We start from the raw sequence: 115,343 nt of genomic DNA, 5'->3' as shown, positions 1-115,343 counted from the left end.
GGCGGTGATCGGCAAGGAAGCCCGGAACGTTCCCGCGGCGGACGCCTGGGACCATGTGGCAGGCCTGTCGATTGGTCAGGACATTTCCGAGCGGGTCTCCCAGCTCCGTGGCCCGGCACCGCAGTTCGGGCTGGGCAAGTCCTTCCCGGGCTTCGGCCCTGTCGGACCCTGGCTGGTCACCCCGGACGAGTTCTCGAACCCCGACGACCTGGAACTCAGCTGCAGCCTGGATGGTGAAGAACTCCAGAAAGGCCGCACCTCGGAGCTGATCTTTTCCGTCCCGGCCCTGATCGAGGGGTTGTCCGCAACGGTGACCCTGCTGCCGGGGGACATCATCTTCACCGGCACCCCTGCCGGGGTCGGCGTGGGCCGGAGTCCGAAGCGTTTCATCCAGCCCGGAGAAACCTTGGTCTCCCGGATCGAGGGCATCGGCGAAATGACACAGACATTCGTCTCGGCCGGCAACTGAACCATCCCCTGGCTGCCCGGGCCGGTAACAACCCGGGCAGCCAGCCCACCCCCCTCTGGCGGGGCGGGCACCAACATCAAACTTTTCACGGATACAAAGGAGTAACCCCTTGTCACTGCATCGCCTGACCCGCGTCGTGATGGGCGTACCGAATGTCCCCGAAACGGCCGCTTACTACGAAGAGTTCGGCCTTGACCCGCTCGGGAATAACTCGTTCGGGACCCGTGACGGCGGCGAACAACTCAAAATCGTCCACGCCCCCACCCGGCGCCTGGTCGAACTGGGCGTCGGCGCCGACAACGACGATGACGTCGCCAAAGTCACCTCTCAGATGACCCGCCTGGGCGTGCCGATCAACCACAACGGAACCGAACTCCTCGCCCAGGAACCAGTGTCAGGGTTCACCGCCCGGATCCACGTCGCCCCCCGGATCGCGCAGGACCCCACCCCGGCGACCCCCTACAACGGCCCCGGCCGGATCGACCGCTTCGGCCGCGCCCCCGGCGTCGTCAGGGACTACGCGATCAAGCCCCGCAAACTCGGGCACACCGTGATCGGCACCGTGAACCTGGAAGCGACCATGCGGTTCTTCACCGAAGGCATCGGCTTCAAAGTCAGCGACTACATCTCCGATAAGGGCGCGTTCATGCGCTGCTCGGTGGACCACCACAACGTCCTTGCCCTCGCCGCCCCGGTGAACTTCCTGCACCACACCTCCTGGCAGGTCGACGACATCGACGATGTCGGACGCGGCGCCAAAGCGATGCTCGAAAACAACCCCGAACGCCACATCTGGGGCCTGGGCCGCCACCACGCCGGATCCAACTTCTTCTGGTACCTCAAAGACCCCGCCGGGAACTTCTCCGAGTACTACTCCGACATGGACTGCATCCCCGAAGACGAAATCTGGACCCCCGAAACCTTCGAAGGCGCCCAAGGACTCTTCAACTGGGGACCCCCACCTCCCCCCTCCTTCCTCGAACCCGACGACCTCGCCGCCCTCATGACCGGCACCCACGCAGCAGCCAGCCACTAGAAAGAGACATGTCCGACGATCAACAAAGCTTCCGCCTGACACTTGCCGCTGGCCCCGCCGGCTGCCCCATGAAACGCTGAGGAAGGCATCGGTGCAATGCCAACGAGCAGATACATCAACCTCACGGCACAGGACGGCCACCAGTTCCGTGCCTTCCTTGCCGCTCCGGATACGGGCGGGCCCTTTCCCTGCCTCATCCTTCTGCATGAAATTTTCGGCATCAATACCTACATGCGCACGATGGCCCGCGAGTTTGCCGACGCCGGATTCCTCGCCATCGTCCCTGACCTTTTCGCCAGGCAAGAATTGGACGTGGACCTCCACCACGAGGGCGAAGACTTCGACAAGGCCCTGAAACTCAGGGACGGACTCGATGTCACCATGGCGCTGACGGACATATCGGCTGCCATCGTCTGGGCACGGGCCGCTGCTGCAGGAAACAGTGCCGTCGGGACCCTGGGTTACTGTCTGGGCGGCGGCCTCGCCTTCCTTGCCGCCGTCACCCAGCCCGTCGATTGCGCTGTGAGCTACTACGCCGTAGGTCTCCAGGAACGAGTCGGCCTCGGCAGGCACCTGGACGTGCCGCTGTTGCTGCATTTCGCCGAGAACGACCATTACTGTCCACCGGAGGCCAGGCAAGCAATCAGTACCGTCCTCACCGGTGTCCCGGACGTGGAGATGTATCTGTACCAAGGCGCTGGACACGCGTTCGCCACCTACGGACGCGACACTTTCCGTCTCCAACCAACGCAGGTCGCGTGGGCGAGAACCATTGACTTCCTGCACAAATGGCTGCCGACACATGAGGGGCCGGGCGACGGTTCCTCGACCATACCGGCGGATACCGCCTCCTGCTAACGCCAGACGGCTCTTCCGATCTGAACACAAGCAACCGAAGGCAGTGAGCTGCCACCAGGGACGTTTTGCCCGCCGTCCCCGCCTTACGCCCAACCATTACTTGCGAGGCGGGCGGTCAACATCCGACCGCATTCAACCGGGCTGCCTGAATCAGCCCTGGAAAGGACCCACAATGGCTATCACAGTCACAGACCCCCGGCCGATCGAGCGTGCGGAGGAGATTCTCACCCCGAAGGCCCTCGCGTTCGTGGAGGAGCTCCACAAGCGCTTCGCCGGCCGGCGCGGCGAGCTGCTCGCGGCGCGGAAAGCCAAGCGCGAGGAGGTGGCCCGGAGCGGCAGCCTGGATTTCCTGCCGGAGACCAAGAACGTGCGCGACGGCGACTGGAAGGTTGCGCCGGCACCGGCGGCGCTGCAGGACCGCCGGGTTGAGATGACCGGGCCGGCTTCGCCGGCCAAGATGGCCATCAACGCCCTGAACTCCGGCGCCAAGGTGTGGCTCGCAGACCTTGAGGACGCCAGCACGCCCACATGGGGCAACGTCATCGACGCCATCCTCAACCTCCGCGATGCCGCCACGGGAACGCTGAGCTACACCTCCCCCGAGGGCAAGGAATACCGGCTCCGCACCGACGCCCCGCTGGCCGTTGTGGTGGCCCGCCCGCGCGGCTGGCACATGGAGGAGCGGCACCTCCTGCTCGACGGCGAACCCGCCGTCGGCGCGCTGGTGGACTTCGGCCTGCACTTCTTCCACATCGCCAAGCAGCTGGTGCTCAACGGCCACGGCCCCTACTACTACCTGCCGAAGATGGAGAGCCACCTCGAGGCCCGGCTGTGGAACGACGTGTTCGCCTTCGCCCAGGACTTCCTCGGCCTCGGCCAGGGCACCATCCGCGCCACCGTCCTGATCGAGACCATCCCCGCCGCGTTCGAGATGGACGAGATCCTCTACGAGCTGCGGGACCACGCCTCGGGCCTGAACGCCGGCCGCTGGGACTACCTGTTCAGCATCATCAAGTACTTCCGCGACGCCGGTGCCAGCTTCGTGCTGCCGGACCGCGCCACCGTGGCCATGACGGCGCCGTTCATGCGTGCCTACACGGAACTGCTGGTGAAGACCTGCCACCACCGGGGTGCCTTCGCGATGGGCGGCATGGCTGCGGTCATCCCCAACCGGCGCGAACCCGAGGTCACCGCGCAGGCCTTCGAGAAGGTCCGCGCGGACAAGACCCGCGAGGCGAACGACGGTTTCGACGGCTCGTGGGTGGCCCACCCGGACCTCGTGCCCGTGTGCCAGGAGGTCTTCGATTCCGTGCTCGGCGACCGGCCCAACCAGCTGGACAAGCAGCGCCCGGAGGTCTCGGTCACGGCCGGGCAGCTTTTGGACATCGCCTCCGCGGAAGGCCAGGTCACGGAAGCCGGCCTGCGCCTGAACCTCTACGTTGCGGTGGCCTACACCGCCGTCTGGATCTCCGGCAACGGCGCGGTGGCCATGCACAACCTGATGGAGGATGCCGCCACGGCGGAAATCTCCCGTTCGCAGGTCTGGCAGCAGATCCGCAACGAGGTGGTCCTCGCGGACACCGGCAACAAGGTCACCCGCGAACTGGTCACCCGGATCCTGGCCGAGGAAACCGAAAAGCTGCGCGGCGAGGTGGGCGAGGAAGCGTTCGCCCGCTACTACCAGCCTGCCAGCAGCCTGATCGGCGACATCTGCCTGTCGGAGGGCTACACGGACTTCCTCACCACCCCCGCCTACGAACTGGTGGGCTGAGGGCTCGAAGGCGTAGTGACTTGAGCCAAGGCAGTCGGAGGCAGCCCTCCCTGCTGCCCCGAGACGGCGGCGACGAATCCCCTATCCGATTAGGCGGCATACAGCCCCACCGGCAATGATCATGATCATTATCCCGAATCACTTGACATGCGATCTCGATCACATCTAGACTCATCGTAATGATCATGATGAATAGGAAGTAGGCGTCCTCTCATCACCCTCCATTCACATCCACGAGGAGTTTTTGTGCGTATTGCCAACGTTGATAACCGAGCTGTTTTGCTGGTTTCTGATGAGGCTGGTCTTGATGTTGAGGCTGCCAGCGGGGGCCGGTTCGGTCCGGGGCTGGCGGGTGTTTATGAGCGGTGGGAGGAGTTCCGGGCCTGGGCCGGAACTCTGGCTGACACCCCTGCCGACGTGTCGTTTGACCGGTCGTGGCTGGGCTCGCCGTCTCCGGCGCCGCGTCAGGTGTTCGCGATTGGTTTGAACTACTCGGAGCACGCGAAGGAGTCGGGGTTCGCGCAGCCGGACACCCTCCCGCCGGTGTTTACGAAGTTCCCCACCTGCATCACCGGCCCGGACACGACCGTGGTCATCCCTGAGGGTGGGAACGTGGACTGGGAAGTGGAGCTCGTGGCGGTGATCGGCAAGGAAGCCCGGAACGTTCCCGCGGCGGACGCCTGGGACCATGTGGCAGGCCTGTCGATTGGTCAGGACATTTCCGAGCGGGTCTCCCAGCTCCGTGGCCCGGCACCGCAGTTCGGGCTGGGCAAGTCCTTCCCGGGCTTCGGCCCTGTCGGACCCTGGCTGGTCACCCCGGACGAGTTCTCGAACCCCGACGACCTGGAACTCAGCTGCAGCCTGGATGGTGAAGAACTCCAGAAAGGCCGCACCTCGGAGCTGATCTTTTCCGTCCCGGCCCTGATCGAGGGGTTGTCCGCAACGGTGACCCTGCTGCCGGGGGACATCATCTTCACCGGCACCCCTGCCGGGGTCGGCGTGGGCCGGAGTCCGAAGCGTTTCATCCAGCCCGGAGAAACCTTGGTCTCCCGGATCGAGGGCATCGGCGAAATGACACAGACATTCGTCTCGGCCGGCAACTGAACCATCCCCTGGCTGCCCGGGCCGGTAACAACCCGGGCAGCCAGCCCACCCCCCTCTGGCGGGGCGGGCACCAACATCAAACTTTTCACGGATACAAAGGAGTAACCCCTTGTCACTGCATCGCCTGACCCGCGTCGTGATGGGCGTACCGAATGTCCCCGAAACGGCCGCTTACTACGAAGAGTTCGGCCTTGACCCGCTCGGGAATAACTCGTTCGGGACCCGTGACGGCGGCGAACAACTCAAAATCGTCCACGCCCCCACCCGGCGCCTGGTCGAACTGGGCGTCGGCGCCGACAACGACGATGACGTCGCCAAAGTCACCTCTCAGATGACCCGCCTGGGCGTGCCGATCAACCACAACGGAACCGAACTCCTCGCCCAGGAACCAGTGTCAGGGTTCACCGCCCGGATCCACGTCGCCCCCCGGATCGCGCAGGACCCCACCCCGGCGACCCCCTACAACGGCCCCGGCCGGATCGACCGCTTCGGCCGCGCCCCCGGCGTCGTCAGGGACTACGCGATCAAGCCCCGCAAACTCGGGCACACCGTGATCGGCACCGTGAACCTGGAAGCGACCATGCGGTTCTTCACCGAAGGCATCGGCTTCAAAGTCAGCGACTACATCTCCGATAAGGGCGCGTTCATGCGCTGCTCGGTGGACCACCACAACGTCCTTGCCCTCGCCGCCCCGGTGAACTTCCTGCACCACACCTCCTGGCAGGTCGACGACATCGACGATGTCGGACGCGGCGCCAAAGCGATGCTCGAAAACAACCCCGAACGCCACATCTGGGGCCTGGGCCGCCACCACGCCGGATCCAACTTCTTCTGGTACCTCAAAGACCCCGCCGGGAACTTCTCCGAGTACTACTCCGACATGGACTGCATCCCCGAAGACGAAATCTGGACCCCCGAAACCTTCGAAGGCGCCCAAGGACTCTTCAACTGGGGACCCCCACCTCCCCCATCCTTCCTCGAACCCGACGACCTCGCCGCCCTCATGACCGGCACCCACGCACCCACCGCCCTGGGACTCCACACCCAACCGGTCTAAAACGCGGCCCAAGACAAAGGTGCCTGAAAGGCTTTCCCATGTTTGTTATCAACATCAGCTACACCGCGCCGGCGGATGTCGTCGCTGAACACCGCGGAGCGCACATTGAATGGCTCCAGACCGCGGTCGATGCCGGAGTGATCGCTGCCGCGGGCAGCAAGATGACCCGTGACGGCGGCGTGCTGCTCTCCCTCGTCCAGGAGAGGGAGTACCTCGAGGCGGAAATGGCCAAAGATCCCTACGCCGCTGCCCGCGTTGCCTCCTACCAGTTGACGGAAGTCAACGTGCCCATGGTTGCCGGAGGACTGGAACAACTGAAAAGCCCCGCAGAAGAGAACTTCGACGTGGTCATCGCAGGTTATGGACCAGTCGGCCGCGTGCTCGCCCTGCAACTTGGACGCCGCGGCCACCGCGTCGCGGTGGTCGAGCGGCAGCTTGTAAGTTACCCGCTGCCGCGGGCTGTCCACTTCGATGATGAAATCGCCCGGCTCTTGCAGTCGCTCGATGCTTCCCCCGAGCAGATGCCCCACGCGGTCGAGGCCTATGACGATCAGTATGAATGGCGCAACGCCGCGGGTGAGGCTCTGCTGCAACTGGAATGGCGCGGCGGCGGGCGGTCAGGCTGGAACACCAGCTACTTCTTCCACCAGCCCAGCGTTGAGGCGTTCCTCCACGACAAGGTGTCCGCCCTGGGATCCGTCACGTTGCTGCGCGGCTGGGAAGCTGAGTCCCGGCATGAAACCGAGGAGCAGATCACCCTTCATGTGCGCAACGCTGACGGGGAGCGGCGGTCGCTGACCGGCAAGTACCTGGTCGGGGCTGACGGCGCCAACAGCAAAGTCCGCCAGTGGATGGGGACCACCATGACGGACCTTGGTTACTTTCACGACTGGCTGGTCGTGGACCTGCTGCCCAAGGAACCGATGCACGTTGAACCGCCGGCTCTGCAAATCTGTGATCCCCTCCGGCCCACCACCCTTGTACCGGGAGGCCCGGGACGGCGTCGGTTCGAATTCCTGCGGCTGGAGGGCGAAACCAAGGAAGAATTCAGCAGCGAGGCAAACGTCTGGGAGCTTCTCAAGCCCTGGGGTGTAAGCCCCGATACAGCAGATATTGAACGCCGCGCGCTCTACACCTTCCAGGCACGCTGGTGCGATTCCTGGCGCAAGGGACGGATGCTTCTTGCCGGAGATTCAGCCCACCTGATGCCACCCTTCGCCGGCCAGGGAATGAGTTCAGGGCTCCGCGATGCAGCAAACCTGGAATGGAAACTCGATCTGGTCCTCACGGACCGCGCCGACGAGTCCATTCTGGACTCCTATGGAACCGAACGCGCGGAGCACGTCAGGCACTTCATCGAACGCTCGATGCAACTCGGAGAGATCATCTGCCTGACCGATCCGGCAGATGCGGCCAGACGCGACGAGAAAATGACCGGAGACATCGCAGCCGGCGTCAGCATGCCGGCCCACCCCGCACCCCGCCTGGGTGACGGACTGCACCGGTACGATCACTCCGGCGGAACCCTATCCATCCAGGCTGCCGTCCGGGGAGCTGACAATGAGGGACTCTTCGACGACGTCTACGGCCCGGGTGGAATCCTCCTGCTGCGAAAGGAAGGGCTAAGGAACGAACTGCCCGACGACCTCCACGCCGCGCTGCAAGCGACAGGCATCCGGATCATAGCCCTGGGAACGGTGCCGGCGGCGGACACAGCCGTCGACGTCAGCGGCGCCTACTCAGCCTGGCTCGACGAAATAGTGGCCGACGCCGTCCTCATCCGCCCCGATTTCTATGTCTACGGCACTGCCGTAGCAGGGGAAATCCCGGAGCTGGTCCAGGAGTTCCTGGGCGATCTGCAACCAACGAAAGCCGCCGACGCACGGCCCGCGCTTTCCGGCTCAAGCCGGTGACACAGGTCCCCCTCTCGGCCGCGGGCACCCTGCCCGCAGCCGAGCACCGGCACCTCATCGAAAATGCGCTGGCACTCTACTGCCTGGCCATGGATGAACACGATGCCACGGCAGCCGGGCACCTGCTCACCGACGCGCAGCTGCACTTCAAAGACCAGCCCCTGCAAACCGGCGCAGACGCCATAGCGGGCTTCTATGCCGGAGCCTTCACAAACCCAGCCCCAACCCGGCACCTCATCACCAACCTGCTCACTCAGACCGACGGCCCGGACATTACGTATCGGGCCACTTATCAACGATGGTCACTGGCCGGAACCCACCCAGCCTGCCAAGCCATCGGCGAATACCGGGGACGGTTTACCCCAACCCCCGAACGCTTGAAATGGACTGAACACCGCATACTGCAGGCCTAGCTCTTCCCTCATCTACTCCCGCGGTAACACTTCAGCCCCATCCCCCACCCTGTTGACCCCTCGAGCACAACGTAGTGCCCAAAAAAGGACATAGCAATGAAACAAGAAGTCCAAACCACACCGACCGCACAACCACGCAGCGCCGGACCGTTTCTTTCAGACAAAGCCGTCATCGCCATCTGCATGCTCGTCACGGTGATGGAAGGCTATAACCTGATCGTCTTCGGCTCCGTAGTTCCCCTGCTGCTGACCGACCCATCCCTGCACATGGACGAACAGACGACCGGCCTCGTCGGCGGCATCGTCTACGCCGGTGCACTGATTGGCGTCCTGAGCGGAACCGCCCTTGCCGACCGCTACGGCCGGCACCGGATCATGGCGCTGGCCGCCGCAGTGTTCACGCTCGGATCAGCCCTGGCAGCACTGGCCCCCACGCCCGAATTCCTCGGCCTTGCACGGCTCATCACCGGCATCGGCGTCGGCGGAGCGGTCACCACGGCTATGACGCTGGCACGGAACCACGCACCCAAGCAGCGCGGAAGCCTGGTCATCACGATCACGATGGCAGGCGTCCCGCTCGGGGGAACCCTGGCCGCCCTCTTCGGGATCTTCCTCATGCCCTTGCTGGGTTGGAGGTCAATGTTCTGGCTCGGCGCCGGCCTGACGCTGGTCATTCTGGCCGTGCTCATGTCCTGCCGCATCAGCGAACCGGCCGAAGTCCGTGACACCGCACTGTCTCCGGGACAAAAGTTCGCCGCCCTTTTCCGGGGCCGCGGCTGGGTCCTTGTTCTGTTCGTCGCAGCCGCCGCCGTCACGAACATGGTGACCTGGCTTGGCCTGAACGTATGGCTTGCCGAGTCCATGAAAACACTCGGGTTCAGCCTTACGGAGGCGCTCATCTTCGCATTCACCCTCACAGGCGCCGCGGTCATGGGATCCTGGTTCACAGCCACAGCAGCTGACAAGGTCGGACCTGCAGTCATCGGCGTCATCTGCGCCGCCCTGACCCTCGCCGGGCTTCTCGGCATCCTTCTTGGACCGGTATCCATGGCCTTCGCACTGGTCTGCGTGGCGCTGATGGGCATCGGCGGCCACTCCACCCAAAACCTGATCAATGCCACAGCCTCAACTGCCGTGGCCCCGCACTCCCGCGGCACGATTCTCGGCCTGACGAACTCGATGGCTTTCATCGGGTCCTTCCTCGGACCCGTTCTTGGCGGTACGGCCTTCGCCTCCGGCGGTCCGGCGGGTATCTTCACGCTGTACGCGGCCACTGCCGTCCTGTGCCTGGTCCTGTGCGCGGGCCTGTATGTCTCCCACAGATCAGCCCGGGCAACCGAGCCCGAGAATATCCCGGCTCCTGCGCTGCCATAGACCTGCCGCATACCAGGGGCCCTGGCCGCTTCTGCCATGCGTCTACCCGACGTCGGGCAGGAGCGGCCGGGCCATCAGGTCGCGGACACAGTGAGTGCCTGCCGCATCACCAGGCACTCACTGTTATTCAGTACCGGTGAGCACTGCATCCTTTGGTGAGGCCGCCGGCTGGACGCCGGTGTTGTTATGGATGTGCATGATCTGCATCGCGGTTTCCCGGTCGCGGTTTTCCATAGCGTCGGCCATCCGCTCGTAGAGCTCGAACCTCTCTTCCAAAAGCCCCGGCAAGGGGTGGTCCGCCGGCGCCCGCAGCGTAACGGCGTGCCGCTCCAGTATCTCCAGCAGCCCCAAAAAGACCGTCCGCAGCATAGAGTTCGGGGAAATGCTGGCTACCAAGGCCTGGAAACGCCAGTTCCCATGCAGGAACGCGGCAATGTCTCCGTCTGCCATCGCCTGTTTCATCGCCTTGACTTCCTCCCGCATGGCCAGGACGTCAGCCGCTGAAGAGTACATTAAGGCATCTTCGATGACCAAAGGATCCAACACGTTGCGCATCCTGAGCGCGTCGGCCACGATGTGCTCACTGTCATCCATGGCCAGCATCTGGTTGCCCAGCCTGACCAGAGGGGTTTGCTGCGCGGCAAATATTCCTCCACCCGGGCCGCGCCGCAGGGCAACGATGCCCCGGGCCTGCGCAATCTTCAACGCCTCATTGAAAGTCCCCACGGAAACAGAACAACGCTGCCGGACCTCGTCCTTACTTCCAAGACGCCCGTCCGGACCGGCGGCCGCGGCCAACTCGGCGATAAGGTTAGCCGCCATTTCGGCCCTGTTCGTCGGAGCGGCCCGAAGGGGGTCATCTGGAGAAGGCGCCGAACTCCGCAGTTCATGCCCGGGAAGCGCCGCAGGGGGTGCCGCTGTTGTCCGCATGAGTTCCTCCTAAAGTGAACAATTCATCATGATCATCTTATCCATCCTTGACAATGAGAACCACCTCACATAATCATAATAATGATCATGCTTTATTCTGGTAGTTCTGAACACGAGAAGAGGAATCCCTGATATGTGTCTCCGGAACGAGGTCGCCACCGCAGGTTCACGGGCCGGCAATCGGCCCGGGCTTGAGGAGCGCAGCAGGACATGGCTGCCCTTTCCAGCACCACCGGGAAAGCGGCAAATCGGCGATGTGCATGCCGGTGTGGGATCCAGTGCACCAGGAAGGGGAGCCTCTGAGTGTCCAGGTTTGAGCGCCCTGCCAAATGAGCCCTCTGCCGCAAGCGTCCTCAATCCGTGCCGCGGGTGTTCACGTGCTGATACCTGAGGTCCTGATTAGCGCGGACGCACTGATCAGGCTCCGTGGCAATCCGTTTCTGGAATGGGAACGGCTGCGCGGTGCCGAAGTGGATGTGTATCTGGGATCTGAATTTGTTCGAAGGGCAACAGTTGACGCAGTCACCGATGACGGCAACATTCTCTGGTTGGCCGCTGAAGGCCCATTCAGCCGGACGCTCATCGACAAAGCCCAAGGATATGAAGTCTGGCTTGCTCCGAGCCATCTCCTAGCCGGAGTGGCATGAAACCCTCCACACCGTACTAGCTCAGCTACGTCCAAATCCCCCGCGAATGGCGCAGCTGACAACACACAACAACAAAGGAAATGCGATGTCCAAACTTAAATCCGACGCGGCCGCCGCCTTGACCGAGGTGCTCAGGGACGGGATCACCCTTGCGGTGGGCGGGTTCGGGCTGAGCGGCATACCGGCCGACCTGATTGAGGCCGTGCGGGATTCCGGCGCGAAGGACCTGACCGTCGTCTCCAACAACATGGGGGTTGATGGCAAAGGCCTGGGCATCCTGATCGAAGCAGGGCAGGTCCGTAAGGTGATCGCCTCCTACGTCGGTGAGAACAAGCTGTTCGCCGAGCAGTACCTGGCCGGGGTCCTTGAGGTGGAGTTCACGCCGCAGGGAACGCTGGCCGAGCGGCTGCGCGCCGGTGGGGCGGGCATTCCGGCGTTCTACACCAAGACAGGCGTTGGCACCCTGGTTGCGGAAGGCAAGCCGCACGAGGTCTTTGACCGTGAAACGTACATCCAGGAGCGCGCCATCGTCGCCGACGTCGCCCTCGTACACGCCCACACGGCTGATACCGATGGCAACTTGATCTACCGGTATACCGCACGGAACTTCAATCCGGTGGTCGCCACCGCGGGTCGACTCACCGTCGCGGAGGCTGAGGTGGTTGTGGAACCGGGCGAACTGGATCCCAACCACATCGTTACCCCGGGGGTCTTTGTGCAGCGACTGGTGCAGGCCACCGCCCGTGTCAAGGACGTTGAGCAGCGCACCGTCCGGCCGCGCACCGAATCTCTCAGCACCGAGGCCCTGGCCGTCTGAGGCCTCACACACTTACGAAGGAGAAACCCCATGGCGTGGACCAGGGATGAAATGGCTGCGATCGCGGCCGAAGAACTGAATGACGGCGATTACGTGAACCTGGGCATCGGCATCCCCACGCTGGTGGCCAACAACCTGCCCAACGGCGTCCGAGTCGTTTTGCAGAGTGAAAACGGTCTCCTGGGTATGGGGCCATTCCCCTACGAGGGTGAGGAGGACGCCGACCTCATCAACGCCGGCAAGCAAACCGTCACCGTCCTGCCCGGCGGCAGTATCTTCGACTCCGCCACCTCCTTCGGCATGATCCGCGGCGGGCACGTCAAAGTCGCCATACTGGGCGCCATGCAGGTCTCCGGCCACGGCGACCTCGCCAACTGGACCATCCCCGGCAAGATGGTCAAAGGCATGGGCGGCGCCATGGACCTCGTCGCCGGCACCCCGCGCGTCGTGGTCCTCACCGAACACAACGCCAAAGACGGCTCAGCCAAGATCGTCCGCGAATGCACCCTGCCCCTGACCGGGCTGAACTGCGTGGACCGGATCGTCAGTGAGCTCGCAGTCTTCGACCTGGTGAAGAAGGACGACGGCCGCCGGCGGCTCACGCTGACCCGCCTGGCCCCGGGTGCGAGTCTCGCTGACATTCACGATAAAACCGAAGCGGAATTCGATATATCCCTGAACGTACCGGGGCCCAGCCACCCGGACATCCGCGAATTTACCGGTTTTCCCATTACTGCGCACCCTGGGCTGAATGCGGAGTCCCCGAAAGCTTCTGAGGCGGTACAAGCATGAGTGTGTTGATAGCGGGCTATGCCCGGACTCCCTTTTCGAGGTTCAACGGACGGTTCGCTTCCGTGCCGGCAACGGCACTGGGCGCGCATGCGATCAGTGCGGCACTAAGTCGCGCCGGTGTGCAAGCGACGGACGTGCAGTATGTTTTTGCTGGACAAGTTCTCCAGGGCGGAGCTGGCCAGAACCCGGCCCGGCAGTCATCGGTGACCGCGGGCGTCCCGATGTCCGTACCGGCCATAACGCTGAATGCAGTGTGCTTGTCTGGAATGGAGGCAGTGGTCTCGGGTGCCCGTATGATTTCCGCAGGTGAGGCAGATGTAGTTATGGCTTTGGGACAGGAATCCATGTCCTTGGCGCCTCATGTCTTCCAAGCGCGTGCCGGGAACAGGTACGGCTCCATGCAGGCTCTGGACACGCTCGAGTACGACGGGCTAACAGACGCATTCGAACAGCGCTCGATGGGCGTGTCCACGGAAGAGGGAAACAGCGAATATGCCCTTGACAGGCCAAGCCAGGACGCCTGGGCTGCAGCATCCCACCAAAAAGCCGAAACCTACGCGGACTTCCTCGCCGAGGAAATCGAGCCGTTCAAGCTGGTCTCGGGTAAGGGCACTACAGTCATCACCGACGATGACGGGGTACGTCGGGGAACAACAGAAGAGTCCTTGGCTCCACTTCGCCCGGCCTTTGGCGGTGCAGGAAGCATCACTGCCGGAAACTCGTCCCAGATAACGGACGGTGCTGCTGCTCTGGTGCTGGTCAGTGATTCCGCAGCTGAACGCCTGAACCTTTCACCCCTCGCCGTCATCGAGTCGCATGCTTTCGTAGCAGGTCCTGATGTGCGTCTGCACGACCAGCCGGCCAACGCGATCACGGCTGCTCTCGCCCGGATGCACGCAGACGTTGAGGACCTCGCAGCCGTCGAGATCAATGAAGCCTTCGCCGCCGTGGCAATCAGATCGGTTCGGAAACTCGGTATCAGTCCTGACATCGTTAATACCCGGGGCGGGGCCGTCGCACTCGGCCATCCCATCGGCGCTTCAGGTGCCCGGATTGTTGGCACGCTGGCGCGGCAGTTGGCCGAGCTGGGACCAGGACAACTTGGAGCGGCCGGCATATGTGGGGGCGGCGGACAAGGATCCGCCGTCATCCTCAGAGCGTCTAGCTAGGACAAGTGTGGGTCCCTACGATGCCTCAAAAGGACAGCGAACCTTCGATCACGGCGCCACGCCTGCCGGACCCGGGAACCAAGCCCTATCGGATAGCCCAGTGGAAACACCTGTGGCGTGATGAATTCGTCGAGCTGCGCCGCGGCAACCGGACGGAAGGTGTCGGGTGGGTCGACGACATCACCGAAGATGGCACCACCATGTGGATCCACCTGAGTGCGGGAAACGGGCGCGTCATGCTTCATCAAGAGGACGGAATCGACGTCTGGCGGGTGGACGCCCGTATATGTCAGGACCGCCCCTCCGCTGACAATCTGAGAAACCACTCGACTGCGGCGGGACGGCCAGGCGATCATCCGGATCGCCACCTATCGCAACGACTGCCGTCCCGCCGCTCCGGTTAATGCCGTGTGAGGCTGCAGGTGTGGGTCTCCAGGAAGCCGCTATGGTTACCCCTTGGTGCATTTTGATGTTTTCGCCATCACATCACCCATCCGATCACCCGTCCACCGACCTTGGGCAACGTGTCCCGGGTAGTGCCCAGCATCCATCCTCACATCGGCCTCAAGGATCCGTTGCGCCGACCCACACGACTGAGTTCGCCGCAGCTGCAGCCTCCGAAGCCGGAGACGATGCCGTAATCGATGGCGCCACAGTGATGGCGTGGACCGTCATCGACCTTGCCACGGGACCAGACTCGTGGCTTCCAGAGGAACTGGCGGGGCGGGTCAGGTTTGGGCACACCCCAACCTGACGTCAGAAAACTGCTCTGGAAACGTCAGAGTAGAGTCCCTGTTCGTTTAACTGACGCACCCAGGCGAAGGTCTTAGATCTCAAACTGGCACATCTGGTCGCGTGAGACTAATCAGTCAGCGTGATAGCGGCAGACGGAGCGCACAGCTGATCCCTCGGCGCGTACGGCGTCCAGCAGGGCTCGATTTGGGCGTGTGCGAACTTCCGTTCTGCTACAGAAGTCACCACACAATGCCCAGCAACCGCTCGCCTGCTTCATGGGTTTGCCGCTCCATGATGCCTTCTCCTCCTCAAGATTGGGTATGAATTGTCCAAGGATGAACACAATTTTGAGCTTCCTGGGGAAGGTGTCCCGAGGGCCACCACCAAATTCAAGAAACAAAGTGCCGGCCCTGCGAGTAGTCAGTGCTAACGGCGCAGCGTGGATTAGGGTCATGACTTGGGGGACCCAAAATCAGTCGGGAAGGACCCCATGCGCAGTATTGAAATCACTGATAAAGGCACTCTTGAACACGTGGACGGAATCCTCCGACTGTCTTGGCGAAAGGGCCAAACCATTGGGATTGAGGATGTTCACTGCGCAGTCGCTGCCATAGATGCGCTCGGTCAGGGAAACAGCTTGCCGATGCTCATACTCCTTGAAGGGGTGAATTTCACCCGGGAATCCCGAAAAGTCTTTCCGTCGCAGGGAAGCGTTTCCCGGATTGCGCTATTGGGTTCGTCTCCCGTGGACTATGTCATCGCACTCTTCGTTCTGCGGGTAAGTCCGCTGCCCTACCCGGTCAGCTACTTCACCTCGTCAAGGAAGGCCATGACTTGGCTTCGCAGGGGCACCGGCCCCACACCCGAAGGAAAGCCGTAACCGCCCATGCGAGCGGCACCAACTTCCGCGCTTCCGCAGGCTGGCTGTGGAGACGGCCCGCCGATTGGGGGAAACGGCGGGCCTTCAACAGCAAAGAATATAGAGCGGGAACAAGAACAACGATGGACAATCGGTGCTGGGTCAGCGGCGCAGTGACCTGCGGCCGGCAACCGCTTCGGCCGTGCCCACCAGAAGCACCGACGCGATGACGGCCACGATGAAGCCCAGGAAGTTCAACTCAAAAATGTTCCCCGTCCCCAGCAGTGACGCCACCACTCCGCCGATCACCGAGCCGACAAGGCCCAGCAAAAGAGTGGCGAGCAGGCCGAGGTTCTGCTTGCCCGGCTTGATAAGGCGGGCGAGTGCGCCGATGATGAGGCCGGCAATGATGAATCCAATCACGATGTGCTCCTTCGTCGTGGTTTCTGCCGCAGCGGCATCCTCCTAAGCACTGACCGTACCCCGGCCGCCGTCGGTTTATGCCGGTGAAAGCCGGTTAAGCGGGTCCGCGGGCTCTCCTCGATTCCTCAACGGCGAGCCCAACCCTAGGACACCTCCCCGCTAAGTCCGCTGCCGCATCCAGTTTCCCGAACAACCCAGTCCACCCTCTTGCTCCCGCACGGGCAGCCGGAGGGTGGACCGGCTGTTGTCTGTCCCGAGATCCATCCATCCCACCCGGTCTCGAAACCTTTCCCTCTCGAAACGCTAGGCTTACAAGACGTGACACCGGACGGGAGACGCCTGTGGCCTACGGATTCTCCTATGTCAAGACATGCGTGTCGATAGTCGCGCCACAAGCTTTCCCTAGGCTGCGGCCGCAACCATGAGTCCTGTCTGTAAGCGCGCAATTGGGGGCGTTCTGGACTCTCCTGCCAACTCAGTTCCGGTCCCCAGCACCCTGGAGGTCGGCCATGGCAATTTTGGATATCCACATCAACGATGGATTCGTTCCGATGGTGGACGGATCGCTGGTCTACCACCGGGGCTTCGGGGAGCGCCGCACCGCACTGAATGATCCGAAGCCGGCGCTGGCCATGAGCCCGCGCGTCATCACGGCGAACGGACGGGTGGTGGCCAGCCGCACCTATCCGCTCAGCGCCCCGCCGCCGCCCCACGGGCGGCCGCAGCCTTTGCGGCCCGATGCGGCGAACAAGGGCGAGTACTTTGTCCGCCGTGGACACTGGGCGAGTTACTTTCCGGAGCGGACACTGATCGCCGAGACGGGCAGCACCATCCAGATCATGGTGCACAACAACCTTTCCCAGCCGCATGAGCTCCGGTTTCACCGGGCCGGGCCGGGCGGGGCCGACGTGGGATCCGGTGCCGTTGCCCCGGGAAAAACGAAGCTTCTGCAGTTCAGGGCGCCGCTGCCCGGGACCTACGTGTTCACCGATCCCGGCAACCAGCCCGTAGAACGGACCCTGGGCCTGTATGGTGCGCTGGTGGTCATCGATCCCGGCAACGCGTGGCGGCTTGCCGCCGGTGCGGCTGAGTTCGAGCGGCAGTGGCTGTGGCTGTGCCATGACGTGGACTCGAACTGGGCGCGCATTGCATCCCGGGGGCAGACGGTTGACCCTCTGGCCGTCCCGGCGGAGCCGGACTATTTCACCATCAACGGCTTTTCGGGCTTCCAGTCGCTGGCCGTCAGCACCGACAAGGAACTGGACGAACGCCGTGACCAGGACACCCTCGCCTCCGGGTTCCCGCGGGAAACCGACGTACGGAACTTCAGCGCCTCCCCTGCCGCCGGGGCCATCCTCACGGGGCAGCTGATGAGAATGGTCAACGCCGGAATCGTGGACCACCAGCTGCACTATCACGGCAACCACGTGTGGACGGTGCGCGCCAACGGCATCGACTTTCCCCGGTCCAACGGCCACGTCACACCCCAGGGTGATGTCGTCCTTCAGCAATGGGAGGACACCATCCAGCTGCAGCCGCTGGAACGGAAGGAAGCAATACTTCCGGTACGCCGCCCGCCCGAGGTGGTGGACCCCGTCTGGAATGCGCGCAACGAGGACTGGAAATATCCGATGCACTGCCACGCGGAGCCGTCCCAGACTGCCCGGGGCGGCCTGTATCCCGGCGGACTGGTCGCAGACTGGGTGCTGGCCGCGACACCCACGCCTGCCCCTGGAACCCCGCCCACCGCTGCAGATCCCCACCAGCTGTTCCGGAGCCAGGTGGACTTCGCGTCAGACCAGCCCCATGAAGGCAGCCCGGAGACTGAGTTTCCGCTGCCGCCGAACGTCGCCAAGGAGTTCGACTTCTTCAACCGGAAGCTGACCTTCCCCGACGGCTCCGAGCACGAAGTGTGGAGCTTTGAGGCGGACAAGTTTGGCCGCCAGCTGCCGGGCACGACGCTTCGGCTGACGGAGGGTCAAATCTTCCATGGCACGGTCAAACCGGGCAAGCGCGTCCACACCATCCACTGGCACGGCATTGAGCCGGATCCGCGCAATGACGGTGTGGGCCACACGTCCTTCGAGGTCACAGGGCATTACACGTACCAGTGGCGGCCGGAAGTGGGCGAACCGGGCAACCCCAACCGTGGAGCCTCTGGCACCTACTTCTACCACTGCCACGTCAACACGCCCCTGCACGTCCAGATGGGCATGTTCGGTGCGGTCGTCGTTGATCCGCGTCAAAACCCTGCATCCCCCTGGCCCGCCGGCACACGGCGTCATTCCGTGAACGGTCCCCTCTACGACATCGACACCGAGACATTTATCGGCCCCTACTCCCTCGACCCGCGCTGGCACGAGCTCAACCACGCTGCGGGGCTCAACGGCGAGGACGTGGGCCTCAACCGGTTCCAGCCCAGGCATTTCTTCCTCCTCGGCGGCGCGATCGCCCACCGGCCAAGGGGTGACGACATCGTCTGGGCCATCTCTCAGATGCGGGCCAACGTGGTGCGGAACGGGAAATACCCAACCCTGGTGCGGATGGTGAACGTAGATTACTTCCCCACACGCACCACGTTCACCGACTCCGCGGGCAGGCCGGCCAAGATCGCGGAGCTCATCGCCCATGACGGCCGGCCCTTCTGGAACACCCCCAGCCCCACCGGACCTGCGGTCCAGCCCTCCCAGGCGGGGCAGCCGCTGCTGACCAACATCATCAAGTCCGGCGCTGCGGAGAAGTTTGATTTCCTGCTCCGCCCGGCCTCACCCGGAAGGTACACCATCAGCATCCAGTTCCTGCACTGGATCACCTCGGAGGTCCTGGCCACCAAGACAGTTACAGTCAACGCAGCCTGAACCCTTCCCCGCTGCTGCCCTCAAAGAGCGTCATGTCCCTCTGCGGATGGATCAAACGTGAAGGTGGGGGTCAAGCCCCCGGCGTCCCGACGGCCCTCGACCGGGCCCGCAGGCATTCCTGAAGATCGGCGGGCCAACCACCGGGAAACACAAAACATGCCCGCTGGACCCAGGCATGTTCTGACAAATCGGGCTTCACAGCCTTTCCGTAGGCTTCCCCCACAACACTTGACCTAGCCGGGAAAACAATATTGGGGAGCAGTCATGAACTTTCCTTCACCGTCCCCTGCCGCACCGCCCCTGAGCCGCCGGCAGTTTGGACTCATCATCGGGGGCGGAGCGCTCCTGCTGGTCGGCGGCGGGACTTACGGCGTAGTGTCCCGCAAGCCCGGCACCGGAGCAGAGCTGCCCACCGCCTTCGGGACGCTGTCCCTGGTCGAGGCCGGTCGCTTGGACAGGCTTGACGCGCAGGGGCAGCCTGCTGCCAAGTCGCTCGCCTCGGCAATATCGCAGGTCACGAACGGTCCGGACGTAGCCGCGGCGGCAGGAAAGCCCGGGGTACAGCGCGTTTCTGCGCGACAGGGCACCAGCGCCGCGGTCGATCATCACAACGGTGACCCCCTCCTGGACTCCGACTGGCCGCAACCAGGCAACTTCACCTGGGGCGACGTCGTGGTGCTGGAGATCGCGGTCCGTAACGACAGGCCTGAACCGGTGCTTTTCAGCCCGGGCCAGCTGCGTCTCAAGCTGCTGTCCTCAGGCATCACCGTAGCCCCGCAGGACTCCGACCATGGCCCTGGCACCATCGCTGCCGGCACCACCGAACAGGTCTGGATCAGCTATCTTGCCCCGCACGATTCCGTGGCCATGCAGATCGAGTACTCCGGGCCCGGAGCCAATGCTCCGCAGGCGCTCTCGTTGCCCCTGCTGACGGTTACCCGGGTGCAGTCCTGAACCTCCTGAACCTCCATACAGGGAGAAGGAGAGGGGCTGGCGGATTGCGTAGGTGATGCTGGCAGAAGGGAAAAGGTTGGTTGCACCTTCTCCCGGCGTTGTCGCCGACGACATACTCCGCCATCACCTCGACCGGCACCCCTGTTCCGTGAGGAATCCGCCTGACGGCGGCCGACTCCTTCGCCCAATCCAACTCGGTGTCTAGTAGTAAGAAAACGAAGGTGACCTTCCTCCGGAAAGTGGGGTGAGGCTGGGCTCGAATCCGAGCGAGTCCATTCGGCGATTGGAGCCGTTTTTTGTCGCGAAACCTTCCCGTCTCGAAACGCTATCGATACAAGACAGCTAGTGGCCCAAAGCCATGCGACATGAAGCGATCACAGAACGCCGCCAATTATCGGCAAACTCTACACACCGCCATTCTCGATTCCACCTATTCTTGAAATCCTTCGTTAGTGAGGAAGCTGGTTGTGTGATCTTGAGCCAACCTTGAGCTTGACTGTGTATATCTGATCGGTTGGGCTACGATCTGCAGGTTTGCTATTGAAAGGTAAGCCCGCTTTGGATTTCACTCGGTACCTGATCGGCCTCGCCGCGCTGATGGGCTTCATGCTCTTGTCTCTGCTGTGCGCGCATGTCCTCTTCCGGTGGGGGATCAATAGTCAGTACCGGCGTAAGAAGCCGGTCCAGGCGGGTCCGGTGGAATAGGCGCATGCCCTACATCGACATCAACCCGCACCGGCGGCGGCCTGGTCTCGGCATCCTCACCATCATGACCGCCGTCGTCGTGGTTCTGGCGCTGACCTCCCGTTAGTCGTCACCGCTTTAGCTTAGGTTTTCGATCCGCCAAGGTATGGCCCGGTGGCGGTGGTTTCTGCCTGAATGATCCAGGCAGACCAGTCAAGGGGATGCACCGAGGGCCGGCCCAGCAGGTAGCCCTGTCCTTCGGTCAGGCCTGCTTCCACGACCGCGGCGAGTTCTGCCTCTGTTTCTACGCCTTCGGCGGCCAGGACGGCACCCACTTCGAAGGCAAGCGCCACCACGGCATGGTCATCACGGGCCGGTGAGGCGGCGATGGCGGTGATGAAGTCCCGGTCGAGCCTGATGATGTCCGGCCGCAGGCTCAGGATCTGTGCCGGTGACGCGGCGTCGCTGCCGGAACCGTCCACCGCGACGCGCAGGCCGCGTTGGCGGAGCGGGTCCAGGGCTCTGGCCGCCGCTTCCCAGTCCCCGCTGTCGGCCGGTCCTGTCAGGTCCACGACGATCCTGTCCACGGCCACGTGGGAGTGTTCCAGCATCTCCCGGAGTGGCGCCTGGGTGAACGTCTTGGGGCTCAGGTTGAAGGCGATGAATAGATGCGGGGGGATTTCCCGAGCTGCAGATAGTGCGCACTGGAGAGCAGCGAGCTCCAGGTCCGTGCCAAGGCCAATGGCGGCGGCCTCCCTGAACCATGTGTCGGCGCTGGCTCCGTCCTTGCTCACAAACCTCGTCAGGGCCTCGAAGCCGGTAACTCTTCCGGCCGGCAGTTCCCTAATAGGCTGAAAAGCCGTCAGCAGCATCCTGTTGCCCAGCACGGCTTGGATTCTCTTTTTCGTGCGACGTTCGAAGGGAACGGGCCGGGGACCGGTATCCACGGACGCGGAGGGTGCCCTGTCCACGTCCTTGTCGGAGGGGACGTTGTTTTCCTCAGCGAAGTCCGTCTGATTTCGTGTGGCGATCAGGTGTTCCAGCAGCGCCCGCTCCGGATTCCCCGGGTACGCGGCCAGGAGCTCACGCAGCTGGGCCCTGGCCCAATCACGGTCAGGATCAGGATCCTTCAGGACGTCCTCGATCAGCTCCATGACCTGGCGGCGCAGAGTCAGGCAGTCCACGTCCTGTGGCGACTGCATCGCCGGTCCCCCCGGACCCGGTATCGGTTCTGCGCCGGCGGCCGGAAGAGAAAACTCGTCCCTGGACATCGGCTTATTCCTTTATGGGTGGGTGCCTGCCGGCTGAGCCCGGCAGCGGCCACCGCGCCTGCTGCCTTTCAGGGGCAGGAACGGGACGACCTGAGAGAACCATACCGCTAGACGAAAGGAATAAGACGGGGAAGGTATTTATTTTGATCCGGAATTGTCTGATTCCGGCATGCTTCTGTTCCGGGAAGGATAGGCCGGCCATTGGAATGGGCGTTCAGGTTGACGCAGCATCCACTGCGAATTTAGGGGCTTATCACAAGGCCCTGGCGGTGGGACTCGTAGAGGATCCGGAGAATGTTCCTGGACAGCAGCCGCTTAGTTGCGTCGACTGCCGGTGTATGGCCCAGCCGCAATTGCCGTTCCAGCGCTCCGGCGCATTCTTCCATCTGCCGGGCGCCGATCATCGCGGAAACTACCCTGAGGCTCACCGCATGGTCCAGGGCGCGTTCCCGGTCTTCGACCGCGATACCGGCAACGATGCCGCCGGTGCGCACCGGCAACAGAGCAAGGTAATCCTGGAAAAACTTCGCCGCCACGCTGTGCCCGGCCTGTTCCTCGAGTATCCGCAAGACCGTGGCGTCCATAACCTGCGGAGACTCATTCGCCGTCAAACCCCCAAATTTTCCTGGGCTGGAGGAGGACCGGTCGGGCGCGGGCGGCTGCCCGTGCCGTGAGGGCTGGCCTGCGGAGTGGTGCACACTGGTTCCGTTCTGGTTAGAGACACGCGCGCTGCTGCACGCCGCTTCGCCCATTCTGGCCACGAATTCTCAAGACCGGTGCACCGTATCCACTAAATAGGCTCAATTTTCCGGGCAGTCGTGGGGGCCGCCCTGACTGTTGCTGTTTGTTGCGGTTCCTAGAGGGGAGCGGGCAACTGGTGGGCAGCGTGGGCCTGCCGGGCGCGTTCCATCGCTTGCCGCGACACCGTGGACAGCTGCTCACGCCCGGTCACCCGGTACAGGTCGCTGGCCCATTCGAATTCGGCAGCGGCGTCCCTGTACCGGGCTTCATCAAAGAGACGCCGGCCAATCTCGTGGCGGACCATCGCTTCCCGGGCCCGGCTTGAGGCCAGCCGGAGCGCTTCCTCCTGCAGCCTCGCCGCCTCATGCCACCGGTAGCTGCGCTGATAAACCTGGGCCAGGACCAGCAGTGGCTTAAGCCGGTCCCGGGATTCAGCCAGCAATGGCAGGCCCTCACTCAGTGCTTCCTCATCGCGGTCCAGCAACGCCAGGAACCACACACGCTCCAGCGGTGGGCAACCGGCGAGCCGGCTTTCCACTGCCTCCCGGTCAAGGACCACATCCCGCAGCGTGCGTGGATCAGTACGCCAAATCTCTGCGCCGCCGCCCACGATAAGCACCTGCCCTTTTTGGAATCCTGAATCACCGGACGGTCGGTTTGTGCGCCCCTCAGCTCGTCCTTCCGGCCCCGCCCATGCTCTCATGCACGCAAGCATGTGCCGGCCACCGCCGTTCTATGTCTTTCCCGCAAGGGCAAAAACACTGGCAATCATCAGTCCCCTAGGACATGCCTGACACTTTCCCTCGCCCATACTTAAGCCCGAAGGCGACGGGTTCACCGCAAGGAACCCCATGCCCCTCCACCGCTTCCCGGCAGGCGGCCGGATCGAACTCGATGACTGCTTGGGTGTTCCCGAGGTGGAATTCAGGGGGTCGTCCAGGAGATCCATGCCAGCGCCGCCGTGGAACAAATCACCAGGCTCTGCACCGGGCACCCGCATCGTCCTCCTTCCTAGTCCAAATCCTGAAAGTCCAATGGACAGACGGCACGCCATCGCTGTCTCCACCGCTTCAAGTCCGCTGACCGCGCCGCCATCATCGGGTCCACCAGATCCTGTCAGGCCTGCTGGAACGCCTGGACGAAGTCCTTGAAACCACAGCCGCGGTCTCCGCCGGCCTTCCGTTGTTGGTTGTGGAAGGCAGGATCGGCGACAGGCTCCGCACTGCCCTCCCCGGAGTCCGCTTCGCACACGAAGACATCAGGGAATGGGCGTCGCGTATCTCCTGCTGAACTGGAAACCCGCACAAGCCGATACGGCATCAAAACTGCCGGCCTTTCACGCCAAACAGCACATAAATATCCGCTGCATATGTTTGATATGGTTCCCTCAAAGGCGGTACTGGGGCTGCCATAGGAGATGTGTCATGTTGGGGACCCGAACGGCTGTTGTAATTGAGGACGACGCGGACGTCCGCGGTCTCATCCAGGCAATCCTTGAGGCTTCAGATATTGACGTCCGGACTGCGGCAAGGGGTACCGCCGGCATCAACGCCGTACGGACAAATATCCCTGACATTGTCATCCTCGATTTCGGCCTTCCCGACATCAACGGCCTTGAAGTAATCAACCGGATAAGGGCCTTCAGCGACGTCTACATCCTCATGCTCACGGGCCACGAAGACGTGGCAGAGCAGGTCACCTCGGCGGGAGCCAACACGGTCATGACCAAGCCATTCCGCCCTCGTGCCTTGAAAGAACGCATCCACGAAGCATTGCAGCTTCAACTCCAAAAACCATAAAAGCGGTCATCGGTGGTGGTTGATCAACAGCGACTTCCGGTGGCGAAGGGCCACGTGCACTCAATGCCCAATTCGCGTGGAAGAACGCTGTTAGAATTTTCTGATGGCAATTTGAAGAATCATCGTTCTTGAAGACGACATCGACGGGTCGGCAGCCGAAGAAACAGTGCGCTTTGCCATAGATGGCAATTCCTACGAAATTGATCTCAATTCCGCTCATGCCGAGGAACTGCGCGCAACCGTTAGCCGGTATGCGTCAGCAGGCCGCAGAACGGCAGGACCGGCGGGAAAGACCCGCAGACCACCCTCCGGAAAAAGCAGGACCGGGAAAATCCGGGCCTGGGCCGAGGCTCAAGGCCTGAGCGTGAACAGCCGCGGAGCCATCAATCGGGAAATCACCGCGAAATACGACGCAGCCCACTAGTTCGCCGAGAGACCACGCGAGGGCCAAGGTAATTAAAAGGCCGTAGCCCGGCATATTGAGGGGCATACCGGGCTACGGCCCCAACTGTAGGCCGAGACCGGCACTCAACACCAAACGGGGCCAGGGCAAGGTCTTTACCCTGTACGCCCGATCGCTAAAGCCGGCTCCCGAACCTAAATGGACACTCTCTTTCCCGGGCCTTGGAGGTTGATCATGATCTGGCCGATCATCGCGAGGCCGCGCCCCCTGGGTGAATCGGCGACGATGTTGGCCATGCCCGGCCCCCCAGACTCCACCGGACGTGTTGGGAGCGGCTGTCGGGTGATGTGCAAACAAAAGCCTGTTCCGCCGAGTTACTAATGGGTGCCACCATGTTCTGGGCTACGGTCAGGGGTTGGATTGAAAAATTCACAAGATGAGGACCACATTCGCAGTCTCGACATAGCCGATAAGGGCACTATGGAACTCGCCGATGGATTCCTGCGGCTGCGCTGGAGAGCAGGCGAGACGATAGGGGCTGACGAGGCTCACGCCGCTCTTGAAGTCATCGACGCGCTGGGCCAGGGCGCGAGGCTTCCGATGCTGATACATGTTCAAGGGGTAAATTTCTCCCGGGCTGCGAGACGGGTCTTTCCTTCACCCTCGGACGTTTCCCGGATCGCGCTGTTGGGGTCATCCCCGGTGGATTACGTTATCGCCCTTTTCGTTTTGCGGGTGATCCCGCTGCCATTCCCCATCAGGTACTTCACTTCCTCCCTGGCGAAGCCATAACGTGGCTTCGCCGGGGACGCGATTGAGCCGTTGCACGCTAGATCGGGTATAGCAGCGACCCAGCGCTACGCGCGGTCGCCCGGAGTCATGGGCGGGTCTTACGGACAAGTCTTCTTCGCTGCTGGTCGCTCGTAGGGTCCGGGCCCCTTCGTCTGTAGGGGCGTAGACTCCCTTAATGACCGAAGTCGACGTTCCGCGCGGCATTTCATTTCCAGCCTCGCTCTCCGTGCCCAGGGCCGGCGTCGTGGATCGTATCCTTGCCACCGCCTATGATCTGTTCTCCCAGCGGGGCATCCGGGATGTCGGCGTCAACGAATTGATTGAATTGTCCGGGGTCGCCAAGTCGACGTTCTACCGGCACTTCCCTTCCAAGGACGATCTGGTCCTGGCAGTTCTGGCCCTGCGGGACCATATCTGGTTCGACGAGGTCATGGCCGAAGTCCAGCATCGCAGTCGCACTTCCGAGGAAGAACTGCTGGTCATCTTTGACGTGTTCGCTGAACGGCTCGGCGACGGCGGTTACCAATCCAACATGCTTATTAGGGTCCTGATGGAAATGGGCCCGGACCATCCCTTAGGCAAAGCCTGCGTGGGTTACCTGGCAAGGATCCGGGGGCACGTGCAAACCTTGGCCGAAGATGCCGGGCTGGAGCGCTGCGGTGAGTTCGCCCGCGCCTGGCACCTCCTGCTGAAAGGATCCATCATTTCCGCCATGGAAGGCGATCCGCAGGCCGCTGAACTCGCCCGGCTCATGGCCAAATCGCTGATCGACCGGCACTCCGCGCAGGACTAACCGGCTGGCCCGGGCAGGACTTCGACGTCGAAGTCAGGTATTCGGAACCGGAAGAGCCGAACCCGCCGCCGCATGAGGCAGCAGCGGCGGGACATCAGGCATCGCCTTTGATCCGCCGCATTCTGCACCAACGGGGCGGACATTGTTATCCGCCGGTCTCCAACGTAGAGCTTCCTCTCCCCCACTTCGCGTGAGTGATCTGGCCGGCCAGGGGTGGCGGAAACGCCGTGGCCAGGGCTCAGATCCGCTACGAGCCATGCCGAAGGATTGACACACCTGTACTAAGTAATCGCACGGAATGCCCCTCCGTCAGTCCTAAGGCTACAAACCCGAAAGCGCCGAGCGGGGTGGATGAGGATGCCGCCATAGGTGACGAGGCAATACTGAGGCCGTGAGTGGCTTGCATAGGGTTGTCTCACCCTCACCCTTCTCGGAAGCCTCCTCTACGCTGGCTGCGTCCGCACGTCTGGGAACCATCCGGCCGGTGCTTTCTTTGGTTCGAGGTGTTCGGGGTCGCGGTGCTTTTGCATGTCGCATTTGTAGAACGGTCCGCGTGGGTCGAGAAGCACGCTCATGTGGTGGTCTGCGTGGTCTTTGAACCACACGCTTATGCCTGTGGCCCCGTCGAGTCTTAAATGTTCCCAGGCCCGCCACAGCGCTTCTACACGGGAGACAGCTTCCGGGTGGAAGTACCATTCGAGGCACCATTTTGCTGCGCGCCCATCGACGTCGCGCACGTAGGTGGGCAGCAGCTGCTCGTGCAGGAACTCTTCGGCAGAGCCGTAGACCAGTTCCGGGGGCTTCTGCTGTTCCCCGGCCTTAGCGCCAGCGTCCGCTACGTCCGAGCTGGGAGCTTCACTGAATCGGCCAATGTCGATAGTCATGCCCTACTCCCCTACCCGGTTACCCATGGATTTGCGGCCGGCGCCGCTGCTATCGGTACTGGTTCTTCCTCCGGCTGCGGGCTGTACTTTTTGATGGACGCTTCCACAACGTCCTTGTGCGGCCCGGTGTACCAGGGCATCGTCCGGACCAAGGTGGCCGGCGCGCCAGATGCGAGGATTACGGCGCGGCCGCGGTCCAGTTCGGCGAGGTTGGAGACGTCGAAGATGCGTTCCTTGCTCTCCTGGCGGGAGCGGCTGGATCCAGACTTCCCTGATGAGACGGAAACGTTGATGTAGCTGTAGTCCCCGATCAGGTCAGAGAGGGCGCGGAGGAAACCTTCTTCGGCGACGCCGCCGCCATAGACCTTGACGTTCGCCGCGGACCAGATCTTCCGCATGTTCGCCTCGCCCCACAGCTCCACGCCTTGGGACCAGGACTGCAGGATGCCCATGACGATCAGGCCTTTGGAGCCGTAGTGGCTGAACTGATCCGGCAGGCCGGCCCAACGAACAACGTTGGCCAGCTCGTCCAGGGCGAACAAGACCGGTTTGGGCAGCCGGCCGCCGCTGCGCTCGGCCCGTTCCTCCATCGCCTCAGCGATGGCTACCGTCAGCGCGGTGGTGAGCGGGGCGGCTGACCCCGCCCCTTCCTTAGAGAGGATGTAAATCGTCTCCTGAGACGCGGCGAAGGAATGCGGGTCGAACTGCCGGCGCTGGTCTCCGGTGACCGTCGCGCCGCCGGCGGGGGCGACCCAGCGGAGCGTGTTCCGACTCTTCAGGCACTGGATCATCTTCTCGGCGGTGCCGAAGATACCGTCGCGCTGCTTGTCAGCCAGCTTCAGCGTGGACTCCAGGCCCTTGTACTGCAGCTCGTAGTCATGCTCCCGGAGGATTTCGATGGGTTCCTGGCTGACCTGCTCTGTCACCCAGAGGTACACCTGCGTGATCGGCAAATTGCCCAGTGCGGCCGCGAGGAAGTACGAAGAGAGAATGTCCTCGGCCTTGGGATCGAAGTAGGCGTCGGGCTTGGACCCCGGCACCCGTGATCCGACCGAGAAGTGCTGGGTGAGTTTGTAGGCCTTTTCTTCGTCGGTGACGTAAGAGAGCGGGTTCCACCACCAGTCCGGTTCTTCCTGGGCGATCTTTTGCGGGTCGAAGACCCACACTGGGGCCGTGGCTTCTCGGACGCCACGGGTACCGTCCACGACGTCACGCTTGTTCGACGTTGAGACCACGGCGCCGGGCGCGTCCAGGATCGCGGGCATCACCCGTGAAGTCGACTTACCCGTTCGGGGCCCCCAAATATCGAGGCTGAGGTCTTCCCACGACTGGACGAACTTCTGGCCGGTGGAGACCACCTTGCCGACGACGATCCCCGGTGTTTCCTTTACCCCCAGCCGCTCTGCCTTGGCCTGTGCTCCCTTTTCGGAGAACGCGGCGAGGGACTTGCCGCGGCCCAGGTAGCGTGCGGCCTTGTCGACCCGGGCGCGCTTGGATGCGCCCTTCCGCCAGGCCACGAGTACGACCATGGCCAGGAGCAGGATCAAGCCAGCGATGGCGCATACAACAATGGTGGACTGGGTTGGCCAGGGCACTCGACCTTTGATGAGCCCTGCGATGAGGTCGATGGGGTGCGCCGGGGGCGCGTCGATGCCGGCCATCCAGGAGCCGAGGTGGGCGGCCGCGTAGGTGCCGCCGCAAAAGACGACGATGAAGCCGATGGCCAGCCAGACCAGGATGGCATCGCCGAGGCCCATCCCTTTACGGTTCGGAGCACTCACAGCGTTCCTCCTTCTGCGGGCAGCTGTGGTACTGCCGGGTCCATCAGCGTTTGCGCGGGCTTGTGCCAGCGGGTGTCGGTGTCGTTCAGTCCCCCGCCCTGCTCAATGGAGGTCAGCCCGATCTGGACGGGGATCCCGGGGCGGCCGCCAACCTTGATGAGGAACTTTCCCCGTCCCGGGGGTTCTACGTCGACCCCCCTGGAGTCCCAGGCGGGCGGATCCTGCCAGGAGATGAGCTTTTGCTGTTCCTGCCGGGAGAGGGGAATGGCGGAGGTCAGCAGTGGCATTTCCGACGCGGGAAGGCCGCCGCAGATGACCATGCCGGAGCGTTCCACGAAGCCGCGGGCCTTCATCCGGTCCTCTTCTGCCGGCAGCGCCAACAGGTCGGACATAGTGTGGGAAATCATGATCTGCCCGACGCCCACGGACCGGTTCAGACGGGTCAGCGCGTCCACGCGGTCAACCATGCCCTTGCCGGAGCGCAGCGCCCGCCACAGCTCGTCCAGCACTACGAAGTAGTTCCGCCGTGGCTCCAGGCCCGCGTCGGCGAGAGCGTTGGCGACATTCACGCTCCCGAAGCCGTAGGACCAGCACGCGAGCAGCACGGCGGCCTGCAGATCAGTCTCTGTCTCGTCGATGCTGGAGACGTCGAAGACCACGGCCCGGTCGCGCTTCATCGGATTGGTGGTCTGCCGGGAGAAGATTTCTCCCAGCTTCCCTCCCCCGGTCAGCCCCAGCAGGGTCGCTTCCAGCGCCCGCGTCTCCTGCAGGTAGACGTTCATGTCGCCACGGTCCAGCGCGACCTGGCGCAGCTCATCCGGGGCGGAGACGATCACGTCCAGCAGGTCCTTCAGAACCGGGATGCCGTCAAAACGCTCATCGAGGACCCGCAGGGCGCGGTCCAGGATGGTTTGTTCCTGGTCGGTCGGCGGATTGTTCCGGCTGATAGTGATGAGGGAGACGACCATGTTCAGGCGGCGGCCGTGGGCGTCGGCCCGGACCCGGGTCGCGGCATCGTGGTGGCCGTGTTCCTCGAGGAGCTGGGCGACCTCGACAGCCTGACCCGGATCGAGAATATTTAGGTAGCCGACGCCGCGGCCGAGCTTGATGACCTGCCCGCCGAGAGCTTCGACAGCTTTGACGTGCTCGCCTTTCAGGTCACCGAGAACCAGTGGATTGACGCCTTGTGCGGCAAGCCCCAGGAACATGCGCCGGACCAGCGTGGACTTGCCCAGCCCGGGTTTTCCGAGGATGAAAGCGGAAGGGTTGGAGATGAGGCGCGCGCGCTGGAACCAGCTGATCGGGTCGCAGCAGACCGTGGCCTGGGTTTCCTCGTGACGGCCGAGCGGGACGCCGATCATGGGCGAGGACGCACCGGAGGAAAACGGCCACAGGCCGCAGACCTGGACAGTGGTTCCCCGGTACTCCTTCACGGACGGGACGAGCTGAGCCATGCCGCCGCCAGGTCCGGACCAGCCACGGGCACCCGGCCCGGCCTCGCGCAGCTGCTTCTCAGCCTTGTCCCTTGGCACCCCCTTTGATGGCTTTACTGTCTTTACTGTCATTGACGTCAAAAGGTCTTTGAGGGCCATTAGAGAGCGTCCTTGATTTCCGAGGGCACCATGCTGTGCTTGGGCAAGACGAGCCCCAGCGGCAGTGACGCCGCGAACGCGGTGTCCTGCGCGCCGTACGCGCGGCGCAACAGTACCCGGGCGGTGCCGGAGGTCTGTTCAATGGCGGCCACGGCATCAGGCAGCCGTTCCCTGTCGGTCACTGTGGCGGAGACGACCATGCCGAAGTTCACCAGTCCGGCGCCGCGGGCTTCTTCCTGAGCGGTCTGCACGGCCGAACGGGCATCGACCAAGGCACGGGCGCTGGGCCGGGTTCCGGAGGTGATGCGGACGTTGGCGTTGTTCTGGTCCCGCTCGACCACTGTGGCGGCCTTCGCAGAATCCATCGGACGGTAGAGCAGGGATACCCGTTTGCGGTCAATGTCCCCGTGCGGGGCCAGCAGCCGGGAAAGGACCGAGGAGTTCACGGACCCGCGCGGTGCTCCGGTCATGGTCCAGGAGACCGAGAACGCGGAATCGTGGCGGTAGTCATCCCAGTTCGCCTGCGTGGCGGTGGGGCCGACCTCACCCCAAGTCAGGGCAACGGGGGAACCGGCCGCGTGGGCTTCATCAATGATCAGCGCAGCAGGGGGATCGTAGGCGACGCGGACGACCTCGCAGAGTTCCTGCGCTGACATCGGTCGGGCGATACCGGCACCGGTGGACTGCAAGCGGGCTGACAGGCCCGGGATCCGGGAGGCGAGGTCCCGGGCCACATCTTCAGGCGTGCGCTTCTTTGACCCGGACCGCAGGGAAGCGTTGAAGGTCAGGGACACCCAGGCACGTACCGTGGCCGATCCCTCCGGGTAGGTATCAACAACCTCGCGCAGAATGGCTTGGGCAAATTCCGGTGCGTTCGGGTCGATGTTCATTTCAACTTCGTTCCGCAGCCGGTACCCGGAATCGGGGGCGGTCTCGACGGTGACGGCCGCGGCGTCCAGTCCGGCTTCGTCGGCAAGGCCGGCGAGCCAGCCGCCCCAGTTAGCGACCCACGCGTCGACCTGCTCAGGGTCCACCAGCGACGCTCCATCGGGTTCGGTGGAGAAGATGACTGTGAAGTGGCTGGTGGCTGGCACGTGCAGCATGGCGAACGGGCGCTTGTAGGAGTCGGCGAACTCGTAGAGGCGCGACTTCGCAGCCAGACCGGGCAGCTGGTACATGCCCCACTCCGTCACACCCAGAGGGCCGGAGCGGTAGAGGTTCGTTCCAGTGGACTTGGAGAGCCGGAAGCTCATACGGGTGCCGAAGCGATCCACAACGGACTGGCCGTGCTTGTCCTTGACCGTCAGCAACAGGGCGCTGGCCCCGGCAAGGGCGAGGACAGCGAGGCCCGGGAACAGGCCCCAGATAGCGAAGGTCGTGATGCCCATCAACAGCCCGGCCATGACAATCCCGGTGCCAATGGCGCCGAGGTTGCCCAGGCCGGCGGAGCGCGGTACTCGCCAATTGCCGTAGGACGGCTCCTTGTATTCTGTGTTAATTGCTGCCACTGGGGCCCTCCCCGGTTGAATCCTGCGCGGTCTTCTCGATTGCCTGCGACGTCTTGGTAGCCACCTGTGCCCCGGCGGCTAGAGCCATGCCAGCCGGGCCAGCTGCTGCTGCCCCGCTGCTTGCCCCAGTCGCTGCGCCTGCGGAGCCTGCCCTGCCTGCGGTTGCAGCGCCAGCGGCTCCGCCCGGGCCCGTAGTGCCCGGCGTAGGCTGTCCTCCCCCGCCCCGAGAACCAGGCGCTCCGTCACTGCCCTTCGGCGAAGCGCCGGCGTGAGTGCTCTGGGTGCTGGCGGTACTGGTTGTGGTCGCAGGGGTTGGCGCTGCATTGCCTCTTCCGCTGCCGCTACGGCCCAGAGAGACGGCACCGGTGGCCATAGCACCAACGGCAGCCCCGGCTGCGGCTCCGCTGCCCGAGGCAACGGCACCGACCATCGGCGTGACGAACCGCATCAACGCTGGAAGTGCGAACAAGGCAACGATCATCAACGTGAAGCCCGTGATGGACTTAATCAGCACATTTTCGCCTCCACCGTTGCCCATGAGCAGGAATGCGACCGAGTACACGATCGCCGCAGCTGGCTTGTAGAGAACGAAAGCAATAGTCCAGCCGACCGCCTTCTGGAACCACTGCCTGCCCATCTCGGTGTTCGTGAAAGCGGCCGTGGTCGGCAGGATGCCCGCCAAGATCACCAGCATGCCGCTCCGGACCACCATCAGGACGATCTGGACCAGTGAAGCAACCAACCCGATCAGCCCCAGGACGATGAGGATAAACACCCCGACCCCCGTCTGGCCGGTCATGACAAGGACGCTCATCGACTGAGCAAAGCCCTTCCCGTCCGTGGAACGCTCAATGATGGCGGCCGAGAAAGCATCTGCGGCAATGACCAGAATCGAGATGACACCCAGGCCAAGGCTGGACACCAGGGTGAGTGTGATTAGGGAACGTAGAAGATCCTTCAACGGTGTGCCTCGCTGTTCCCAAATCATGCGAATGCCGCCGATGATGACGGCGAGGACCGCCAGCGATAACGTCCACGTCATTAATTCGCTGTTGACTGTTGAGACCACGGAACTTGGCCCCGTTCTGTCGTCGCTGATGAGATTCACCGTGGGCATGGAGACCCAGAAGGTAGACAGAGTCGTCACCATCTGACTCATGCCCTCCATGATGGCTTTAGCCAGGTTGCTTATAGCGTCATCAGCCAGCCCCGCAGCCCAGTTTTTCAGCTCACATCCGGCATCCAGCGGTAAGCACTTCTCCGCCATGTCAGGCTCCCGACCAAGGGATGAAACCGCGGAGGTCACCGATTTGGGTCATTTCATTGACCAGTCGACCTGAGTCAGCAATTGCCAGCTTCCAATCACCATCTGTCCACTCCAGAGGAAGGACGGTGTGTCCCAATACCCCTGTGTCAGTCTGAAAGGCGATATCAACGTTGGCCGCTGAACGGGAGTAGCTCTTGATCACAAAGCCGCGAAATTGAACGGTGGAACTTGGCGCAGCCGTTGCCGGCATTGACTGTGAATCTGCTTTGGCGATATCCCTACCCGGCCCAGGCAACAAGAGCATATCCGTCATCTTCTGATTGATGGCGCGGTCCCCTGACGAGCCCATTGCAAGGAGGTTGGCAGCAGCGTAGAGGGCTCCTGTCGGTGACTGGGAAAAGCACGAGCGGAATCCGTCTTCGTCAGTGGTTCCTGGACCGAAGGTGTCCGGCTCGGTAGGCGTAGCCATCTTGCCAACAAGCTCCCAATTCGTATCCGGCGCCGTTCCCAGAGCCGTTTCGGACGATGAAGGAAGTCCGCAGACGCTGGTGCTAGCCCCAGCTGAAGCGCTGGGGCTAGCTGCGGCTGAGCCGCTGGGCTCCGCAGGGGCAGGCGCCGGCTGCGCGTTTCCCTGCCCTTTGGGGAGCAGGAAGATGACGACGGCTGCTGCGATCAGCGCGACCACCAGCGCGCCCGCAATGATGAAACCAGGCCTGGTGAACGGATTGCTTTCGGTGGTGCTCTCTGTTGACTGGCTCATAGTGAACCTCCCGTTGTTGGTACTGGCTTAGACGAAGGCGCGGACGATGCCTGCAGCGCCGGTAATGATGATGCAGCCCAGGAGGACCCAGCCGAGCTTGCCGATAGCCTGGGCACCCTCGCCGCGCTGGAGCTGGATCACCATGCCAATACCGACGATGATGACGCCCAGGACGCCCAGGACCAGACCGATACCGGAGGCCCAGTTCAGGACTGTGAGCAGTCCGTCGGCTTCGGCAGGGATGGTCGGTTTGGGGTCGGGGATGACGTTGGTTGCAAGTACAGAGAGCGTGTTCATGGTGAGACCTTTCAGTGGGTGGTTGATGTGCTGTCGAAGGCCAGGGCGGCCATGTCGGTGATGAAGCGTTGGTATTCGCGGGACGACGGGGCCGTGGTGTCCCCGAGCCGCCAGGCTTCCACCCAGGGGAGGGTCCAAAGCCGGGGCGCTCCCCCGCCGACGATCGAAGTGAAGTCCCGGAGGGCTTTGGGAGTTTTCCCCGGTGCGTCAGCAAGGACGGCCAGGCCGAGCAGGTCAACTTCCGGTGCGGCTCCTGATGCCCATTGGGTCAGGGCGCTCCTGACGGCTGTCAGGCCGCGCATGTCTGCGCGGCAGACCAGCAGCACCCGTGGCTTGCTTCCGTCCTGCAGGACGGGCCAGCAGTGATCGGTGGGCCGGGCGCCGAGGAGGTCCGCCATTTTGCTCTCGCCCGCTCCCCCATGAGCGCCGATGATCCATAACGCGGCAGAACCGGACATGGTGCGGTGGGCCAAGCGGTCTGCTGCGTCGGGTTCGACCATTCCCTTCAGAGGTGCACTGATGACTGCCGTTGGCGGCAGGTACGTATCCGGCGTTTCCTGTTCAGCAGTGTCGGCGGTGGGGCTGGTAATCCAAGGGTTCAGGGACTGTCGCATGGTTCCTCCCTTCGAAAGTCCGGATGATGGGTGGGTCTAGAAGCCTTTGGCGACGGCGGCCGCGGCCGCCAGCCATGCCCGCTGGGTGGCGGGTTGGAGAGCTTCATAACGGATGGGGCCGTTGACCAGCGCTGGATCGTACGGAATCCGGACGACGGCCCGGACGAACGGCTCAAAACCATCGGCAATCCGCTGGGCCTCGTCTTTGGCCCGCTTCAAGGCATCCCCGGACATGGCGCGCTTGGCATCAGTGGATTCGGAGACGATGACAACAGCGTTGCGGGCCAGCTCGGCATCGTGGCCGCCACGGGATTCGAGAGTCTGCAGCGTCAGCCGGGCGGCTTCGGCGCGGTCCTCGATGGCCGTTACAGGCACGACGAGCTGGTTGGTGTGGTCGATCATTCGCCGCCAGTTTGCTGCGCGGGCGGTGTTGCCGGAGTCCATGATGACCAGCCGGTAGTAGCGGGTGAGGACCCGGTGGGCGATGTCGACTTCCTCGGCGGTGACTTCGTGGTCGCCTTCTTCGTTCTCGTCTGAGCGCAGCACGTCGAACTTGTCAGCGGTCTGGTGGTGGACGAACTTGGCGATCTCCGCGGCGTTCGTTGACGGGGAGAGCAGTTCTGTCGAGGAATCGATCAGGTCCAGGACGCTGCGGTCATGGGCGCCCTTTTCCGTGCGCCACCCCAGCGTGCCTTGGGACTCGTTGTTGTCCCAGGCCACCGTTGCGGCCCCGCTGTAGCGGGCAAGGATCGCCGAGAGCATCACCACCGTGGGGGTCTTGTTCGCCCCGCCCTTGCGGTTGACCACGGCAATGGTCCGCGGGCCGGGCCAGTGCTGGCTAACGGTGCGGATATCCTCCCGCGCGGAGAGTTCTTCGGCTGACGGGTCCATCCGGAAGCCAAGGCGCGTGAGCGCACCACGCCAGCCCTGCGTGGCCGGTTCCAGGACCGGGGCGCCGACCAGGAAAGAGGTTTCCTTCAAGCTGCGCCGGGTCGGAGGGGCTTCCTCCGTGGCAACTGCCGGGGCTGGCGTCGTGTCTAAGGTGACGGGGTTCGGCGGCCACGGCCGGCGGTCCACCGCGGCGACGGCGGCAACCGCAGGTTCTGCCGGCACCGCAACAGGCTCGGGTGCAGGGGCCGGGACGGTTTCAATGACGGCTGGGGCTACCGTCTCAGGCGCGGGTTCCGATGCTTCTGCCCGGCGTCGGGCGGGGCGTACCTCGTAGGAGACGGATTCGATCCTGTTGTCCGGGTGCACGATCAGTTCACCGTGCCCTTCGGGATCCTCGATCTGGGCCCTGACGGGACGGTTCAGCGTCTGTGCCTCGCCCACGACGAGGGCCAGGGCGTTGTTGCGAAGATCCTGCAGGGACTCCCCAGCAGGGACGATGCGGGAGTTACCTGCGACGACGACCTCAGCGGTTCCGTTGTCACGGACGATGGCCCTGATGTTTGGAAAGGCCAGGACCTCGCTTGATGTGGTGCTCATTGGCTTCTTCCTTACGTGTGTGAGTTGGGTAGTTGCGGCGCTTAGGACGAGGGAGGGGTGAAGCGGTTGACCTTCCACGGGGCTTCCTTGCCCGTCCGGAGCAGCTGCACCGTATAGGTCCCGGCGTTGGTCGGAACCGCCGCCATGACCCCGTAGCCGTTGGCTTCATCGACGCTCAGCGCGGCGGGGCCGGTAACGCGATCTGCGGGGATGTTGGCCGGAGCCACAGCCGAGTAATCAGCAGTGGCCTGTGGCGTCAGCCAACGGGCAAGATCGTTGGCCCACTGCTTTTCTTCCACACCAGGGCGGGCAAAGTTCGCCATTGCCTTTTGGGCGACGTCCACGGCCGCGTCCTTGCTGGCCTCGTCCCAGGTGATACCGATCTTGACCGGGACCGTGCCTCCGGGAGCCTGTGGACCGCTGCTGGCGCTCAGCGAAACCGGCGCGGAAGGCGTTGCGGTCCTGGGTTCAGTCGGTGCCGGCGTGGTGTTCGCTGCCGGTGCGCACGCGGCGCAGAGCAGGGCTACTGCGATGAGGGCAAGGGGCTTTTTCACTTTTTCTCCTCTTGGGTGGGCAGGTACAGGAAGGCTGAGGGGACGGTGTTGCTGACAGTCCGGGTGTAGTAGTTGTGGTCATCCGGTGGCGGGTTGCCGTTGTAGCCCTCTTCGACGTAGGTCCCGTTGTCTTTGACTTCCTTGACCACGGCGACGTGTCCATAGGTCGGGTCCGCTCCCCCGGCACCGGGCGCGTACCATACGACTGCACCGACTCGGGGCGTGTTGCCGGTGGCCCAGCCCTTGGCGTCCCAGCCGGCTTTCCAGGTAAGGGCTGAACCGAGACGCTGCCCGTCCGGGCGGAAGGTGCCGTTGAGGAACTTGAACGGGGCGCTGGTGGATCCCATCTGCTGGTTCACCCGCCAGAGGGCGAAGTCCACGCACTCCCGGTAGTAGAAGTTAAGCGGTGAAGTGCTGACGTCGTTGACTCCGACCTGCATCCAGGTCGGCGAGTCTTTCCACGGGTAGTCATCCCCGGCGCCGGACTTCCCCGGGATGATGCAGCCAGTGCCTTCCAGCGAGAACTTCCCGTTCGAAAGTGCCTGGACGAGCTTGACGGCCTCGGGCCAGTACTTCTGGTAGTGGTACGGGTCGGCGTTGCGCTGGACCTTGTTGCCGGCGATGGTCGGCTCCAGCAGCTCCCAGCCGTCCACCTTCTGCAGGGCCTTGATGAAGTTCGTGGCGCTGATGGTCGGGTCCATCCGGTCCGAGTACGAGCCCCACGCGCCGTTGCCGCGCTGCTGGAACAGCCCCCGGGAATCGGGGCCGGCATCATCGCCGTAGTCCAAGACACGCAGCTCCGACTCCCCCAGGGCAACCATGATGCTGATCATCTGGCCCTTTACGGGCAGATTCAGCGCCTTGCCGGCGCCTAGGATTGCCGCAGCATTCTTCAACTGCTCCTGGGAATAGCCATCGACTTTGGTGTCGCCGTTGATAGTCACTGAGACGGTCGGGCCGCAGTCGGCAGCGGCGGGCTTGGCCGGGGCAAGGAGCAAGAGTATGGAGAAAACCAGCCCGAACAAGAGGCCAGGGACCACGAGCAGCGCCACGAGGCCAAGTGACTTCCGCTGCATGTGAATCCCCCTTCGAGCCCCAGCTGTCGACTGGCTCAACCGCAACGATACATGCCTGTAGTGAACATGTGCAACGCTTGTAGTGCGCATGTTCATAGATTAGGAACTAAGGGAACGTTACGATGATTGGGCTCCGTTCCTCTTCCTGGCTCGGCACTGGAGGGTGAGACCTAATGCTGACGACATGGCGCGGCCTGGCCTGCCTGGCGTTCCTTGTACCGGCGGCCGCACTATCGGGATTCGCGGTTGTCATGGCCCGCAAGATCGTCAGACGGGGCCCAAAGGATTACCGTCGCGCCGAGCTGACAGATGATGGCCGCAGAGTCCGCATCGACTTGGATGACTACACCAAAGCCCACGGCGACTTCGCCTTGTTCGACCCTGCGGCCGAGCGCTACACCAGGGTCGGCGAGGTCACCCTGATCGACGAGGATCAAAAGTTCGTGGAGCGTCGAATTCATCCGACGGGGTCCGGGCCGGCGACTTTGGGACCCGTAGTCGACTGGACGCCCGACGTGTTCTTCGAACCCTCCGCCGTGGCCGGGCGGTTTGAAGAGGTACACATCCCCACCGCCTACGGTGCGGCGCCGGCATGGCTATTCGAAGGCAAGAACGCGGACACATGGGTGATCCACATCCATGGCAGCTGGACCGACCGCTCGATCATGTTCCGGGACGTCCACGCTTTCAGCCCCTTGGGATTCACCTCCTTGGTGCCCTCATTCCGCAGCGACCTGGAGGTCAGCCCACCACAGGCCGAATCGAGCCACCTTGGTCAAACAGAATGGCGAGACGTGGAAAGCGCTGTGGCCTACGCCGTGGCTCACGGAGCGCAGCGAATCATCCTCTCGGGCTGGTCAATGGGTGGGACGATCGCCCTGCTCACAGCGGAGCGCAGCGCCTACCGTGACCGGATCGCCGGGATCGTCCTGGTAGGACCGGTCACGAGCTGGCGTAAGACCATCACGGCAGGAGCGGAGGCCGCCGGCGTGCCTGCGGTAGGTGCCGGCCTTGTCATGTCCTTGCTGCAGGCTCCCCCATTCGCGAAGATGCTCGGGCTGGAAGAACCGATCAACTTCGATGCCCTTGAATGGGTCGACATACCTAACCGGGTGTCAATCCCTACCCTGGTCCTGCACTCGAGCGCGGATCAGGAGGTTCCCTGGGAAATTTCGGCGGCGTTCCAACGCGCGAACCCCGACACCGTCACCCTGATTCCCTTACCTGAGGCGCACCACACCCAGGAGTGGAATGTGTCACCTCACACCTTCACCAACGAACTCACGAGTTGGATCAACAAAACGATCCTGACCGAAGGCTAGACCCGTGCGTCCAGTTTGGCCTCGATCTGGCTGATCCTGCCCTGAACAGACTCCGGGAACGGGCACATGTTCCCCCGCTGGTAGTTGTGCAGAACAATGAGGCTTTTGTAGACCCCATTTTCCAGCGTTTCGTTGAACAGGTCCCATGCGGGACTAACCGGAGACTTATCTGTATTTACCCGGATCCTCAGCGCAGTAAGCCAAAGCGCATCGATCATCCAGAGCCGCAACCTCGGCAGCTGCTTGGACAGGAAAAGAATTAGCCACCCCGCGGCCGTCACCGAGAGGCCGGCATAAAAAAGACGGTCAAACCAGGCTCCGATCGCCTCTGCGAAGGTATCCCAGGGCGTGAAGTGGAACAGCAGTACATATGCAATGTGGCACGAGACGGCCGCCGCAACCACGACCAAGCCCGCTGAGAATGTTGCGTACAGGCCCCTGGCCTTGTGACGAAGCATGTAGATGATCCTAAGCACCGTGAATAGCAAGGCGAACATGTACGTGCCGCTGTACGTGGCAGTCGCGAGTTGGTCCATGCGGTAATCAATGAAGTCCGCAGAGGTTGGACCTTTGTCCTCAATGAGGGCGAAGCTGACAATCATGATGGGAATGCTCAGCAACGGAGCATAGTAAGTCCACCTGACTGGTACGTTTGCTAACCGCCGCACACTGTCGTTGAAGAAGAAGATCGCCAACAGCGCGAAGATGGCTTGAAGAAGGTTCGTGACGTTGACGCCACCGAGGTAGCTGTCGATGGACGCCAGCGGCGTAACCGTTCCCAGGACATAGAGCGCCGCCAAGCCGAACATCGATGCCACCCACGATGCCCGGGCTTCGGCCACCTTGACTACCGAGGGGATCCGAAGGAGGCATAGGGCACTCAGCAGCGCAAAGAGCAACTGTTTCATGGTCTATCAGAGGAAAGGATCAGTCTCGGAGGAGCTGCGCGCACGGGTCTTCTTTGACATCTCGAATGCAAAATCCTCCACCCAGCGTTCTACGGGATGATTCAGAACAGAACAGCAGCTCATGCTTTTCGCGCCGGCAGCCTCCTTCAGCATCTCTTCAGAGAAATCGGGCAGAACCAAGTGGCCTTGGAAGCTCTCCAGATATATGTGTCCGAGCTCGTGATAGATGCAGTGAAGCTTGTACTGCGTCGAGTTTTGCGGCGGGACATAGATCTTGAAGTGATCTTCAAAGTCCAATTTGAAGGCTGTCAGAGTTCCCCAAGACCCCTCCTGCTCTATCAGCTTGATCGGCTTTTCGCAGATGACGGCCAGACGTTCGAGGACTTCCGCCATTGACGTCGTGCCGTCTCCGCATAACTCCCGGACCTTTTCTGCCACCGGTGGGAGGCCCATTCAGTCTTCCTCTTCGCCGTTCATCGACGCATCGATGATCCTGGTAATCGTCCGTAGCATTTCGGGCGAGGTGGCCCCCAGGTTTCTCGCCGCAAAGTTCTTCACCTTGAGCTTGCGCATCTGTACAAGGAACTCCATGCGCGCTTCTACTTCAGGGGGAGTCTCACTGTTGAGATCACACAGATAACTGGCTGGTACGGCAAAAACGTACTCTGCTATGCCCTTTAGCAGTTCTTGATCTGTCACCAGGCTGCCGGTGCCATTGATCAAGTAGGACCACCGTGTCCGTGACAGGTGGATTCCGTGGGCCGAAAGTGCTTCTTCGACATGAGGGTACGTGAGCGCGGTGTTGTTATCGGACTCCCAGATATCCACCAGGATGCCCATGCGATCCGCTAGCCGCTCTTTCTTCTGTTGCTGCGTGAGAAACACGCTGCGGCCCCCATTTGCCATCTATATAGCTCCTTAGCCAAGCTCAGCCACGTGTGTAGACCGCCACACAAAGCAGGCGGGCAGCTGACACCAAATGTTACCCGATGACTTCCGGAGGGTATAGGCAATGAGTTGTGCATGTGCGAAGCATGTATGTAGTCTGTGGCTTGCGTGGTCTTTCGAAGGAGCAATAGTTGCTACCGCACCAGGACCTGTACATCTACAAGTTCTCTGAAACCGAAGTGAGGCGATGACATCGAGGGATACCGTCCACCGAAGCTAATCGGTAAGAAGGCGCCACTGAACTGCCTTGTGCTCCCAGACCAGCATCACGCCGCCTGGAAGGCGACGCAGCGGTACAACATGTCCTTCGGTGAGTATGTCGGCGCTCTGATAGACCGCGCGGAAGGACGTCCCAACAAGCTTGATGGAATGCAACAGGGGGCATTGCCTGTCGAAGAGTCGTAGGACGCCAAAAGCGACACGTCACAAAGACGACACGCTCCCGTTTTCTGAAAACAAATCCCCAGAGGGCTGCTGGGCCGGTGATAGTTTCGGAGCAGTCGCAAAGGATCATCCTGTGATTCTGCGGGGCGGGCACCACAACGATGAAGCTGTAGCGGCTTAGGTGGCTACAAAATCAAAGGACACAGCAAATGACGGCAGTAGCAGTAAATCGAGGCGGCGGGCGTCCTAGCAAGGGGCTGCGTAAGTTCATTGGTTTTCGCTCACCTGAACCTACCGCTGACGGTATCGCCAAAGTGGCAGCGCACAAGGGCCTGACCGTTACGGAATACCTTCTGTCCGTTGTCGAGCCACGACTCAAGGAAGACCTGGCCGCACTCGACCGGGATGACTATCAGCAGGAGTTGCCCATCCGCATGGCCTCATAACCAAAAGAAGGCCCGCACTAGGCGGGCCTTCGAAGCTTGAGACTTACCCTCTGGATTGCTTGCCGGCGGATCAGATTGTAAGTCGGTGGAGGGCCTAAAAGGCCATCCTTTGTGTTGCTATGAAACCGATCTGGCAGGATCGGCCCTTTTTCGTACCTCAATCCTCGAAAGGATTACTCACATCGTACATCAGCATGTCTCCGTGCTGCCAGCACGCCCCCCTTCTGGCGTGTCAGGACAGCGACATGACCCAGCCACCGTTTGGGCAGCACTAACACCGTTTCTGGCCGGCCAGCCGCGCGTACGGTTATCGCGTGATGGGGGCAAGACCTACCCGCAAAGACACGAACGGAACCTAACCGAAACACTTCCCTCGCTGCCCGCTGCGGTGAGAATTTTCGGTAAAGACGGTACCTGTGCGGCCATCTTTCTCGATTTTGACTCCTCGGTAGCTGGATGCGATTGGGTTGAGGCGGATGTCCGAGCCGTCCAATCCTGGCTGCACTCGGTCGGTGCCCGGTGGATTGAGGACTACTCCCCCAATGGCGGTCGCCACGTCTACGTCCCTCTGGCGCAGCGGGTCACCTTCACTGAAGCGCGTGATCTTGTCGAGGCGCTGGGCACCCGGTACCGGACACTGGACAAGACCCCGCATCAGAACCTGCTGCACGGCTGCATGAGAACCCCCGGTTCACCGCACAAGCGCGGCGGCCACCAGGAACTGGCGATGAGTCTGTCCATGGCCTACGACGTCGCCCGTCGGCCCAACAATCCCACTGTCTGGGTCGCCATGACCGACGACCTGGCCGCCGAAATCAAGGCCGTCAGGGCCCTGCGGCTTGAGGAGACTTTCACTCCAGTAACCTCCGATGTACCCGCGGCTGAGCAGCCGGTAGGGCGCATGTCCCGGGAAATGCAGGTGCTGGCCCAGACAGGCCTGTACGACACCAACCGGTACGCCTCAGACTCCGAGGCCCGTCAGGCCGTCGTCCTCGGCGCAGCGGCCGCTGGCCTCGAACTGGTCGATGTGGAGCGCCGAATACTTCAAGGAACCTGGCCAGGACTGGCCTCCTTCTACGCTCGCTATGCCGCACGCCACCGCCTTTCGTCCCTGCGCCGCGACTGGATGAGCGCCGTCAGTTACCTCAGAAAACAACCCACCATAGAGCACCTGAATAACAATGTCCGCAGATCCCCCACAAGCCGGCCAAATACACAGGGGGGAGCGATAAAGGGGATCACTCAGATTTCAGATCCCGATGCAGAGCATCGGTTCATTCGGACCTGGCGAAATGCGCTCCGGATTAGGGAGGTCAACTATCAGGAGTCCAGGACCGGGATGGCACGCCGGATGGTCCTCAGGGCATTGGGGGAAGCAGCGCACATGACAGCGTCCAGGTTCGTTGAGTTCGGGGTCAGGTCCATTGCCGTGGCCACTGGCCTTGACCACACCACAGTTGGCTTGCACCTAAGGGAACTGCGTGCGGAGAAGGCCCCGATGGTCACCCTCGTTGAAGAAGCTAGGGGAACCAAGGGTGATTTGTACATGCTGACCGTGCCCGAAGAGCTGAAGGCGGTTGCCGAGCAAGCCAGCTGGAAGAAAGGGAAAGTCCATGCTCTTCGGCCAGCGTTTAGGGAACTCGGTCTGCCTGCCGCTTACGTGTATGAAGCCTTGGAGCACTCCCCTGCGTTGTCCATCGCCGAGCTCGTCAGGGCTACCCGGCTCTCTCGGTCGGCAGTGAACGAGGCATTGGACATACTCGCGGCATGGAACCTGGTGGCCAGGAGCGCCGGGAAGTCGTGGTCAATTGTGACGGCAACATCGCTGCGGCAGCTCGCTGAACACTTGGGTGTCCTCGAGGCCGTCGCTGCCCAGCTGCAGCGCTACCGGCAGGAGCGGGTCATCTGGCGAGAGTGGCTAGCCAAGAACGTCAATACCGTCGCGGAACTTCTCTCCCCCGGTGAAGACTATCCCTGGCACGAGTTCGAAGGGCCACCCGACGAATGGTCGCTGTGCAACATGGCGTTCAGCAGAGCGGGATAGAGCAGCGCCGATCTGTCAGCTGTGCGAACCCCCGGCTGCAACTTCGACAATTCCCATTTCGGGCCAGAATCCATGCCATAAGTTAGGCCATAACCACTATGGGAAGACGTGCCATACCGCTGAGGGAGTGCGGCTTCACTCTGCTTCGGACTGTCCCGCCTGAGTGTGGAGCCTTAGGACGGTCGAGACGAGGGCGCTGCGCGACGGTGCGTCGAATTCTCTGACCTTCTCGTCCAGCCAGGCAACCTGGAGTCCGTCGAGGCGCAGCTGGATCTGGATACCGGCCTCTCCCCGCTTCCGCGGGGCGCGGCGGGGCATCACGGAGCTGGTCAGCGTGGTCTCGGGGATGAACTTCTTGGCGATCTGCTTGTCGTCGACGGCTTCGAAAGCGTCAATTAACAGGTCCGCGTACGTGGTCCTCTGCTGATAGACGGCATCCTTGACCTGGGCCAGGAGCGCCGGCGGCAGGTACACTCCGACGTTGCGCAGCGCTCCGGGAACCAGCTCGGAGGCTTTAGTCGCGTTAGCTGCCTTCTTGGCAGCAGGCTGCTGCCGCGTGGTGGCCTTTGGGGCCTTGACGGATGTAGGGGTGGGCTCCTCCCGCTCCCATGCTGCCTCAAGGGGAGCCTCCTCAGCAGGTGCCTGCTCAGTGGGGCGCTTGTCCGCCTGTGGCTGCTCTGTAGGTACTTGCGTGTCAGCGGGCTCGGGCGCTGCTGCTGGCGGCACCTGGACAAGCTCCCGGGCCGGTGCCTCTATGGAGTGATCGGTTTCTGGTTCCGGTGCAGTGGCACCCCTCCCCCGCTTGGGAGCTAGCAACCCTTGCAGTGCTGCACCGCGGGCAGGGGGTACAGGTGCGAATGCCCCGGCAAGGCTCTGTCGGCCGCTCATGCTTGGTTCCCGCTTTCGATCTCGTTCAGTCGGGCGAGGATCTCGCCAGTCAGCTGCTCGTACTCTTCAGCCAGTCCCCCAGCATTGCGCGAGAAGAATCCGTCCGCCGGCTTCTCCCCTGCCCGAAGCGCCTTCAGGCGGTTCTTCTGGGCGTCGGTAACGGCGCCTTCAAGTTCGTGGAAGAGGAGGCCTTTGCGGCGGGCATCGGCGCTTGCGCTCTCCAGGTTCCTGATGCGAGTTTCGAAGACCGGGGCGACGGTGCCGAGCATCTCTTCCAAGGTGTCCCGGACGCTGCGTTCCAAGCGCAGGGAGCGCGGCCCGACGCCGAACAGGACGACGCCCGCCAACTGCAGGGAAGGGTTCCGGTCTCGTACGGCCATAAAGCGGCGTGCGATGCGCTCGACACCGTCGATGCTCGCATCATCTGAGCGGGTAGGAATGACGACTGCGCTGGAGATTGCGAAAGCGCCTTCAACCAGGATCCGCTCCCCTGGCGGGGTGTCGATCAGGATCAAGTCGTATTCGTCTGCCAGCGGGGCCAGGACGGCGTAGAGCATGTCGCCGAAGTCACCGGCGTCGGAGCGGCTGGAGCGGGACACCATGAGGCCTTGGATGTCTTCGAGGTCCTGGCCGCCGGGAATGACATCAAGGTTTTCCCGTACGTCGCGCAGGATCATCGGCGGCGTGCCGGCGATAAGGGCCTGAAAGAATTCCCTGCCCGTCTGCCGCTCGTACCCGAGGTCACGGGCCAGATCGCCCTGTGGGTCAAGGTCCATCAGCAGCACGCGCGAACCGGCCAGCGCTACGTACCCTGCAACGTTGGCTGCGGTGGTCGTCTTGCCGACTCCGCCTTTGCCGTTCGCCAAAGAAACGACGCGGTCAATGGACCGTGTCGCTTGGCGTTGCGGGGGTACGGGGGTTTGCAGTGATCGTGCCATCGGCGAGCGGCTCTCCTACTTGGTGGGTTGCATCTTGTCCTGCTCTCAACGCTATGTGTACTCCTCCGGCAACGCTGGCAGTGACACGCATAAGAGGGATAACAGTGTGTAGTGCAGGTGTATTCACGGCGCGCCACATTGTATATGCCGTTGGGTGTCAGGTCTATTCCCCCACGTGGCTCCAAGTCTGAAGCTCCATAGAGGTGTCAATGTCATTGCACGCTGGAACTACTGGTGTCCTTTCGGCATGAGTTCTCATGGCGTGTCTTATGGCTAGAGCAGTGGCCCTTCCTGTGTTTCCACTTGCTTGGCGTCTTATAGGAAACTCAACTTGTTCGCCTATTGAGAAACCTATGGCAGTTATCGGAGATCGTTAGGCATTGCATGACACGGGTTCAATGGCCGGACTTCCAGTTTGTCTTCTGGCGAGTCTCATAGTGAGTCGTCCAACGGGAGATATGGCATGAGTTATGGCATGAGTAATGGTTGTCCGGAAAATGGACTATATGACCTGACGTCCCAGAAGTCGCAACCGCACCTGCCTAGCGAGCCGCTAGTTTTGGAACCCGGGTGCAGTCGTTGGATTCTCAGGTGGACGCACTCGGTCGCTATAGGGGCCGTGCGCGTGTTTCAGGAGTACGCTTCCGGCGCCACCCAGGCGAGGAAGCGATGGAAGGAATGCCTGGATTACCTGCAGCCCGGCAATGTGCTGACTGTTGCCGATCTAACCCGGCTCGGCCGCAGCACCGCGGACCTGGCTGACATCTTGACCGTGCTGGGCCAGCGGGGGATAGGGTTCCGTTCCCTCGCTGAACCGTGGCTGGATACCACCAGCGCACACGGCAAGTTGATCTTCGACATGTTCGCATCCCTTGCAGAGTACGAACGGTCCCGGCTGTCCGAACGGACAAAGGCCGGCCTGGCGGCGGCGAAAGCACGCGGCCGACTCGGCGGCCGTCCTCGAACGATGACTCCGTCTAAGACCGAGGCCGCCCGGCAGCTGCGCAGCCAGGGAAAAACTTTGAAGGAGACAGCCCAGATACTCAGCGTCAGCATCTCATCACTGACTCGGGCCCTTAGCCGGAATGACGTCCCAGAACTCGCAACCGCACCTGCCTAGCGAGCCGCTAGTTTTGGAATAACTTCTGGGATACCAAGATTACGGAATCCGGCATCCGTGGCACTTAGCGGTGCCTGTCCCAGTTCTAAGGTTATGGAACGCTCTTCTGACAGTCCTTGAAACGGTTCTGGCTCGAGACCCTGGGGTTCACAAGAAGTTAGCGGATCGGGGGCTATTCAGTATCCCCAGCCGTACATCCCCTAGAAATCGAAGTGCCGGCACTTCGATCTGGTCGACTTAGGCGGTCGATTGCTGCCGCTTGCCAGCTAGCTTGCTCTGGGCGGGAAGTATATGAAGCCAGCAAGGAGCAGAGTTTCTTCGTAGGTGAGAACGGGACCCTCAGGTGGTTTGGGCAGGTGATCAATTGCAGCGAACGCTGGAGTCAGTACCTCTTCGTTCATCATCTCAACAAGAAGCATGACTTCTTGGATGTCCTCGCTCCGTAGTGAGCAATTTCCGCCATGCTCCTTGAGAATCTTTGGGAGCATGAATGGTAGGAGTACGTCGAGGCATCGTCCGCGAACGAGGATTTCTGGCTGAACCACGGATACGGACTTCTGATTTCCCGAAACCCATGAGTCGATCCCCGTAAGGGTCGCCAAGTTTGTCAGGGCCAGCCTGCAGCACGAAACTCCCATCATCGCTGACCATCCGTTCTGCCGGTGATGCGCGTCCAGACCGACAGCCAAGCTAGCGATCAGGTCACAGATGATCTCCTCGTTCAGGGAGGATGAGGAACTCAAAGCTGTTGTTGTTTCGCGAACCCGCGAGACCCAACTTTTCCTCGTGGGACGTTTCGATGTCTTCTGACGGATTCTGAGATACCAGGCATACGGGTCTAAATCACGGGCCGACAAGCTGTTGTGGTCGCTGTGGTAAAGCCGTCGCGAGAGCACTGACCCCGTAGGCTCAGTGCAGCGAAAGAGGTCTTTAGCGGTCTTTGTAATCTCTGAAGAACATCGTTCAAATGCTTCTGGATCCACGGACCGGAGGTAGTGCACCAACTCGTGAGCCAGCACGAATCGTTCCTGCATTTCTGTCATGAGCCATACTTCAAACCTGCTTTCTATATCAGCGTTGTCTTGATGGAACCTATCGATCGGTGTTTCCTTCAACAAGCGGTCCGCATAGTGAACATGGCTAGCTGCCTCTGTAACCTGACCGGCAAGGAGAAAACGTACAGCGATGGTTCGTCTCAAAATTGCTTCGACCACCGGACCGGGCTGAGGGTCGGGATAACGCAGTGGAAACGCAAGGTTGGTTAGGAATGTGCTTAGTCCTGCGTCCCAGATCAGATGCCGCCTCCCATCTAGGTGTAGGACTGCAGGCAGGGCTCGGGGACTATGAACCTCCAGTGTCCAAGGCGGTTCGGCATTGGCCCCGGTGATTTTTGCAATTGCTGTCCACATAGAGGCCAATCGGATATCACAGATTTCCGATTCATCGCCGGGAAGCCAGGCATCTACGTCTCCCCAACGGGCTTTGATGTAGTCAAATATCTGCATCGTCTTTTAGTTCGACGGCTTCGGCAAGCGTCTTGATTACTCGTTCTGCGTCCCTTGCCGCCATCCCCGTAATCTCAATGCCGCCGCATGTAACTCTCATCTGCTTCTGCGTCTCCGCCCTAGCCTTTATCCATGTCCGCAAAGTGAGCCAAGAGCCAGTCGAGAGGAGCATCGGCAACAGCATCTCGACGAAAGTCGACCCGTCGAAGTACCTGTGCTGGCCAAAGTTATTGTCCAATCGAAGATGGTCGGCTAGTTCCACTAGATCGTCGCGGTCAGACTCAGGAACACTTATGATGCAAAATTCACTCATGGTGCTCAAGGTACATGAGTTGGTGCGTCTATCCGGCGCTTTTAGTCATGTTTCGGGCAGTAGCGGTTTGGCCTGAGTCTGCCGCACGTGTTCCAGTTCCAAGGATGTGGAACACGATCTGGAAGGAGATGACTTCGGCTCAATTGATGATTTCGGCGTCGATGATCTCGGCCTCTTCGGTACGGTGTCCTGGCTTGGTCAACTCCAGGCTGGCGAGGTGTTTTTGCAGCCGCTTGGACATTGGGAGGAATGTGCCTAGGGTAAGGCCTCCGGAGAGGACTGCACCGACGACGGGGATGACCTTCGCGATTCCGCTGGCGAAAAGCCTCTTGGTCATACTGACACCCAGATAGCTGGCTACCTTTTTCACGATCGGGTAGATGACCCCTTGGGTGAGCGCCTTCTGTGGTAGCTTCTTAGCCACATTGCCAGCGATCATGCCCGCGACCCTTGCCACTCCACCCTGGGCGATCTGCACGCCAAACATCACACCCACGAACAGGATCAGCATGCTCTCGGTTGCCTCATCCACTTCTTCGCCATCATCGGCGAACAGATCAGGCCAACTGTAGATGTAGGCAAGCTTCTGGGCAATCCGAAGCAAGTGGCCCATGTACTGCGCGAGATCGGCTGGGACAGTGCCGATCATCGCCAGACCCCCGGGGATACCTGCGAGGGTTGAGAGGCCGGTGACCTTGCTCGTCTCATAAGCGATAGAGGTATTGGCGATCTCAGTGATGACCTTGAATGGGATACCCGCTGCCGCTGGACTGTCGGCGATTGCCCTTTTGATCTGTTCCTCAGTGCAGTGCCGCTTGAGTGCTGTTCGCAGGTAGGCGGCCCTATTGATCCTGACGCCCGGCAGCTTCGCAGCAGCGTCCAGCACTTGGGTGAAATTCGATCCAGGGTTATCAATCTCTTGGGTTTCGGTCATTGGTAGATCGTATCGGTGCGCTCTGACCTACACCCTCATTTGCGAAAGAGCTTTCAAGGGGGATGCGGTTCGCCGCGATCTCGAGCAGTTGCGCATCGCCGCTATTGGCCTCAGCACGTCTTCCGCAGCGACCCAGGCCGTGGCCCGGCGCTCACTCCCTCTCTCACTTGCCTCCATGGTTTCGGATCATAGTGCTAGGTTTCTGGAAGGCAGATTAGACCTCATTCGATACCGAGATGGGCTGATGCACGACCGTCAGAAAGCGGTGTCGAAGAACTCCTCGTCAACGCGGATGTCCTCTACGATGTGGGTGGTGACCTTCACCCCGAGTTCATACTCCTTCAGGAGGCCGCAAAGTCTGCTCCCGTCGATGAGGTCGACTGGCGGGGCGCCATCACGGGTCGCTTCGTTCTTGGCTTCTGCTGTGAAGGTCCCTGTGGTGATGAGGAGTCCCTTATCGCCTCTGCCTGCCATAGCCCCGCGAAAGTCCCGGACGTCGCCGGAACCCACGCTCCCAACGTACCGTTTGCACTGGAAGAAGACGGGGAAGGAGACGAGGGAGAGCCGGTAGACCCCAAGCCCATCGATGCCCCCGTCCCCGGACCGCCCCGTGACCTGAGTGTTGATAAATCCGGCCTCGCGAAGCAAGCGTTGGGCGAGACGTTCGAACGAGGCGGGGGAGAGGCGCATGATGCGTGCGAGGAGCTGGTCCTCCCAGCTTTCCTCGAACCCTTCGCTGTCCGGGGTCGTGTCCTTTCGCCTGGGCCGACCGCCATTCTTCGAACGGATGGCAGCAATATACTTCTGCCTCATGGGCTGAATCTGTTCCGGTTCCACATTTAGTCCCGCCTCAGTCAAGCTCCAGACGCCGCGCTGCGAGTTGTCTGCCAGACCCATGCCCTTCAGGTAGGTCCGGGCCCATGCCAGCCGGTATTCGATCTCGGTTCGGGGCCCGCCCCCGTGCAGCACTGCCTGTTGCTCCTCCGAGTAGCCTTCCTGCAGGATCACCTGCTCCACGAGCTCGTCAATCGAAGCGGATCCCCCTAGCACACGCAGCGCCATGACGGCTGGCCAGAGGAAGTCTTGGTAGGGGGGAATCTCAGCGTCGTCTGCCATGTTCATACTCTGCCGTTCGTTCTTGATTTTGTACCTGATTTTGTACCACCGCTGCGGAGATACCTCGTAGCGTTCAAGTAAAGCCTTTGCCGATCCAGTTCGGTAGCACCGTCAGGTGCGCCAAAGAATCAAACTCCTCGTCGTGATCACACCATTCCCCGCACCCGGCCAGCTGCGAGTCGCGCTCGTTCCTGTTCTTAGGATCATTAGGTATTGAAGAGCGGGTTAGGAGGCAAATGAGAGGCATCTTCGCACTAAATAAGCTCTGAGCTCGCTAGGTTCCAGGCGTGCAGACGACTTCAAAAAGGGATATCCATGCCGGCGGTAGAGAAGCGTCCATCGGGACTATCCCACATCCAAGGAAACGGGATGTTTTCTCCGTGGCAGTGGATCTGGATCCCTGCGGCATATCTCAGCCTGGGGCAGCAGCTCGTCGAGACCTGTCATCCCTCGATCAGCGGCCACTCACGCTGATCGAGAAAATCTCAAGGCTGGCCCCGCGCAGGGGCGGACGGTGATGGCCTGGTTCTTTGTCTCAGAAGGGCGCTTCCACCCTTCACAGTCGTCGAGCCTTCACATGGAAGCTATTCTGAACGGATGTCCTACATAGGTTCTTCAATCCTTGGCGTCCTGTCTCGCATGCCGAACGGATCGCTCACCGCCGCTGATTACGAGAACGGGGGCATCCAGTTCGTCGAGGGACGGGTCGAGGTGGGTTCGTTACTGCCAGTCAGTGCAGCGCTGGCAGTTGGTAGGAGCTTCGTGGCGGTCCTGCGAGGCGTCAACCCCGTAACGGGGTTGAAGATGAGTCCGCAGGCAGGGGACCTTATTGTGCCCTTGAGCGACGTTCGTCAGGTCACGGTTGGAGGCTTGCGGGCGGATGCGTTGGGTAAGTTGCCTGTGATTCAGGGCTTGGCATGGAGTGACGGCCCAGCGACTATTCAAGTCGCGAACTCTTCCGGGCGCTCCGCAGTGTTCAAGCCAGCTTTGTTTGATGACGGCTATTGGGGACTGGTCAATCACTTGGTCTCTCTGCTGGCGTCACGAGCGGACCTCGTTGAAGAAGAAGCGGATGTCGATGAGTACGACATCGAGGAACCGGACTTCGGGGCGATGGTCGCAGGCGCTTTGAGGTACTTTCCGGACACCGTGACGAATTTCCGTGAACTCCGCACACTCGAATGTGTATTAGTACGAGGGGAGAAGTCATGGGCAGGTCTTGCGATTCTCACGAAGAAGAACTTTGGATTCTTCGAATACGACGAGTGTCTTCTAGAAGACACCGATGACGGCAAGCCGCTGCTCATCAATCTTAAAGACGTGTCAGGCTGCTCCCTTATTGTTCCTGAAGACTTCTCGCTGGAGGTAGGGGATCACATTGCTTTGATCAACGCCGGGCAGCCAAACCTCATCATCGAGATCATGCTGGACGGCGACAAGCTTGTGCGCCTCGGTATCGGACTTCCCGAATACACCCCAGAGGAGCTTCCCTCTCTTCTGAAGTTAGTTCAAAAATTCCTGAATCGGATCGACAAGAGACTCGCCAAGCGACAGGTGATCAGCCTTCCTCAATAGGCCGACAGATCCTGGACAGCGAAACCACCCACTCCGTCGCTATCCGGCAGTCTCAAAAAGGATGATCCGGACAACGCGGCAGGGGTTCCCGACAAGGGCGTCCCAGTTCTAAGGAAATGGAACATCACCGGTAGCTCGGTGAGTGGGCCGTACAGTGTCCCTTCATCGGACGAGTCACGGGACCGGTCTCACGGGGCGTTGTTTGGACTGACACGGCGACATGCAGGTCGGACGGGCACTTCCCAATGCGGAACAACCCTCGCGGCCTTCGGACCAGATGCCACATCAGTGCTCGTCGACGACGTCTAGACGATATGACGCAGGAGGAGGCCTGGCGTCTACTCTGGCCGACAGCAGCTCTACCGCCTTCGTGGAGCCTTCAAGGCGTGCCGGATCACGGGTGCCCTCAGAGGACGGTCTTGGAATAGGTCCCCGTTTGAATGCCGCTTAGAGAGCGATAATCCGCTGGAGGACTCCGGATTGGTCTTCAGCTGGGGCAAGACGTATCAACTCACGGACATACTCCGCGGCTATGGCATGGTTCGTTTGTGCAGCAACGTCTGCGTACAACTCGCCAAGGACTTCGGGGACGAGGGACACAAGATCGGTTTTCCTAGACCAGTCTGATCGCAGCCCTGCCAGGACGTGGGGCAACGAACTTGAGTCGATCCATTTTTGTTTCAGCAGAGTTGAAAACCAGAAGCGGAGGTTGGCTTCCGCAGTTGGAGTATCTGGCGAAACCGACTCCAACCATGATGCGACGGATGCCACCCACATCTGCACGGCTTCCGGATCTTCGGCACAGTGCTGCAACGCCAGCAGCACGAAGTGGATTTGTTGTTCCGGAGTAGCAGTGGATCCCGACTCCGAAATCGCTGCTGCTGTTCCTAACGGTTTCCACGAGTCCATCTCGGCCGCTAGCTTCATCACCGAAGAGTCAAAGCGGATGCCGGTGTAATAGTGGTGGATGAGTGTCGCTTCGTATGCGTCCACGCCGCTTATGCTCACAACGCCATCCCTCCGGAAATATTCCAGCAAAGCAGGAGTTCCGAACGACTGAACCTCGGCAGCTGCAGCGACCTGACGTAGCGCTCGGTCGTCGCACCAAAACGGCAAATCAAGCTTCTTGGCAAGGTCCAGTGACAGCAGCCACTGAAACTCTTTGTCTGTCGACTTGATACGAGGTAGTTCTGTAATTTTCGGGTGTGGGATGGATATGAGTTCCCTGGCAAGCGCCAACAGGATGGTGGCCCGGTTCAGCCGGGTTTCTGCCTCTTCCTCCGAGATCTCGAAAATTCTTGGACCGCCAGAGACTGCGTCAATACCGATTGAGGCGGTGCTCTTGGGGGAAAGACTCAGGACCGCGCTCTGCGCATCGTGGATTGCTTCTGTTGGTGTGACTCCGGAGGAGAACAAGCCAAGCCACTCCCTGGCTATGTCTGCTCCGAGAAGGGCGAACGTATTAAGTACAGTCGTGTCGATGACCACCCGTTTACTCAGGTTGCTCGTAATAACTTCAATCTCGTTATCGACGTGTAAGGGGTCACCTGCGAAGACTTTGCCCGCACCCCGGATGAGACAAACTTCTGCGTAGCTCTTACCAGACAAATGCGTTGCGAGCCCTACTGGTAGTTCTCCTTTGAGGATGGGCTGCATTGCCTCGTGCCGGCCCGCCGGATCGGGCAGCATCGCCTTGATTGACTCAAAGGGGTCGTTTTCATTGACACTGATGGCTCGTATTAGTGAGCTATCGGGAAAGTCAGCAATGAAGTTCGTAAGGAGTTCCTGGTATTGCCGGACCTGCTCGTCAGTCTGAGGTTTTGCATTGGAATGCATCATGGAGAGGACGATCCCGGCACGCAACTGTTCGTTTTCGGGCCACTGCTGGGCAAGTACTTCCGCCTGGCTGATATATCCCAAGTCGGGAGCATAGCGGGAGTGCAGCTGCAGCCAGATTTTTGCATCGCCAGGAGTTCGAGGTTTGGGTGCTCCGAGTCGCACGAAGCTCTCCCAAGCTCCCCCATAATCGGACGTCATGAACTGGCATGTTATGAATGCCCATTTGGCTGGATCTGCCTCAGGATCGGTTTCCAGGAGCCTTGTTGCCTCGATAAGAGCCTTGTCCCACTGGCTTTCTGCGCTGCGGCTTTCAATAAGAATCATCCGGGCATCTTTCGCGCGTAACCAGGTCGTTCCTCCGACACGAATAGCTTGCTCAGCAGCCTCGATTGCCCTGTCTCGCTGTTTGGCCTTTACCCAGATCTCTGCAGCCCTCAACCACGCTTCCGGATCGTTCCACCGTCCTCCGGCGGTCTCTGCCACGTCTGCAGCCGCAGCGTATTCCTTCTGAGAAATGTAGTAGAACATGAGTCCGTGAAAGACTTGCCGCGACGTCGCCGCTCGTGCCCTTGCTTTTGGTAACGCACCGGGAACCTCACGGACGAGTGCAGAGATCAAGTCGATGTCGGCAACATCGGAGCCGTAGTCCGCCGTTATCCAAGCCGGCCATTCAGGGGCGTGCCCGTGATGAGCAAGTCGCAAACCGACGTTCAGGGCGTCTTCCGGATCAGACGTAGACGCCAGAACTCTTGTCCAGAGGGGGCTAGCCGATTCGAAGCCGGATTCGTCCTCCGCGAGAATCGCTTCTATATAATCCTTGCTTGGGCCCGCCGGAAGACGGGAAGCCAGGTCGCGGGCCCGCTGAGTCATACCTAGCTCCGCTGCTGTCCGCGCCGTCTCCGTTATCACTTGGACGTCTGACGATTCACTTAGGGTTGCAGAGCCCTCCGGCGCTATCGTTCCAGTTCGCCAAGCCTGTTCTGGAGACCCAAGTAACCTGTAGGCGCTAATCATCGTTAGAACAGCCTCTGAGCTATCACCTCCCCAAGAGCGCCTTGATGCGCGCACGGCCGTCGCAAGCTCAAGAGCCGTAGCGAGGTCTCTCATGAAGTTCGGGTGTCGTCGCAATGCCCCTCTTCGGACAAGCAATTTTGCAGCGTAAAGCGCGCACCCTGAGCTCCCGTGTGCAGAGTACCCTTCGACGGCCTCGTCTATAGCCCGATTCTCATCATCAATTGCAGCAAGCGCCTGGGCGAGGATAAGTTTCTTTGTCGCGTGATCTTCTTGCGACGCAGGGTCCCAAGCCCGAATCTGCTCGATGGCTGCATGATGCGATCCGTTCAGTTCGGCCCACAGGGCGGCACCGAGAGGATGATCTCTCGCTTGCCCTAACTGTTCCTTGGCTTCCTCGAGGGAGAGCGGCGCGGCGAGGGCCGCCTTGGCCACCCAATATGAACGTGGCGAGGCGCCCGCCGCGATTGCCTCATGGAGAAACTTGCGTGCCGCCTCTGCCGCGCCATAATCCTTAGCCGCAGAGGACAGCCAACAAAGAACGGAAGCGGGGGTATCGATCAGCCAAGACGGCCTGTTGACCGCCCAATCTTGGAAAAGCTGTTTGCGGTCGCCAGCCGCAACAAGTTCCGCCAACGCACGTGAAAGTGTCGGCCACTGTTTTAGAACCTGTCGCGCTTCTTCTGCGCGATATGCGTTCAGCAGATCATAGTTAGCTTCGATGTCCAAGGCTTTGAGGCTGCTCTCATGGAGCCTCGACACTTCACTTGTCACATGTTTACGCGTGGCTTCGCCCTCGAAACGTGATGCTTCGGAAGGGGGAAGACTGTGAACATAGGCATCGGCAATGATGGCGAGCAGTTCGGGAACAACGTCGGAATGACTTTGGTCATTTGCCTTGATGCAGTCTCCAAGCGCAGGTGCTACCTCATTCATACGCTCCGTTGTAGGTGAGTGGAAGAGCTCAAAGATTCGCCATTCATCGATAAAGCTGCGAAGGGCAAAGTAGCGGATCCGGATACCGGATTTCTTTGCTTTTCTTCTAGTTTCAAAGGCAACACGCCACGATCTAATAAGCCCTGGCATGGCGGCTCCCGCAGCACGCCCGGCAAGCGAACCCAGTGCCTTAAAAACGACTGCCCAATCCATGGCACGCCCCCTCCATAGCCTTGCGACTGTGCGATCCGCAGCACTTCGCCAATCAATCTGAATCACAAGGCTATCGCTCGTCGTTTCGATCATGCGGGCGTCTGGCGGACACCCCCCTTGGATGTATTGCCGTCAAGTGCAATCGCCGCCAGGTCCAAGGTCAACCGATCACCGAGACCTCACCCATCAAAAACATGTCAGGGTGTCGGTGACGGTCGAAAAGTGAGCCATTGTGACGGTTGAAAACTGAGCCACCCGTTCCAAACGATTGGGTGGGTGATCACAGTGGAGGATTGGGCGCTTATTCGGCGGTTGCATCTTGCCGAGGGTGAGTCGATGAGGTCAATAGCGGCGCGGTTGGGGATCTCCAGGAACACGGTCGCGAAGGCAGTCAGCGCCGACGGGCCGCCGACATACGTCCGTGCCCCGCAGGCCTCCGGGATCAAAGCCGTAGAACCGGCCATTCGTGCGTTGCTGCTGGAGAACCCGCGGATGCCCGCGACGGTGCTCGCGGAGCGGGTGGGCTGGTCCGGGTCGCCGGCATGGTTTCGGGAGAACGTGGCCAGGATCCGGCCGGAGTATGCACCAGCTGATCCCGCGGACCGGATCAGCTACGCACCCGGTGACCAGGCGCAGTGCGATCTTAGGTTCCCGGAAGTTCGGATACCTGTCGGTGCCGGCAAAGCCAGGGTGTTGCCGGTGCTGGTGATGGTGTCCTCGCATTCACGGTTCATAATGGCCCGGATGATCCCTTCCCGGATGACCGGGGATCTGCTGGCCGGGATGTGGGAGCTGATCGGGTCCCTAGGGGCGGTTCCGAGGCGGCTGATCTGGGACAACGAAACCGGGATCGGCCGGCGGAACAGCTACGCCGCCGGAGTGGCTGCGTTCGCCGGGGTCTTGGCCGCCAGGATCGTGCAGGTCAAACCCTATGACCCGGAGAGCAAGGGCGTGGTGGAGCGGGCCAACCAGTTCCTGGAGACTTCCTTCCTGCCGGGCCGGGTCTTCGCCTCACCGGAGGACTTCAACAACCAGCTCGGCCAGTGGCTGCCGAAGGCGAATGCCCGGCTGGTCAGGCGGACCGGCGCACGTCCGCTGGATCTGCTCGCTGAGGACAGGGCGGCCATGCTGGCGCTGCCGCCGATTCCGCCGGTCACCGGCTTCACCTCGCGGGTCCGGCTCCCGAGGGACTACTACGTCCGGATGGGATCCAACGACTACTCCGTCCACCCGCAGGCCATCGGCCGGTTCGTCGACGTCACTGCCGACCTCGGATCCGTCACGATCAGTCTGGACGGCCGATCCGTCGGGACACACACCCGTTCTTGGGGCGCCGGTCTGACCATCACGGACCCGGACCATGTTGAGGCGGCAAGGGCACTGCGGAAGGCCTTCCAAACCCCCTCACCGGTGGGCGAAACCACCGGACTGCGGGACCTGGCGGATTACGACCGGGCGTTCGGTGTTGTCCTCGATGACGGGCAGGTCGCCTGATGCCCGCCGCTAAGGAAACCATTGGCCAGATCGAGTATTACTCCCGGGCGATGAAAGCGCCACGGATCCGTGAAGCAGTCACCCGGCTCGCGGACCAGGCCCGCGAGGCTGGCTGGACCCACGAGGAATACCTCGCCGCTGTCCTGTCCCGGGAAGTCGCAGCCAGGGAAGCCTCCGGCGCCGAGATCAGGGCCCGGGCCGCCGGTTTCGCGGCCCGGAAATCACTCGAGGACTTCAACTTCGATCACCAGCCCGGTCTCAAACGCGACACCATCGCGCATCTGGCCACCGGCGCGTTCCTCACCGAAGCGTCCAACATCGTCCTGCTCGGACCGCCGGGAACAGGCAAAACTCACCTTGCAACCGGGTTGGGGCTGCGAGCAACCCAGCTGGGCCACCGGGTCCTGTTCGCTACCGCCATCGACTGGGTCGCCCGGCTCCAAAGCGCGCATCAGAACGGCCGGCTGCCGCAGGAACTGGTCAGGCTTCGCCGCTACGGACTGATCATCGTGGACGAAGTCGGCTACATCCCCTTCGAGCAGGACGCGGCGAACCTGTTCTTCCAGCTGGTCTCGTCCCGCTACGAGCACGCCTCGCTGATCCTGACCTCGAACCTGCCCTTCGCCCGCTGGGGAGACGTTTTTGGCGATCAGGTGGTCGCCTCGGCATGATCGACCGCATCGTCCACCATGCCGAAGTCATCACTCTCAAAGGCTCCAGCTACCGCCTCAAACACACCCAGGTCGACTCGCTGCCCTCGACAAGACCGGAAAATACGGCAGAATAACCACCGTCAAAGTGGCTCACTTTTCAGCCCGCGAAATGGCTCACTTTTCGACCATCGCTGACACAGGGAACATAATCGGCCTATGCCAGGGTCAGCACTCGGGGGCAATCCCTCGATTCCCAGGTTGACGCGTTAGTGGCGGCCGGGGCAGTCCGGGTCTTTCAGGAGTACGCGTCCGGTGCCACCCAGGCAAGGGCGCGGTGGAAGGACTGCTTGGACTACCTGCAGCCGGGAAACGTGCTGTTGGTCGCGGACCTGACCAGACTGGGGCGGAGCACAGCTGACCTTGCCGACATCGTCACAGTGTTGGGGCAACGGGGGATAGGCTTCCGGTCCCTCGCTGAACCTTGGCTGGATACGACCAGCGCCCACGGCAAGCTCATCTTCGACATGTTTGCTTCCCTTGCAGAATACGAACGGTCGCGGCTCTCGGAAAGAACGAAGGCAGGACTAGCCGCAGCTAAAGCACGAGGCAGGCTTGGCGGCCGCCCGCGCTCGATGACACCAGGAAAACTGGAAACCGCGCGGCAGCTGCGCAAGGAAGGAAAGACTCTGAAGGAAACGGCTGAGCGGCTCAGTGTGAGCGTGTCTTCATTGACCCGAGCACTGACGGGACCCAACAGTTACTCTGTTGCCTATGAGCCGACATCGGACACACCCGCTCCGCCTTCAACCAAAGTGCCTCGCAACTAACGGCGGACATATTCAGTTGCCGTGAAGGGAACCAGGATCTTGCCGCCGCGGTGCTTGTTAGCCGGATAAGACGTCTCGTATCTCAAGCGTTCCGAGACGTAGGTGCCCCTGTGGCAAACGGCCATGGTCTATCGATACCTTCAATGATCCGTACGAAGATTGGTCGCAACAGCCAAACAAGGAGATCAGCAGAGGCGAGCAAGGGCAGCCCGCGAAGTGACTCCAAATCCTTGGCCTCTACAAAATACTCGGTCGTTCTTGCGAAGTGGCTTCTGCGATGAATTATGCGCCGTCCTGTGCGATCCGTTGGAGGACCCGGGCGGCATGTTTCAGGGCATCCTGAATATTTGAAGTCTTCATGCGGTCGGCGCGGACTTCGCGCAATGCTAGCTCGTTTTTTCCGCGTTTAACGGTGAAGCTGAACTCCTTTTTATCGCCTTCAATGGCTGCGTCCCAGTGGGTTTGAATGGGACCCCTTCCTGTCCAACGGTGGGGAGTACCGCCATCGTGCTCAGCCCAGGATACGACTGGCCGGGCCTTCTCCAATGTGTTCCTCAGGATCGTCGCCGTTCCCGGTCGTTTTCTTGGGTCAACGTGCATGGCCGAGATGATCGCCTTCCGTAGGCGCAGATGAACGTATGGTTGCCAGAGCTTCCGATTCGGGAATGCGCCCATCTGAGTGGCCTGACCTATGTTCCCGTCTGCAGGGATCGAACTGTGCATCATATCGTCGCCATTTAGCAGCCGGTAGGCCGTTCCACCTAATGCATAGATGTCGCCTGCGACAGTGTCGATGAACGAGCCACTCGTCCAGGCCTCAGGTGGGAGTAGCTTGAGATAGCCCATGTTGGGAAGGGTTTCCGGGTCATTGGCCATTCCTGAAAGGCCGAAATCGCTGACCTTTACGCGCCCGAATGCGTCGAAGAGAAGATTGGCAGGTTTGATGTCTCTGTGAAGCAACCCCTGTGTATGGAGATGCTGTACGCCGCGGCAGGCGTCCTCGACTATTTGGATGGCAGTTTGGACCGGAACCGCAGCTCCGGAGAACCTGGACTCCACGCTGCCATCAGGCAGATACTCCATTCTGATTACTGACTGCCCATTAACGACGTCGGCTGCAAAGATGTCCACCACGTGTTCGTTTTTAGCCAGCAGCATGGCTTTTGCTTCTTTATGATCGTCAACACCTCCAGACAGAGCATCAGGACGTATGTACTTCACCGCACAAAGCCGATCCAGACTCAGATCCCTCTCGAGTTCGACTACACCGAAGTGGCCTCGCCCTAGGGTCCTGATCCGCTGATACGCCACGGGATCACGCGTTCATGGTCGCTATAGCTGCAACAACCGGCGTTAGGCGACTTTTGGGAATACCATCCGCGACGGCGAGCTCGGCGACGTAGGCCAATATCTGCTCCTTCGCACCCACCTTGAACCGTGCTCGCAATGTTGCCCACTTGAAGGTGTGTATCGGTGTTCTCGACTGAGCGGCCGCGGCGAGTACGATGCCATCGACTTGAGCCCGTTCCAGCGTAGAAGCTTTCATGCTCTGACCGGCCTCAGCTTCGCTGAGGTGGATCACGTCTGGAGCGTGCGTCGCAATCATTTCGCTGATCTCCTTGTAAACCCAAAGGAGCTGCTCTGATCGGTCGTCCGAGGGTGGCCCCGAGCTTCCGGCCCCCAAAAGGCTGGCCGAGGCGCGTGTTGAACCGGACGCTACCGCCCAAATGATTCGGTTTTTTTCGCATTGAAGGCCCAGAACGTTCAATTTTCCCCCAAGGTAAGTCGTGGCAGGGTGCCACTGTTGCCGCTACGTGTCACTGAGCACTCGAAGCACTTCCGCCGCATCCGCAAGGACTCGATCTCGCTCCGGAGGTTGGAAGGGCCCGTCATGCACGAGCCTCCGCAAACCGCGGCGCCATGGACTCCATCTGCTCCATGACCAGCTTGATGGCCTCGGGCTGCTTGTCCGGCGGGTACCCGAACCGGACCAGGAGCCTCTTGATGGAGGAGCGGAGCTTCGCCCTGACATCATCGCGCACCGTCCAGTCTGTCCGGATGTCCCTGCGCATGACGGCGACCAGTTCGCGGGCGATGTCCGCGAGGATCCCTTCCCCTTGGACCTCCACGGCAGACTCATTGGAAGCCACGGCATCATAGAAAGCCAGCTCGTCAGAGTTAAGCGGGGGAGTGAAGTGTGCCCCGCGGTTCCCCTCGGCAGCCACCTCACGGGCCAGTTCCACCAGCTCAGCGATAACCTCAGCCGACGTCAGCTGCTGGTTGGTGTACTTCCTCATCAGCTCGGTGATGCGCTCCGAGAACGCCCGCTGCCGGATCACGTTATTTCGTGTTGCCACAGCCGACTCATCGGCGATGAGCTTCCGCAGCGCCTCAATGGCCAGCTGCGGATTCCGTGCCTTCTGGGTCTTGGCGACGAACTCCGGCGTCAGGTCATCCAACGAGGGCTTCGCCATGCCGGCAGCCTCGTAGATGTCCAGCACCTCGCCGGAAGTCGTTGCGGACGCGATCAGGTTTCCCAGCAGCCGCTGGATCTCCTCAGGAACCGGCTCGCCGCTGGCCTGGCGGTCTGCGGCGTCGAACTTGGCCATGTACACCCGGGTCTCCTCGTAGACCTGGATCTCCGGACGCAGCCCGGCCAGAGTATCGGAGCCGGAACACAGCGCCCACGCCCGCGACAGCTGGCCGGAGTGGCGACGGTATTTAGAGGCCAGCGTCTCCTCGCCCTCAGCCGGCCGGTTACCAGGCGTTTCAGGGCTTCGCAGGTAGTTGGCCGCGCCCGTTGCCGCGCTGACGAAGGCTTTGGGGCCGCCCCTCATCAGTACAGATTTCCAGTCGTACCCCGCGAGCAGCCCACGGAGCGTTTCCACCAGCGACACGGTCAGTCCAATTGCCTCATCCACGTTGCGGCCGACCGGCTTGTTCGTCTGGTCGTCCTTGGTGTACTCACCCAGCGCCTTGGCCAGGTTCTCCGCCAGCGGCGCATAGGCCACCAGGAGCCCGTCCTTCTTGCCGCGGAAGGTACGGTTCACCCGGGCCAGGGTCTGCATCAGCAGCGCGCCCTTGAGCGGCCGGTCCAGGTACAGGGTGTGCAGCGGCGGAGAGTCGTAGCCGGTGAGCATCATGTCCTTGACGATCACGAGCTCCAGCTCATCGTCGACATCCTTCAGCCGTTCTTTGACGGTCGCGTTCGCCGAGTCGCGGCGCACATGGTCGGAGACCGGCGGGACATCGGTGGCGTCACCGGAATAGACCACCTTGATCTTGCCCTTGGCCAGGTCATCGGAATGCCAGTCTGGCCGCAGCTCCACGATGGCGGTGTACAGCTTCGCGCAGATCTCCCGCGTCCCGCCCACGATCATTGCCTTGCCCGGCGCCTCGATGAACTTGCCCATCCGGGCGCGCCGGTTCTCCCAGTGCGCCACCAGGTCTTCCGCCAGCGCCGCGATGCGCTGCGGGGCGCCGTAGACGGCATTCACCACCGCGACGCTCGCTTCGAGGCGCGCCCGCTCCGTGTCGTCCAGGCCCCGGGTGGCCTCGTCGGCCGCCTGGTCCAGGATCTCCTCGGTGACCTCGGACGCCAGACCAACCTTGATCAGCCGCGGCTCGAAGTACACCGGCACCGTGGCACCGTCCTCCACTGCCCGGGAAAGGTCGTAGATGTCGATATACTCGCCGAACACGTCCCGCGTGTTCCGGTCATCAAACGAAATGGGCGTGCCGGTGAACGCGATCAGGGTCGCGTGCGGCAGGGCGTCTCGCAGGTGCCGGGCGTAACCGTCCAGGTCGTCGTAGTGCGACCGGTGGGCCTCGTCCACGACCACGATGATGTTCCGCCGGTCGGACAGCAGCGGGTGTTCGGAGCCGGCGTCCTTTTCGGCCTTGCTACGGCCGAACTTCTGCAGCGTGGTGAAGTAGATGCCGCCGGTGGTGCGGTTGCTCAGTTCCTCCCGCAGCTCCGAGCGCTTCCGGATCTGCCTGGGCGATTCCGCCAGCAGCAGGCTCCGGTCAAAGCCCTCGAACAGCTGGCCGTCGAGCTCGTTGCGGTCCGTGATCACCACGACCGTCGGGTTCTTCAGCTTCGGATGCCGTGCCACCAGGTTGGTGTAGAGCTCCATCTCCATGGACTTGCCGGAGCCCTGGGTGTGCCAGACGACGCCGGCCTTGCCGTTGCTTACGACCGCCTGGACAGTGCTGCCCACGGCTTTGGTCACGGCGAAGTACTGGTGCGGCTTGGCGATGCGCTTCATGAGCCCGTCCGAGCCGCCATCAAAGGCAGTGAAATTGCGGGTCAGCTGCAGGAAGCGCTCCTGGTTGTACAGGCCGTTGAGTGCTGTCTCCAGTGCTGTGACGGCCAGTCCGTCCTCCATGTAACCGGGAGCGACCGGCAGACCGTCGTCGTCTACATTCCAGGGCGAGAAGTGGTTGAGAGGAGTGAACGGTGTGCCGTACTTGGCCTGGATCCCGTCCGAAGCGAGTGTAAAGACACAGAAGCGGAACGCCATGGGGAATTCCCGCAGGTACGTCTGCAGCTGGGCGTGCGCCGAGGCCACGTCAGCGGTGGCGCTCCCGGCCTTCTTGAGCTCGATGACGCTCACCGGCATGCCGTTGCAGTACAGCACGAGGTCGAAGCGGCGCTTGTAGTCACCCTGTACCAGGGTGACCTGGTTGACGGCGAGCCAGTCGTTCTGGTCAGGATCCTGGCTCAGCAGGTGAATGGTGGGGTTGGCTTCGTTGCTGTCCGAGTCGATGTAACTGAGCCGGTAGCCGTCCACGAGGTAGTTATGGATGCGGTGGTTTTCGGCAATGGCATCGTTGGATTTGGGCGAGGAAATCTCGGCGAGGGCCTGCTGCAGGTACTGGGCCGGAACCGTCGGGTTGAATTTCTGCAGCGCGCCGAGCAGCCGTGGCCGGATCAGCAGCTCATCCCAGGTGTCCCGCTCGCCAGTGCCGGGGGCGATGGCCTGCCCGAACACCGGCCCCCAGCCGAGCGGCTCGGCCAAAAGCTCAAGGGCCATGCCTTCCCACTCGGCTTCGGAAAAGGCTACGGCGGGTGCTGTTGTCACGGTGGTTCCCCCTGATGGACCGGATGTCATTCTGAGATGTCCTGCGAAAGTTCGGCTTCGAGCTCGCGGATGCTGGGCAGGCTGGCGCTGAATTCCTCGGGCAGCGACTTGACCACGGTGTCTGTCCATTCGGCGACACCGATCGGTGTTTTGTATCCCCGGAGCGCATACTCGGCCACCACGTTGTTCTTCTCTTTGCAGAGCAGGAGGCCGATGGTTGGCTTGTCGTCGGCATGGGCCAGCAGGTCGTCCACGGCTGCCATGTACATGCCCAGCTGCCCGAGGAAACCGGGTTCAAACCTGGTGGCCTTGAGCTCGATGACCACGTAGCAGCGCAGCCTGAGGTGGTAGAACAGCAGGTCAGCGAAGAATTCGTCCCCGTTGATCTCCAGCCGGACCTGCTCGCCGACAAACGCGAAGCCCTGTCCCAGCTCCAGCAGGAACTTCTCGACGTGCTGGATCAGCTGGTGTTCGAGTTCCTGCTCGTTGCGGCGGTCTGTCAGCGCCAGGAAATCGAAGACGTACGGGTCTTTAAGGGACTGCTGGGCCAGGTCGGAGTCCGACGGCGGCATGGTCGCCGAGAAGTTGGTAACCGCCTGCCCGGAGCGCTCGTGGAGTCTCGACTCGATCTGGTGAACCAGGACATTGCGTGACCAGCCGTGTTCCACAGAGGCATTTGCGTACCAGAGGCGTGTCCCAGGGTCGTCGAGCTTCTGGATCAGTGCCAGATGGTGGTACCACGGCAATTGTGCAAGCGGCGCTTGCACAATTGCCTCAGCCGGCCAGGTCTCGGCAAACGCCCGCATGTACTTCAGGTTTCGCGGCGAGAACCCGGAGGCACCAGGGAACTGGCTCTTCAGATCAGCCGCAAGCCTGTCGATAATCCTGGCTCCCCAGCCTTCAAGATTCTGCCGGTCCAGGATGTCCTGCCCCATGGCGTAATAGCTGGCCAGCAGCTCCCGGTTCGCCGCAGTGATGGCCTTGAACCGGCCGGTGCTGACTTGCCGGGTGACAGAGGCAAGCAGCTCGGGGTACCACTCCGGCATGGAACTGACCGCCGGCGTGGCCGGAAACGACGCGTCCGTGGAGTACTGCCGGGCTCCAGGCTGAATCTCACCTCCGCCCCGGCTCATACGCCCGCGCCCTCTAGGACCTTCTCGGCGTCCTTGACCCGCAGCTTGCCGGACATGAGTTGAGGCAGCAGAGTATCGCGAGTCGATCCCAGTGATTGCGCCTCATACTCGAGCGAATCCCGCAGTTCGAGAAGAGGACGGGCCGCTGCGGCATAGTCCTTTTGCTGGTCACTCGAAACCCGCGGCGCAGGGAACGAAGGGATGGCGTCAGAACCTAGATGCAGAACGGTCGTGCCGCTAGTGCGACTCCTGCAGTGTGCTCGGAAGCGCCCTTGCAACATCACGCCGAGCAAGAATTCGACCGGCGTGTTCGTCCGCGGACGGATGATGGCCAGATCCGAGCTGGCGACGAGCTTTTCGTAATTTGGGGCTCCGGGTACACGGACTGCTCGGCCGACCACTTCCGCCGCTTGGGTCAGGTCTGTCTGAGCGACGACCAGTTCGCCAGGGGAGATCTGTTGAGCAGCCTTGAACGGGCCGGCATAGTCCTTGAGCCCCCTGAGCGAGTATCCGCCGTTCCTATGAAACGACTTCAGGGTGACGAGAGCAGTTGATGACGTACGAAGATCCGCGCTCCGATAGGCCACGCCTTTGGTGACCGTGGCTAACTCGTTAAACGGGATTGTTGCGTCGGACTGACCGCAAATCAAAGCGAAAGTAGCTTCCAACACCTCCCCGATCTTTGTAATGAGACGGGAGTTGGCGACGATCTTGTCGTCCAAGGCACCAAGCACATCTGTAATTGCCCGCTGTTCGGAAACCACAGGCAGAGTCACTAGGAGTGATCTGATGTCACCCAGGTTGATATAGGCGGCCATGTCCGTGTTGTTCATCCGGTTGGCAGCCTGGTTCCAGAACTCTGTGCTACCAAACCAGTAGCGTAAAAAACGGGGAACGATTGCATCAGTATTCAGGACTCGGAAGTAGCAGAGCTGTGGGCTGTACACGACACGTTCGCCTGTTTCCGGCAGAATGGCGGCGCGGCCGACTGTACCCTTCGTGGTCAGCAAGACGTCGCCCGCCTGGCCCGCTTTTCCTCCGATGGAGTTGGCGTATTTATCCGAGACGAAGTCCAGACCGTCGAACCGGACGGCATCGTCCATTACATCTGCAACACGGATTATTCGGTAACCCGGTCGACCGTGTTCAGCCCGCTTCGTGCGGTACCCGTCGCCGATTTCGAGCGCACCAGCCGCCACAAGCTCGCCAATACTCGTGACCCGCATGGAACTCATGAGACCCTCCCTAGCTGCTCGCGTACAACCGACGCAAGCCTCTCGGACTCCTCGAACTGCTCGTACAATGCCGCCGTCAACCGCGCGATCTTCTCTTCGATCGGCTCGCCGTCGTCCTCGACATCGGCAGCACCGACGTATCGGCCCGGTGTCAGAGCGTAGTCTGCTGCCTTGATCTCCGCGAGGCTGGCCGAATAGCAGAAGCCGGCCTCGTCGTCGTACATCAATCCTGCCTCGGCCGCAGAAGCAGTCCCGCGCCAGGCGTGGTAGGTGTTGGCGATTTTCGCGATGTCCTCGTCGGACAGCGCGCGCTCGGCGCGGTCCACCATGTAGCCCAGGTTTCGGGCGTCGATGAAGAGCACCTGCCCGGTCCTGTCCACAGAGCCGCGGGGACCCGCTGTCTTATCCTTCGCGAAGAACCATGTGCACACGGGAATGCCGGTGCTGCGGAAGAGCTGAGTGGGCAGGGCTACCATGCAGGAGACCAGGTCTGCCTCGACGAGCTGGGCGCGGATCTCGCCTTCGCCGCCCGAGTTGGAGGACATGGAGCCGTTGGCCATGACCACGCCGGCGCTGCCGCCGGGGGCCAGTTTGGAGATGATGTGCTGGATCCAGGCGTAGTTGGCGTTGCCGGCCGGGGGCACGCCATACTTCCAGCGGGGGTCGGACTCAGAACGGGACCAGTCCTTGATGTTGAAGGGCGGGTTGGCCATGATGAAGTCCGCGCCGTTGTTGCCGGTCAGATCCGGGTGCTGGTCGCGTGCGAACGTGTCGCCCCATCGGGACGCGAGGTTGGTATTCAGCCCGTGGATGGCGAGGTTCATCTTGGCCATCCGCCAGGTGCGCTCGTTGAGCTCCTGTCCGTAGACGGAGATGTCTGAGCCTTCCATGTTGTGGGCCTCAAGGAACTTCTCCGCCTGGACGAACATGCCGCCGGATCCGCAGCAGGGATCGTAGACGCGACCGCGGTGCGGTTCCAGGACTTCGACGAGAACCCGGACCACGCCCGCCGGGGTGTAGAACTCGCCGCCACGCTTGCCCTCAGCCTTGGCGAACTTCTCCAGGAAGTATTCGTAGACCTCGCCGAGCAGATCACGGGCCTTCGTGGCTCCCTGGCCAGTGAAGCGGGCGGAGTTGAACAGGTCCAGCAGTTCGCCGAGACGGCGCTGGTCCACGTTGTCCCGGTTGTAGATGCGGGGGAGCGTGGCGGCCAGCGACTTGTTGTCGGCCATGATGAGCTCCATGGCTTCATCGATGAGCAGCCCGATGGACTTGGGCGCGGCGCCGTTCATCGCAGGCAGGCCCTTGGCGTTCTCCGCCAGGTAGCTCCAGCGGGCCCGCTCGGAGACCCAGAACACGCCGCGGCCGGTGTATTCGTCCACGTCGTCGATCAGCTGGGCGATCTGCTCCTCGTTGAGCCCATCCGCCTCCAGCTCGGCTTGAATTTGCCCGCGGCGCTCGTCGAACGCGTCCGAGACGTACTTCAGGAATACCAGCCCGAGGATCACGTCCTTGTACTGTGAGGCATCCATAGAGCCGCGCAGTTTGTCCGCGGCCTTCCAGAGCGTGTCCTTGAGTTCCTTCATGGTGGACGGGGCAAGGTCCACCATAGATTTCGGGGGCATTATGCAGTTCCTTCTGTTGGTGCGGCGTTTGGAGATGGTGTCAGGGCGAGGCTTCCGCCCGCTACGCCGTCCGTAAACAGGGTAGCGAGTTCCTCCAACTGGTCGAGGCGCTGGCGGGCCTCGCGTTGTTCGTGTTGCAGCACGGCAAGGGCCTGCGCGAGCGGCTGCCGTTGAGCGTCCGGCGTGCGGCGCAGGCGCCAGTTGCGCCAGGCTTTGTCGGTTGCGGGGAGACTGTTGATGTCAGCGGCCACAACGTCAGGCACCAGGCCACCGGGATCACCGTCGTCGATCCTCAGGATGCGGGCAGGAAAGACGACAACGGCGCCGCCCTCGCTGTCGACCCCCGCGACGGGCCGCGGACTGGTGCAGAAGACGACGTCACCGGGCTCGGTCAGGCGCCCGTTCGGGCAGGTGACCGCGAAGTCCAGAAGGCTGATGAACCTGGGTTGCAGGCTATGGGGATCCAGCAGTTCCTGCCTGCCGAGGACCCTGCTGCCTTCCCTGGGGTTGAAGGTGTTCTCATCCAGCCGGTTGCCATTAACGTAGCGGAGATTTCCGGCTGCGATCAGTTCCTGGACCGATGTGGTGTTTGGTCGGTTGCCTTGTGCACCGGGCTGAACCCCGGGGATCGCCGGCGGTCCGGACTGCCCGGACGACAGGAGCCGGATGAGCTCCTCGATGCGGAGCGCTGCCTCGGCCCCGCCGGCTGCCATCGGACGCCTGTGGGCCGGAGCCTCGACGAGGGAACCCTTGCCCGCTAGCAGGACGCGGGTCTGTACCAGCCGGGCAAACCGGAAGGAATGTGCACGGATGGTGGCGCGGGTACCCATCGAGGCGACGATGTCGCTGATCACGTCTTGCCTGACGTCCGGGGTCAGCGATGTTGTGCTCAGGTTTGCGACCATGGTCCAGCGTTCAGCAATGGGCACCTCCGCATAGGACGGTCCCAGCACCCACAGCGCCTGCGGCTCCCGCGGCTTCGCAGGCAGTAGACCCGCCTGGAGCCTGACTACGGCACGGATCCTGCCGGAGCGCAGGAGGTCCGAGCGGAGCCGGACCGACTCGCCACTGAGTGGGTCGCACAGCAGCCGGGCCGGGGCGATCACCACCGCGCGCTGCGTGTCATCCATCTGAAGCACGGTGTTCTCGATGGCTCCAAGAATTTCCGTGGTGCCAAGTCCTGGATCGCCGGAGGAGGGATACTGTGCCACATGGACAGCCGGCCCGTTGACCGAGAAGGCGCCTTGGGCGTCGATTTCCACGTGTTCGTTGTCGGCCCCGTGCACCATCAGGCGGCGGCGGGCAAGGCGTGACGGGCCACCCTCGTGATCCCCGGTGAGCAGGGTCAGCGGCGAGAACTCGCCGAACTGCTGGACGATGCGGAGCATCACGTCGCTGCCGCCCGGCGTCGAATCGACAAACGGTGGCGCGCCATCCAGTGTCGATGCCAGTTCCATGGCAGCAGCTGCCACAAGATCCAGCGCAGGGTCCGTCAGAGCTGTGTCTGACTGTTCGCGCAGGCCTTCCCGGAACCTCCCGGACAGAAGCTTCTCGAAAGCAGCCGGCGCGCTGAAGGCACTGTCCGCGAGCCTGTCGGCGAAGCTGGCCCATCCGGGAAGGTCAGAGCCCAAGGCCTCAAGCTCGGAGTAGAGGAAGAGATCATCCGGGTCCGCTTCATCGGCGGCGTCAAGCAGTTCGTCCGTGGTGCTTAGGCTGAGCTCCTGACCGGTGATGACCTTCAAAGCAAGCAACGAGGTCAGGCCGTTGAACATCCGGCGGCCGTCCTGTGCCTCCGCACTGGCTGGTGCCATTATTCTGGCGAAACCTGCGATGTCGTTCCGCGCCTCGGGATTCCTGCCGCGGCCGGTTGCCTCGAGCCAGTCGGTGACATCGCCGGCATCGAACAGCTCGACGCCGTTCACCTGACCCGATGCTGCCGGGAACGGCAGCTGGCTGCCGCTGCTTCGCTTGCGCCACATGGAGACCACAGGTCGCTGGACCCGCGTCAGGGCGGCAACGTCGGAAAGCGTCATGCGCAATGATCCCGTGGATGTGTCCATGCCTGCCCCCAATCGGTCGTGGTCGTTTGCCCAGCTTAGTGGGGTGCCCAGAATTTGCCGTCCAACAGCTGATAAGGGGGGTTATCAGACTTCGCAGCTTGCCTGAACGTCTGTCCGCCCTAAATTCATTTCTGCAGCCAGGAAGGAACCCTTTCGGAGCTGTGGCGGCGGCGGGGAACCACGCATTGGGGGATCGGTATCCCGCCGCCAGTCCTACTTCGATGAGATTTTGGGGAGAAACCATGAAGACCGAAAACAGCAGGCCGGCGGCACGCGGCACGCATCACGGCGGAACAGTCCCGGCTCCGGAGGCTGAGCCGGCCGGAGCGAACGCAGTGCCCCGCAGTCGGCGCCGCGGGAAGCGGGTCCTGGGTGTGCTCGTGGCCGGCGTCCTGTTGGCTGGCGGAACGGCCTTTGGGACGACGCTTCCCGATCCCACGTCCAGCGAGGTGTACCGGGCGGTGGCTGACGCCAAGGCGGGTGCCGAATCAGAGCGGGACTCGCTCCGGTCCGATTACGACTCGCTCAAATCTGACTACGAGACCCTTCAGGGTGGCATCGCCGACAAGGAAGCGAAGGTCCAGGCCCGCGAGACCGAAGTCGGGAAGGCAGAGGCTGCCGTGAAGTCCGCCGAGGCAGCCGTCAAGAAACGCGAAGAAGCCGTCACCGCCGCGGAAAAGCAGAAAGCCGCCAACACGGTGTCCGACGGAACGTGGACGGTGGGCAAGGACATCGGTGCCGGAACCTACCGGGCCACAGCCGACGTCGGATCCAGCTGCTACTGGGGCATCTACGAGACCGGCAGCAACGGCGGCAACATCATGGAAAACGACCTCCCGGGCGGGGGTCGCCCCTCGGTGGCTCTCTCCGCCGGCCAGGACTTCAAGTCCAGCCGGTGCGGCACCTGGAACAGGCAGTAACGCCGCTTGCCCGGCCTCCCCATTCTTTTGATCCATCACCTATGAAAGGCATCCCATGACACACCAGAGTTTCGGACCCATCCCGCCCGCCCCGGCAGTCCCCGTTGCCGCCAAGCGCCCCTACTACAGGAAGAAGCGCTTCGTGATTCCTACAGGGCTTGTCCTGCTGAGCATCGTTCTTGGCTCCTGCGGCGGTGGAGGCAAGTCAGCCACTGACGCGCCGGCGCCTGTGGCCTCCAGCTCGTCATCTCCGGCCGTAGCAGCCCCAATAGAGTCCGCCAAGTCTCAGCCCGCAGAGGCAGCAGCTGCCAACCCCGCGCCCGCCGCAGAGGCGCCCAAGGCACCCGCCGCTCCCACCGTGGGCAAGCCCTTCATTATGGATCTGGGCAACGGCGACGTCGCCAGGATCACGATCCTCTCGGCCGTCCGTAAGACATCTGTGAATACGCAGTTCTCAACGCCTGCCAAGAACGGTTCGTACCTGCTCCTGGACGTGCTCTGGGAGACCTCGTCGGGGGAGACCAGCTCCAATCCGTTCTATTTCTCGGCCAAGGATGCCAATGGCCGCAAGGCCGACCAGAACCTGTTTGTGGACGACCAGCTCGGGTCCGGAAAAATCCTGCCCGGTGACAAGTCCCGCGGCTTCATCGCCTTCGACGTGGCACCCGGACCGGTGACCGTCATGATTTCTGACCCGTTGATGCAGGAAGCCGCGCGGGTGCAGATCCCGGGGTAGCAACAACGCGTCCATAGCTTGCGCATGAAACGGAACTCCAATGAAGCTGCTGCAACGGGAACAACCATTTGATGCTGTCACAGAAGCCCGAGGTTCATTTTCCTAAGCGCTGGTAGGCCCAGCCCTTGCAGACGGGTGCATGCGAAACGGAAGTTGCGTTTACATCTCCCTGAGCAGGGTGTACGGAAAGTTTGAATGTGTAACGCTACATAGCGAAAATTAAGGCAAAGGAAGACCCCCGCACGGCAAAGGGCGTGCGGGGGTCTTCTTGCTTTGGGCCCATCTACCGGTTGGAAGCCTGCATCCATTGTCGATATTTCCAGAAAGGAAGAACCATGAAAGATCAGCTCTCACAGTCCTGCAGTCAGTGGGCGCACCAGAATTTCCTCAGGAGCTCAGCCCTCAATGGGCGTGCATCCACGGTCGCGACAACGTCGATGTGGTCCTTCGGCGCAGTGGCCGGCGAAGTCCAGAACTACCTGGAGTCCGGGCACCTTGTGGCCGATATCCTTCCGGCTTCCCTGGTCCACGACATTATGAATCTTGCCCGGTCGTCGTACGCACGGTTTCCGGAGGGAGATGCCCGCCGTGTCCTCATCGATACATGGAGCGGACTTGCTCACGTGTACGGCACAGCAGGCAGTTCCGCAAACCGGGAGATGGACCGGCTGGAGATGCTGACCGATTGGGCTGAAGCCATCGAAGCATTGCGATACAGCGGTTTCCCGGGGCTTCGCCGGATGGCGGCGGGTTATCAGGCCGAACGCCGCCGCCTGGACCTCACAAAGCTCCGGCACGACCTACATGATTTCAAGTACGTGGGCGCGCTTCTGGATCTGTTGAATCTGTACGAACCGCGACCCAGGCAGACCCGTACCGCCACGGTGCCGAAACAGCGCGGAGTGGAGAACAAGAAGCCAACCGTCTGCCGCTCGGGGCACAATGATGGCGGCCGTGACAGCCGGCACGACCGAATGTCGAAACGCTCGATGGAGACGCTGGCGGACGAGCTCTACGGCAATTGGAGGGACCACTGGCGGAACACGCTGCCTCAGCTTGCCTGAGTCTCGGTGGAAGTGGCTTTCGGCTCGGGATGGCCTGTGTGCGCGCGAGGCCGACGTGGTAGCCGCCGGTCGCCGGCGCGGCACCGGTGAGGTCGGCGATCTGCCCCCCGGCACCGGTCCGGTACCCGACGGACTTGGCTCCCCGGTGGAATGACCGGTTCCGGAGGGCTTTCCAGCCCACCACAGAGGCTCGCTTGCTCCAGCATTTTCGTATTTAGCGTTTTCGTATTTCGTTACGTTTCGTTTTCGTATTCCGTTGGCGGACGAAAGACGATAGAGTGAACGCATGAGTGAGAACATCGTCGAAGAGCGCACCTGTCGGTACCCGGGGTGCCAGCGTCCCGCCATGGCGTCCGAGGGCGGCACCGGCCGGCCTCCGGAATACTGCGACGACCCCTCCCATAACCGGGCCGCAGCCTGGCGGGCACGACAGAGACTCACCGACACCATGCACGCCGCGGAGGCCCGCCCGGTGGATGCCGCACGCCAGAGGGCAAGCGAGATCACTGGGCAGGTGACCGGCATGATCGAGCACCTCGGGCAGCAGCTGACGGCGCTCGTCGACGAACTGCGCACGGTTGGTGACCCCGAGGCCACAGAGGCGCAGATCGAGTCGGTGGCAAGCGAGGCCGCCGAGCAAGTCGCTGGCGCGAATGCGCGGGCCACCCGTGCAGAACAGGCTCAGCGCCGAGCCGAGGCCGAAAGGGACGAGGCGGATGCCGCGGCCGAGGAAGAAACACGGAAGAGCGAAGAACTAGCCGAGAACGTGGCCGTCCTCCAAGCCGAGCTGGAGACCACACGCCAGAGCCATGAGCAGCTTGCCTCAGAGCTCTCCCAGGTTCAGGCCGCTGCCGCGGCCGACCGAGAGCAGGCCCAGGCCGAAGCTGCGGAGCTGCGGGCCGGCATTGAGTCCGCACAGGCGCAGCTGAGGCAGCTCCAACAGGAGCATGATGCCGTGGTGAAACGGGCCGAAGCTGAGGAGCAAGCCCGGGCCGAAGCAGAACGGCGTGCCGGCGCGGCCGAGAGCCGCGCCCAAGCAGAGGCGGAGCGTGGCGATCGCGGCGAAGCGACGATCGAGGAGATGCAGGGCCAGCTGGCCAATGCCCGAGCCGACCTGGACCGCGCCCGTGAGGTGGCAGCCGACCTGCGCGGGAACCTGGCAACGCTGACCGCCGAGCGCGAGGCCGCCAAGGCAAACGTGGAGCTCGAACGCGCCCATGGAGAGCAGCGCGTGAAGGACCTCCACGACACCTACGGCCGCCAAATCGACCAACTGCGCCATGAAGTAGCCCAGGCCCGTCAGGCATCGACCACGGAACGCCGAACCCCCCGCCAGCCAACAGCAGGAGAAGGACAAGACGCGACCCCGTAGTCGGCAGCAGCACGTTTCGCCCGCCCCCTTTGCAGGGGGCGGGCAGCCCGGGCCCTCACCTGAGCAGTAGCCATAGATCGATGGCTGCCCTGGCGGCGGCGATCAGCAGGGCGGCGGCGGAGATCCATACGCCGGCGATCTGCCAGCTGCTGGCTCGCGGTGGCGGTTGTTCGTCCATGGTTCTCCTGTCTTCCGCTCCGTGGGGAGAACCATCGTAGGAGTACGGGTCTGACAAGCGGGGGAGGGTCTCTAAGCCCCGGATCCGGCCGTGCACAGGATCCTCACAGAGGCCACGCCGCCGCAGCTGCTCGCTGTAGATGCGCGGGCGGCGGCCGTCCACAGAAAAGTCACGGCGTGCCGTCAACGCCCGGGCGCGCCGCCGAACCCAGGACAAGGCATTGGGCGACGGGTTACACCCAATGTGGACAGCTTTGAGCTATTCCAGGGGGCTCCACCTGTCCACAATGGGCATAACCAGGCGGAAGCTCGTGCCAATGCTGCCGCTCACCTGTCACTTCGGATAACGATCAGTTTCATTCCCTCAGGCAGTGCAGCCTCCAGCGTGGCCTTAGCATCTTCGTAAGTGTCGCCCTGGGCGGAGATGTGATCGGTGTTGCGGTCCGGCATCTGAATCGTTCCTGTGATTTCCACCGGATAATCCTAGTTGCACGGCTAACCGCAAGCAGCTACACGGCGAATTCCTCGATCCAGCGAATGTACCCATCCCCTTGTGGGTTCAAACATCAGATCTCGGGAGACATTACCCGCGGGCATCTGGCTTATGGGCTGCCTCAGTTGTCAGTGATGGACTCAAGAAGCCAGTCGGTGGAGAGAGGTTCCCGGCGCAGCGTGAAGGTCCGCAGCGCCGAGTTCGAGCCCAGGCTGACCTGGACGCGCCAGTATTCGATATCCACCAGATTCCCGATGCCTACCGGTGCCGTGCGTCTGGTGTCCCACCAGGCGTCCCGGGTGAACCAGTGCTGGGTATCCGTGGCGGGATCGACAATCCAGATCCGTCCGTCGTGCCGGACGGCGAGGGGTTTGCCGGCCGGGTCGGTCCGGACGTGGACATCGTGGGTACGTGTGGCGGCTTCGGGAGTAATGGTCATGGGGCTTTCTTTCGTGCTGCGGTCGTGCGGGTGGCTTTGTGGTTAGGCGGCTTTGACGAGGGGGAGTTCGTCCCAGTGGGTGGTGTAGCGGGGGGAGAGCATGTCGCGTTTCATGGACCAGTCCAGGCCTGTTTTGATGCCGGCGTGGCCCAGGCCGATGGAGCCGCGCCCGTAGCGGCGGGTCACGTCTTCCAGAAGTGTTCCGATGTGGCGTTCCTCGTGCGGGTTTTCGAAAGGCTCGAGCGGGGATTGGTTGCCGGTGGGGCGCAGGTCGGTGACCATGATCCCGGCACGGGCGTATTTGAGGCCTTCCTCGATGGCGGGCAGCAACGCGTGCGCGGCCCGGGTGAGCAGGACCGGGTCCGCGGTCGGCATCGGCAGTGCCACGCACACGGACGGGTAGGAGGCCTGGTGCTGGTTGTAGTGGGAGGTCCCGGCGAACGCGGTGAGGACCTTGGTCTGCAGCCCGTGTTTTCCCAGCCGTGCGCTGGCCTGCTGGCCGTAGACGGAGAGGACCTGCCGGAGCCCGGCCCGGGTGGTGACGGGTGTGGCGAAGGATCGGGAGAAGATCAGCTGGTCCCGGCCGATGCGTTCTTCCTCCATCGGGATGCAGGGTGTGCCCTGCAGTTCCAGGACGGTGCGCATCATGACCACGGAGAACTTGTCCCGGATCGCGACCGGATCCGCGGCGGTGAGGTCCAGGATCGTGTGGATGCCGATGGCGTTCAGGCGTTTGGTCAGCCGTCCGGCGACGCCCCAGATCTCCTCCACGGACAACCGCCCCAGCAGCGCCTGACGCACGGGGGCGGGGACGGAGTCCCAGTGGCACACGCCGTCGAAGGCCGGGTTGTGTTTCGCCCACTTGTTGCACAGCTTCGCCAGAGTCTTCGTGGGGGCGATCCCGACGCAGACCGGCACGCCGACATGCCGGCGGACCGCGGCCTTCATGGCCCGGCCCAGGGCCAGCAGCTCCGCCGGGGAGCCTTTGACTCCGAGGAAGGCCTCGTCGATGCTGTAGACCTCAAGCCAGGCCGAGTACCGGCCCAGCAGCTCCATCACCCGGGCGCTGATGTCCCCGTAGAGTTCGTAGTTGCTCGACAGCGCCACCAGTCCCCACTCCTTGGCCCGCGGGGCGAGTTTGAACCACGGCTCACCCATCGGGATGCCCAGGGCTTTGGCTTCGGGGGAGCGGGTCACCGCGCAGCCGTCGTTGTTGGACAGGACGATGACCGGCTTGCCCTCCAGGGACGGGTCGAACGCCCGCTCGGCCGAGGCATAGAAGCAGTTCACATCCACGTGCGCGATCTGCGGCATCCGCCGCATCACCGCGGGCCTAGACATGGCATTCCTCAGACATGCTTTCAGACATGGTGCAGGCACCTCGTCGCCACGCCCCACACCGTCAGGTCCGACAACGCCGGGACCTGGATGTCCGGGTACGCCGGATTCTCCGCCTGCAGCACCACCCCGGCTGGAGTGATCCGCAAACGCTTGATGGTCAGCTCCCCGTCCAGGACCGCGACCACGACCGAGCCGTCCTGCGGTTCCAGGGCCCGGTTCACGATCAGTTCGTCCCCGTCGCTGATCCCGGCGCCTTCCATCGAGTCCCCGGTCACCCGCACCACATAGGTGCTGGTGATGTCCTTGATCAGGTGCGCATTCAAATCGATGCGGCCGTCAAAGTAGTCCTGGGCCGGTGACGGGTAACCGGCCGCGACCGGCACCGGCGAGACCAGAACCGACAACAACGAGGCGCCCGCATCTATCACACGGGGACCGACAATAACGCCCACAACACACCTTTATTCGAATATATGTTCGATTAATTCAGTGTAGCCGTAGGGGCAGACAAAGGAACGAAGTTGCGCAATTGCATCAGATGCAGGATGCGCGAGCCCGCTGGGCTGAGAAATAGCCCTTTGTGCATTCCCACCCTCTAGGCAGCGTTTGACCTGGCGCCGCAATCCTGCATTTAATGCAGGAAAATTGTGACAGAGGATGGTCTTGTGAGGGTTCGAGGTGGCGCGGTCGGATCTGCTTCTTTGGTGCTGGCCCCTGGGGTGTCGTATCTGGACGAGCCGGAGGCGGTATTTGAGGGCATGCTTGCGGGCTGGGAAGCGCAGCGGCGGGGCGGGCGTGGTCTTCGATCTCAGAGTGTGCGGTCGGGGGTGAAGGTCATCCGTCGGTTTCATGCTTCGTCGGGCGAGTTCCCGTGGGCGTGGTCGGCGGCCGCGTTTGATGAGTGGATGCTGGATCTTGTCTCGGTGAAGGGGTTAGCGCCCTCGACCATTCGGGGCTATCAGAACGTCGTGGCGCAGTTCTGCGACTTCATTTGCTCCCCGCACTATGGCTGGGTTCAGGAGTGCGAGTCGCGGTTCGGGACGCATCCGGTGCAGGTCTGCACGGAGTGGAACACGACCCGGCATCTGCAGGACTATGAGGGCGGGTCGAGGCGCCGGCCGTTGACCCGCCTGGAGTTGCAGGGTCTTTTTGATTACGCGGATGGCCAGGTGGATCTGCGCTTGGAGTCGGGCCGTAAGGGCACGTTCGCCGCTTACCGTGATGCGACGTTGCTGAAGGTCGCATACGCGTGGGGGCTGCGCGCGAACGAAGTCGCTGGTCTGGACGTGACTGACTTTTACCGGAATCCCCAGGCGCCGGAGTTTGGTGCTTATGGGATGGTGTTGGTCCGGAACGGCAAGGCCTCCCGGGGCGGTCCGGCGAAGCGCCGTTCGGTGGTGACCTTGCATGGGTGGGCGGTGGAGGCGGTGAAGGACTATGTGGAGAATGTCTGGCCGTTGATCCGGGCTGAGTCGTCGAATGCGTTGTGGGTGACGGAGCGTGGTGCCCGGGTCAGCCCAGTCCAGATAAGCCGGCGGTTCAAGGAGTATCGGGACGAGCTGGGCCTGGACACGGCGTTGTCGCTGCACGCACTGCGGCACAGCTACGTTACTCACTTGACCGAGGACGGCGTGGACCCACTGTTCATCCAGCGGCAGGTTGGGCACGCGTTCGGGTCGACCACGGCGATCTACACTTCCGTGAGCGGTGAATTCGCGAACACGATGATGCGCAAGGCAATTTCGGGTCTGCTGCAGGCTGGGGTAACAGAGGGGCGGAAATGAAGATCCTGGATTATGAGTGGCGGTTGCGTGAAATCATGGCCACCCGCGGGCTTTTCAGCACGACAAAGCTGATCCCGCTCCTGAACGAGCGGGGTGTCCACCTCTCGGCCAGCCAGGTCTACCGGCTGGCCGCGGAGAAGCCCGAGCGGCTCAATCTTCAAGTCCTGGTCGCCCTGATGGACGCGCTGGATTGCACGGCCGATGAGCTGATCGGCAAGGTATCCATCCCGACGGCCCGCGGCCGTGCCACCGGCACCGGAACCGATGACGATCTCGGCGGACCGGGCGGACTGGAAACCCTGAGGGGAAAGGGCCATCGTCCCAAGCGGGCAGGCATTCTGCCCCCGGACAACGGGTAGATGGGCCAGGACCGGGCCTGCCTGGAATGCACCGCCCCTACGCCGGCCGGGATTGTGATCCTCGACCAGGTTGTTTGCCGGGACTGCTGGGATGTTCTGCTGCGCACGGCCACCTCGACGCTTGGCGACAGGGTCATGGAACTGCTTGGCCCAAGACACCGGATTCACCCGATAGCGGCCTCGCGGGCGGTTGCGGCCGCGCTGCCTACGGCAGGGGACCGGTTGCGGGTGCTGGTCGAGCTCCGCGTCCGCGGCCTGGGACCTCACCGATCTTCCGGGAAGCGCAGTCCTGGACTTCTGGCTCTCATTTCGGAGCTGCGGGCCGAGGGGGTGCCGGGCACGCTACTTGGCCAACCTCGGCTTTCCACCGGCTCGGAGGGCGGGTGCGCCCAATGCGGCAAGGACAGGTCCATGGGGGGCCGACAGAATGGCGACTTGCTCTGCACGTGGTGCTGGCGCACCCACCCCGATGTCCTTGCGCCCTGCATCCGTTGTGACGACACGCATTACCTGAGCAGGGACGGTCTTTGCCAGGGCTGCCGCAGCCGGGACAAAGTAGACGCACTGTTCAGCGCCGAGCGGCTGGCGACGAGACCGGAACTCACCGGCATCAGGGACGCCTTGCTGGCCGCCGATGGCACCTATCTCTACAAACTCATGAAGAAGACCTCGTCCTCGTGGAAGGTCCTGCACCTGCTTGTTGCCGGCAACGAACCGATCACCCATGACGCGGTGGACGCCGCCAGCCGCCCGGGGACGTCACTGTTGCGGTCCTTCCTCGTTGCGACCGGCGTCCTGCCGGAACGGAACGAACGCCTCGTCGCCTTCGAAGCCTGGATCGATCGAACCGCCCTCAACATCATCGACGAGGCGGACCGGCGCACCTTCCTGGGATTCGCGCGCTGGCGGCACCTTCACCGCGCCCGCCAGCACATCACCCTCACATGCGCTCAAGCAGCCGGCCACCGCCGCCAGCTCAGCTACGTTCGCAATTTCCTCTCCACGCTCCATGTCCAGGGAATGACCATGTCCACGGCAGGGCAGGCAGCAGTGGATGCCTGGCTCGCCGGCGGCCCACCCGAACGCGCCTGCGTCAGGGCCTTCGTGCAATGGTGCAGAGCCAACGGGACCAATCAAAACCTCACCGTCACCAGCCCCCGGCCCAACCCGCTTCCGGCGGTTCTCCTCCTGCCGGAACGCCAGCATCATGCCCTCCTGGCCAAGGTCCTGGACCCCGACCAGGACCTTGATCCTGCCCTAAGGCTGGCCGCATCCCTGGTCCTTCTCTACGGCATCAGGAACCACGAACTCGCGGCCCTGCCACTGGCCAACATCATCGCCATGGCCGAAGGCGTCTGGATCCGGTTCGGACCCGAACCCCTCCACCTGCCCGCCACACTGGCAGGGTATGCCCGCGAAGCGGTCAACGAACGCACCGTCACACGCCTGGGACGCACGACCGAAGACCACCAATGGCTCTTCCCCGGACTGTTCCCTAACCAGCCCATCGACCCCACAACCCTCTCCAGCCGACTGACGGCCCTGGGCGTCAAACCCGAAAAGACTCGGAGCACCGCAATGGGGCAACTCGCCCAACAGCTTCCGCCCGCGATCCTTGCCCGCCTCACCGGAATCAAAGCCTCAACGGCGGTCCGCTGGAGCGCCGCGGTCGCGGCAAGCTACGCCCGGAACATGCCATCGTCACTGGAACCCTCCACCCCGTTCCAGTGACGATCCAACGGAGGAACCCGCTGCGGGACAGCCCGGGCGAAGCGAACTGTCCTTACCTTGATGCCGTGAAGCATCAGGTGGCAGGCCGAAGCGCGGATACGACTGCAACAATTTTTGGGCCATAACGCCGGTCCATCTTTTGCTGGATCCTTCCGTCGTCATAAATGACCGTCAAAAAGACATAGCCGTTATCGACCAGTGCAGAAAGCACTGTCCGATCACCGGATCCTGACAGATCGTTGCTAATTTTCCTCAATTGATCCGGCGTCCCAGCGCCTCGATGTACCGCATCCCGACGTGCGTCGCGTGGCCATTGAGCAAATTCATTGCGTCCGAGGTGCCGTGGAGGTGTCTGCCCCAGGGTGAAGGTTTTGCCGTCCCACGTCCCCTCCACCAGGTAATCTCCATGCGTTACGGACCCTACAGTTTCCGACCCATTGACCGAGTCCCAGTTCCAGCCGCGGAGGACGGGGCCGCTGCACCTTGGTGGGTCGGACGCCGCAATGTTGCCCAAACAGAACACGGGCTCTGCAGGTCGCCGTTGAAGCACCGTTCCTTGGCCCATGAGTTCCCCGGGGACTGAGGACTTCGTCGCGCTGTCACTGACGGTAGGACGGTCGCCTGATTGCGCGGTGGCGGTACAGCCAGCAAGCACGACGGCGAGGCCGCCGATTAACGCGCTTCGGGCAATTCCGCGTCTCCTCATGCCTAAAGTATCGCTCTCGTGTTCCTGTGGAACCACGGGAGATTACGGATCAACCCGCAGAACCTACCCGCTTGATTCGGGCGCCTCAGTCCCATGAGAGGGCGGCTTCGCGGGCCTTGTGAGGAACCTCTACTGAGACGATCCCATGCCTACTTGAGCTTCTTGACTCGGTCCATCATTGCAAGAGTCAAAGGAACCGCGACCACTGCGGTTACTGCAGTGGTCGCAACTGGCGGTCAACCGAACGCCTTGCCAATTAACGCGCCGGAAATTGAAATGGCAACAAAGATGAGGATCGCACCCACAATGAGACTCAGACGGTGCTTCCTCAAATCAGCCATACCGCGACACTAGCGGAGCGCGCAGAAGCAACGAACGGGCACCCGGGTTTCATTGGGGGAAGCCCCGGTCTCGTTTCAGTTCCAGCGGGGGAGGCTCAGTAGCGTCTCGGGCGAATCTTCTACCAACGACGATCTGGAACTGACGACTATTCGTCCAAAAGCTATTGCGCAAGCTACCGATACATCCTCTTTCCCAGCCGAGCAAAGAAGCGAACGGGCTGCACGCCAATGGGGACAGCTTTGAGCTGTGCGGAGGGCTCCACCTGGCCCCAGTGGGCACAACCCGTCCATCGCGACTTGCAGGGGTTACCTGTCCTTGATCTGCGGCGGGAGTTCCACGTCGGCGGGATCCAGCTCTGGTCTGGCCCGCACAAAAGACAGAGGATGCCGGAACGATCTGCCGGACCATGCGACGTCGGCCGCGACTTCGACCACGAGCGCTTCGACCAGCGTCAGGTGCACCGGGCCTTTGTCCTTGCTGAATCTGTTCAGCGAGGTTTCGCTGATCTCTTCGGGCCACGGATGCCCGGGCAGCGCCGGGCGGAGCTGGCGGCCCAGCTCGCGCCCTGCACGTGCTGAAAGGACTGTAGAGCGGCCGACGATCCGCAGCTGCCCATCAATGGGCAAGCCCGCGATGATCGCGTGGGGCTGCGTCAACGGCCCAATGACGGCGGCGCACACGACGTCCAGAACGTTCTTGTGCTTCAACTTCAACCAGGAGCGCGAGGCGTCATATGTCTGCGATCCTCCCTTGAAGACCAACCCTTCAATCCCGGTGGCTGGAAGATCCCGTAGCCAGGTCTTTGCCAGTTCCGGGTCTGTGGTGGTGGGGGAGAGGGCCAGCGGGGCCGCCCATTCCCGGGCCAATTCTTCGAGCAGCTGCCGGCGACCGGCGAACGGGACACCGCGGACGTCCTGCCCGGCGACGGCCAGAACATCGAAGGCCGCGAACGTGGCCGGGAACAACTTCACCAGCGCCGGCAGAGCCGCCCTGGACGTGACCATCCGACGCTGCAGCGCCTCGAAGTCCAGCCGATCCCTGTTCCATATGACGGCTTCGCCGTCGAGGACGACACCGGGCGGGACCTGAGCCCCGAGGGCTGCGGCCAAGTCAGGCAGGACCCGTGTGAGCTCTTTGCCCTGCCGGGACCAGAGCGTCACCCCGTCGAAATTTATGAGGGCGATCGTCCGGTACCCGTCCCATTTGGGTTCTGAATACATCACGCCTGGCAGCGCATCGGGTCCCGGGAATGTCTTGACGAGTTTCGCCAGGGCAACAGCAACCGGTGGTTGCAGAGCCGGCGGGATGGACTCGCTCATGGGCCCAGCCTAAAGGACGGGCCGTTTCTAGCGCTGCGGGCTGTCCTGGATGCCCTCGGCGGTGTACTTCTGGGTGCGCTTTATGGTCTCCGCCATGGCCCGTACGGACTGCGGGTCGTCCTGCCAGCGGTTGCCGTCCCGCGTGCAGGCATGGAACGACACCCCTGCTTCCTTGGCCGCCTGCTGCAGTTCGGCCCACGCCGCTTCCAGGTCTGCCCAGCTGTGCGGGCGTCAGCGGCTCGCGTTCCGTGGCCACCACGACGGCGGAGGGCTCCGCTGCGGCCGGTGCCCGGCGCCGGGTGAAGAAGCTTCGCAGTCCCACAGTCCATCTCTCCTTCTGACAAAGAATGTCCCGCCTGGGATTGGGGGAACCAGGCGGGACACTCCCACCGTACCAACCCAGTCTGACAAGTCCCAGGGCAAAGGCAGGCTCGCAGGGCTCGCGCTGGTTTCCGCTGCGCTTCAACCAGTGAATGGGCGTCCGCTTCGCGGCCGGCTGTTGGGTCCAGGGCGCGCCGTCGCAGAGCTCCGGACCCCCTGGCCCTGTTTGTCTACGACGTTTTCTGGTTGCTGTCCTTCGGATTCTAGGCGTCCGCTCCACCCCGTCTAGCCCCTCCTTCGTCGGGGCCTGCGGCGCAGGAATTTCCCTACGGCGCTCCTTCGTCGCTGATTTCCTTCGGGAATTTCCCGCCCCTTGCCCTGCGGGTAGACAGGGCTCCGTCGGCCGCCGAGCAAGCAAGCTTGCCAGCAACCAAAAAACAACAGGGGAGAGGGGACGCTGGCCGGTCACCTGATCCGCCCCACTCACCCCAACTTCTCGGCAAGAAGGAGCAACACCATGAACGCAATCACCATCAAGACGGTGACCACCGTGGACACCGGCGAAACGATCGACGGGGTTACCGTGCTGGGCGACAAGGGTCCAGATGGTTGTGGAAATGGGTGAAGCCACGATCAACGGTGAGACCACAGATGGCTGGCTAAGGGCCGTGGCCGTGGAGGCGGTCCCGTAGCGTCTTTCCGAACAGTTTCGAACATCGACACCTGACGTCACGCGGACTTGAACCGCGAGGCTACCGACTCACGCATTCTCGCCACATCAACGTCGCCGGCTGTCTGCTCTTTAAGCACTTTGGCTAAGCGTTTCGGCCAGAGCACATGAACGCCCCGTGTCGAGAACGCGCCCCCGATCAGGGGCCAGTCTGCTTCGATGAAGCACAACGCCCCGGTGACCGGAACATCCCCAACCATGTCTCGCACGACATGGACCTGTTTGAGCACCCCATCGACCAGTTTCGTGCAATCACGCCGGCCAACGACGAGCTTCTCGACCCGGGTGCGAAGGATGCCACCCTCGATCTTCAGTTCAGGCCGTCCCTTGTACCGCTTGGCATCAATCACCCAGATTCCACCGGGAGTGATGGCGATATGGTCGATGTTGGCCTTCGAGCCGGGGATGCGTCGGTCGTGGAGGACAGCCAGGCCATCGGCGGCCAGGGCATTTAGCCGAGCGCCGAGGCGTTCCTCACCGAGCGCGCCTCGATCCCAGGACTTGGTGTGCTGCCGCTCGTCAGAGAGGGTGACTGCGAGGCCACCGAAGGGACCCCACTTCTCGCGGAGCTTTTCCTCGTCCTTCGTCTTGCGGCGCTCATATTCGCGTCGGGCGGACGACCCGGCTACTCCGGACTCAGTGGACAACGATTCATCACAAGGTGGTTCCAGGTCGGGAGACGTGGTTTGCGTAGTCTCGGTGGCACACTCCAAGCAGCGGACGGTCTTCGTCTCGCTCTCGTAGATCGCTTCTGTCCCGGCCGGAAGAGAGGCAGCGCACAGCCGACACGCTCCGGCGTATCGGAGCCTCATCTGCTTCATGAGGATGCGGGGTGGAACATCGGCGCGGATCCATCGGCGTTTGCCATGGCTCAATCCTCACCCACGGCATGAGCTTTTCGGGACGTGTCGCGCGTACGGCATGCCAAAGACCTCGCGAACTGTCCGGGTGAAGGATTCCCTGCCGTGCATAGCGCCACGCGGGCCTATGGAACCTGGTGGTGATTGTCGCCGCCCCGCAGCTTGTGGTTGTCGCCGCCCTTGACCCGCTGGAAGACCCCGAGCCGATTGAGAAGCCGGCCGGCCTCCCAGGGTTCCGTGCCCGGCCTGGTTGGTCCTGTGCGTGGGTGGATTTCGTCCCGGCTGAAAAGAACCTGGCCACAGCCGGAGGTGCGCCGGCGGCCGGCGTCAAGGTCCATGGGGAAGGTGCCCGCTGGCGACGGTCGTGATTCCAGGCTGTGCACATCCGCCGGCCGCTGGCGGTGACGGTCAAGCAGGTGGTGACCTGGCGGTTGTGTGCATCCGGTCAGGTGGGTCCCGTCGTCCACCTGTGTGCGGGAAAAGCCCGAAGGAATATTGCTTTTGCCGTGCCCAGGTGGGCGAGGGGCAAGTCTAGTCAGCCCCGGTGACCGCATCAGGAGAGGACGGGGATCCTTCGTCCGAGGTGCGGGCGGTTGCCGGTTTCCGGCAGCGCGCTGCGGCGCCGGATTCAAGCCCGAGCTTCTTCAGTTCCTCGGGGCTCCACCCGTCCTTGGTGGCGCGGACGTAGGCGCGCTTGTCTTCGCGTTCGGCGTCGGCGAGCTGCTCGCGCAGCTCGGTGATCCGCTGTCGGGTCTTGACCAGGTTGGTGACGGACTCGATGCGCGAATCCAGGAGGGCACGTGCCTGGTTGCGTGTCTGTTCGATATCGATGGTTGGCATGCACCCACCGTAACCATAGGCGTAGTGGGTTTCCGGGCAGCGACGCGCAGCGGCGTGCAGATTCGCTGACCGGGCTACGCCAGAGGGCCGGAGGAAGGGCTGGAACCGTCTTCGGCCCGAGGAACCGTCTTCGGCCCGAGCAAGCTATACATTTACACGGGTGTAAATGGGCGTGTCCTGCACCGTCCTGCCGTCCCTGCTTGGCACACTTGCTTTCGTGGTCCCCGGTTCCGGGGTCGCTGCGCTGGGCAGTTGAGGCGATTGGGGGAGTGCGTGACCGAAGAGAGCGTGCCGCGTTCCCGCATCTCCAAGCGGCGCCGGGAGAACAAGCCGGCCGGGTCGAAGAAACGCCGTGACCTATGGGTCACTGCCGAGGAGGAAGCCGCCCTCGTTGCCCGCGCTGCCAGGGAGAAGGTCACTGTCCCGAACCTGCTCATCACAGCCGCCCTTTCGGAGGGGTCGGAGACGCCGACGGAGCGGAAGGCGGCGATGGCTGAACTCATGGCCATTCATACGTTGTTGGCGCGGGTGTCGAACAACGTGAACCAGATCGCCCGGCACGCCAATGCCGGGGACGAATTCCCCCAGGACGCGAAGGCTGCACTGGCGTACGTGCGCGAGGTCGCGATGCGGATCGACCGGACGATCGAGGGGCTGATGTAGGGATGATTCCAAACATCACCCGCGGGTCCCGGATGTCCGGGCTGCTGCTCTACCTCGCCTCCACCGACACGGACAAAACGAAGAACGCCCACACTGACCCCCACCTTGTGGCTGGCGACGCGGCGATCATGGCCTGGTACGACGACGGGGTCCTGGACCGCGACGACGCCATGGCCATTGCCAAGCATTTGGACCAGCCCCGCAAGGCGTTCGGCATCGAGGTGCTGCAGAAGGATTTCCGCTGGGACCCCGTCAAGAAAATGCGGGTCGCGAACGGCCACAAGCACGCCGATGTGTGGCACTGCTCCCTGAGTCTCCGCGCCGAAGAAGGAGCCCTGACGGATCAGCAGTGGGGCGACATCGCGAACGACTTCGTCGACGCCATGGGGTTCACCGCGGCCAGCGGAAAAGCGCAGTGCCGGTGGGTAGCGATCAACCACGGCACCAGTGAGAACGGCAACCACCACATCCACATCGCCGTGTCCCTCGTGCGCGAAGACGGCACCAAAGCCTCCACGCACGGCGACTACAAACGAGCACAACAGACCTGCCGCGAGCTGGAAACCAAGTACGGGCTCGAAGAGCTTGCCAGTGTGCACGCCACCCGCGGCTACGACCGGGCCGAGAAGGCCACCGCTGTCCGCGACGACCGCGAAATGCATCGTGCCTCCCTGGCCAGGAAGGTGCGCGCCAGCGCCAGCGCGTCAGCAACTGAAGCAGAGTTCGTTCGACGTGCCCGCGACACCGGGCTATTGGTCCGGCCGCGCTACGCGAAGAACACCACCGACGTCATCGTTGGCTACTCTGTCGCAGAGCGCCCCAAAGCAGGAAAGCGTCCCATTTGGTTCGGCGGCGGCACCCTCGCGTCCGATCTGAAGCTCGGTGCATTGCGTGAGGAATGGATGGACTCACCGCACCTCGCTACCGAGGCCGCAGCGGAATGGAACGCGGCCGCGCGCAACAAGCGCAAGGTCTCCAAGACCGGTCCCGAGAACGCGACCCCTTCAGCTGCTGTGTGGGTGGAATACACCCGAAACGCCACAGCACTGGCCGACCAGCTGCGCACCATTCCGCGTGACGATCACGCAACCTGGGCGAAAGCAGCGCGTGAAGTTTCCGGTGCCTTTGCAGCCTGGTCATACCGGCTGGAGGCTACGCCAGGTCCGCTGGCGGCCACAGCTGCCGAACTGTCCCGCACAGCCCAACTCCGGGCTCCCCGGCAGCACGGCAAACCCGTCGCGCTGCCATCCATTGCCGGCACTGCCATGTTGTTCATGGCAGTGTCGAGCAAGAACAAAACAGCCGCTCAAACAGCACTCATGGTGCAGCTGATCAACACCGCCTTCGCGGTGTACGAAATGCACGCCCAGTCCGGCCGTGCCCGGGAAGCCCAACGCATCCGATCAGTGGTCGAAAACCAGCTGGCCCCCTTCACTGCGACGATGCCCAAGGCCGTCCTTGTAGGAGCAGAGCAACAACCGGCCGAAGCGGCTGCGGTGCCGCCGAGGGCAGTTGATATTGCCCGCCGCGGCATGGCCCCGATCCGTCCCGGTTCGGTGGTTCCCACGACACCGACACCCGCAATACCAGCGAAGACCTATCAGCCCAGCCGCGACACCGGGCCGGGACTCGACCGATAAGAATCACACCACTAGTGCAAGGGGAACACCATGAGTGAATCAGACGGCATCGACGACTTTTTCGACAACGGAATGCGGCAATCCCTGATGATCGCCTCACGCATCGCAGAGACGCTGGCCCGCCGCCGGCAGGAAGCCCAGCGACAGCAGGAACACCTGGACTCCCAGGCGGCGCACGAAGCACAGACGCGCCTTACAGCTGAGCGGAGTTCAGCCCTCGCTGGCCTCGCACCCGTACAGAAGGATGAGTGGTGGAACAAAGCACAGCCGGCCGACATCGCCGCGGCACACGCCGTCGCTGAAGGCTGGAAAGACCACGACCCTGCCGCCCTTGAAGCCTCCGCGAAGATCCGCGAAGAAGTCCTCGCTCGGTACGGTATCGACACACACGACGTCGGTACGGACGCCGCCTACCTTGAATCGGGAATCGCGACTATCGAAACCGAAAAGGCCCGGCTGGATGAGCTGGCACGCAGCCAGGAAGAAACACGGAAAGCCGCTGTCGAACACGAGAAGGCTATGCAGCTGATCGCGGCGGCGCAGGCAGAAGAACTTCGAGCCCAGGCGGCGAAGCTGGCACCTGAAATGGAGCGCCACCAGATACCCGTGGAGTACTTGGCAAACCCCGAACTGGCACAGGCCCTGCAGCGCGCGCATAATGCGAAAACGCCCAAAGCTGCTGCAGCTGCAGACGCTGACATCAAAGAGCGGCTGTTCCTGATTGGCGAGGACGGCATCAACGGCCCCGACATTGAGCAGCTGCGCAAAGAAACCACCGCGACCATCAACGGTGCCGGCGAATCCCACTTCAATGATCCCCAGTTCGTGAAAGCAGCCAAGGAGATGCACGATGCCAAGCTCCTGGCCGAAGGCGGCTTCCCAGGCTCTCAATTTGCATCAACGGAACAACGGTATGAACGGGCCGAGAAGGATCTCTTCGCCCGCCTTGAAGGCGTCGGCCGTGAGATCGAAAACCGCGTCACAGGCAACGACAGCAGCCAACTTAAAGACCAGGCACTCAAACCAGAAACCGCATCAGCTGCCGGCTACGGGTCAGCTGAACACCACGCAAAATTCGCGGAGTCCCTGGAAGGCACCGGCGCCAATGAAGCCCAGATCCGCGGGCGGCTCACTGCGGCACGCAGCGAAGGCACTCACCCCAGCGCGGCAGTCACCACGGGCAAGGGTGCTGCTAAGGCAAGAAAGTCCCGTGCAGGTGCTGCAGTGGGCGCTGAGCGCGGCAAAGGTGGGCTGTCCCGATAGTGGAGCCAGCAAGATCAGCCCCAGTACAACGCTGGGGCTGATCTTCTCGCCGGTTGGATTGCTCCACCAGGAGGCCTGCCAGCCCAACGCTGGCAGGCCTCCCACGGTCACCTCGCGGTTCACCCAGGTCACCGGGACACGTAAGTGGACTCATGAGCGAATCGGGCCATTTCACATCTTTGCTTAACTGCTTTTAGAAACTCCGAGAAGGAACGAAACACATTGAATGAGCTCGTCACTCTAATTGGCGTTCTGATCGGCACGGGCGGACTTGCCTCGCTGCTCAGCGGGGCATCTGCACTGCAACGAACCGGGCGGTTACAGCGCAAGATTCGAGTACTGCATGATTCATCGGCGCTGTTCGAACCTGGAGGCCAGGTGGCAGCCGCATTGGAAGCGGCCAAAGCTCTTACAGCTCTCGACCTCGCCGCCTCAACCCTGATGAAGAGTCGCGTCATAGGACGCATTACCTTTGGGATCGCTGTTTTGGCCTTGACCGGGGGTTACACCATCTGGATCGGAATGGGTGGGGACAGCCCTCTATTGCTTGCGCCGTCCACCTATAAGGACGCGCCCTTGGTTGGTCTGGGGACGGCGGCAGTCGCAGTCGCAGAACTCTTCTGGCTGATCCGGACGTATCTTGCCGGTGACTTGCAGGCCAGAGAGCAGATCATCCGCACTTTGCGTACGGTCTCGCAGCCAACCGATCACCTCGCCATCCTCGACTCCGTGCGCCCCGAGTTTTTCTCCGATACCCCTGCAGTGGAATCCTCCACTTATAAGCAAGCGCTAATGAATGTCGAGGAGTGATTCGCCGCGGCAGGGCGATCGCCAGAATCCGCCCCAGAGAGCCTTATGTCTCTACACGCAGTCGGGTGCGTAGTTCGCCCTGCCTGACTCGTCCGGCAGGCAGTCGGCCTGTTTTTGGGTGGCTCGCTCAGATGCTATCGATATCTATCGATGTGTAGCATTTTGCTAGACTTCCTTATATTTCTGTAGATCTCCTTAGAGATGAGGCTCGCTTGGATCCGGTATTGAATCCTTACTCGCCTGGTGCCGGCCGGAAACCTGCGGCTCTTGTCGGCAGGGAGCAGCCCCGCAGGGATTGGCAGATTGCGATTGACCGGGTTGAGGCCGGCAGAACGGCTCAGCCTGTCGTCCTGTACGGGTTGAGGGGAGTGGGTAAGACGGTCTTGCTCTCTGACTTCCGACGGTCCGCGGCCGAGCGGGGCTGGCTGGTGGCCCAGGTCGAGGCAGGCGCCGGCAAGTCATTGCGCGAAGCGTTGGGCGAAGCGCTGCACGCGCCACTTGCCGATCTCGCGCGTCCGTCCGCGGGGCGGCGCCTCCTGAAGGCGCTGAAGACTGCGGTCAGCTTCAAAGCCTCCTATGACCAGGACGGAACGTGGAACTTCGGCCTTGACCTGTCAGGGGCCTCGGGCGGGGGAGCGGATACGGGTGTCCTCGAAACCGACCTCCGTAAACTCATCCACGACCTGGCCCTGGCTGCAGAAGAAGAGAACGTGGGCCTGGCGATCCTGGTCGATGAAGCGCAGGACCTTGATCAGGCCGAGCTCGTGGCGCTCTGCGCGATCGCCCATGCCGCCGCACAGGACGACTGGCGGGTCCTTTTTGCGTTTGCCGGCCTGCCGAGCCTGCCCCGGGTCCTCGCCGAAGCGAAGTCCTATGCCGAACGGTTCAATTACGAAAAGATCGAGGAACTCCGCGGAACCATCGCGTCCGAGGCGCTCACGAAACCAGCGGGCGAGGACGGGGTCGAGTGGGACGAATCCGCCGTCGCGCTGATAGTCGGCGAAAGCGCTGGCTACCCGTACTTCCTGCAGCAGTTCGGGCAAGACACCTGGAACGCCGCGACCGGGGCGAACATCACGTACGACGATGCCCGGGTCGGTGCGGCCAATGGCCGGGCGGCCCTGGACAGCGGGTTCTTCCGGGCCCGCTGGGACCGGGCCACCAGGGCCGAGCAGAACTATCTCAGGGCCATGGCTGAAGACGGTGACAAGGGAAGCTCATCGGGCGAAATCGCAGCCCGGCTGGGACGCGGTCCAGCCAGCTTCGGCCCGATCCGCGCGAATCTGATCGCCAAAGGCCTTGTCTACGCTCCCGAACACGGAGTCATCGCCTTTACCGTCCCAGGAATGGCGGCTTTCATCAAACGCCAACCGAGGTAGGACGCGTGCAGGCGGCTCCAAAGCAGACGCCACGTTGTCTGCCCGAACGTACGTTCTGACCCTTATGGAGAGTGCCGGCGCCATCGCCGCTGAAGGCAAACCCGTATTGACGCGCCGCCTCGACACAGCCAGTTAAATTCCGAGCGACGTAAAAACGGGCCTCCGCATTGCACCTCAATCAGGACGAGGGCTACGCTAGGATAGCGGGCAAGTATGTCGTAACATACTGTCAGCTTTACATAATCATGGTTATCGGCGTTCGGAATCATGCAGAAGTGCCCGGGTAAATAAAGGTTTGCGGTGGCCCTGCGGATCTGTTCGGTCTCGCAGGTCGCGACACAGCATGATGCAGGACGCGCAGTCTTCTCTTTGTGCAGTGTTGGGACGAGTTTGGGCAGCACGGCTGCCAGCAGCTTTCGCCGGCGGCGGCCCGCAGTACCGCCAGCAGAACACCAGGGGGCTGCAGATCCGCGCCGTATGTGGGAGCCCGGCCGGGCCTCACAGGTTTGGGCATCGGAGGGGCAAGGGCATGCCGCAGCACCGCCCGGGCATAGTCCCGGTGCCAGCCGGTCAGCTCCACGACCTCGTCCAGGATCCTTCCCTTCCGGACCTTGTCACCGGCCCGATAGGACCTCGCCAGCTGCTTCGTCACGGCCTTGCGCTCAGCCATCGTCAATCCCATCCACCCGGCCTAACCCGCACCGCCCACCCCGGCAACCGCCGACCCAGCCGGAGGATTATTAATGAGGCAACGTATCCCCCTTCCCGGAGCTTCTTACGACTCAACGCGCCCTCTGGCGCTTGAGTGAAGACCGGCGTAGCGTCAATCGGAACCATGAAGGCGGCGGCCGGCGCTCTGACTAAACATCGGGACTGCGTTTCGGGTCAATTCTTGGAGGAGCCGAGGATGGCTGGATGGAATGCTGACACGGCGGCGGGGCCCTTAGGTTCCGGGACGGTCACCTTGGTCGAGGGCACGTCCTTCTGCATTTCCTTGCCAAACGGTGACATCCATCCCGACAATCCGCACGGGGCTTTCTTTGAGGACACGCGCTTCCTGTCGCGTTGGAGTCTGACCATTAATGGCCAGCCATTGGAGCCGTTGGCAGCGGAGACGAAGCAGCCGTACCGTGCTCTATTTGCCAGCCGCGTCACCCGATCGGACGGCTACGCGGACAGCCCGTTAATCGTGGAGCGGCTGCGCGAAGTGGCGGCAGGGATCTTGGAGCAGATCACGATTCGGAACTATGGCCTGAATCCTGCAAAATGCCTTGTTTCCCTGAGAATTGAGTCCGACTTCGCGGATCTTTTCGAGGTCAAGGAGGCCCGGATTCCGCGGCGATGGGAGGAAACTCGGCAAGCGGACGGTGATTCGTTGATCATCCGGGCTCTCTGGCAGAACGCCCGGAAGGGTGTCATCGTCAAGACCGAGGGGGCTGACGTCACCCCTGAGACCCTGACTTACCGGACGGTTGTCGCGCCCCAGGACCAATGGACCACGGAGCTTCGCGTGGTGCCCCTCGTGGAAGGAATCGACCCTGACGCGCTGTTTGTCCATCCGAACGCCGGTGAACTGTCTCGGAGTGACCGGCGCCGGCAGGAGTGGGTGGCCAAGATACCGGTGCTGCAGATGGGAAACCGGTCCATCGAACGGACGTTGCGCCGCAGCTACGACGATCTGGGTGCCCTTCGGATTGAGGACCCCGACCACCCTGAACGTGTCGTGGTGGCCGCCGGGGCGCCCTGGTTCATGACCCTGTTCGGCAGGGACTCGCTGTTGGCTTCGTCAATGGCGCTGCCGGTAGACCCCTCCCTGGCCTTAGGTACGCTGCAGACGCTAGCGGATCGACAGGGAAGAGTGGTGGATCCGACAAGCGAAGAGGAACCGGGCAAGATCCTGCACGAGGTCAGGCTTGACGTCTCCAGCGGGCTTTCCTTAGGCGGCAAGTCCGCGTATTACGGCAGCGTCGACGCGACGCCGCTGTTCGTGCTGGTACTCGGAATGGTCAGCCGATGGGGCTTCGCCAGGGACACCATCGCCGCACTGCTGCCCCATGCCGACCGGGCGCTGGACTGGATCAGGGATTACGGCGACAAGGACGGCGACGGGTTCGTCGAGTATCAGCGGCTCAACGACCAGGGGCTGATCAATCAGGGCTGGAAGGACTCCTGGGACGGTATTAACTTCGCAGACGGCACGCTGGCCGAACCCCCTATTGCGCTATGCGAGGTGCAAGCCTACGTCTACACGGCCTATCAGGCGCGCGCCTGGATGGCCTACGACGCCGGCGAGACAGCTCTTGGGAATGAACTCGCCGAGCTTGCGGCGCAGCTGAAGAAACGGTTCAACGAGCAGTTCTGGCTGCCCGAGCGCGGGTACTATGCCGTCGCCCTCGATGGCCGGAAGCGGCCGGTCGACGCGTGCGCCTCCAATATGGGTCACTGCCTATGGCTCGGCCTCGTGGACGAGGATAAAGCCCCGCAGGTGGCCGAACGTCTGATGTCCCCGGAAATGTTCAGCGGCTGGGGCGTGCGTACCCTGGCCAGCGACATGCGTGCCTACAACCCCGCCAGCTACCACAACGGCTCAGTTTGGCCGCATGACAATGCCATCATCGCGACCGGCCTGCTCCGGTACGGTTTCGTGGCGGAGGCACAGCGGATCTCCACGGCTCTACTCGAAGCAGCCGAGTACTCGGGCGGCAGGCTCCCGGAGCTTTTTTGCGGCTTCAGTCGGGAACAGTTCACCGTACCCGTCCCCTATCCGACGGCGTGCTCCCCACAGGCTTGGGCAGCGACCACGCCGATCCGGCTCGTGACGAACCTCATGCGGTATGACGCCCACGTTTCCCGCGGTGGCCTATGGATGGATCCTGTGCTCCCGGAGTCCTTTGGCGAGCTGCACATCACCAACGCGCCCCTGGCCGGAGGCCGGATCACAATCGACATTGCCAAGTCCGTCCCCACAGTTCAGGGGCTGCCCGAAGGGCTAGTACTCCACCGCGGGCACCGTCCGTGGATGACTGAACTCCTGGAGCAGGCCAAACCTCACCCGCAGACGTAACGATCAATCCGGATCTACTTGAAAGACTGACCAGCCGGTGGTCCTCCTCTATCAAGCTTTATCACCCTATATCCAATAAATTTGATTTAGGGGTATGGTGATTGATATGGAGAGCGCACTGAATCCCTATTCACCAGGTTCTGGACGGCGTCCCTTTGAATTGGCCGGCCGCCAGAGCGAGATTGACGCTTTCGATTTGCTGCTGGCGAAGACGCGACAACGCCGCCCTGATCGGGGCATCGTCTTGCACGGACTGCGGGGCGTAGGAAAGACCGTGCTGCTGAATGAGTTCCGGCGTCAGGCCGAACATGCCGGGTTCATGGTGGTCAGCCTTGAGGGCAGGGACGCCGAGGGTGGGCCGAAAGCCATCCGGGCCAAGCTTGCGCGCAACCTTCTGCAGGCAGGGCGAAAGCTGAACCGACGCGGTGCCGGAACCCGTCTCGTCGCTGCGCTGGGCAGCATTGCCTCCTTTTCGGCCAAGCTGGGCGTTACGGGTATCGACATCGGTGTGAATCTGAACCATGGACGGGCCGACTCGGGATCGATCGAAGTGGACCTGGAGGAACTCATCGAGGATCTGTGCGAAGCGCTGGCCGAAAACCGGTCGGGCCTGATCTTTATCATCGACGAAATGCAGGATCTGGATGATGGACTCATTGCCGCGCTCCTGAGCGCTCAACATCTGGCAAACCAGCGCGAATGGCCCTTCTACATTGCCGGCGCAGGCCTGCCCAACCTGCCCTCAGTGCTGGCAGAAGCACGGTCCTACGCGGAGCGCATCTTCAATTACCGCAGCATCGGAGCGCTGACCAGGGAGGCTGCCGAAGCGGCCCTCGTCGTCCCGGCCTCCCGGCATGGCGCACGATACGTTCCTCAAGCCAAGGATCTTCTGCTCGACGCATCAGGCGGCTACCCCTATTTCCTGCAAGAGTACGGTTATGCGGCGTGGGAAACGGCGCCGGAGAAGACCGTGACAGTCGAAGATGCGACAGTTGCCGTAGCAATAGGCCAGGCACAGTTGGACCAGGGCTTCTTCCCTTCTCGCTGGAAGCGCGCTTCAAATGCCGAGAAGGCGTTCCTTCGACTAATGGCTATGGACGGCGATGCTGGCTCCAGTACCTCCGAACTTGCCCGGCGGGCGGAGAAGAAGCAGAGTTCCATGACCCAGACAAGATCCTCCCTGATAGAGAAAGGCATCATCTACGCGCCAGCACTTGGCACAGTGGCGTTTACGGTTCCTGGAATGGCGGAGTACGTCCAGCGCCTTAGCGAATAGCCGAGTGCCGGTAAGGAATCCGCTGATAGGTTATGGGACCAGTCGGATTCGGTGCTCTTGGATGCCGGGTAATTTTCGTTCGCCGGCGCTGGTATGGATCCAAAGGATCCCTTGGTCCGGGGAGCTGAGGACCCCCTTACCCATCCAGCGGTTCCCGTGGCTGTCGAGGGCCTGGACCTTCTTGCCTGGCGCCAGTGATGAAAGATCATCGTCCCGAGCGCCTGATCTGACGTTCGTCATGTATCAGCCTCCTTGGTTGCCCCGCGGGGCTCGTTATGGTCTGTCGGCTTTGAGTCGTGGGATCGGGTGGAGGCCCTGCGCCGGCTGTAGGCAGTGAGGATCGGTCTGGTCCGGACTAAAGGGAGAGAAGCAGCGCCTCGCCTTGTCCGCCTCCGCCACATAAGGCCACTGCGGCTGTTCCCTGTCTGCGGCGCAGTAGTTCGTGGACCGCGGATACGACGACGCGGGCACCTGAGGCTCCGATGGGATGTCCGAGGGCGATCGCTCCGCCGTTGACGTTGACGCGCTTGAGGTCCATGTCGAGCATGGCTGCTGAATGCAGGGCGACAGAGGCGAAGGCTTCGTTGATTTCGATGAAGTCCAGGTCCTCCACTTTCCAGCCTTCGTGATCGAGGGCTTTTTGGATTGCGAGGGCAGGTTTGTCCGGTAGGGAGGTGTCAGGACCGGCGATTTGTCCGTGGGAGCGTATCACCGCGAGGGTGTCCAAGCCGTTGGCGTCGGCATAGCCCCTTGTGGTCAGGACTATGGCTGCTGCCCCGTCGTTGAGGGGTGAGGCGTTGCCGGCTGTTACGGTACCGGCGGGGGAAAAGGCTGGTTTTAGCTTGCCCAGCACTTCTGCTGTGGTGGCGGCTCGGACCCCTTCGTCAGCTGTCACAAGCAGATCGTCTCCACGGTGCTGCGGGACAGGTACGGGGACGATCTCCGCCGTGAACAGTCCCTTGCTTTGGGCTGCGGCCGCCCGCTGATGGGACATGGCGGCTACGTCGTCCTGGTCGGCACGGGTCAGTCGCAGTTCCTCGTTGGCCCGGTCAGTGCCAAGGCCCATTGTTTCTTGGCTGAAGGCGTCGGTGAGCCCGTCCCATGCCGCAGAATCTTTGAGTGTGGTGTCGCCGTAGACAGTGCCGGCGCGGGAACCGGCCAGTACGTGCGGTGCGTTGCTCATGGATTCCTGTCCACCGGCGACAACAATGGCCGCCTCTCCGAGGCGCAGCATGCGTACGCCTTCAATAATGGCGGTAAGGCCCGACAGGCATACTTTGTTGACCGTGCTGGCATGGGTCTGGAGCGGGATGCCTGCGGCGACGGCGGCCTGCCGGGCGGGGTTCTGCCCTGCTCCGGCCTGCAGGGCGTGGCCCATGATGACTGCGTCAACGCCGACGGGGTTCACGCGCGCGTGTGCGAGAGCCCCACGGATCGCAGCTCCGCCCAAGGCGACCGCCGGCAGCGGGGCGAGTTGGCCCATGAGGCGCCCCTGCGGGGTTCGCGCGGCGCCGACAACGACAACCTCCAGGGCGTTGATGTCCAGGGTGTTCATACTGTCTCCTTAGCGGTGCGGTTGGGGTCCGCGCGGAAGGCCGTGCCGGCTTCGCGGTCCAGAAGTGGTGTGAGTCCGCCGGTGTGGAAGGGGAAGTTTGCGCCGAGGATCATGCACAAATCAATGTGTTCGGGTCCTTCCACGACTGTTTCGGTGAGCATGAGCTCGGTTTCCTGGGACAGCGCGTCCAGGATTTGGGTTCGGACCTGGTCGGGCGCGATCGGTGCAGGTTCAGGCAGGAGGGCTGCTGCGGCGGGCGATATCTGCCCGTCTTTGTCCAGGTATCCGGGCATGCCGGCGGTAACGATGGCCTTCAGGCTGCTGCTGACGGTGAACCGGTCCGGGTAGGCGGCGTGCAGGGTATCGCCGATGTGCTGCTGGACGGCCGGTCCGATGAACTGCAGCAGCCGCAAGGGCGTCATCGGCAGCCCCAAGGAATCCAGTGCGTGGTCCACGGTATGGGGGTCCGCGCCGTCGTCGATCAGCTGCAGGGTCTCACTGATGAGGCGCGTGAGCAGGCGGTTGACGACGAATCCGGGCCTGTCCTTCACGAGCACCGGTGTCTTGTGCAGCTTTCTGGCCAGTGCCAGGGCGGTGGAGACGGTTGCTGGGTCAGTTTGCGGGGTGGCGATGAGTTCCACGAGGGGCAGGACGTCAACAGGGTTGAAGAAGTGGAACCCGACAAGCCGTTCGGGATGGGAGAGCCCGGCGGCGATGTCGGCGATCGACAGGGAGGAGGTGTTCGTCAGCAGTATGGCCTCGGGACTGAGCACGTCTTCCACTTGGGCGAAGACCTGGCGTTTGACGTCGAGTTCTTCGAAGACTGCCTCGATCACGACGTCCCGGTCTGCGAAGTCGGATTTGTCGGTGGTGCCGGTGATGAGGGCCCGGACGTCCTCGGCCTCAGTTGAATTCAGCAGGCCGCGTGTCACGAGCTTTTCGGTCTGGTTGCTGATCCATTCCAGTGCCGAGTCGATCCGGTTTGATGACAGGTCGGTTAGGAGGACTGGAACGCGCAGCTGGCGGGCGAAGAGGAGAGCCAGCTGGCTGGCCATGAGGCCTGCTCCGATCACGCCGACGGCCCGCACGGGGCGCGGCTCTGCGGAGGGATCCATTTTAGGTACTGGCTTCGCAGCGGATTGGGTGAGGGTCAAGGCGTATCTGCTGGCGCGGGCCTGTTCGGAGAGCAGGAGCTCGCCGAAGGCGCGGACCTGCTCCTGATGTCCCGGGAGGGGCATTTGCCTGCCGGCAGGGTTTGGCGCGCCCAGGGTTAGGCCTGAGGTTTCGAGGAGCTCCAGCGCCCGGTAGGGGGCAGGGGCGGCGCCGTGGAGGCGCTCGTCGAGGGAGCGGCGAATCTTCTGCAGTGCCTGCGGGTCGTGGACGGGAGCCGGGCGTGGCGGGCGTCTGCGGTGCCCAGAGACAATGTCGGCCGCGAAGCGGAGGGAGGCATCCAGGAAGGCGTCATCAGGGACCACCACGTCCAGGAGTCCCATTGCTGATGCGGCGTCGGCCGTCAGGGTCCGGCCGTTCAGGGAGTCCGTGACTACCAGGCGGGCGGCCGACGCTGTGCCGAGCAGGGTTGTGGCCAGCGGTATGCCTCCCCATCCCGGGATGAGTCCAAGCCGGACCTCCGGAAGGCCCAAGGCGCGCACGGATTCTGCCGCGGTGCGGTAGTCCGCGTGCAGGGCCAGTTCCAGGCCCCCGCCGAGGGCTGTTCCGTTGAGGAAGGCGAAGGTCGGGACGTCGAGGGCGCGCAGCTGCCCGAGAACGTCCAGCCCCTGGGCGGCAACTTCTTCGGCTTCAGGCGCGGTGGCTGCCAGGGCCATCTGTTTCAGGTCCGCGCCGGCGCAAAAGGTTGATCCCACCCCGGTTACCGCGATGGCATCGGTTTCTTTGAGGTTGATGGCGCTGAGGGCTGTGGACAGGTTCGTCAGCGAAGACGGCCCAAGTGTGACGGGCCGTCGGCTGCCGTTGTCCAGGGTCAGCAGAGTGATGCGGACGTTGTTCCGCACATGATGGTCGGTCCGGACATGGGTTACCGTCTCGTCGGTCATGGAGCTCCTAAAAAATTGCGTGCTGGTTGGTGCCCGGGGAATTGCTGCCCGGTGGGGTTCCACGCGGGCATGAGCCGAGAGGCCGTCGGGTGCCTCCCCGATGGATGAGGTTTCAGGGCTGGAGTGCGGCCGCCGGTCAGTTCATCGTCAGAACGACTTTGCCGACGGTCTCCGGTGCGTCGAGCAGGCGGTGGGCTGCGGCGGCCTGACCGACCGGGAGATAGGCGTGGACCACGGGGCGGATTGTTTTGCTTGCGATCATCGGCCAGAGGTGTTTGGCGACCTCCTCAATGATGCTTTTCTTGCCGCCCGTCCCGTGCACCGGGCGACTGCGCAGGCCGGCGGCGTGGATGGTTCCGCGTTTGGCCATCAGTCGTGCCAGATGCAGTTCGCTGTTGGCTCCGCCCTGAAAACCGAGGACCGCGATCCGCCCGTCCTTGGCCAGGGCGGAGATGTTCCGGTCAAGGTATGAGGAGCCCATGATGTCGAGGATGACGTCTGCCCCGTGCCCGTTGGTTTGTTCCAGGAGCGAGGTCACGAAGTCGGTTTCCCGGTAGTTGATTGCGATGGCTGCGCCCAGCCCTAGGCAGGCCTCCATTTTTTCCGCGGTTCCTGCGGTGACGGCGACGCGGGCGCCCAGTGCTGCTGCGACTTGGATGGCGTGGGTTCCGATGCCGCTGCCGCCGCCGTGGACCAGGAAGGTTTCTCCGGGAGCGAGCCGGGCGTACATGGCGATGTTGGACCACACGGTACAGGCCGCTTCGGGCAGAGCTGCCGCTTCTTCCAAACCGACGCCGGCCGGGACGGGAAGCAGCTGATCGGCGGGAACCGCGACCCGTTCGGCGTACCCGCCACCGCTCAGGAGTGCGCACACCCGGTCCCCGACGTCCCATCCGCTCACCCCGGCCCCGACTTCGGAGATCGTTCCGGAGCACTCCAGACCCAGGATGTCGCTGGCGCCTTCTGGAGGAGGATAGTTTCCCTGCCGCTGGTGCAGGTCCGCGCGGTTCACTCCAGAGGCTGCGACGTCAATGACGACTTCTCCGGGACCGGGAACGGGGTCGGCGGCGATGGTCCATTCCATGGCCTCGGGCCCGCCGGGTTCGGATACAGAGATGGCATACATCCGGCGGCTACTTCGCGCCGGACACGGGATGGGTAACCCGCGGCAGTTCATTCTTGGCTATCTTTCCCACCGGCGTCCGCGGCAGCCTGTCCAGGCGGATGTATTCCCGGGGCACTTTGTAGCCTGCCAGGTGTTTGCGGCAGTGCGCGTCGAGCTCTTCATCCGTCACGGAGAGCCCCGGTTCCAGCGTGATGTAGGCGATAACCTTTTCCCCGCGGTATTCGTCGTCCCGTCCGACGACGGCGGCTTCCAGCATCCCGGGGAACTTCGTCAGGATCTGTTCCACTTCGGCCGGGTAGACGTTGAAGCCACTGGTGACGATCATTTCTTTTTTTCGTCCGACGATGAAGAAGTAGCCTTCTTCATCCATGGTGGCGAGGTCGCCGGTCAGCAGCCAGCCGTCGCGCAGGGTTTCCGCGGTTTGTTCCGGGCGGTTCCAGTAGCCCTTCATCACCTGTGGACCGCGCACGATCATTTCCCCGATCTCTCCGACCGGCAGTTCTTCCAGATTGCCGCCGTCCTGGTGGACGACCCGGACGTCGGTCAACGGAAGGGGAATGCCGATGCTGCCCACCTTACGCGGGGCGAAGAGAGGGTTCAGGTGGGTTGAGGGGGATGCCTCGCTGATCCCGAAGCCTTCGATGATGCGGCCGCCGCTGTTTCGTTCGAACTGCTCGATCTGCTCCAGCGGGAAGCCCGCACCGGCGCTGTTGTAGATGGCTACCGCATCCAGGCCGCTGGTGCCGACACCGGGTTCCCGGTTCAGTGCGGTGTACATCGTCGGGACGCCGCTGAAGACGTAAGGCTTTTCGTCGCGGATGGTGGTGAGCATCTCTGCCGCCCGGAAGTCCTGGATGAGCAGCTGGTTCATTCCGGAGCGGACTGCGAGGAGCGTGACTGCCGTCAGGGCGAAGACGTGGCACATTGGCAGCACGTTGACTGTTTTGGCCCCTTCCGGGACGTCGAGAAGGCCATACGTCACGGCGAAGCGCTGTTCGACGTTGGCAATAAGGTTGCGGTGGGTGAGCATCACGCCCTTGGCAGCGCCGGTCGTCCCGCCGGTGTACTGCAAGACGGCTACGTCGGACGGGTCGGACGCGGGTTGCAGTGGTTCCAGACCCAGGTATTCCTCCAGCCGGGTGTAAGGGGTCCCGGGCAGAGCAGGAGAGGACTCCCCCGCCGTGTCCACGCGGATGAGTTTGCGGCCGAGGAACTCCGTTTCCCCGGGTGAGCAGCGCTGTGCCGCTTCGCCGGTTGCGACCACGATTGCGGCACCGGAGTCCTCCAGGATCCTGCGTATTTCCTCGGCGGGGTAACGGCAGTTGACCTGCACGACGATGCCGCCTGCCAGCACGATTCCGAAGATCGCTGCCACGTATTCCGGACGGTTGGGCAGCACGACGGCGACCCTGTCACCACGGGTGAGTCCCTGGTTGATCAGGAGCCGTGCGAGTGCGTGTGCCTGCCGGTGAAGGTCCTGGAAACTCCAGGTCCTGCCCTCAAACGTCATGGCGACCCTGTTTGCAAACCGTTCACGGGAGAGGGAGAGCAGCTCGCCCAGCGTCGTCTCCGGGATGGACTGCATCGCCTGGACCGAGGGTGGATAGAGATGCGTCCAGGGGCGGTCGTGGAACGGGGACATTGGTACTTCCTTTTGCGTGGTTATTATGCCGGGGGTCAGAATCATGGGGGCGGAGCTTAGGGGGCGCTTGCCGTTTCGGCTGTGTCATCGGCGGGCAGACCGGCTTTCTCCCGCAGACCGGCCAGGCGTTGCTGCAGCTTGGCCGCGTCGCGCTCGGGGTTGACGAGGAGCAGTGTCAGCAGTCCACCGGCGAGGATGGCCACGCCGAAGATCTGGTAGGACAGGGAGAAGCCTTCGAGCGGTATGGCTGCCTTTTCGACCAGGATCCCGACAAGGCTCGGTGCGATGAGGCCGGAAAGGTTCTGCAGGGCCAGGAAGATGCCGATGGTGCTGGAGAGCTGGGCGACCGGGACAATCTGGGAGATCACGGCGTTCATCATGGGCAGCGCCACGCTCATGCATCCGTAGCCCAGGATCAGCACGGCGACGACGGCGATCGGGACTCCGAGCAAGGGAAGGCACGCCAGTGCCAGGCCGCCGGTGATGAGGAATCCGGCGGTGGTGACGGCCAGAACTTTCCCTGCCGACGGGCGCCGGCTGGCGATCCGGTCAGTGACGAACGTCGCGCCGTACATCAGGACCACCGCTGCGATGCTGGGAAGACCGAACATCAGCCCGGACTCCAGCCGGGAATAGCCCAGTCCCTTCTCGAAATACGACGGCAGCCAGGTGATCGTCGCAGACACCACGCCGTAGACGGCGAAGGTCGCCAGGAACGCCCCGATGAACGACTTGGAGAGCAGGATGTGCCGCAGGGGAAGCCGGACCATGGACACTGCCGGTTGCGCGGTGCTGGGCAGGCCGCTCCCCCGGCGGGCCAGCGGCCTCGCCTTGGCATAGGGGCCCTCCTTGCCAATGAACAGCCACGCCGCACACCAGATGAAACTCGCTGCCGCCATCGTGATGAAGCCTGCCCGCCAGCCCCAGGTCACAACGACTACCGCGAGCAGCGGCGCGGCGAAGATCTTGGCAAAGGACGATCCGGAAGTCACCAGGGCCGCGGGGAATCCGCGCTTGTCCGGGGCAAACCACTGGAAGACGGCAGTGCTGGCCATCGCCGTTGCCGGCCCTTCAAAAGCGCCCAGCGCGATCCGGGAGAACAGCAGAACAGCGAACGTGCCGCTGATCAGCAGCGGGAACTGAACGACGCCCCAGAGGGCTGCCAACGTGAATAGGATCCAGCGGATCTGGAACCGGTCGCCAAGAAAGCCGACCATGGCACCGCTGACGCTGAAAAGGAAGAAGAAGGCGCTGCCGGCGAAACCAATCTGCGTTGGCGTCAGACCAAACTCGTCCATGAGCGGCTGGGCGATGATGCCGATCAGGGCTTTGTCCGCCCAGTTAAGCGTCGCGAACAGCACGACCATGGTCGTGACCGTCCAAGCTCGGAACCCCGAGCGTTCCGGAGCGGCAGCAGGAGGGGCGGCCGCCGAGGCCTGTGGAGTGACCATTTAGAAAATTCCTCACCGTTGAAGATCTGTGCCGAATGGCAGGGGAAGCGCCTTTTCTGACTAGCGCTGCTAGTTAAAGCTTATAGGAGCATTATTAGGCTGTGAAGGGGATCACGCAAGTTGTTCCCGACGGGCGGCGCCTTCCCGGCACCTCGGCCTGGTATGGCAAGGTAGGAGCATGGGACGCCCCACAACTCCTGCCTTATCGCCTCAGCGCATTGTTGCCGAAGCCACTTCCCTCATAGATGAGGAAGGCCTCGCGTCATTGACCACCCGCCGGCTCGCCGCGCGGCTCGGCATTAAGGGACCGTCAATCTACAACCACTTCGCGACCATGGATGCCGTCGCCGATGCCGTGATCAACTCACTGCTGGATACCGTGGACACGGCCATTTTCGAGTCGGCAGGATGGCGTGTCGCACTCCCGGTCTGGGCGCGGAGCTACTGGACGGTCCTGCAAAAACATCCCGGAATCGTGCCGCTGCTTGCCCGCGGGCCCGGAACCCGATCCGCCCAGCTGCGTCTTGCTGACGCCTTCTACGGATCCCTCGTGGATGGCGGATGGCCTCCGCGCCAGGCGACCGAAGTCGCCATCGCCGTCCGGAACTACATCGCCGGCTCGGCGTTGGGTTCATACTCTGCCGGGTTCTCCGAAGGCCCCGATTTTTACACCGCCGACTTCCCCCACCTCTCAGACGCCTACCGGCTCCCGGAACGACAGGCGGTTCTTGACCAGGCGGCTTTCGAACGCGGCCTGACGTGCCTGATCGACGGGCTGGTCCTGCACTACGCCACCGACATCGCCGGCCTCGCCAACCGTGAGGCCACCTCGCGCACCAAATAGGGTCCGAAGCCGTTGGAGCCTCTGCGAAGGAATTTCAGGGCTAGATTTAACTAGCGGTGATAGTTTATCGTGGGTCCATAACCTCAATTCCGGTGACACCCCGGACTGAACGAAGGACCCTCGCATGACCTATGACTACGTTCTCTACGAGGTCGACGGCCCCGTGGCAACCATCTGGCAGAACCGCCCGCAGCAGCGCAACGCGCAGAACGAGCAGATGCTGGACGAGCTCAATGACGCGGTGCTCCGCGCCGGCCGGGACCCGGAAATCCGGGCGGTGGTCCTGAGCGGCAAAGGCGGTCACTTTTCCGCCGGGCACGATCTGAAGGAAGGCCAGATCAAACGGCAGGACTTCACGCCGGAGGAACGTTGGGCCTACGAGTCCCGCTCCTACATGGACTACTGCATGAACATCTTCAACCTTCCCAAGCCGACCATCGCCCGGGTCGAGGGAGCCTGCATCGCCGGTGCCTTCATGGTGGCCAACATGTGCGACATGATCGTGGCCTCCGAAGAGGCCTTCTTCGCAGATCCGGTGCTTCACACCATGGCAGTCAGTGCCGTCGAGGTCCTGGTTCACCCTTGGGTGATGGGCAGCCGCAAGGCACGCGAATTCCTCTTCACCGGCGAACCAATGCAGGCCAAAGACGCCCTCGAATGCGGGATGGTCAACCGTGTCGTCCCTGCAGCAGAGCTCGACGACGCAGTGCACACACTGGCCTACCGCGTGGCCCAGGCACCGCCCTTCGCCACCGCCGTACTCAAGAAGTCACTCAACCGAACCCTCGAGACGCAGGGCTTTGGCGTGGCCCTGAGCGCCCACTTCGATTCCCACCAGCTCACCCACTTCAGCGAGGAAGCAGCGCGCGGAAAGGCCGACGGCGGCTTCTCGAACTCCATCACCCGCAACAAGGTCGGAACCTCGGTCCAGTAAAGCCACTTTCCGAACCGATCAAAGCAAAGAAGGGAATCCGAGAGATGACCACTCTGGACATCAGCGCACTGCCCCGGGACGGGCGGGTAGTCACCCGACACCGCGTGGGTCATGTGTATCTCATCGGCCTGAACCGCGTGCCCAAGCGGAACGCCTTTGACCTTGAGATGCGCGCGGAATTGGCGATGGCCTACGCCGAAATGGAACAGAACGAGAGGATCCGCGTGGGCGTCTTTTACGCGCACGGTGACCATTTCACGGGTGGGCTTGATATGGCCAAGGTTGGAAACGCTCTGCGCGAAGGCCGGGGCGGCATTCCGGAAGGCGGCATTGACCCGCGTCAGTTGTCTGGCCCGCAGCGGCGTAAGCCCGTAGTCAGCGCCGTACAAGGCTGGTGCCTCACCCTGGGAATAGAACTTCTCCTGGCCACGGACATCCGGGTCGCTGCCGATGACGCAAAGTTCTCCCAGATGGAAGTCAGCCGGGGTATCTTCCCGTTCGGCGGTGCCACCATCAGATTCCCGAGAGAGGTTGGCTGGGGAAACGCCATGCGGTACATGCTCACCGGCGATACATTCGACGCAACCGAGGCCTTGCGCATTGGCCTGGTCCAAGAGGTCGTCCCGGCCGGCCAGCAGCTCCAGCGGGCCTTCGAGCTGGCCGAGCTCATCGCCCAACAGGCACCACTCGGCATTTCCACCACACTGCAGTCGGCCCGCCGAGCCCAGCGCGAAGGCGAACAGGCAGCCGCCCGCGAGCTGGTCCCGGAGATGCTCCAACTGCTCGACACCAAGGACGGCGCAGAAGGAGTGGCCTCATTCCTGGAACGCCGCCCCGCAGTTTTCACCGGCCACTGACCCCCTCGCCCCAGCCGGCAGACGCAACCGGGCGCCCAACACAAAGGACCACCAATGGACACCGACCCCATCGACACGGACTACTTCCTTCTCGATGACCGCATCACCGACGAAGACCGCGCAGTTCAAAAACAGGTGCGCGCCTTTGTCGACAGCGAAATCCTGCCAATCATCAACGATTACTGGGAACGCGCAGAATTTCCCCACGAACTCGTGCGCGGATTCGCAGACCTGGGCATCGTCGGGACAACCATCAACGGCTACGGCTGCCCCGGACTAAGCCCCATGGCCGCGGGCCTGATCGCCATGGAGCTGGGCAGGGGCGACGGATCCATGAACACCTTCTTCGGCGTCCACTCCGGACTGGCCATGGGCAGCGTGCATATTCTCGGCGACGAGGAACAGAAGCAGCGCTGGCTGCCCCCGATGGCAGGCATGGAAAAGATCGGAGCGTTCGCCCTCACCGAACCCGAGCACGGCTCCGACTCCGTGGCACTGGAAACGTCAGCACGGCTCGACGGGGACCACTACGTCATCAACGGAGCCAAGCGCTGGATCGGTAACGCAAGCTTCGCGGACATCGTGGTGATCTGGGCCAGAGATGAAGCCGACGAACAGGTCAAAGCCTTCATCCTGGAAAAGAACGCTGACGGCACATACCCTGATGGCTACCGCGCCGACGTCATCACCGGCAAGATCGGCAAACGCGCCATCCTCCAGGCGGACATCACACTCTCAAACCTCCGAATCCCGAAAGCCAACCTCCTGGCCGGGGCCACATCATTCCGTGACGCAACCCGCGTCCTCACCGCCACGCGAAACAGCGCATCCTGGGAATCGGTCGGCCACGCAATGGCGGCCTACGAAGCAGCAGCGGACCATGCACGCACACGCGTCCAGTTCGGCAAACCGATCGGAAGCTTCCAACTCGTACAGAACAAGCTCGCCAACATGCTGGCCGAAATGACTGCCATGCAGCTCATGTGTTTCAGGGTCGCAGAACTGGGCCAGACCAGCCAATTAACGGGAAACATGGCCTCCCTGGCGAAGATGCACACAGCAAAAAAGGCCCGGTGGATATGCTCCGAAGCCCGCGACATGCTCGGAGGAAACGGCCTGCTGCTCGACAGGCACGTCGCGCGCCACATGACAGACATGGAAGTTGTTTCGACCTACGAGGGCACGGACTCGATTCAGTCGCTCCTCGTAGGCCGGGACATAACCGGATTTTCCGCCTTCAAGTAAGTCCCCGCTGCCACGGGCCCGCCCCCAAGAGCCCGTGGCAGCCGGTTATCGGCTGCATGGCGCACACCTAACGTGTCCCCTAAAGCCCGTTCAGCCCCAGCAGAACGGTCAAAGGCGTGAGAGACAAGGCAGCGGCGAATGGAACCAACAGATATCACCTTCCGAACCCGGAAATGGGTCCGGCCCGAGGACCTGAATGCCAACGGAACGCTATTCGGGGGCAGCCTGCTGAAGTGGATTGATGAAGAAGCCGCCATCTACGCGATCCTTCAGCTCGGCAACGGGCGTGCGGTCACCAAATACATCTCGGAAATAAACTTTGTCAGCTCCGCGGTTCAGGGAGACCTGATCGAGATGGGCTTAGCCGCGACCCGCTTTGGCCGGACCTCCCTGAGCATGCGCGCCGAGGTCCGAAACATGATTTCGCGGCAAAGCATCCTGACGATCGAGGAGATCGTCTTCGTAAAAATTTGAACACCTCCGGCAGGCCGGAGCCGCACGGATACACCAACATCACCTACGACAGGGACAGGATTCCTACTCATCATTTGACCGATACCCCTTGAAACCGGACTGACGTCATCAAGTCTCCGGATGGGGCAGCAGCCGGCAAAAAGACGGCCTTCCCGTGGACCTTCACGCCGCGGCCTCTAGAAGATAAGCAGGTGGGGACGTTACCAAAATGTTCCTGGAGTGATACCCTGCGGCAGGCCAAGCTGGCGGGAAGCCATCGCCAACAGTTGACGAAGTCTCCGTTATCGGCGCTTCCGAGTAGGGGTCCTTCAGCGCGTCGATTTGCGGGCGGAGGGTTTCGCTGCGAGCGGCTCTTGACGTGTGCGGGTAGTCACATCTATCGTTGACCCTAATCCTTTAGGTAACGCGATGGGAATCCCGCGAAACCTTTCCCTAATCGATTAGAAAGCAGTCGCGAAATGGCGAAGAAGCCCACGCTGCGGGACTTGAGCGAAGCCACAGGCCTTTCTTCCTATACGGTTTCGCGCGCCCTGAGTAACGGCGCCGATGTCTCGGAGGCGAGCCGGAAGCTGGTGTTGAAGGCTGCCCGGGAGTTGGGTTACGTCCCGAACCGTGCCGCGCAGGAGCTCCGCAAGAAGTCGCGCAGTTCGATCGCGGTCATCACCGCGAGCACGTCGAACTACTACTACCTGGACCTGATGAAGGGCATTCAGCGGGTTCTGCGGGGATCCAGCCGCAATGCCGTTGTGGCCGACATCGCAGCAGAAGGTGTGTACACACCGGAGGTGGAGGATGCCATCGTTCAGGATCTGATCCAGTCACGCACGGCCGGCATTATCACTACCCTGACCCTGAGCATGCAGAACGTTAAGCTCCTGGAAAGCTGGGACATTCCCGTGGTTTTCGTGGACTCGGCACCGCCGGAGGACGCGACACAAGTCCCGAGCATCCTGACAGACAATTACGCGGCGAGCATGAAAGCGGGGGCGCATTTGGCCCGGCACGGGTATGCGGATTGGCTCTTCCTGGCCTATCCGGGCCGCTGGTCCACGCGTGCCGAGCGGGAGCGCGGTCTCCGCGAGGCGGCGGCCAAGCACGGGGCTGTACTGGAGGTGCTGGAGACGGAGAACGACGCCGACTCGGCATACCGGACACTGTCCGCCTATTTGGATACACCCGGCCGGGCCCTGCCCAGGGCGATCATCGCCGGAAACAACCCCCTGCTCCACGGCGTCCTCACCGTGCTCCGACAGCGCGGAATTGCTGTCCCCACCCAGGTGGCTCTCATAGCGTTTGACGAGTTTGCCTGGGCTCCCCTGCTGGATCCCCCGCTGACAGTGGTGGATGAGGACAGCGAATCAATCGGCGTTCTGGCCGCACAGACGCTGACCCGAATCCTGGACGGGCAGCTGGAGGCCGAGCGGCGGGGCGAGTCACCGGTGCCCGACTACCGTCCCGAGGACCGCCGGGAGGTGAACGCGGACTTAATCGTGCGACAGTCATGCGGATGCTGAGCCCCAGCTCCCCCATGACCAAAAGCAACTGACCTCACCGGCACGTGGCTCGGCTGGTGGCCTCGACGGAAAGCCTGTCCTGGTTTCCACGCGCTGGGTCTGACAACGCAACGGGGCCCTGCCCGCCCCGACACAAGCCCCTTGCTTTTGGTACTCCAAAGCGTACCGGCAAGGTTTGGTTCCGGCGGAGCCGACCCGCAGAGCTCCGTCCCCCACGGGAACTGACCCGACAGCCCCGGTCTTCGCATCGAAGCGAGCCGGCGCAACCTCCACTACCAATTCCATCGACCGCGTTTTTCACGGATCTGGCCGGCCGTCACGGCCTCGCCGGTTCCGGTTCAAAGGAGATCCGAAAATGAATCAGCTCGTCAAGAAGTCGGCAGTTTTCACCGCCGCCGCGACACTGGCCGCGCTCAGCCTGACGTCCTGCAGTTCTGGCGACACCCAGGCCGGTACCAACAAGCCGACGAAGATCGAGAAGATCGGCCTCATGGTCCAGGACATGTCCAACCCGTTCTTTTCCGCGATGGACAAGGGAGCCAAGGAGGCCGCCGCGAAGATCGGCGCCACCGCCAACACCCAGGACGCGCAGCTTGATCTGGCGAATCAGAATACCCAGATTGACACGTTCATCCAGCAGGGCGTGAACCTGATTGTCATCAGCGCCGTGGACGAAAACGGCATCCAGCCCGCGATTGAGCGGGCGAAGCAGGCGGGCATCATTGTCATCGCCGTGGACACCCCGGCCAAGAGCGCGGACGCCGTGGTGATGACCAATGCAGTCCAGGCCGGCGAAAAATCCTGCCAGTACCTGTTCGAGCAGATGGGAGGAAAGGGCAATGTTCTCTTGGTGGACGGAACCCCGCTCCAGACGATCCGTGACCGCATCACCGGCTGCAAGAACGTCGTGAAGAAGTTCCCTGATATCAAAGTTGTCGGGCAGCAGGCCTCCAAGAACGACCGGGCCTCCGGCCTCGCCGTGACCACGGACATGCTCACTGCTACCCCTGACGTTCAGGGCATCTTCGGCATGAACGACCCGTCCGCCCTCGGTGCGGTTCTGGCGGTCCAGCAGGCCCACAAGGCGGGGACCGTAAAGGTCACCGGTGTGGACGGCAGCCCGGAGGCGGTGGCGGAACTGAAGCAGTCCGGGTCGCCGTTCATCGGAACCGCAACCCAGAATCCTGCCGAAATGGTCCGCAAGGCCGTCGAAATCGCGCAGAACATCATCGACAACAAGCCCCCGGCGGAGAGCACGATCCTGATCCCCAGCGAGCTCGTGACCCGTGAGACCGTCAGCCAGTACAAGGGCTGGTAAGGCTCCCTGCTGCCGTGTGGGGTCGCTCGGCTCCCGCAGCGGCCCCACACAACCGGACTAAGAATAGGCCGTCATGACTACAACAACCTCCCGCCAGCCGCTGCTGCAGCTGGAAGGCATCACAAAGCGCTTCGGCGCCACGCTCGCTCTCAATAACGTCCACTTCGACCTGCGTGCAGGTGAAGTGCATGCTTTGATGGGCGAGAACGGAGCTGGTAAATCCACCCTGATGAAGATCTTGGCGGGGAACGTAGCCCGCGATTCCGGACGTATCCTGATGGATGGCACCGAAATCGACATCCGCTCCCCGCATGAGGCCGTTGCCCACGGCATAGCCATCATCCATCAGGAGCTGAACACGGTCCCGGCGATGACAGTTGCCGAGAATTTGGCCCTCGGACGGGAACCTTCGACCAAGTTCGGGGCCTTGGACCGTCGCGCCATGATCGTCCAGGCCCGTGAGAAGCTCGCCCGGGTCGGGGCACGGATTGATCCGCGCACTGAGCTCGGCCAGCTCAGTGTGGGCATGCAACAGATGGTTGAAATCGCCAGGGCCGTCAGCGAGAACGCCAGGATCCTGGTACTCGATGAACCAACAGCGGCCCTCTCACGCAGTGAAACCCTCCACCTTTTCCAGATCATCAACGAGCTGCGAGATGCAGGTGTCGGGCTCGTGTACATCTCCCACCGGATGGAAGAGGTCTGGGAGCTCGCGGACCGTGTGACCGTCTTCCGCGACGGAACGTACGTCGGCACCCGGGGAAAGACCGAGATCAGCCCGCCCGACGTCGTCCGGATGATGGTCGGACGCAACCTCGAGGACCTCTACCACCACGACCGGCACAGCCCGGGAGACGTCATGCTGGAGGTCAAGGAACTCACCGACGGTGCCGGCATCGGGCCGGTCAGCTTCCAAGTACGGTCGGGCGAGGTCGTCGCCCTGTCCGGGCTCATCGGGGCCGGCCGCACCGAAACGGCCCGGATGATCTTTGGCGCCGACAGGCCCCGCGGCGGCACCGTCACCGTCAAAGGCAAAGCGGCACTGGCCTCCAGCCCGGCCCAGGCGATCGCCCGGGGAATCGCAATGGTCCCCGAGGACCGCAAGGACCAGGCCTTGTTCGTCTCCCACACCGTCGAGGACAACATCGCTGTCAGTTCCCTTGGCGGCCACGTGAACGCCGGCGTGCTTCAACGGACCCGAATACGGAACGCGGTGAAAAAGCAGATGGAACGCCTGCACCTGCGGCAGAACGCCCTGCGCCTGCCGGTCAGCGCGCTTTCGGGCGGCAACCAGCAAAAAGCGGTTCTGGCCCGGTGGCTGATGCGCGAATCCGATGTGCTGATCCTGGACGAACCCACGAGGGGCGTAGACATCGGCGCGAAAAGCGAAATCTATGAAGTCATCAACGACCTCGCCAAGGCCGGCAAGGCCATCCTGGTCATTTCCTCGGACCTTCCCGAAGCGATCGGCATCAGCGACCGGCTCCTCGTGATGCGCTCCGGACGGATCGTCCAGGAACTCAACTCACGCACCGCCAGCGAAGAGGACGTCATGTCCCACGCAACCGGAACAGCAGCACAGACAAACGGAGAATTCCATGACTAACCAGGCTCTGAACAACCCACAGGGCGCCGGCATCCGGCCAGAGGCCACACCTGCCACCGCCCGCAGCTTTGACTTTGCCTACTGGTGGGACCGCGTCGGCATCCTCGTGGTCCTGATCGCCCTCGTTGCCTTAATGGTCGTCATCGCCCCTAACTTCGCGAGCGTCAACAACCTGCTGAACATTGCCCGGTCGATCTCGATCAACGCGATCCTGGCGGCCGGAATGACATTCGTCATTCTCGCGGCCGGAATCGACCTTTCTGTCGGTTCCATTCTGGCCGTCTCCGGTGTCGCATCGGTCATGACAGGCATTGCAGGACTGCCCGCACCCGTCGCGATCCTGGTCGGTGTTGTGACAGGGGCCGTCGCGGGTTTGATCAACGGCCTGCTCAGCGCCTACCTGGCACTGGCCGCCTTCATCGTTACCCTCGGCACCATGACCTTCCTTCGAGGCCTGGCCTACACCATGACCGACGGGCAACCCATCGTCTCCAACACACTCAGTTTCCGGGACATCGGCAACGGGTACATGGCGGGCATCCCGGTGCCCGTGGTGATCATGATCATCGTCTACGTCGCAGCGTGGTTCGTCCTTGAGCGCACCCGCTATGGCCGGCACGTCTACGCCGTGGGCGGCAACGCCGAAGCCGCCCGGCTGGCAGGCATCAACGTCAAACGCGTCATCACTTCCGTCTATGTCATCGCCGGCATCTGCGCCGGGCTCGCCGGTGTCATCTTCTCCGCCCGGGTGGTCTCCGCCCAGCCGACAGCCGGCACCGGCTACGAGCTGGACGCGATCGCCGCAGTTGTCCTGGGCGGCACAAGCCTCGTCGGCGGACGCGGACGGATCTACGGCACACTGATCGGCTCCATCATTCTCGGTGTCCTCAGCACCGGACTGATCCTGATGAATGTCCAGTTCTTCACCCAACTGCTGATCAAGGGCCTCGTCATCATCCTCGCGGTGGCAATCGACAGCCTGAAACAACGCACACTGCGCCTGCCCTGGTCCAGGGCCATCGCCGCCCAGACACCTGCATAAGAGCACGCCCGACGAAACCGGCAGCCACATCCTGCCTGCCGGACGGGACAACCCGGCCACTTCCCAAAAGTGGCCGGTTCTAGCCCCACGCCCATAACTTGAGAGGAAAAAGCCCGTGGCAATGCCCACCATCGCCATCAAGGACGGCCTTCCCGGCCGCCGAATCAACGAACCAGTGACCTTCACCATCGACGGAGAATTTACCGAAAACCTCTGGACAGCAACTACCAGTGCCGGAGAGACCGTTATCTGCCAGCGGCTGAACGCCCAGCCCGAACCGGGTAAAACCACGTTCATCACCGTCGTGACCTTCGAGGGAAACCTGCAGCTCACCCTCGCCGCACCGGTCACCGGGCGCGTTGACGGCATAAACGAACGGGAACCCGTCGAGTCCGACGCCTTCGTCCGCCTGGACACAGGGTACTTCGACCTCGAAATGTGCTCGGGCACGGCTGAAGGCACCGGCTCCTCAAAGTGGGGAATTCGTCACTTCGCCACACTGAAAGAAGGCATCGACCTGCTCCCCTCGGGCAACAACGCCATCGGCGGCTTCTACGGCCCCTTCTTCACCCCCGAAAACGGCCTCATCAACCCGCCCGAACACACCACCGTCGACATCGAAACCCTTGAACACGGTCCTGTCCTGCACCACTACCGGATGCACGGCACCGTCCCCGACGGCCTGCTCGAGGAGCTCAAGGGCAAGACGTTTTCCATCGACTGGAAATTCACCCACGGCACCCCCTACTTCACCCGCAGCTACCGGGTGGACGACTTCCAGACAGTCATCAACGGCCGCTCCATAACCAACAAGATCACCGTCGGCGATGAATTTGAGGCCGGCCAGGGCGACGTGGTCTTTGACCGCTTCGAAGCATACAGCGGCACACGATACCGCGCCGGGGACCCCTACGCCGCTGAACTCGCACACATGGTCGACGAAACCATCGCGAACTCAACGTCCAGCACTGCCAAGTTCCAGGAATTCCGCCGTCAGCTCACCGGCAATATCGAAGCC

Annotated in this window: 100 protein-coding genes and 4 pseudogenes (1 of these 104 running past the window's edge); 56 read left to right on the top strand and 48 right to left on the bottom strand. The window is 62.5% G+C overall.

Annotated features, from left to right (window positions below; genetic code table 11):
• The 10 genes and pseudogenes from QFZ23_RS23560 to QFZ23_RS23520 form a co-directional block, all read left to right on the top strand.
• Window positions 1-469, top strand: partial view of a fumarylacetoacetate hydrolase family protein gene (locus QFZ23_RS23560; RefSeq protein ID WP_306927151.1) — the 3' portion only. Its footprint begins 389 nt before the window's first position; 469 of the gene's 858 nt are visible here — the last part of the coding sequence; the start codon falls outside the window, past its left edge; it ends in the stop codon at window positions 467-469.
• 109 nt (window positions 470-578) lie between these two features.
• Entirely contained in the window at window positions 579-1,505 is a 927-nt protein-coding gene (locus QFZ23_RS23555) for a VOC family protein (RefSeq protein ID WP_306927155.1), read from the top strand.
• Between the two features lie 96 nt (window positions 1,506-1,601).
• Complete coding sequence (locus QFZ23_RS23550; RefSeq protein ID WP_306927154.1) at window positions 1,602-2,363, top strand: dienelactone hydrolase family protein; 762 nt, start codon at window positions 1,602-1,604, stop codon at window positions 2,361-2,363.
• 172 nt (window positions 2,364-2,535) lie between these two features.
• Entirely contained in the window at window positions 2,536-4,134 is a 1,599-nt protein-coding gene (gene aceB, locus QFZ23_RS23545) for a malate synthase A (RefSeq protein WP_306927153.1), read from the top strand.
• Between the two features lie 246 nt (window positions 4,135-4,380).
• A complete protein-coding gene (locus tag QFZ23_RS23540; RefSeq protein ID WP_306927151.1) occupies window positions 4,381-5,238 on the top strand; it encodes a fumarylacetoacetate hydrolase family protein in 858 nt (285 codons plus the stop codon).
• 109 nt (window positions 5,239-5,347) lie between these two features.
• On the top strand, window positions 5,348-6,295 hold the full coding sequence (locus QFZ23_RS23535; RefSeq protein ID WP_306927150.1) for a VOC family protein: 948 nt from the start codon (window positions 5,348-5,350) through the stop codon (window positions 6,293-6,295).
• 38 nt (window positions 6,296-6,333) lie between these two features.
• Window positions 6,334-6,561, top strand: a pseudogene (locus tag QFZ23_RS23845) (YciI family protein); the annotation flags it as partial.
• A gap of 24 nt (window positions 6,562-6,585) precedes the next feature.
• Window positions 6,586-8,208 (top strand): bifunctional 3-(3-hydroxy-phenyl)propionate/3-hydroxycinnamic acid hydroxylase MhpA, encoded by a 1,623-nt coding sequence (gene mhpA, locus QFZ23_RS23530; protein ID WP_373427959.1) that lies wholly within the window; start codon window positions 6,586-6,588, stop codon window positions 8,206-8,208.
• Entirely contained in the window at window positions 8,205-8,621 is a 417-nt protein-coding gene (locus tag QFZ23_RS23525) for a nuclear transport factor 2 family protein (RefSeq protein WP_306927147.1), read from the top strand. Before mhpA ends, QFZ23_RS23525 begins: the two co-directional genes overlap by 4 nt.
• Window positions 8,622-8,717: 96 nt before the next feature.
• The gene (locus QFZ23_RS23520; RefSeq protein WP_306927145.1) at window positions 8,718-9,995 is read left to right on the top strand and encodes an MFS transporter; all 1,278 of its coding nucleotides are present in this window, start codon (window positions 8,718-8,720) and stop codon (window positions 9,993-9,995) included.
• A 123-nt stretch (window positions 9,996-10,118) separates the two neighbouring features.
• On the opposite strand, the gene QFZ23_RS23515 is transcribed toward QFZ23_RS23520, so the two are convergent.
• A complete protein-coding gene (locus QFZ23_RS23515; protein ID WP_306927143.1) occupies window positions 10,119-10,817 on the bottom strand; it encodes a FadR/GntR family transcriptional regulator in 699 nt (232 codons plus the stop codon).
• A gap of 437 nt (window positions 10,818-11,254) precedes the next feature.
• Here QFZ23_RS23515 and QFZ23_RS23510 point away from each other — a divergent pair, with 437 nt between their 5' ends.
• The 6 genes from QFZ23_RS23510 (at window position 11,255) to QFZ23_RS23875 (ending at window position 15,965) form a co-directional block, all read left to right on the top strand.
• On the top strand, window positions 11,255-11,572 hold the full coding sequence (locus tag QFZ23_RS23510) for a hypothetical protein (protein WP_306927142.1): 318 nt from the start codon (window positions 11,255-11,257) through the stop codon (window positions 11,570-11,572).
• Window positions 11,573-11,657: 85 nt separating this feature from the next.
• Window positions 11,658-12,389, top strand: a complete 732-nt coding sequence (locus QFZ23_RS23505; RefSeq protein WP_306927140.1) for a CoA transferase subunit A — start codon at window positions 11,658-11,660, stop codon at window positions 12,387-12,389.
• Between the two features lie 30 nt (window positions 12,390-12,419).
• On the top strand, window positions 12,420-13,181 hold the full coding sequence (locus QFZ23_RS23500) for a CoA transferase subunit B (RefSeq protein WP_306927138.1): 762 nt from the start codon (window positions 12,420-12,422) through the stop codon (window positions 13,179-13,181).
• On the top strand, window positions 13,178-14,350 hold the full coding sequence (locus QFZ23_RS23495) for an acetyl-CoA C-acyltransferase (RefSeq protein ID WP_306927137.1): 1,173 nt from the start codon (window positions 13,178-13,180) through the stop codon (window positions 14,348-14,350). Before QFZ23_RS23500 ends, QFZ23_RS23495 begins: the two co-directional genes overlap by 4 nt.
• A gap of 20 nt (window positions 14,351-14,370) precedes the next feature.
• Window positions 14,371-14,754 (top strand): hypothetical protein, encoded by a 384-nt coding sequence (locus QFZ23_RS23490; RefSeq protein WP_306927134.1) that lies wholly within the window; start codon window positions 14,371-14,373, stop codon window positions 14,752-14,754.
• A gap of 821 nt (window positions 14,755-15,575) precedes the next feature.
• Window positions 15,576-15,965, top strand: a complete 390-nt coding sequence (locus tag QFZ23_RS23875) for a DUF7793 family protein (RefSeq protein WP_444861255.1) — start codon at window positions 15,576-15,578, stop codon at window positions 15,963-15,965.
• A gap of 141 nt (window positions 15,966-16,106) precedes the next feature.
• On the opposite strand, the gene QFZ23_RS23485 is transcribed toward QFZ23_RS23875, so the two are convergent.
• Entirely contained in the window at window positions 16,107-16,367 is a 261-nt protein-coding gene (locus tag QFZ23_RS23485) for a GlsB/YeaQ/YmgE family stress response membrane protein (RefSeq protein WP_306927133.1), read from the bottom strand.
• 509 nt (window positions 16,368-16,876) lie between these two features.
• Here QFZ23_RS23485 and QFZ23_RS23480 point away from each other — a divergent pair.
• The 3 genes from QFZ23_RS23480 to QFZ23_RS23470 all read left to right on the top strand — a co-directional run bounded on the left by QFZ23_RS23480 (window position 16,877) and on the right by QFZ23_RS23470 (window position 20,884).
• Complete coding sequence (locus QFZ23_RS23480) at window positions 16,877-19,225, top strand: multicopper oxidase domain-containing protein (RefSeq protein ID WP_306927130.1); 2,349 nt, start codon at window positions 16,877-16,879, stop codon at window positions 19,223-19,225.
• Window positions 19,226-19,489: 264 nt separating this feature from the next.
• Window positions 19,490-20,179 (top strand): hypothetical protein, encoded by a 690-nt coding sequence (locus QFZ23_RS23475; RefSeq protein ID WP_306927127.1) that lies wholly within the window; start codon window positions 19,490-19,492, stop codon window positions 20,177-20,179.
• 558 nt (window positions 20,180-20,737) lie between these two features.
• On the top strand, window positions 20,738-20,884 hold the full coding sequence (locus QFZ23_RS23470) for a hypothetical protein (RefSeq protein WP_306927125.1): 147 nt from the start codon (window positions 20,738-20,740) through the stop codon (window positions 20,882-20,884).
• A 122-nt stretch (window positions 20,885-21,006) separates the two neighbouring features.
• Here QFZ23_RS23470 and QFZ23_RS23465 read toward each other — a convergent pair whose 3' ends face one another.
• The 3 genes from QFZ23_RS23465 to QFZ23_RS23455 all read right to left on the bottom strand — a co-directional run bounded on the left by QFZ23_RS23465 (window position 21,007) and on the right by QFZ23_RS23455 (window position 23,494).
• Window positions 21,007-22,065, bottom strand: a complete 1,059-nt coding sequence (locus QFZ23_RS23465) for an EAL domain-containing protein (RefSeq protein WP_306927124.1) — start codon at window positions 22,063-22,065, stop codon at window positions 21,007-21,009.
• Window positions 22,066-22,376: 311 nt separating this feature from the next.
• Complete coding sequence (locus QFZ23_RS23460; RefSeq protein WP_306927123.1) at window positions 22,377-22,718, bottom strand: hypothetical protein; 342 nt, start codon at window positions 22,716-22,718, stop codon at window positions 22,377-22,379.
• A gap of 272 nt (window positions 22,719-22,990) precedes the next feature.
• The gene (locus QFZ23_RS23455; protein ID WP_306927121.1) at window positions 22,991-23,494 is read right to left on the bottom strand and encodes a hypothetical protein; all 504 of its coding nucleotides are present in this window, start codon (window positions 23,492-23,494) and stop codon (window positions 22,991-22,993) included.
• 805 nt (window positions 23,495-24,299) lie between these two features.
• Between QFZ23_RS23455 and QFZ23_RS23450 the strand changes: the two genes are divergently transcribed.
• Complete coding sequence (locus QFZ23_RS23450) at window positions 24,300-24,674, top strand: response regulator transcription factor (RefSeq protein ID WP_306927119.1); 375 nt, start codon at window positions 24,300-24,302, stop codon at window positions 24,672-24,674.
• Window positions 24,675-24,792: 118 nt separating this feature from the next.
• Window positions 24,793-25,098, top strand: coding sequence for a histone-like nucleoid-structuring protein Lsr2 (locus tag QFZ23_RS23445; RefSeq protein ID WP_306927196.1), 306 nt, complete (start codon window positions 24,793-24,795; stop codon window positions 25,096-25,098).
• A gap of 408 nt (window positions 25,099-25,506) precedes the next feature.
• On the opposite strand, the gene QFZ23_RS23440 is transcribed toward QFZ23_RS23445, so the two are convergent.
• Entirely contained in the window at window positions 25,507-25,689 is a 183-nt protein-coding gene (locus QFZ23_RS23440; RefSeq protein WP_306927118.1) for a hypothetical protein, read from the bottom strand.
• Here QFZ23_RS23440 and QFZ23_RS23870 point away from each other — a divergent pair.
• Window positions 25,609-25,869: an STAS/SEC14 domain-containing protein gene (locus QFZ23_RS23870; RefSeq protein WP_444861256.1), complete on the top strand. Its 261-nt coding sequence runs from the start codon at window positions 25,609-25,611 to the stop codon at window positions 25,867-25,869. The two genes, QFZ23_RS23440 and QFZ23_RS23870, sit on opposite strands and share 81 nt — an antisense overlap.
• Before the next feature lie 175 nt (window positions 25,870-26,044).
• A complete protein-coding gene (locus QFZ23_RS23435) occupies window positions 26,045-26,662 on the top strand; it encodes a TetR/AcrR family transcriptional regulator (protein ID WP_306927116.1) in 618 nt (205 codons plus the stop codon).
• Window positions 26,663-27,105: 443 nt separating this feature from the next.
• Here QFZ23_RS23435 and QFZ23_RS23430 read toward each other — a convergent pair whose 3' ends face one another.
• The 11 genes from QFZ23_RS23430 to QFZ23_RS23380 are packed head-to-tail and all read right to left on the bottom strand — an operon-like array spanning window position 27,106 to window position 38,483.
• Window positions 27,106-27,546, bottom strand: coding sequence for a DUF4913 domain-containing protein (locus QFZ23_RS23430; RefSeq protein ID WP_306927114.1), 441 nt, complete (start codon window positions 27,544-27,546; stop codon window positions 27,106-27,108).
• Window positions 27,547-27,557: 11 nt separating this feature from the next.
• Window positions 27,558-29,327: a type IV secretory system conjugative DNA transfer family protein gene (locus QFZ23_RS23425; RefSeq protein WP_306927113.1), complete on the bottom strand. Its 1,770-nt coding sequence runs from the start codon at window positions 29,325-29,327 to the stop codon at window positions 27,558-27,560.
• On the bottom strand, window positions 29,324-30,892 hold the full coding sequence (locus QFZ23_RS23420) for a helicase HerA domain-containing protein (RefSeq protein ID WP_373427957.1): 1,569 nt from the start codon (window positions 30,890-30,892) through the stop codon (window positions 29,324-29,326). The genes QFZ23_RS23425 and QFZ23_RS23420 overlap by 4 nt, the downstream gene beginning before the upstream one ends.
• 26 nt (window positions 30,893-30,918) lie before the next feature.
• A complete protein-coding gene (locus QFZ23_RS23415) occupies window positions 30,919-32,427 on the bottom strand; it encodes an SCO6880 family protein (RefSeq protein WP_306927112.1) in 1,509 nt (502 codons plus the stop codon).
• Window positions 32,414-33,694 (bottom strand): hypothetical protein, encoded by a 1,281-nt coding sequence (locus QFZ23_RS23410; protein WP_306927110.1) that lies wholly within the window; start codon window positions 33,692-33,694, stop codon window positions 32,414-32,416. Before QFZ23_RS23410 ends, QFZ23_RS23415 begins: the two co-directional genes overlap by 14 nt.
• Before the next feature lies 1 nt (window position 33,695).
• Window positions 33,696-34,454 carry a hypothetical protein gene (locus tag QFZ23_RS23405; protein WP_306927109.1) on the bottom strand — a complete coding sequence of 253 codons (759 nt, stop codon included), beginning with the start codon at window positions 34,452-34,454 and terminating at the stop codon, window positions 33,696-33,698.
• 27 nt (window positions 34,455-34,481) lie between these two features.
• Window positions 34,482-34,751, bottom strand: coding sequence for a hypothetical protein (locus QFZ23_RS23400; RefSeq protein WP_306927108.1), 270 nt, complete (start codon window positions 34,749-34,751; stop codon window positions 34,482-34,484).
• Between the two features lie 11 nt (window positions 34,752-34,762).
• Window positions 34,763-35,365, bottom strand: a complete 603-nt coding sequence (locus tag QFZ23_RS23395) for a DUF6668 family protein (protein WP_306927106.1) — start codon at window positions 35,363-35,365, stop codon at window positions 34,763-34,765.
• A 36-nt stretch (window positions 35,366-35,401) separates the two neighbouring features.
• The gene (locus QFZ23_RS23390; protein ID WP_306927104.1) at window positions 35,402-36,853 is read right to left on the bottom strand and encodes a chromosome partitioning protein ParA; all 1,452 of its coding nucleotides are present in this window, start codon (window positions 36,851-36,853) and stop codon (window positions 35,402-35,404) included.
• Window positions 36,854-36,894: 41 nt separating this feature from the next.
• On the bottom strand, window positions 36,895-37,407 hold the full coding sequence (locus tag QFZ23_RS23385) for a hypothetical protein (protein ID WP_306927102.1): 513 nt from the start codon (window positions 37,405-37,407) through the stop codon (window positions 36,895-36,897).
• Window positions 37,404-38,483, bottom strand: coding sequence for a CHAP domain-containing protein (locus tag QFZ23_RS23380; protein ID WP_306927100.1), 1,080 nt, complete (start codon window positions 38,481-38,483; stop codon window positions 37,404-37,406). Before QFZ23_RS23380 ends, QFZ23_RS23385 begins: the two co-directional genes overlap by 4 nt.
• Before the next feature lie 251 nt (window positions 38,484-38,734).
• On the opposite strand from QFZ23_RS23380, the gene QFZ23_RS23375 reads away from it, so the two are divergent.
• Window positions 38,735-39,805, top strand: coding sequence for an alpha/beta hydrolase family protein (locus QFZ23_RS23375; protein WP_306927098.1), 1,071 nt, complete (start codon window positions 38,735-38,737; stop codon window positions 39,803-39,805).
• On the opposite strand, the gene QFZ23_RS23370 is transcribed toward QFZ23_RS23375, so the two are convergent.
• Genes QFZ23_RS23370 through QFZ23_RS23360 form a run of 3 tightly spaced genes read right to left on the bottom strand, consistent with a single transcriptional unit; the run spans window position 39,802 to window position 41,619 of the window.
• Entirely contained in the window at window positions 39,802-40,713 is a 912-nt protein-coding gene (locus QFZ23_RS23370; protein ID WP_306927096.1) for a hypothetical protein, read from the bottom strand. The two genes, QFZ23_RS23375 and QFZ23_RS23370, sit on opposite strands and share 4 nt — an antisense overlap.
• A 6-nt stretch (window positions 40,714-40,719) precedes the next feature.
• On the bottom strand, window positions 40,720-41,166 hold the full coding sequence (locus QFZ23_RS23365) for a hypothetical protein (protein WP_306927094.1): 447 nt from the start codon (window positions 41,164-41,166) through the stop codon (window positions 40,720-40,722).
• Window positions 41,167-41,619: a hypothetical protein gene (locus QFZ23_RS23360; RefSeq protein ID WP_306927092.1), complete on the bottom strand. Its 453-nt coding sequence runs from the start codon at window positions 41,617-41,619 to the stop codon at window positions 41,167-41,169.
• Window positions 41,620-42,254: 635 nt separating this feature from the next.
• On the opposite strand from QFZ23_RS23360, the gene QFZ23_RS23355 reads away from it, so the two are divergent.
• Both QFZ23_RS23355 and QFZ23_RS23350 read left to right on the top strand, forming a co-directional pair.
• Window positions 42,255-42,491 carry a hypothetical protein gene (locus QFZ23_RS23355; RefSeq protein ID WP_175318584.1) on the top strand — a complete coding sequence of 79 codons (237 nt, stop codon included), beginning with the start codon at window positions 42,255-42,257 and terminating at the stop codon, window positions 42,489-42,491.
• A gap of 202 nt (window positions 42,492-42,693) precedes the next feature.
• Window positions 42,694-44,535, top strand: a complete 1,842-nt coding sequence (locus QFZ23_RS23350; RefSeq protein WP_373427958.1) for a MarR family transcriptional regulator — start codon at window positions 42,694-42,696, stop codon at window positions 44,533-44,535.
• Window positions 44,536-44,670: 135 nt separating this feature from the next.
• On the opposite strand, the gene QFZ23_RS23345 is transcribed toward QFZ23_RS23350, so the two are convergent.
• Together QFZ23_RS23345 and QFZ23_RS23340 are read right to left on the bottom strand one after the other, a co-directional pair.
• Window positions 44,671-45,261 (bottom strand): hypothetical protein, encoded by a 591-nt coding sequence (locus QFZ23_RS23345; protein WP_306927090.1) that lies wholly within the window; start codon window positions 45,259-45,261, stop codon window positions 44,671-44,673.
• A 158-nt stretch (window positions 45,262-45,419) separates the two neighbouring features.
• Window positions 45,420-46,361: a ParA family protein gene (locus tag QFZ23_RS23340; RefSeq protein WP_306927089.1), complete on the bottom strand. Its 942-nt coding sequence runs from the start codon at window positions 46,359-46,361 to the stop codon at window positions 45,420-45,422.
• A 625-nt stretch (window positions 46,362-46,986) separates the two neighbouring features.
• On the opposite strand from QFZ23_RS23340, the gene QFZ23_RS23335 reads away from it, so the two are divergent.
• The gene (locus tag QFZ23_RS23335; RefSeq protein ID WP_306927087.1) at window positions 46,987-47,481 is read left to right on the top strand and encodes a recombinase family protein; all 495 of its coding nucleotides are present in this window, start codon (window positions 46,987-46,989) and stop codon (window positions 47,479-47,481) included.
• 266 nt (window positions 47,482-47,747) lie between these two features.
• Here QFZ23_RS23335 and QFZ23_RS23330 read toward each other — a convergent pair whose 3' ends face one another.
• From QFZ23_RS23330 to QFZ23_RS23315, 4 genes are all read right to left on the bottom strand, one after another.
• Window positions 47,748-48,986 (bottom strand): hypothetical protein, encoded by a 1,239-nt coding sequence (locus QFZ23_RS23330; protein WP_306927085.1) that lies wholly within the window; start codon window positions 48,984-48,986, stop codon window positions 47,748-47,750.
• Window positions 48,973-49,308: a hypothetical protein gene (locus QFZ23_RS23325; RefSeq protein WP_306927083.1), complete on the bottom strand. Its 336-nt coding sequence runs from the start codon at window positions 49,306-49,308 to the stop codon at window positions 48,973-48,975. The genes QFZ23_RS23330 and QFZ23_RS23325 overlap by 14 nt, the downstream gene beginning before the upstream one ends.
• A gap of 130 nt (window positions 49,309-49,438) precedes the next feature.
• Window positions 49,439-50,233: a hypothetical protein gene (locus QFZ23_RS23320; protein ID WP_306927082.1), complete on the bottom strand. Its 795-nt coding sequence runs from the start codon at window positions 50,231-50,233 to the stop codon at window positions 49,439-49,441.
• A 255-nt stretch (window positions 50,234-50,488) separates the two neighbouring features.
• Window positions 50,489-51,349: a restriction endonuclease gene (locus QFZ23_RS23315; protein WP_306927080.1), complete on the bottom strand. Its 861-nt coding sequence runs from the start codon at window positions 51,347-51,349 to the stop codon at window positions 50,489-50,491.
• A gap of 597 nt (window positions 51,350-51,946) precedes the next feature.
• Between QFZ23_RS23315 and QFZ23_RS23310 the strand changes: the two genes are divergently transcribed.
• The gene (locus QFZ23_RS23310; RefSeq protein WP_306927078.1) at window positions 51,947-52,924 is read left to right on the top strand and encodes a hypothetical protein; all 978 of its coding nucleotides are present in this window, start codon (window positions 51,947-51,949) and stop codon (window positions 52,922-52,924) included.
• A 447-nt stretch (window positions 52,925-53,371) separates the two neighbouring features.
• Here QFZ23_RS23310 and QFZ23_RS23305 read toward each other — a convergent pair whose 3' ends face one another.
• Window positions 53,372-56,923 carry a tetratricopeptide repeat protein gene (locus QFZ23_RS23305; protein WP_306927076.1) on the bottom strand — a complete coding sequence of 1,184 codons (3,552 nt, stop codon included), beginning with the start codon at window positions 56,921-56,923 and terminating at the stop codon, window positions 53,372-53,374.
• Window positions 56,924-57,199: 276 nt separating this feature from the next.
• Between QFZ23_RS23305 and istA the strand changes: the two genes are divergently transcribed.
• The 3 genes and pseudogenes from istA to QFZ23_RS23285 all read left to right on the top strand — a co-directional run.
• Complete coding sequence (istA, locus tag QFZ23_RS23300; RefSeq protein WP_306927075.1) at window positions 57,200-58,417, top strand: IS21 family transposase; 1,218 nt, start codon at window positions 57,200-57,202, stop codon at window positions 58,415-58,417.
• Window positions 58,417-59,204: pseudogene (gene istB / locus QFZ23_RS23295) on the top strand (IS21-like element helper ATPase IstB). Before istA ends, istB begins: the two are co-directional and overlap by 1 nt.
• A gap of 81 nt (window positions 59,205-59,285) precedes the next feature.
• Window positions 59,286-59,897 (top strand): annotated as a pseudogene (locus tag QFZ23_RS23285) (recombinase family protein); the annotation flags it as partial.
• A 282-nt stretch (window positions 59,898-60,179) separates the two neighbouring features.
• On the opposite strand, the gene QFZ23_RS23280 reads toward QFZ23_RS23285, so the two are convergent.
• The 7 genes from QFZ23_RS23280 to QFZ23_RS23250 all read right to left on the bottom strand — a co-directional run bounded on the left by QFZ23_RS23280 (window position 60,180) and on the right by QFZ23_RS23250 (window position 71,007).
• The gene (locus QFZ23_RS23280; protein WP_306927070.1) at window positions 60,180-61,208 is read right to left on the bottom strand and encodes a serine/threonine-protein kinase; all 1,029 of its coding nucleotides are present in this window, start codon (window positions 61,206-61,208) and stop codon (window positions 60,180-60,182) included.
• Window positions 61,209-61,212: 4 nt separating this feature from the next.
• Window positions 61,213-61,665: a crossover junction endodeoxyribonuclease RuvC gene (locus QFZ23_RS23275; RefSeq protein ID WP_306927068.1), complete on the bottom strand. Its 453-nt coding sequence runs from the start codon at window positions 61,663-61,665 to the stop codon at window positions 61,213-61,215.
• 121 nt (window positions 61,666-61,786) lie between these two features.
• A complete protein-coding gene (locus QFZ23_RS23270; RefSeq protein WP_306927066.1) occupies window positions 61,787-65,011 on the bottom strand; it encodes a type I restriction endonuclease subunit R in 3,225 nt (1,074 codons plus the stop codon).
• Window positions 65,008-66,114, bottom strand: a complete 1,107-nt coding sequence (locus QFZ23_RS23265; protein WP_306927064.1) for a PDDEXK nuclease domain-containing protein — start codon at window positions 66,112-66,114, stop codon at window positions 65,008-65,010. Before QFZ23_RS23265 ends, QFZ23_RS23270 begins: the two co-directional genes overlap by 4 nt.
• Window positions 66,111-67,349 (bottom strand): restriction endonuclease subunit S, encoded by a 1,239-nt coding sequence (locus tag QFZ23_RS23260; protein ID WP_306927061.1) that lies wholly within the window; start codon window positions 67,347-67,349, stop codon window positions 66,111-66,113. Before QFZ23_RS23260 ends, QFZ23_RS23265 begins: the two co-directional genes overlap by 4 nt.
• Window positions 67,346-68,974: a class I SAM-dependent DNA methyltransferase gene (locus tag QFZ23_RS23255; RefSeq protein WP_306927059.1), complete on the bottom strand. Its 1,629-nt coding sequence runs from the start codon at window positions 68,972-68,974 to the stop codon at window positions 67,346-67,348. Before QFZ23_RS23255 ends, QFZ23_RS23260 begins: the two co-directional genes overlap by 4 nt.
• Complete coding sequence (locus tag QFZ23_RS23250) at window positions 68,974-71,007, bottom strand: hypothetical protein (protein ID WP_306927058.1); 2,034 nt, start codon at window positions 71,005-71,007, stop codon at window positions 68,974-68,976. Before QFZ23_RS23250 ends, QFZ23_RS23255 begins: the two co-directional genes overlap by 1 nt.
• 269 nt (window positions 71,008-71,276) lie before the next feature.
• Here QFZ23_RS23250 and QFZ23_RS23245 point away from each other — a divergent pair, with 269 nt between their 5' ends.
• From QFZ23_RS23245 to QFZ23_RS23230, 4 genes are all read left to right on the top strand, one after another.
• Window positions 71,277-71,954: a hypothetical protein gene (locus tag QFZ23_RS23245; protein ID WP_306927057.1), complete on the top strand. Its 678-nt coding sequence runs from the start codon at window positions 71,277-71,279 to the stop codon at window positions 71,952-71,954.
• A 55-nt stretch (window positions 71,955-72,009) separates the two neighbouring features.
• Window positions 72,010-72,690 carry a hypothetical protein gene (locus QFZ23_RS23240; protein WP_306927055.1) on the top strand — a complete coding sequence of 227 codons (681 nt, stop codon included), beginning with the start codon at window positions 72,010-72,012 and terminating at the stop codon, window positions 72,688-72,690.
• A gap of 455 nt (window positions 72,691-73,145) precedes the next feature.
• Complete coding sequence (locus QFZ23_RS23235) at window positions 73,146-73,754, top strand: hypothetical protein (protein WP_306927054.1); 609 nt, start codon at window positions 73,146-73,148, stop codon at window positions 73,752-73,754.
• 286 nt (window positions 73,755-74,040) lie between these two features.
• The gene (locus QFZ23_RS23230; protein ID WP_306927052.1) at window positions 74,041-75,126 is read left to right on the top strand and encodes a hypothetical protein; all 1,086 of its coding nucleotides are present in this window, start codon (window positions 74,041-74,043) and stop codon (window positions 75,124-75,126) included.
• A gap of 55 nt (window positions 75,127-75,181) precedes the next feature.
• Here the strand turns inward: QFZ23_RS23230 and QFZ23_RS23225 are convergent, their stop codons facing one another.
• The 5 genes from QFZ23_RS23225 to QFZ23_RS23205 form a co-directional block, all read right to left on the bottom strand.
• The gene (locus QFZ23_RS23225; protein ID WP_306927050.1) at window positions 75,182-75,304 is read right to left on the bottom strand and encodes a hypothetical protein; all 123 of its coding nucleotides are present in this window, start codon (window positions 75,302-75,304) and stop codon (window positions 75,182-75,184) included.
• Window positions 75,305-75,630: 326 nt separating this feature from the next.
• Complete coding sequence (locus tag QFZ23_RS23220) at window positions 75,631-75,777, bottom strand: hypothetical protein (protein WP_306927047.1); 147 nt, start codon at window positions 75,775-75,777, stop codon at window positions 75,631-75,633.
• A 140-nt stretch (window positions 75,778-75,917) separates the two neighbouring features.
• Window positions 75,918-76,235 (bottom strand): hypothetical protein, encoded by a 318-nt coding sequence (locus tag QFZ23_RS23215; RefSeq protein WP_306927045.1) that lies wholly within the window; start codon window positions 76,233-76,235, stop codon window positions 75,918-75,920.
• A gap of 42 nt (window positions 76,236-76,277) precedes the next feature.
• Window positions 76,278-77,576 carry a Y-family DNA polymerase gene (locus tag QFZ23_RS23210; RefSeq protein ID WP_444861254.1) on the bottom strand — a complete coding sequence of 433 codons (1,299 nt, stop codon included), beginning with the start codon at window positions 77,574-77,576 and terminating at the stop codon, window positions 76,278-76,280.
• Window positions 77,577-77,596: 20 nt separating this feature from the next.
• Complete coding sequence (locus tag QFZ23_RS23205) at window positions 77,597-78,028, bottom strand: LexA family protein (protein WP_306927043.1); 432 nt, start codon at window positions 78,026-78,028, stop codon at window positions 77,597-77,599.
• A 267-nt stretch (window positions 78,029-78,295) separates the two neighbouring features.
• Between QFZ23_RS23205 and QFZ23_RS23200 the strand changes: the two genes are divergently transcribed.
• The 3 genes from QFZ23_RS23200 (at window position 78,296) to QFZ23_RS23190 (ending at window position 81,450) form a co-directional block, all read left to right on the top strand.
• Entirely contained in the window at window positions 78,296-79,360 is a 1,065-nt protein-coding gene (locus QFZ23_RS23200; protein WP_306927042.1) for a tyrosine-type recombinase/integrase, read from the top strand.
• Entirely contained in the window at window positions 79,357-79,719 is a 363-nt protein-coding gene (locus QFZ23_RS23195; protein ID WP_306927040.1) for a helix-turn-helix domain-containing protein, read from the top strand. Before QFZ23_RS23200 ends, QFZ23_RS23195 begins: the two co-directional genes overlap by 4 nt.
• A gap of 411 nt (window positions 79,720-80,130) precedes the next feature.
• Window positions 80,131-81,450 (top strand): hypothetical protein, encoded by a 1,320-nt coding sequence (locus QFZ23_RS23190; RefSeq protein ID WP_306927039.1) that lies wholly within the window; start codon window positions 80,131-80,133, stop codon window positions 81,448-81,450.
• A 1,353-nt stretch (window positions 81,451-82,803) separates the two neighbouring features.
• On the opposite strand, the gene QFZ23_RS23185 is transcribed toward QFZ23_RS23190, so the two are convergent.
• From QFZ23_RS23185 to QFZ23_RS23175, 3 genes are all read right to left on the bottom strand, one after another.
• Window positions 82,804-83,817, bottom strand: a complete 1,014-nt coding sequence (locus tag QFZ23_RS23185) for an ATP-dependent DNA ligase (RefSeq protein WP_306927038.1) — start codon at window positions 83,815-83,817, stop codon at window positions 82,804-82,806.
• Between the two features lie 27 nt (window positions 83,818-83,844).
• Window positions 83,845-83,979, bottom strand: coding sequence for a hypothetical protein (locus QFZ23_RS23180; RefSeq protein WP_306927036.1), 135 nt, complete (start codon window positions 83,977-83,979; stop codon window positions 83,845-83,847).
• Window positions 83,980-84,867: 888 nt separating this feature from the next.
• Window positions 84,868-85,515: a nuclease-related domain-containing protein gene (locus tag QFZ23_RS23175; RefSeq protein WP_306927035.1), complete on the bottom strand. Its 648-nt coding sequence runs from the start codon at window positions 85,513-85,515 to the stop codon at window positions 84,868-84,870.
• A 350-nt stretch (window positions 85,516-85,865) separates the two neighbouring features.
• Between QFZ23_RS23175 and QFZ23_RS23170 the strand changes: the two genes are divergently transcribed.
• Window positions 85,866-86,096, top strand: a complete 231-nt coding sequence (locus QFZ23_RS23170; protein WP_306927033.1) for a hypothetical protein — start codon at window positions 85,866-85,868, stop codon at window positions 86,094-86,096.
• Window positions 86,097-86,259: 163 nt separating this feature from the next.
• On the opposite strand, the gene QFZ23_RS23165 is transcribed toward QFZ23_RS23170, so the two are convergent.
• The gene (locus tag QFZ23_RS23165) at window positions 86,260-86,568 is read right to left on the bottom strand and encodes a hypothetical protein (protein WP_306927031.1); all 309 of its coding nucleotides are present in this window, start codon (window positions 86,566-86,568) and stop codon (window positions 86,260-86,262) included.
• A gap of 273 nt (window positions 86,569-86,841) precedes the next feature.
• Between QFZ23_RS23165 and QFZ23_RS23160 the strand changes: the two genes are divergently transcribed.
• The 7 genes from QFZ23_RS23160 to QFZ23_RS23130 all read left to right on the top strand — a co-directional run bounded on the left by QFZ23_RS23160 (window position 86,842) and on the right by QFZ23_RS23130 (window position 96,663).
• Entirely contained in the window at window positions 86,842-87,231 is a 390-nt protein-coding gene (locus QFZ23_RS23160) for a MobC family plasmid mobilization relaxosome protein (protein WP_306927029.1), read from the top strand.
• A 2-nt stretch (window positions 87,232-87,233) separates the two neighbouring features.
• Entirely contained in the window at window positions 87,234-88,871 is a 1,638-nt protein-coding gene (locus tag QFZ23_RS23155; RefSeq protein ID WP_306927028.1) for a relaxase/mobilization nuclease domain-containing protein, read from the top strand.
• Between the two features lie 30 nt (window positions 88,872-88,901).
• Window positions 88,902-90,134 (top strand): hypothetical protein, encoded by a 1,233-nt coding sequence (locus QFZ23_RS23150; RefSeq protein ID WP_306927025.1) that lies wholly within the window; start codon window positions 88,902-88,904, stop codon window positions 90,132-90,134.
• Between the two features lie 222 nt (window positions 90,135-90,356).
• The gene (locus QFZ23_RS23145; RefSeq protein ID WP_306927023.1) at window positions 90,357-90,944 is read left to right on the top strand and encodes a hypothetical protein; all 588 of its coding nucleotides are present in this window, start codon (window positions 90,357-90,359) and stop codon (window positions 90,942-90,944) included.
• 212 nt (window positions 90,945-91,156) lie between these two features.
• Window positions 91,157-92,323 (top strand): ATP-binding protein, encoded by a 1,167-nt coding sequence (locus QFZ23_RS23140; RefSeq protein ID WP_306927022.1) that lies wholly within the window; start codon window positions 91,157-91,159, stop codon window positions 92,321-92,323.
• Between the two features lie 907 nt (window positions 92,324-93,230).
• Window positions 93,231-95,387 (top strand): amylo-alpha-1,6-glucosidase, encoded by a 2,157-nt coding sequence (locus QFZ23_RS23135; protein WP_306927021.1) that lies wholly within the window; start codon window positions 93,231-93,233, stop codon window positions 95,385-95,387.
• A gap of 106 nt (window positions 95,388-95,493) precedes the next feature.
• Complete coding sequence (locus QFZ23_RS23130) at window positions 95,494-96,663, top strand: ATP-binding protein (RefSeq protein WP_306927019.1); 1,170 nt, start codon at window positions 95,494-95,496, stop codon at window positions 96,661-96,663.
• A 355-nt stretch (window positions 96,664-97,018) separates the two neighbouring features.
• On the opposite strand, the gene QFZ23_RS23125 is transcribed toward QFZ23_RS23130, so the two are convergent.
• The 5 genes from QFZ23_RS23125 to QFZ23_RS23105 form a co-directional block, all read right to left on the bottom strand.
• Window positions 97,019-98,218: an acetyl-CoA C-acetyltransferase gene (locus QFZ23_RS23125; protein ID WP_306927017.1), complete on the bottom strand. Its 1,200-nt coding sequence runs from the start codon at window positions 98,216-98,218 to the stop codon at window positions 97,019-97,021.
• Entirely contained in the window at window positions 98,215-100,272 is a 2,058-nt protein-coding gene (locus QFZ23_RS23120) for a 3-hydroxyacyl-CoA dehydrogenase NAD-binding domain-containing protein (protein WP_306927015.1), read from the bottom strand. The genes QFZ23_RS23125 and QFZ23_RS23120 overlap by 4 nt, the downstream gene beginning before the upstream one ends.
• Window positions 100,273-100,408: 136 nt before the next feature.
• Entirely contained in the window at window positions 100,409-101,398 is a 990-nt protein-coding gene (locus QFZ23_RS23115) for an NAD(P)H-quinone oxidoreductase (protein ID WP_306927013.1), read from the bottom strand.
• A gap of 7 nt (window positions 101,399-101,405) precedes the next feature.
• Window positions 101,406-103,040 (bottom strand): long-chain-fatty-acid--CoA ligase, encoded by a 1,635-nt coding sequence (locus QFZ23_RS23110; RefSeq protein ID WP_306927011.1) that lies wholly within the window; start codon window positions 103,038-103,040, stop codon window positions 101,406-101,408.
• 56 nt (window positions 103,041-103,096) lie between these two features.
• On the bottom strand, window positions 103,097-104,491 hold the full coding sequence (locus QFZ23_RS23105; RefSeq protein ID WP_306927009.1) for an MFS transporter: 1,395 nt from the start codon (window positions 104,489-104,491) through the stop codon (window positions 103,097-103,099).
• A gap of 178 nt (window positions 104,492-104,669) precedes the next feature.
• Here QFZ23_RS23105 and QFZ23_RS23100 point away from each other — a divergent pair, with 178 nt between their 5' ends.
• The 10 genes and pseudogenes from QFZ23_RS23100 to QFZ23_RS23055 form a co-directional block, all read left to right on the top strand.
• Complete coding sequence (locus tag QFZ23_RS23100; protein WP_306927007.1) at window positions 104,670-105,335, top strand: TetR/AcrR family transcriptional regulator; 666 nt, start codon at window positions 104,670-104,672, stop codon at window positions 105,333-105,335.
• A gap of 124 nt (window positions 105,336-105,459) precedes the next feature.
• Window positions 105,460-106,269, top strand: a complete 810-nt coding sequence (locus QFZ23_RS23095; RefSeq protein WP_306927005.1) for an enoyl-CoA hydratase — start codon at window positions 105,460-105,462, stop codon at window positions 106,267-106,269.
• A 44-nt stretch (window positions 106,270-106,313) separates the two neighbouring features.
• Window positions 106,314-107,126 (top strand): crotonase/enoyl-CoA hydratase family protein, encoded by an 813-nt coding sequence (locus QFZ23_RS23090; protein WP_306927003.1) that lies wholly within the window; start codon window positions 106,314-106,316, stop codon window positions 107,124-107,126.
• Window positions 107,127-107,180: 54 nt separating this feature from the next.
• On the top strand, window positions 107,181-108,371 hold the full coding sequence (locus QFZ23_RS23085) for an acyl-CoA dehydrogenase family protein (RefSeq protein WP_306927002.1): 1,191 nt from the start codon (window positions 107,181-107,183) through the stop codon (window positions 108,369-108,371).
• 138 nt (window positions 108,372-108,509) lie between these two features.
• A pseudogene (locus tag QFZ23_RS23080) lies at window positions 108,510-108,937 on the top strand (acyl-CoA thioesterase).
• Between the two features lie 366 nt (window positions 108,938-109,303).
• Window positions 109,304-110,359, top strand: a complete 1,056-nt coding sequence (locus tag QFZ23_RS23075; protein ID WP_306927001.1) for a LacI family DNA-binding transcriptional regulator — start codon at window positions 109,304-109,306, stop codon at window positions 110,357-110,359.
• 355 nt (window positions 110,360-110,714) lie between these two features.
• Window positions 110,715-111,677 carry an ABC transporter substrate-binding protein gene (locus tag QFZ23_RS23070; RefSeq protein WP_306926085.1) on the top strand — a complete coding sequence of 321 codons (963 nt, stop codon included), beginning with the start codon at window positions 110,715-110,717 and terminating at the stop codon, window positions 111,675-111,677.
• 73 nt (window positions 111,678-111,750) lie between these two features.
• Window positions 111,751-113,283: a sugar ABC transporter ATP-binding protein gene (locus QFZ23_RS23065; RefSeq protein WP_306926086.1), complete on the top strand. Its 1,533-nt coding sequence runs from the start codon at window positions 111,751-111,753 to the stop codon at window positions 113,281-113,283.
• Window positions 113,276-114,325 (top strand): ABC transporter permease subunit, encoded by a 1,050-nt coding sequence (locus QFZ23_RS23060; RefSeq protein WP_306926087.1) that lies wholly within the window; start codon window positions 113,276-113,278, stop codon window positions 114,323-114,325. The genes QFZ23_RS23065 and QFZ23_RS23060 overlap by 8 nt, the downstream gene beginning before the upstream one ends.
• 121 nt (window positions 114,326-114,446) lie before the next feature.
• On the top strand, window positions 114,447-115,343 hold an 897-nt coding region (locus QFZ23_RS23055), incomplete at its 3' end, for a hypothetical protein (protein ID WP_306927187.1).

Source organism: Arthrobacter globiformis (genome assembly GCF_030818015.1).
Taxonomy (GTDB): Bacteria; Actinomycetota; Actinomycetes; order Actinomycetales; family Micrococcaceae; genus Arthrobacter; species Arthrobacter globiformis_C.
This window is presented reverse-complemented; position numbering and strand designations above follow the sequence as displayed.

Coding starts and splice junctions, on each gene's coding strand:
- QFZ23_RS23875 (WP_444861255.1), top strand. CDS start 15,576: ATGCGCAGTATTGAAATCACTGATAAAGGCACTCTTGAACACGTGGAC.
- QFZ23_RS23110 (WP_306927011.1), bottom strand. CDS start 103,040: ATGTCCCCGTTCCACGACCGCCCCTGGACGCATCTCTATCCACCCTCG.
- QFZ23_RS23165 (WP_306927031.1), bottom strand. CDS start 86,568: ATGCCAACCATCGATATCGAACAGACACGCAACCAGGCACGTGCCCTC.
- QFZ23_RS23380 (WP_306927100.1), bottom strand. CDS start 38,483: ATGCAGCGGAAGTCACTTGGCCTCGTGGCGCTGCTCGTGGTCCCTGGC.
- QFZ23_RS23500 (WP_306927138.1), top strand. CDS start 12,420: ATGGCGTGGACCAGGGATGAAATGGCTGCGATCGCGGCCGAAGAACTG.
- QFZ23_RS23390 (WP_306927104.1), bottom strand. CDS start 36,853: ATGAGCACCACATCAAGCGAGGTCCTGGCCTTTCCAAACATCAGGGCC.
- QFZ23_RS23245 (WP_306927057.1), top strand. CDS start 71,277: ATGAAGACCGAAAACAGCAGGCCGGCGGCACGCGGCACGCATCACGGC.
- QFZ23_RS23310 (WP_306927078.1), top strand. CDS start 51,947: ATGTCCTACATAGGTTCTTCAATCCTTGGCGTCCTGTCTCGCATGCCG.
- QFZ23_RS23550 (WP_306927154.1), top strand. CDS start 1,602: ATGCCAACGAGCAGATACATCAACCTCACGGCACAGGACGGCCACCAG.
- QFZ23_RS23370 (WP_306927096.1), bottom strand. CDS start 40,713: ATGAAACAGTTGCTCTTTGCGCTGCTGAGTGCCCTATGCCTCCTTCGG.
- QFZ23_RS23340 (WP_306927089.1), bottom strand. CDS start 46,361: ATGGCACGATCACTGCAAACCCCCGTACCCCCGCAACGCCAAGCGACA.
- QFZ23_RS23215 (WP_306927045.1), bottom strand. CDS start 76,235: ATGACCATTACTCCCGAAGCCGCCACACGTACCCACGATGTCCACGTC.
- QFZ23_RS23305 (WP_306927076.1), bottom strand. CDS start 56,923: ATGGATTGGGCAGTCGTTTTTAAGGCACTGGGTTCGCTTGCCGGGCGT.
- QFZ23_RS23075 (WP_306927001.1), top strand. CDS start 109,304: ATGGCGAAGAAGCCCACGCTGCGGGACTTGAGCGAAGCCACAGGCCTT.
- QFZ23_RS23440 (WP_306927118.1), bottom strand. CDS start 25,689: ATGTATCAGCATCGGAAGCCTCGCGCCCTGGCCCAGCGCGTCGATGAC.
- QFZ23_RS23085 (WP_306927002.1), top strand. CDS start 107,181: ATGGACACCGACCCCATCGACACGGACTACTTCCTTCTCGATGACCGC.
- QFZ23_RS23330 (WP_306927085.1), bottom strand. CDS start 48,986: ATGCAGATATTTGACTACATCAAAGCCCGTTGGGGAGACGTAGATGCC.
- QFZ23_RS23395 (WP_306927106.1), bottom strand. CDS start 35,365: ATGCGACAGTCCCTGAACCCTTGGATTACCAGCCCCACCGCCGACACT.
- QFZ23_RS23260 (WP_306927061.1), bottom strand. CDS start 67,349: ATGAGTTCCATGCGGGTCACGAGTATTGGCGAGCTTGTGGCGGCTGGT.
- QFZ23_RS23210 (WP_444861254.1), bottom strand. CDS start 77,576: ATGTCTAGGCCCGCGGTGATGCGGCGGATGCCGCAGATCGCGCACGTG.
- aceB (WP_306927153.1), top strand. CDS start 2,536: ATGGCTATCACAGTCACAGACCCCCGGCCGATCGAGCGTGCGGAGGAG.
- QFZ23_RS23320 (WP_306927082.1), bottom strand. CDS start 50,233: ATGACCGAAACCCAAGAGATTGATAACCCTGGATCGAATTTCACCCAA.
- QFZ23_RS23130 (WP_306927019.1), top strand. CDS start 95,494: ATGGAGAGCGCACTGAATCCCTATTCACCAGGTTCTGGACGGCGTCCC.
- QFZ23_RS23265 (WP_306927064.1), bottom strand. CDS start 66,114: ATGAGCCGGGGCGGAGGTGAGATTCAGCCTGGAGCCCGGCAGTACTCC.
- QFZ23_RS23090 (WP_306927003.1), top strand. CDS start 106,314: ATGACCACTCTGGACATCAGCGCACTGCCCCGGGACGGGCGGGTAGTC.
- QFZ23_RS23070 (WP_306926085.1), top strand. CDS start 110,715: ATGAATCAGCTCGTCAAGAAGTCGGCAGTTTTCACCGCCGCCGCGACA.
- QFZ23_RS23490 (WP_306927134.1), top strand. CDS start 14,371: ATGCCTCAAAAGGACAGCGAACCTTCGATCACGGCGCCACGCCTGCCG.
- QFZ23_RS23225 (WP_306927050.1), bottom strand. CDS start 75,304: ATGGACGAACAACCGCCACCGCGAGCCAGCAGCTGGCAGATCGCCGGC.
- QFZ23_RS23065 (WP_306926086.1), top strand. CDS start 111,751: ATGACTACAACAACCTCCCGCCAGCCGCTGCTGCAGCTGGAAGGCATC.
- QFZ23_RS23120 (WP_306927015.1), bottom strand. CDS start 100,272: ATGACCGACGAGACGGTAACCCATGTCCGGACCGACCATCATGTGCGG.
- QFZ23_RS23270 (WP_306927066.1), bottom strand. CDS start 65,011: ATGACATCCGGTCCATCAGGGGGAACCACCGTGACAACAGCACCCGCC.
- QFZ23_RS23450 (WP_306927119.1), top strand. CDS start 24,300: ATGTTGGGGACCCGAACGGCTGTTGTAATTGAGGACGACGCGGACGTC.
- QFZ23_RS23375 (WP_306927098.1), top strand. CDS start 38,735: ATGGCCCGCAAGATCGTCAGACGGGGCCCAAAGGATTACCGTCGCGCC.
- QFZ23_RS23400 (WP_306927108.1), bottom strand. CDS start 34,751: ATGAACACGCTCTCTGTACTTGCAACCAACGTCATCCCCGACCCCAAA.
- QFZ23_RS23405 (WP_306927109.1), bottom strand. CDS start 34,454: ATGAGCCAGTCAACAGAGAGCACCACCGAAAGCAATCCGTTCACCAGG.
- QFZ23_RS23250 (WP_306927058.1), bottom strand. CDS start 71,007: ATGACGCTTTCCGACGTTGCCGCCCTGACGCGGGTCCAGCGACCTGTG.
- QFZ23_RS23105 (WP_306927009.1), bottom strand. CDS start 104,491: ATGGTCACTCCACAGGCCTCGGCGGCCGCCCCTCCTGCTGCCGCTCCG.
- QFZ23_RS23095 (WP_306927005.1), top strand. CDS start 105,460: ATGACCTATGACTACGTTCTCTACGAGGTCGACGGCCCCGTGGCAACC.
- QFZ23_RS23360 (WP_306927092.1), bottom strand. CDS start 41,619: ATGGCAAATGGGGGCCGCAGCGTGTTTCTCACGCAGCAACAGAAGAAA.
- QFZ23_RS23515 (WP_306927143.1), bottom strand. CDS start 10,817: ATGGCGGCTAACCTTATCGCCGAGTTGGCCGCGGCCGCCGGTCCGGAC.
- QFZ23_RS23240 (WP_306927055.1), top strand. CDS start 72,010: ATGACACACCAGAGTTTCGGACCCATCCCGCCCGCCCCGGCAGTCCCC.
- QFZ23_RS23135 (WP_306927021.1), top strand. CDS start 93,231: ATGGCTGGATGGAATGCTGACACGGCGGCGGGGCCCTTAGGTTCCGGG.
- QFZ23_RS23475 (WP_306927127.1), top strand. CDS start 19,490: ATGAACTTTCCTTCACCGTCCCCTGCCGCACCGCCCCTGAGCCGCCGG.
- QFZ23_RS23420 (WP_373427957.1), bottom strand. CDS start 30,892: ATGACAGTAAAGACAGTAAAGCCATCAAAGGGGGTGCCAAGGGACAAG.
- QFZ23_RS23230 (WP_306927052.1), top strand. CDS start 74,041: ATGAGTGAGAACATCGTCGAAGAGCGCACCTGTCGGTACCCGGGGTGC.
- QFZ23_RS23365 (WP_306927094.1), bottom strand. CDS start 41,166: ATGGGCCTCCCACCGGTGGCAGAAAAGGTCCGGGAGTTATGCGGAGAC.
- mhpA (WP_373427959.1), top strand. CDS start 6,586: ATGGTTGCCGGAGGACTGGAACAACTGAAAAGCCCCGCAGAAGAGAAC.
- QFZ23_RS23185 (WP_306927038.1), bottom strand. CDS start 83,817: ATGAGCGAGTCCATCCCGCCGGCTCTGCAACCACCGGTTGCTGTTGCC.
- QFZ23_RS23255 (WP_306927059.1), bottom strand. CDS start 68,974: ATGCCCCCGAAATCTATGGTGGACCTTGCCCCGTCCACCATGAAGGAA.
- QFZ23_RS23155 (WP_306927028.1), top strand. CDS start 87,234: ATGATTCCAAACATCACCCGCGGGTCCCGGATGTCCGGGCTGCTGCTC.
- QFZ23_RS23100 (WP_306927007.1), top strand. CDS start 104,670: ATGGGACGCCCCACAACTCCTGCCTTATCGCCTCAGCGCATTGTTGCC.
- QFZ23_RS23355 (WP_175318584.1), top strand. CDS start 42,255: ATGACGGCAGTAGCAGTAAATCGAGGCGGCGGGCGTCCTAGCAAGGGG.
- QFZ23_RS23060 (WP_306926087.1), top strand. CDS start 113,276: ATGACTAACCAGGCTCTGAACAACCCACAGGGCGCCGGCATCCGGCCA.
- QFZ23_RS23125 (WP_306927017.1), bottom strand. CDS start 98,218: ATGAACACCCTGGACATCAACGCCCTGGAGGTTGTCGTTGTCGGCGCC.
- QFZ23_RS23495 (WP_306927137.1), top strand. CDS start 13,178: ATGAGTGTGTTGATAGCGGGCTATGCCCGGACTCCCTTTTCGAGGTTC.
- QFZ23_RS23465 (WP_306927124.1), bottom strand. CDS start 22,065: ATGCAGTCGCCACAGGACGTGGACTGCCTGACTCTGCGCCGCCAGGTC.
- QFZ23_RS23505 (WP_306927140.1), top strand. CDS start 11,658: ATGTCCAAACTTAAATCCGACGCGGCCGCCGCCTTGACCGAGGTGCTC.
- QFZ23_RS23190 (WP_306927039.1), top strand. CDS start 80,131: ATGGGGGGCCGACAGAATGGCGACTTGCTCTGCACGTGGTGCTGGCGC.
- QFZ23_RS23315 (WP_306927080.1), bottom strand. CDS start 51,349: ATGGCAGACGACGCTGAGATTCCCCCCTACCAAGACTTCCTCTGGCCA.
- QFZ23_RS23115 (WP_306927013.1), bottom strand. CDS start 101,398: ATGTATGCCATCTCTGTATCCGAACCCGGCGGGCCCGAGGCCATGGAA.
- QFZ23_RS23460 (WP_306927123.1), bottom strand. CDS start 22,718: ATGGACGCCACGGTCTTGCGGATACTCGAGGAACAGGCCGGGCACAGC.
- QFZ23_RS23150 (WP_306927025.1), top strand. CDS start 88,902: ATGAGTGAATCAGACGGCATCGACGACTTTTTCGACAACGGAATGCGG.
- QFZ23_RS23435 (WP_306927116.1), top strand. CDS start 26,045: ATGACCGAAGTCGACGTTCCGCGCGGCATTTCATTTCCAGCCTCGCTC.
- QFZ23_RS23195 (WP_306927040.1), top strand. CDS start 79,357: ATGAAGATCCTGGATTATGAGTGGCGGTTGCGTGAAATCATGGCCACC.
- QFZ23_RS23520 (WP_306927145.1), top strand. CDS start 8,718: ATGAAACAAGAAGTCCAAACCACACCGACCGCACAACCACGCAGCGCC.
- QFZ23_RS23410 (WP_306927110.1), bottom strand. CDS start 33,694: ATGGCGGAGAAGTGCTTACCGCTGGATGCCGGATGTGAGCTGAAAAAC.
- QFZ23_RS23510 (WP_306927142.1), top strand. CDS start 11,255: ATGAGCCCTCTGCCGCAAGCGTCCTCAATCCGTGCCGCGGGTGTTCAC.
- QFZ23_RS23480 (WP_306927130.1), top strand. CDS start 16,877: ATGGCAATTTTGGATATCCACATCAACGATGGATTCGTTCCGATGGTG.
- QFZ23_RS23430 (WP_306927114.1), bottom strand. CDS start 27,546: ATGACTATCGACATTGGCCGATTCAGTGAAGCTCCCAGCTCGGACGTA.